Origin of the sequence: Nocardia anocheti, from assembly GCF_029675105.1 — a bacterium.
In the GTDB taxonomy this organism is placed as follows: Bacteria; Actinomycetota; Actinomycetes; order Mycobacteriales; family Mycobacteriaceae; genus Nocardia.
Genome location: NZ_JAQQFV010000011.1, coordinates 1 through 115,343 on the forward strand (window position 1 = coordinate 1; position 115,343 = coordinate 115,343).

Consider the following 115,343-nt stretch of genomic DNA (forward strand, 5'->3'; position numbering starts at 1 on the left):
GGCACGGAGGAAGAAGTAGGCGACGAGGTCGGCACTGCCTCGTTGGCCGGATGCCAGTACGTTCACGAACCAATCGCGGAGATTGGTTCCCATCGCACCGGTCAGCTTCTGGCCGCCGAGGAAGGGGGGATTGCCGATGACGGCATCGAACCCGCCTCGCCCCATCACGTCCGGTACCGCCAGAATCCAGTGCAGCGGAATCCATCGGTCGTAATCGGTTGTGACGGTCGGTGTGAGCCCCTGGTCGACGATCCGCACCAGCATGGCTGAATCGGCCGGTTCGCTGTTCGATGGGAAGGCCTGGCTGATCGCGATATCCAGGTTCTCGTACGCTGAGTTCAACAATTTGCCGGGTTTGCCGCCCTGTGAAAGGCCTGCTGCGACAACGCCGTCGGCGATCGTTCGAAGTTGTCGCGTGAGAGTCTGGAAGTCAGACCATTGCCGTCGCTTGGTCGTGGTCGCACGCTGAGGATCCCGATCGTCCACCGGAGATGCCAGCGCCTCACGCAGCTGTGCGGCTTTGGCGAGCGTGCTGTTCACATCGATGTCGAACAACGAATCCTGGGGTCGGCCCTCGGCTTTGTCGGCATAGATATGTCGTGTTCTCAGTTGCTGGGCGTCCGTCAATCCCAGCAGGGAGTTCCCATGGAAGACCTTGTCGTCCACAAAGGAGAACGGCAGCTTCGGATCCAGCGACACCAGCCACAAGGACAGCTTGCACATCTCTACCGCCATCGCGTTGATGTCCGCGCCGTATAGGCAGCAGGCCACCACCTTACGGATGGCGTGTAGCTGGACCTGGTGTGGTGCCCCAGCCGCGACCCTGTCTCGCTGCCATGCCTCGACAAGCCGGTCGGCCAGGAAGCGCGCCGCAGCCACGATGAAAGCGCCGGAACCGCAGGCGATGTCGGCGACCTTGAGGTTCAAGATCGCGTCGGAGGAGATCAGCTTCCACTCCGACCTGTTTGCGGTCTGGTGCGGCCCCGGCGAATAGACCAGGGGCTCTAGCGCGTGCTGCACGACCTCCTCCGCGAGGGACCGCGGGGTGTAGTGGGCACCGGCGGACGCCCTGGAGGCAGTCTCGATGACAACCACACCGGCGGGGAGCACAACATACGGTCGATTACGCAAGTCCCGGCGGATGATGCCGATGAACGGGCGCAGCCGGTCGCGCAACTCCTGATGGCGGGCTACCGACAGCAGCGCGTGCTCGGCGTCGGCGACCTCGGCTGACCCGCGAATTGCTTTGGTGAGCGCGGACTTCGATACCGACTTCGCGGCCGGTTGATCCGCTTTCGCCCAGGCGATGAGGGCGTCGGCCAGTTTGGCCGGGTCAGGGTGCTCGGCAGCCAGTTCTTCCAGCGTGGCCAGCGGAATCTCCGGCTCCGCGCCCTTGGCGCCGATCAAACCTACGGTGATCTCGTCGACGGTCTGGGTCGAGTAGCCGAGCAGACCCTCGTAGATGTAACCGATCTGCTCGACGTCGATGTCTCGGAAGGAGATTCGCCGCGCGTCCTGCCCTTTTGGTGTCGCCACCTGGACCGAACGCAGCACTTCGAGCATGACTCGATCGGAGATGCTGATGGACAACTCGCCGGCCGGGTTCAGTGCAGTGAGGAACGAGAACCGGTCCGGATCGAACAGTGAACCACCGTAGGACGGGATGCGGATGTCCTCGAACGAGGCTCCGCGGTACATGGCATTCGAGGTGGCGAGGAGCCGATGCCAGGTGTGGAAGGTTCCGTCGAGAGCCTCGTTGCCCTCCAACTCCTTCCGCCGGTCGAGCTCATCCAGCTGGTCGCTCAGCCCGTATCCGAGCGTGAACAGCTCGCCTTGCGGGAGCAGCCCGCGTTCCTCGGCGAACAGCAGGAACACGACCCGCATCATCACGGTCACTGCCGCCTCGTACACCTGCGACTTCTGTTTCGGCAGCGGGTCAGGCATGTCGTTGTGGAACATGTCGTGCAGTGCCGATTCGGACATGGCCTGCACGAGCAGCTCGACGGCCTGCCGTACCTGGACACCGAGTGCCTCGGTGATCTCTTCGGCAGCAGCGACCGATTCGCCGAACAGTTCGGCCAGCCGGTCCTCCGGCTTGCCACCGATCAGGCAGCGGCGCTGCAGGAGTTCGACGAACGCATTGCGCGTCTGCGGCTCTTCGATCCAGGTCTGGGCATTGACGATGCCGGAAGCGACCATGGTGTCGGGCCGGACGGACACGACGGCCCACCACCGCCCGTCGGTGACCACGCCGATGCGCGCGTCGGCGGCACGCAGCAGCTCCGCCATGCGGTCGATGGGGCTCGCTGCCCACCCGTCGTCCAGCGGATCCCGCAGCGACGCCACCGGGTCCGTCACCAGAACCAGGGCCCCGGTCAGGTCGCCTCGAACCAGCGCCCCGGTAGCGGTGACGGTGACCTGGTGGTTCGGCGACTTCACCGAGATGGCGCTTCCCGCGGTGTACAGCTGCGCCCACCCGAGGACCTCGCCCAGTACCGTCTCGACCCAGGTGTCCCGGGCTGCCCGGTACCGCTCGAGAACCGCTTCGTTGTCCCGATCGGAATCCCATTCCCGCCAGGACTTCTCGAAGGCGGGCTTGGCCTCGCGCAGAACGGCGAGCGCCTCGGTGTTCATCGCGGGCATGCCCGTTTCCCAGACCCGCTTCAGGGCGGGAATCGAGAGGAACGGGCCATCGGTGTCGACAAGCTCCAGCCACTCGCGGTGCAGTTCGGCCGCGGTGGAGGTGCCGCGGCGACGGGTTTTCTTCGGTGCGGTGGTCATCGCTGCAGTGCTCCGGGCTCGGCGTCGGCGGGAGTCAGGGCGAACACGACGGCCGCCACCGACACGTAGGGCTTGATATCGGCGTAACGCTCACCGACTGCGGTGATTTCGCGCTGTTCTTCCTCGTTGAGGTTGTCGCGGCGCTGCTGCATCACGTCGATGTCGCGGCGCAATTGCTTGCGCTGGTCGTCGGTGAAGAATTGCAGCTCCAGTTCGGCTTGCTGCTCGCGCAGCCGCCTCAACGAGTCGTCGAGGTTGTGCCGGAACGCGGCGTAGATCTCGCGGGTGCGGCTGGTGTCCGCGGTATGGCGTGCTTGCAGCGCCTTGGCCACCTCGTCCTGCTTGCTCTCCGCGCGACGGTTCATCGCATTGAGCAACCGGCTCTGCAGGCGCGAACCCTCGACGTTCCAGAGATTCGCCAGCGTCGAACGCACTTGCGGCGACGCGAGTTTCAAGTCCGTCGTGTCGAGGGTCGCCTCCAGCAGATCTTCGACCTTCTTCTCGGCCATGTCGTTACCGCGGATGCGAATACCGGTGAGGAACACCTCCTCGTGCAGACGCAGGCCGCCGCGACCGACCAGAACGAGCCGCGACACTACCGCCACACAGGACTGCGGCAGATCGTCGACCACGACCGCGGTGACCCGGTTCACGTCGGAACCAACGCCGAGCAGCTTGCTCCGCAGGATGCGCGCCGACCGCTGCACAAGACCGTGACCGAGGTGCACGTGGACGATGTCGTCGCGGTTCTTCGCAATGCGGTCGTCGAAGGTCACCGGGCGCCACACGCCCGGCTCGAGATGGGTGTCCAGCCCACGAAGCACCGATTGCCATGCTCCACTCAGACCGGGGAGGTCGAAGACCTGCCCGGCACCGGGCTCGTCCACCGGATTCAGCGAATCCGGTTCCTCGAGTTCGAAGACCTGTTCGATATCGGGGTCGACCGTCTCGATCAGAATCGGCTGAGCGGTCAGTCCCAGCGCGGTGTCCACCACGCGACGCAGGTTCGCGGGGGTGATGTGCATGCGTGCTTTGGTTTCGGTGTAGCTGTTCGCGAGCTCGGTCAGGCGCCGGTTGAGTTCCCGGCTTCCGGCCATCACAGTGGAAATGGCGGCGGTTCCGTCGTCGGGGGCTTCCTTCTTGCGCCCACCTCGCCGCTTGGCGACAGTGGGGCTGAAGTGCTGCTGCACCTCATCGTCGATCACCTGATTGACCGCCCCCAGGTCGCTGTGCACGGTGCCGACCTTCTCGGCGATGCGGCGCAGGAAGTCCTGGTCGGCGCCGAACGTGCTGGAGGTGCGGTCCGGAGCGAACTGGAAGATCAACGGGGTCTGCTGCTGGCCGTAGCGATCGATTCGGCCGATGCGCTGCTCGAGCCGGGAGGGATTGAACGGGATGTCGTAGTTCACCAGCCGGTGGCAGCGCGCCTGGAGATCGATTCCCTCGCCCGCGGAGTCGGTGGCCAGCAGCACCCGCACCGGTTCCTTGCTCGGATCGGCACTGAACCTGGCTCGGATCCTCTCGCGTTCTTCGGCGTCGGTGGAACCCTGGATCACCGCCAACCGGTCTTTGTAGCCGCGCTGCTCGAGCACCCCCTTGATCCACTCCAGGGTGGCTGCGTACTCGGTGAACACGACGACGCGCTCATTGGTCCAGCTCTTGCCGTCAGGCCGACAGACCGCGTCGAGGAAATCGACCAGTGCCTTCAGCTTCGAATCGGGACGATGTGCGAACCCATCGCCCCAGCTGACCAGCCGAGCGATCTCCTCCGGCGACGCGGCGCTCAGCGGGTCCGACCCCTTGCTGCGGCGCAACGTCGAGAACTCCGGCTGTTCGGTCTCACCCTCTTCCTCGTCGGACTGGCCGCTGCCGAGCACCTCCTGGTAGTACTCGTCGTCATCGTCGTCCATGGCCGGCAGGCGCCCCGATGATGCCGCCTCGTCGTAGCGCTGCAGGGTGAGCGCGAACGACCACGGGCTGGAGAGGAAACGCTTCTTCAACAGCATCGAGACGATGTCGCCGGAGCGACCACGACCGTTGCGGCGTGCACTCTCGGTGAGGATGCGGTCGAGCAGGCTGAACTTGTCCTGTTCCTCGTCGTCGGGGGTGAAGCCGATAGTCTTCAGCTGCCGGGTTTTGAAGTTCTTCTCCGGGATGTCGGTCTTCAGCCGGCGAACGGCGACATCCTTCAGCGCCGTCTCGTCCAGGATTCCGCTCCGGGTGAACCGGCGACCATCGATCATCTCCAGCAGCGCGGTGAACGACTCCGAGTATCCGTTGTGCGGTGTAGCCGACAGAAAGAGTCGGTGCTCACAACGCTGGGCAAGATCCCGTGTGGCGATCGTGCGGTTGCTGTCGATGGCGTATCCGCGTCGACCGCCGACCGCGGTAGGGCCCGCCGGGGCGACATGGTGCGCCTCGTCGACCACCAGCACATCGAACGCGTAGCGGCGGGCGGTCGAGGCCTTGCCCGCCGAGGCATAGACCTCGCGTAGCATCTGCTGGGCGCGCAGCGACGGCAGCCACGCCATGCTGACGATGACCCGCGGGAACAGGCCGAACGGGTTGGCGTTGAGACCGTGACTGCGACGGACCCGGCGAATCAGATCACTGTTGACAATGGTGAAGTCCAAACCGAACTTCTCCCGCATTTCGTCCTGCCACTTCAACGCCAGGCTCGGCGGGCACACGACGATCACCGAGCGGGCCCGGTGCCGTAGCAGCAGTTCCTGCACGACCAGCCCGGCCTCGATCGTCTTGCCGAGGCCGACGTCGTCGGCGAGCAGCAGGTTCGTGCGGGCGGATTGCAGGGCACGGCGCAACGGTTCCAGCTGGTAGGCCTCCACATTGGCGCCACTGCGATAGGGCGACTGGAACGCGTCGGCATCGGCCGAGGTGACAGCTCCCCACCGGACCGCATCAACGAAGGCTGCCAGACGGTTCGGGTCGTCGAAGTTCTCCGGCGCGATCCGCTCGGGGAGGCCCTGGTCCGGGGCGACGGTCTGGCCGACCTCGAGCTCCCACACGACATCCAACTCGTCACCGAGGCGGTCCTCGGCCAGCGATTGCAGTCCCACGACATGGGTCAGCCGGGGGTCACCCTCGTCGGCGGGACTGCGCGGCAGGCCCTGTTGCCGGACATCGGTCACCGCCCAGGTCGAACCGCGGACCGTGACGATCTGGCCCGGTTCCGGCACTGGCGGCAACGCGCGCTGGTCGGCGGCGGCGTGCTGCGGGCTTGCGATCGTCATCCTCGGTCCAACCTTCCGTGCTATCCCTCGGTGCTGCGCGCCGGCGGTGGCGAGCCGGACTGCGACGGTGCAGGTCGCAGCGCCAGTCGGTCACGCCCTCACCATAGTGGTTCGTGTTTGCGATTATCGCAAGTCGACTGGGTTACCATCCTCGGTGTGTCGAGCATTCCAGATCGCGTCCGGGAGATGATCCAGGAGTCGGGTCTGAGTCAGCGGGAGTTCGGCCTGCGGATCGGGCTGGACGACTCCAAGCTGTCGAAATCCCTACGGGGGACCCGGCGGTTCTCCTCGGTGGACCTCGCCCGGATCGCCGAGCTGTGCGATGTCTCCGTCGACTGGCTGGTCACCGGCGAGGACACCCAGATCGCGGTGGCGGCCCGGACGACCGGCGGCGCCGCGGGCACCGCGCTGGAAATCGCCAAACGGTACGGCACCTTGCGCAGCGATATGGCGAGTCTCGGCTATACCCAACCGTGGAGCGGGTCGTCGAATCTGTCGGCGGCCGGGTCGTTCCAGGCACAGGGCAGGCGGTTGGCCGACGCGGCCGCCAAACGGCTGGCCGTGAAGGGGAGTTCCGTGCTCGAGCCCGACCTCGCGGCCGCGATCGAATCCGCCTTCGGGGTGGATGTCGCGGTGGTGGCGCTCGATCAGGATTTCGACGGGCTGGCGGTTTCCTACCCCGATGTCAAGCTGATCATTCTGGCCGCCAGCACGACCCCGGCGCGGCAACGATTCACCCTCGCGCACGAGCTGGGCCATCTGCTGGCGGGCGACGATCAAGGCGTGCACCTGGACGAGGATGTCTTTCAAGCCGCGCAGCGCCGCGACGGTAGCGAGATCCGCGCGAATTCCTTCGCGGCCGCCTTTCTCATGCCCGAAGACTTGGTGCGGGAACGAATGACGGCGGCGAAATTCAGCGAGGAAGCCTTCGCGGACCTGGCCTGCGATCTGATCGTCACCCCCTCGGCGCTGGCGTTTCGGCTACTCGACTTGCGCCTGATCGACGCCGGTCTGGGTGACCGGTTCAAGCGCCTCACCACGGCCAAGGCCGCGAATATCGCCGGGCGCGGCGTCGAGTTCGGCGAGCGGGTGGTCACGGCAAGCACCCCCAGAGCGCCGGGCCTGCTGGTCAGAGACACCTACGCGGCCTACGATTCCGGCGCGGCGACGCTGCGCCCCTACGCCGATCTGCTCGATGTCGACATCGAGCAGCTGAGAGCATCGCTGGAAGCTGACCGGGAGGCCCACGAATAGCCGTGCGTGAGCTCCTGTTTCTCGACAGCGCGGTCCTGGGCACTTTCGTGCGAATGGACCGTCTCGAGCTGTTGACCTCGATCCTCGGCACCCGCGGCGTATGGACCTGCGCGGTGGAGTACGAGTTTGCCCGCTCGCTGCCCGCTGACGCCAACGCGGCGCTGAGCCGCTGCCTGGGTGAGCCGATCGACATCGAGGATCCGGTTGAGATCCGCGTGGTCCAACGGCTGCGCCGGGTCGTGTTCGGCGGCGCGCACGAGCGGTCGCTGCACAACCTCGGCGAGGCCGAGACCTGCTTCCTGTTGACCGAACGCCGGGAGTTCGCTGAAGCCGGATGGATCACCGACAACCCGGAGGTATTGCGGTATGCCCAGGGCCGTGGCATCGCCGCCCGGAGCACCCGCGACCTGATGTCGGCGGCCGTGCTCGATGGGGTGCTCGGACCGGAACAGGCACGTGACACCTTGATCACGATGCGCGGCATGAGCTGAATCATCGATTGCCCGGCTTCGCGGCAGAGTCAGGATTCTGCGATGCTAGCCTTGGCCGGTTCGTTGGGCAGGCGCTCTAGCGTCGAGACTGTCAGATTTGCCGGAGGGGGCCAGGTGGCGAAACTGGTGATCGACAAGGACTTCCTGCTCGACCTCGGCGCGCTGGAAACGTCGGTGCAGCGCAATGTGCGCGATGTTTTCGCCAAGTTCGCCGCGAGCACCCACGCCGGACTGCACCTGGAGAAGCTGCACGTCGCCCGCAACGATCGGTATCGATCGATCCGGATCAACCAGTTCATGCGGGGCATCGTCTTGGCGCCGAGTTCAGGCGATACCTACATTCTGCTCAAGGTCCTTCCCCACGACGACGCGTATGCGTGGGCGGCCCGTCGTGATGTCTCGGTCAACCCCGCCTTCGGTGTCGTCGAGATCTGGGACGGTGACGGTGCCAGTGAAACACTCGCCGCCCTACCGGAGTCGACCAGGTCCGAACCGACGCCGTTGTTCGCGAGCTTCGGTGACGGCGTACTGCGCACATTGGGGATCGATGACCGTGTGCTGAAACTGAGCCGATCGCTCACTGACTCCGCGCAGTTGGAGGCGGTGAAAGAGTTCTTGCCCGGTACGCAGTGGCAGGTGCTGTCGGGACTCGCCGAGGGATTTACTCCAGACGAGGTCTGGGAACTGCTGGCCACCGAGCTGACCGCCGAGCCGATCGATCCCGATGACCTCGACTCGGCCATCGCGCGCAGCGGCCACCGCCTGGTCTCGGTCGACGGGCCGGAGGAACTGCTCGCGGTGCTGGAACGGCCGCTCGACTTCTGGCGGGTCTATCTGCACCCTACCCAGCGAGCTATCGCCGACGCTTCCTATCGCGGCCCGGCCCGCGTAACCGGTGGCCCGGGAACCGGGAAGACCGTGGTCGCCCTACACCGTGCCCACACCCTCGCCAAGCGCGGCGAGGGCACGGTGCTGTTGACCACGTTCACCTCGACGCTGGCCGACATCCTCCAAGCGGGGGTGAATCTGCTCATCGACGACGAACGCGTGCGGCGGCGGATCGAGGTCGTCAATGTCGATCGACTCGCGAACAAGATATTCCGATCCCACCGCAAGCCCGCGAACATCCTGTCGGCCACGCAAGAACGGCAGGTGTGGACAGCTGTCATCGGCGATCTGGAGCTCGCCCTCACTCCCGGATTCCTCGCTGAGGAGTGGCGCGAGGTAGTGCTGGCGCAGCGAATCCGGTCCGCGGACGAGTATCTCGCCGCGAAGCGTCGTGGCCGTGGCCGCGCCATGAACGCACAGGCGAAAGCGGGCGTCTGGATGGCGATCTCGGAGTTCGAGCGGCGACTCACCGACACCGGGCGATGGACCCACGAGACCGTCTGCCGCGAAGCGGTCCGCATTATGGAGACAGTCGAGGACCCGATGTACCGGCACATCCTCGTCGACGAAGCCCAGGACCTCAGCCCGGATCAGTGGCGGCTGCTGCGCGCCTGTGTACCCGGCGGCAGCGACGACATGTTCTTGGCAGGCGATACCCACCAGCGCATCTATCAGAACCGGGTGACGCTCAAGGAGGTAGGAATTCAGGTCGCCGGGCGATCGAACCGGTTGACCGTCAACTACCGCACCACTGCCGAGATTCTGCGCTGGAGCCTCGAGTTGCTGCGTGGCGAGCGCATCGATGATATGGACGAGGGGCTGGACACGATCGCCGGATGCCGTTCCGATCTCCGCGGAGAAGCTCCGATCGTGCGGGGATTCGACTCCGCCGACGACGAACTTTCCCATCTGGTCGAACTGGTCGGTCGCTGGATCGAGCGCGGCGCGGTGCCGGACGAGATCGGAATCGCCACTCGCGCCAACGATCTCGGTTCCCGGGCCAGGGCCGCTCTCGGCCGCGCCGGCATCGCGGCAGTCGACCTGGCGGCCACGACCGAGGGCGGTGTCGGCATCGGCACGATGCATCGGATGAAGGGTCTCGAGTATCGCTACTTGGCGGTCCTCGGGGTCAACGCCGGGCAGGTGCCGCCCCTGGCCGCGGTAACTGCGGCCGAGGACGACCCGCACGCGCATCAGCGCGACCTCCAGCGAGAGCGCTGCCTGTTGTTCGTCGCCTGTACCCGGGCGCGGGAAGAACTCGTCGTAACGTGGCATGGCGCCCCGAGCGACCTACTCCCAGAAGCCGCAGACGTCGAAAGGTTGCCGTGACTCGCCTGTCCACCCTCCTCGATCAGATCGATGCGGGCATCGTCTTGCTGCCGGAGTTCCAGCGCGGCTACGTGTGGAACCGGGACCAGGTCCGCGGGTTGCTGCGATCGCTGTATCTGGAGCACCCGGTGGGTGGACTGCTGTTCTGGGAGACCGACTCCGACGACATCGCCTACCGGGGCGATTCCCGGGCCGTCTCCGGACCTCGCCGGCTCCTGCTCGACGGCCAGCAACGGATGACCACCATCTACGGCGTCGTGCGGGGGACCCCGCCGCCGTTCTTCGAAGGCGACGACAATGCCTTCACCGGGCTGCACTTCGATGTCGAGAACGAAGTATTCGAGTTCTACTCGCCGGCGAAGATGAAGGGCAATCCGTTCTGGGTGGACGTCACCGAACTGTTCCAGCGCGGGCCGATGGGCTACTTGCGCAGGTTCGATCCCACGACCTACCCGCACGTCGACGACGCGCTGATCGACGTCTTCCTCGACCGGCTCAACCGCGTTCAGCAGATCACCAAGATGTCGTTCAACGAGGAGAAGATCACCGACTCGCATCGGACCGTGGACGATGTCGTCGAAATCTTCAACCGGGTCAATTCCGGCGGCACGAAACTGTCGAAAGGCGATCTGGCGCTGGCGAGCCTGTGTGCCCGGCGGTCCGAAGCGCGCCAGGAACTTCGTGGCAACCTCGACCGCTGGAACGAGATGGGCTACGCGCTGAGTCTGGATTGGCTGCTGCGTAATGTCACCGCGGTCGCCACCGGCCGCTCGGTATTCGACGCGCTCGGCAAGGTGACGCCGGCGGAGTTCGAGACAGCGCTGCGGTCAGCGGTCAGCCATATCGATACCTTCCTCGATGCGGTCTCGACGCGGCTCGGCCTCGACCACACTCAGGTCCTGATGGCTCCGGCCGCGATCCACGTCGCGTCACGTCTGCTGGAACTCAACGGAGGCCGCTTCGATGACGACGCCCATCGCGACCGGGTCCTGTACTGGTATGTCCACGCCGCACTGTGGGGCAGGTACACCGGTTCCGCGGAGACCGCACTCCAACAGGACTACGATGCCGCCGCGCGTGGGGGCATCGACGCGTTGATCAAGAATCTCGAACGAACGCGCGGTGGCACACTCGCCATACAGCCGGACGACTTCAACGGAGCCAACCGTGGTGCTAGGTTCTATCCGCTGCTCTATACCTTGAGTCGTGCTTGCGGCGCACGTGACATCGGCAGTGGCTTGGAACTGCGGGCCGAGCACCTGGGCCAGCAGGCCGCCCTGGACATTCACCGGGTGTTCCCGAACGAGTTGCTGAGCAAGGCGGGCTTCGAGCGGGGCCAGATCCAGAGCCTGGCGAACTTCTGCGTTCTCCCCGCCAGCACGGTCGATCTGCTGAAGAAGCGTTCGCCGGCCGAGTATCTCGGCGAGGTAGAACGGGATCAGCCCGGTGTGCTCGAATCCCAATGGATACCGACCAATCCCACGCTGTGGCAAGTGGAGAAGTACCCGGAGTTCCTGCAGGCTCGCCGCGAGCTCCTTACCGCGGCCGCGCAGCGGTTCCTGGAGAGCCTTCGAGCCGGTGAGGCCACGACAGCGAACCTGAGGCCGGTTCGGATCCGCGACGAGAACGCGAACCCGGCGCTGGCGCGGCTGCGTGCGGCCGTCGAGGAACTGGCCGAGCGCGGGTTCGCCCGGCCGCAGTTCGAGGTCGAGGTCGCCGATCCACGAACTCGGCGCGAACTCGCCGTCGCCGACGCGCTGTGGCCGGCGGGCCTGCAACCGGGTATCGGGGAGCCGGTGCTGTTGTTGCACGACCGCGACGATGTGGACCTGTCGCGGTTGACTGCGCTGGGATACCAGGTTTTTACCTCTCTGGACGAGCTACTTGCATACGCCAACCGCGGAACCGAGCCGGAGGCCGGCGGTGACGAGGCCGAATCTGCGACGCAGGAGCCGCTTTCATCGGAGATCGAGTCGGTCGATGCCGCTGTGGAGTTCGCGAGGGTCGTCAACGAATCGATCGCCCGAGCCGTCGGCGAGACCGGTTATCGGCCGGGGCAGTTCCGCCGGATGGTCGCAGAGCTCGGAGCAGTGGCGACTGCTAGGAAGTTGCTGGCTACCAAGCAACTGTCCGAAGGCTTCTCGACATTGTGGGAATTCGGACGTCTGGATCTGACGGTGGAAGCCGCAGTGGTCGATGCACGGTTCGCCGGACTGTTCACCGATCAGGAGCTGGAGACGGCACAGTTCCGGCTTCGACAATTCGGATTCTCCGGATAGGTCCTGGCCGGGATGGCACAAGCGCGCAGATGGATGGATGGAGCGGAGAACTGATGGAGGCGCATCCGCGCAGGCTGAAGACGGTGTTTCGCAGTGATGTGCGCCTTGTCGTGCCGTTGTTCCAGCGACCGTATGTGTGGGACGAGGACGAGCAGTGGGCTCCGCTGTGGGAGGACGTCACGGCCACGTTCGACCGGCGCGAAGACGAGGAGGTTCATCCGCACTTTCTCGGCGCTATCGTGCTCGAACAGAAGCGGGGTGCCATGGGCAGTCTCGAGGTGCGTGAAGTCATCGATGGTCAGCAGCGTCTGACGACATTACAGGTTCTCATCGCGGCGTTGCGCGACAGCTATGACGCCGCGGGCATTCGGACTTCGCGCCGGAGCAGGCTCAGCAAGTCCTTGGTGAACGACCCGGACTTCGTCGACGGCCCCGATGAGGAGTTCAAGCTCTGGCCGACCAACCGGGACCGTGGCAGCTATACCGCGGTGATGCGAGGCGAGTACGCCGACAGCACCCGCGATCCGGCCCTGCCGCGAATCGCGTCGGCGTATGTGTATTTTCGCGAGCAGATCGATGCGTTCGTTGCCGGATGCGATCAAGACGAGGTCGAAGCGGTTCTCGACGGTCTCGCCGAGGTGATGCTCGAACACCTGGAAATGGTGGTGATCGACCTCGGGCTCGATGACAACGGTCAAGTCATCTTCGAAACGCTGAACGCGCGGGGCACCGCGCTACGTGCGTCCGACCTGATCAAGAACGCACTGTTTCGCACCTTGCAGGACGGTGGCCGACCGGTCGACAGGCTGTACGAGGAGTCCTGGGAACCGCTCGAACTGCCGCAGTGGCAGAAGGATGTGCGCCAAGGCCGGCTGATTCGGCCGCGGTTGGATGTCTTCGTGGGCCACTTCCTCACGGTGGTGCTACACAAAGAGGTTCAGTCGCATCAACTGCTCGCAGTGTCGCGTGCTTATTTCGCCGGGGATGCCGATCGTGCGGAGAAGTTCCTCACCGAACTCGCCCGATATGCGCGAATCTACGATGAGCTCGACAATGCGACGATCGGAACCCCGGCCGAGCGCTACCTGCTGACCCGACTCGAAATCGTCGATACGCAGACGATCACCCCCGTCCTGCTGTGGTTGTTCGCCCATACCGACGGTGCCGACCGGCTGCGGGCGATCGCGTCCCTCGAGGCGTATGTGGTGCGTCGTGCGATCTGCCGTCTCACGTCGAAGAACTACAATAGACTGTTCCTCGAATTGTTGCGGCGGCTCGCCGTGGAGCAGCCTGCAGCGGATGTAGTCGAAAAGTTTCTGGTTCAACAAGATTCGGAATCCGGGCTGTGGCCAGGGGACGAGGATCTGGCCGAGTCACTGCGGCGGCTGCCGCTGTACCGGCTGTTCAAAAGGGATCGTCTACAGCGTCTGCTCCTGGCCTTCGAGAACCATCTGACGACCGGTCACACAGAGCCTGTGTCACCGAGCTCGAAACTGTCGATCGAACATCTGTTGCCCCAGAGCTGGCATGAGAATTGGCCATTGCCGAACGGCGCGGACGCCGATGAGGAGGAAGAGCGCAGAGACAGTCTGCTGCACACGATCGGAAACCTCACCCTCGTCACCGGAAAGCTCAATTCCAGCCTGTCCAATGGAGCGTGGAGCGCCAAACGTGCACATATTCTCCGGTATTCGGCACTGACGCTGAACCGGGTGCTTTCCGAGACGTGGACCGTCGACGAGATCGCCATCCGGTCGGCGACATTCGCCCGAGCCGCAGTGGAGATATGGCCGCGCCCCAGCGGCTCAGACGGAGCGCTCGTCGCGCGCGTCCCGGATGCCGATCGAGACCTGACGCCCGACCGGGACCATGCCGTGACGGCTCCTTCCGGGGGACGACGCACCGGGTATGCACTCGCCGCCCGCCGCGATATCGGGCAGCACATCGTCAATGCTTTCGCCGGCCTCGAAGAGGGCACTTTCTTGACTATCAACGAGATCCGCAAGGTTCCTTCCGCGCAGTATCCGGTCAACGATCTGCCATCGTCCGGGGCGATCTCCGCTCGGCTCTTCCCCGCCGGAGGGCGGCGGACAACAGTTCCGGGGGTCGTCGGTGCGATTGTCGGCGGTCGCCGTGGAGGCCGGGCTGTGTCCTAGGCGAAAGTTGCTGTGAGGAGGAGCGACGTGCCGACATCCAGCGTGGCGGACCTGTCCACCCAGTTGATGCCGCTGTGGCGTGCGCTGCACGAGCGGTTCTCGACGGGCCGACCGGTGGCCTCGATACGGATCGGTCCACTCAGCGACCTCGAACGCGAGGCGATCGCGGACCTGTTCGGGTCGCCGAGCCTGCCGCGCGAACACCACACCGTCAAGCTCGGCGAGCTCGACTCGGTGCTGGCGGGCACGGTGGGGGCCGGAGCTCGGGAGGTGGTCGAGCAACTGGTCGGGCCGATCGGAGACCGGCGGGCGGATCGGGCTGCCCGGGTTCGTGCTCGAGCGCAGCTCTGGGACTGGCTGCGTTCACATCCGGTGGTGCTGGCTCAGCCCGCACTGACCGAATGGGTGACCGGCGCGGAGCGGTCAGGACTGGTCGGGCAATCGGTGCCGCGGACTCGGGGACTGCTGGAGCAGGCGGTAGCCGTGCTGGCCGCGCTTCCTGCCGCGGGGGTGCCGGTGCCGGTCCTGGCCGAATCCACCGTCGGGGACACCCACGCACTCGACGAGGGGACCAGATTGCATTCGCTGGTGATGCGGGCGCTCGCCGAGATCCACCAGTGCCCGATGCCCTCGGACGCGGTCGGGGTACGACGACTATGGGAACTGGCGGGCGTTGCCGACGACGAGTTGTCGCCGACGGTGCTGGTGGCCGGGCTCGGTGGGGTGGGGGCGGGGACCGTACTCGGCGAGGTGTTGCGGGTGACGGCCGAGGCCGCGATGGCCGCTGCGGTGACGTTGCAACAGGTGCGGGCGGTGCGGGTGCTCGACGGTGTGCCGGAGATGGTCTATGTGGTGGAGAATCCGAGCGTGCTGGCGGTGGCGGTGCGCCGATTCGGGGTTCGCTGTCCACCGATGGTCTGCACGGCGGGATGGCCGAACAGCGCGGGGGTGGGATTGCTCGAGTTGCTCGGCGCGGGTGGCGCAGAACTGCGCTATCACGGCGATTTCGACGGTGAGGGGCTGCGGATCGCCGCGCATCTGATGGCGCGTGTGGCTGTGCGGCCATGGCGGATGAGCCGGGAGGACTACCTGTCGGTCGCGGGGTCAGGGCCTGCGGTGGGGCGGGTGACCGAGGCGCCGTGGGACCCTGGATTGGCCACTGAGCTGCGGCGGGTGGGGAAGGTTGTGTCGCAGGAGCGGGTCATCGAACAGTTGATGGCCGATCTGGCGTAGGTGTCGGTGGGTGGGGCTACCGTCGAGGCAACGACCGATCGAAGGGGGATGATGGATCCGATTCGCGTGCCGCCGGAGATGTTCCGTTTCACCAGCGGCGACCTCTCCGGGCTCTACACCGCGATCCTGCACGCCTTCGGGGAGGCGAACGAGCGGCTCGAGACAGCGCTCGGGCTCGATGACCTGCGAGCGCGATTGCCGGGGGCCGGCCTACCGGATCTTGTCGATACCGACGATCTGGCCGCGGCGTTGGACCAGCTGCGTCGCTGGGACCTGGTCGATGTGGTGCAGAACCATTCCGAGAACTACCGCACGGCGGTGGACTACGAACGTCGCAACCTGCTGTATTCGCTGACCAAGCAGGGCGAGGCGGCTTTCGCCGGTGTCGTCCACGCGATGACGGTCCTGGCGTCCTCCGGTGCACTGCAGACCGCGGTGCTGGACGCGATCGGAGATCGGCTCGCGGATCTGGTCCGTGAACTCGACGGCGGCACCGACCGGCGGGTATTCACCGTGCTCATGGAACTGGAAGCACACCTGGAAGCGCTGCGGGTCAACACCAAACAGTTCAACGGCGAGCTACAGCGATTGCTGCGGGCCGAGGGCGTCGACCTGGCGGTGTTCCACGAAGTGAAGGCGGCGACAGTCGCCTACCTGCAGGAATTCCTCGACAACCTCGACCGGCGAGGCCAGCTCATCGCGGGGCGGGTCCGGGTGATCGAGGAGTTCGGGGTTTCACGAATGTATCGGCGGGCATTGGCGGGGGCCGAGTTGCCCGCGTTGCCTGGGTCGGACCCGGCGCCCGGCTGGCTCGAGCAGCGGCACGCACGCTGGGCTGGGTTACAGGCGTGGTTCTCACCCGTAGACGGGTCTGCGCCACGCATCGATCAGCTTCGGCAGGTCGGGCGGCGCGCGATCGTCACCCTGCTGCAGGTGCTGGACCGGATCACCGAGTCACGCAGGCGATCCAGCAACGCGGTGACGGATTTCCGGGAGCTGGCCAGGTGGTTCAGTGTGCTGCCCGAGGAAGCCGACCTGCATCGGCTGTGGTCGACGGCGTTCGGCCTGGCGCCGGCTCGCCACGCGCATCTGGCCCATCCGGACCCGGAATTGATCAGTCACCACGCCACCTGGGCCGAATCACCACCGGTGGAGGTGTCGGCGTTGCTGCGCACCGCGGGCAAGAACGAACGGTTGGGCCGGACGGGCACGGTGCCGGACGTGTCCGCGCTACGCAAGGAACGTGCGGCACGGGCAGTGGCCGAACGGGTGGCGTTGCAGCAGGCCTGGGCCCGGCTCCATACGCACGGGGTGCGCAAGCTCTCGGAATTCGCTGAACTCGAGCCCGCCATGGCCGAGCGGCTGCTGGACCTGATCGGGCGGGCGCTGGGCAGCGCCCCTGACGCTGTCGGGATCCGGCGCTCCACTACGCCCGACGGCCGGATCGAGATCGCGCTCGGCCCGGCCGAACCCGGCGCGGTCGCCGAGGTGCACACGGTGCACGGCCTGCTGCGTGGTCCTGACTATGCGCTCGACGTCCGGCAGGCCGGACGGCGGGCCGGCCGATGAGCCAGCTCACCAATCAGTTGGCCATCGCCGAACGGGAGGAGGTCGGTCGGGCCATCCGGTATCTGCTCGCCGAGCCGTTGCTGACCGCGGCCGCCGCGCCGGATCGGTTCGATGTGGTGCGCAGACGACGGGAGCCGGTAGCACAGTGGTTCGACTATTTCTGCGGTTGGAGCCTGACTGTGGAACCGCGGGTCGGCTACGCGCGGTTGACCAAAGTCCGGGTCGCCACCGACGCGACGCGACCAGCGAAACGGCAACGGTCCCAGCGCGCCCCGTTCGACCGTCGCCGGTACGTGTTGCTGTGCGTGGTGCTGGCAGAACTGTGCGGGACTCAGGTCACCACCATCGGCACTCTGGCCGAACAGGTGCGCTCGGCGACCGCGCACGACGATCTGGTCCAGGGGTTCGACACGTCGAGCAGGGGCGAGCGGCGGGCGTTCGTCGACGTGCTGCACTGGCTGGAAGCCGCGGCGGTCCTGCACACTGTCGACGGTGCGGTCGACAGCTACATCGATTCGCAGCAGGCGAAGGTGCTCTATCGGGTCGACACCACGTTGCTGCTACGGATGCTCGCCACCGGTACCGGTCCGTCCCAGCTGGGGATACCGACCCAGGAAGTCTCGCTGCGGTTGCCGGAGGTACTCGCCGAACTCACCCGGGAGCACCGCTACGGCGCGGCCTCGGTCCCGGCCGGTCGGCATTCAGAGGTCACCGTCTCGGACAATCAGCGCAACCTGTGGTTGCGGCACAGCATCTTCCGGCGCCTGGCTGATGACCCGGTGGTGTATTTCGCCGACCTCGACGAGGCCGCTCGGGGCTACCTGGCCTCACCCACCGGTCGCAGACAGTTGCGCAACGCCGCCGAGACCGGTGGCTTCGTGCTCGAGGAACGCGGTGACGGGATCCTGTTCGTCGACCCTGACGCGCTGGCCACCGACTCGAAGTTTCCCGACGACAGTTCGACCGCCAAAGTGGCGGGGCTGCTGTTGCTAGAGCACCTCGACGGCCCGGCCACGATCGAGCAACTGTGCGCACGCACCACCGAACTGCTGCGACGTTTTCCGCAGTGGGCCCGGACCTATCAGGCGGAGGAAGGCCCCGGGCGGCTCGCCGACGACGCCGTCGCGGTGCTGGCCGCGTTCCAGCTGGTCCGGCGAACCACCGCCGGGTTGGTTATCCCTCTGCCCGCCGTGGCCCGCTACCGCGTCCGGCAGGTTCACCCCACGACCGAACCGGAGATCCGCCGATGACCGAGCTCGACGACACCCGGCTGCGCTGGGTGCCCACGCGCGCGGGCATTCTCAATGTCTGGCGCTATTACGACGAAGTGCTCGAGTTCCATGACGGCCGGCTGCTGCTGCGCGGTGCCAACGGCAGTGGCAAGTCCAAGGCCCTGGAACTGTTGCTGCCGTTCCTGTTCGACGCCAGTTTGCGGCCGAACCGGCTGTCGACCTTCGGCACCGGTGAGCGGACCATGCACTGGAACATGATGGGCGAGGGCGCCACCGGGGTCACGCGGGTCGGGTATGTCTGGCTGGAATTTCGCCGGGGCCCGGCGCAATGGTTCACCTGTGGGGCGCGGTTGCAGGCCACCACCCGCACCACCACGGTACGCCCGGACTTCTTCACGACCGAGTTGCGGGTGGGGCAGGCGGGCGAGGAGGACGTGCTGGTGCTCACCGAGTCCGGCCGCCCGGTCACCCGTGCCGAGTTGGTTACCCGGATCGGCGAGCGCGGCACAGTGCACGATGATGCGCCGATGTATCGGAACACAGTGCGCACCAAGTTGTTTCCAGGTCTGTCCGATCAGCGTTTCGACGCGCTGATCACCGCGCTACTGCAACTGCGGATGCCGAAGCTGTCCCAGCGCCTCGACCCGGGATTGCTGTCGAACCTGCTGTCCAAAGCGCTGCCCCCGCTGGGCGACAACGAGATCGCCGATCTGGCCGAAGGGTTCGAGCGGCTCGACGCGCAGCGGGAGCGACTCGAGCGCTTGCGTGGCGAGGCCCAAGCTGTCGCCAAACTCGCTGTGCGCCAGCGTACCTACGCGCAACGGGTGTTGCGGGCGCGGGCCGCCGCGCTGGTGTCGGCGACCACCGAGCTGGGCAAACGCTCCGACGATGCCAAACGATCGGCCGCGGAACTGGCCACTGCGCGGACGGACTTGAGCGCTGCCCAGGTGGAGACCGGCCGCCATCGCGCCGCCGTGGGCAAGCTGCGCAGTCGCCAGGAAGGTTTGCTCAAGAGCCCGGCCTACCAGCACGGTGCGCAACTCGATGATTTGCGCAGGGCCCGGCGAGGCGCCGAACGACGCGCCACACAGGCCGCCGAGCGCGAGGCGGAACGTGAACGTGCCGCGCTGACCGCGGCCGGCCTCGCCGAGACCACTGCCACGGAGATGCAGGATTGGGAACAGATCGTGGCCAGGAGCGTGGCCGAGTCCAGACAAGCGGGGCAGCGTTGCGCGATGACGGCGGTCACCGAGGAGATCGCCGCGGCCGAGCCGGCCAGGGCCCGCATCATGTTGCGCGCCACCGTGACCACCCGCGAGGAACAGATCGGCGTTGTGCGTGCCGCTCTCGATGAGCATGATCGCGTGATCTGGGAACGTGATGCCGCCGAGCTCACCGTCGACGCCGCGCGAACACGATTTGGTCACACCGAGGCCGCGATGCGCGCCGCCGGCGAGCATCGGGACGCGACCGTGGAAGAGTTGCGTTCGAAACTGCGAGATTGGGCCGATGGCTGCCGGATGCTGTCGCCGGACTGCGATCGGCTGGTTAGGGCCGCGGAGTCGGAGGCCGATTGCGGCGACATCATCACCGCCGCTGTGACCGCGGCGTCGGTCGCCACGCACAGCAAGGCGCGCGAGACCGAAGGGGCGCGTGACGAGGCGCGCGCCGAACGCGCCGAGTTGGTCGAGGAACGCGATCAGCTGCGCAACGAACGAGACATCCCACCACCAGTGCCGGTGTGGCGCACCGCCGATCGGACCGAGCGGCCGGGGGCGCCGCTGTGGCAGGTGGTCGATTTCGCCGATTCGGTGTCGATCGTCGTTGCGGGCGCCGTGGAGGCCGCGCTGGAATCAGCCGGCTTGCTCGATGCGTGGATCGGGCCCGACGGCAGTGTCGACGGCGCCGAAGTGTTCGCGGTACCCGAGGCGGTGGCGGCTGTGGGCGGTGTGTCGCTGACCACCGTCCTCGAACCAGCCGACAGTTCGGCCGTGCCTGCGGCGCTGGTCGAACGTTTGCTGGCCTCGATCGCCTTCGGGGAGTCGGCGCCGGATCAGGAGGTGGTCGCGATCGGCGCCGACGGATCGTGGCGGATGGCGAATCTGCGCGGCGGCCGGAATAAACCGAGCCCGGAATTCATCGGTGTGCAGGCCCGACGCCGTGCCCGTCAGCAGCGGATCTGTGAGATAGATCAGTCGGTGCTGCGACTCGATCACCGGCTCGACGAGTTCGCGCACACCCTGCGGGAACTCGAACAGCGGGTGCTGCTCATCGACGACGAGTATCGGCGCCGCCCCGGCCGCGCTGAACTCGCGGACGCCGATATCGCGTTCGCCCAGTCATCGGCGACCCACCATGCCGCCGACGGTGAATTGCGTACGGCCACCGACAAGCTGCGTGACACCGAGGCGTGGGTCAGTACCTCGATGCAGCAGCTCGCGGTGCTCGGTGCCACCCACCGACTACCCACCGACCGTCCCGCGCTCGTTGCCTTCGCGCAGGCCCTGCACAGGTTCTCGGATATCGCGGAAAGCTGGATCGATGCGCGGAGCGATCTCGGGCGTGCGCGCGACAACCACGATCGGGCCGTGGCGCAGGCGGCACTGGCACGAACAGATGCGGACTCGGCCGCCGCCGACGCAGTGGGGGCTGCCGCGGAACTGAGCAGCGCGACAACGGAATTGACGGCGATCGAGGAGACTGTCGGCCGCGACTATCAGGATGTCCTCGTCGAACTCGACACGGTGCGGACCGCATTGGCCACTGCCGAAGCGAGCGAACAGGATGGCTCGAGCCGGATCTCGCGGCTGACCGCCGCTGTCGGTGGCCTCGAGCGACAGACCGACACCGACGAGCAGGCCAGGATCGAGGCAGTCGCTGATCGAGACACCGCCGCCACGCGATTGCGGGAACTGGCCACCGGCACCTTGCCCGCCGACGCCGAGATTCCGGACTTGGCGCACTTCCACACCGTATTGGCCGAATCCGACGGCGTGCGCGCCACGCTCGACGCGGCCCGGCTGATCACCGCGGCCTGGGACAGCACACCGCACGCACCCACCAATGTCACCGAGGCTCTCGGTCGGCTGGGGACCTCGGTGCACGAATGCCGGGCCGAACTCGGCGGTCGCGCCGACCTCGACCTGGAAACCCGGGGTGAGGTCCAGATCTTCACCGCATCAATCGATGGGATACGGGTGGGAGCCGCGGAGCTGAAACGGATTCTGGAGCGCGAAGCCGAACACAGCCGCACCGAGATCACCGAGCACGAACGCACCCTGTTCGACCGCACCCTCACCGGCGATACCCGCCGTCATCTCACCTCCCGCATCCGGCAGGCCGACACCCTGGTCAAGGCGATGAACGAGCGACTCGGGCGGGTCCGCACCGCGTCGGATGTGGCGGTGCAGCTAGTATGGCAGGTCGGCAAGGACCTGCCCGCTGGGACGAAAGCAGCCCGCGACCTACTGCTCAAGGCTCCCGCCCAGCTCGGCGACGCCGACCGGGAATCTCTGCACCGCTTCCTGCGGGAACGTATCGACGAAGCCAAGGCCGACGCCACCGCGACCAGCTGGGGACAGCAACTGACGCAGGTTTTCGACTACACCCGCTGGCATCAGTTCGTCGTCCGCGTCGATCGTGGCAAGGGTGAGGGCTACCAGGAACTCACCAAGAAGTTGCACGGAGCGCTGTCTGGCGGTGAGAAGGCGATCGCGCTGCACCTGCCATTGTTCGCGGCTGTCGCCGCGCACTACGAGGCAACTCCCGAGGCTCCGCGGATGATCATGCTCGACGAGGTTTTCGTAGGAGTGGATACGGTCAACCGCGGACAGATCTTCGCGCTGCTCGGTGCGCTGGATCTGGACCTGCTGCTCACCTCCGACCACGAGTGGTGCATGTATCGGGAACTGAGCGGCATCGCGATCCATCAGCTGGTCCATGGAGACGGTAGCGATGCGGTGACATCGGCCCGGTTCACCTGGGATGGGCAGGAACTCATCGGGGCATGAGGCGATCGAGGTCGGTGCTGACATTGAACAAGCCACAGCTGGCGGCACCTCGTCGGCGATCATCTCGTGCCGACGGCTGCTGTGGATCGTCAATTCGGTGGTGACCCGGACAAACGCTCGGGGACGACTCGAGGATTTCCCGCAGACTACGGTGGGCGCCTGAAGCTGGGCTATGTCTGGGTGGATCAGTCGGTGAGGGTGCATACCCACAGATAGTCGCGGGCTCGGCTGGCGGCTACGAGGTGTTGGCGGGTGCGGAGGGCTTCGGCGTCGCGGGCGGAGCGGGTTGGGGGTGGGGTGGTGAGGAGGAGGAAGACGGCGGTGAAGTCCATGCCCTTGGCGCGGTGGACGGTGCCGACCTTGATGTCGGTGGGTTGGGTGCCGTCGTAGTGTTCCAGGGGCATGGCGCGTAGCCCGGCTCTGCGCAGGGCGGTGAGGTAGCGATCGATGTCGCTTCTGGTGGAGACGATGACGGCGATGTCGGCGTCGGGTGGCAGGTTCGCGTCGCGGATGGCTCGGGGGAGGGCGGTGAGTGATTCGCGTCGGGTGAGGCGGGCTTCGACGACGTTACCGTCGGGGAGGGTCGGGGTGCTGTCGCGGATGACGACGCCGGTGCCGCCGTCGAGGTCGTCGACGGAGCCGGGCGTTTCGATGCGCTGGACGTAGGACAGGACCGCGGCGCGGTTGCGATAGTTGGTGCGCAGGATGCGGCCGCGGCCGCCGGGTACCGGAATGCCCGCCTCGGCCAGAGTGCAGCCGCCGACGTAGACGCGCTGTTGGCTGTCGCCCACCAGGAGCAGCTGGGAATCCTCACGGGCGCCGGCGATTTCGTAAACGAGCTGGAGCTGCCGGAGTGTGAAGTCCTGGACTTCGTCGACCACTACCAGCCCGAAACCGTCTTTGCCGCTGAGGGGGCGGGTGCGCAGTTCCTCGACGGCGAGGGTGATCACGTCGTTGAAGTCGTGCGCGCCGCGAGCTGCGAGGCCCTGCTGGTAGGGCTGAAACCATTCGTCCCAGATGATGTTTCGGATATCGCCCCTGACACTGATGCGCTCGCGGCCGCTGCGCTGCACACTGCGGTATTCATCCTGGCTCGAGATTTCGCGGCCTTTGATGATGCGGTCGATTTCATCGTGCCAGTAGCCGAAATCGGTGCCGTCGACGGCGGTGAGGGTATCGCGGATTCGGCGCCACGCATCAGCGAGTGCGGCGTTGACGGCTGCCTCGTCGAGGTTGAACGGGACATCCCTGTCCTTGAGGAACCGGAGCGTCCAGGCGTGCAGTCCGGTGAAGACCGCGCGGTCGACAGCCCGAGGCGCCAGACGGGCGAAGCCGCGTTCGTGAAACGTGGGAAGTGTCTTGACGAAAGTGGTGAACATCAGGCGGCCGGGATTGCGTTTGGCCCAGTGTGCCATGCGGTGCAAGGCGACCACGGATTTGCCGGTGCCCGCCGGGCCGCTGATGCGGGCGGGACCGGTGAAGTTCGTCTGCACCAGGGCCAGCTGGGTTGGGTCGAGGAAGGTCATCCAGTCGCTGAACGGGCGGGCCAGCGCGGCGGCACGTTCGGACTCGTTGAGATCGGTCGCGGTGAAAAGTTCGGCAGCGGTGTCGGTTTCGACGGGGCGGTCGAGACGCAGGTGGGTATAGCGGTCGATGCCGGAGGCCGCGAGCTGGGCAGCACGGGCGGGCTTGTACTGCCGGTCGCCTCGGGTGAGGGTGTCGAGGAAGGCGGGTTCGTCGACGATGTGGACACGGCCATCGGATTCGGCGCGGAACCGGCCGGGTAGTACGACGACGATCTCGGCCATGTGGGGGACGAACCGGAAGTCGCCGACGGCGAGACGGGCGAGAGGTTCTTCGGCGTGCTTGCGCAGCTCGCCGAATTCGGAGGTGTCGGGCGCGGTGGCGGCGAACACGATCGCGAACACCCCTGTCGGGCCGATCGCGAAAGCGCTGGGTCTGCCCGGACGGAATGCGGTGGTGCGAACCAGCAGTTGCCAGCCTTCGCGGGCGAGAACTCCGGTGAGTACTCGGCGTTCCGGCGAGCTCAGGTGGGCCTGTTCGGCGAGCGTCTGCTCGGCTGTGCGCAGGCGTCGCTCACGTCGGATATCAGCCATGGTTTCCCCCTCGAACCTGGTCGCTGGTCGCCACCCGTAGCTTCCGGCAACGCGCTAATCCGTTGTTGGACAATATAGTTGAAGGTAGCGACAGGTTCGCGGTGTTCGGCCGATGTGGGTGCTGGCCTTCGATGTCAGGTGGGGTCTGCTTCCGGCTTGTTGATCGGTGTGTTGGTGCGCCGGGTCAGCCCGACCGCGCACCAGGCGCACAGTCCGGTAGCGATCAGGCCGGGCAGGATCATCTCCGGGCGGGTGAGCACGAGCTGTTGCGGCGGATCGGTGAGCATCAGTTCAGCCTGCCCGCGGGCTACGCCGGACCAGGGGATGTACTCGCTTTCCAGCCAGTCGGTGTGGCGTGGGATCGACGCGGGGTCGGTGGCGGCGGGGAGGGCTGTGGCGGCGAGTGTCGTTACGGTGGGTAGGACCGACCAGCCTGCCAGCAGCGCGGGTTCCATGGGGAGGCACGAGGTGCTGGCGGCTACCGCGAAGAGCAGCAGTGCGCCGGCTGTCAGCCGCACCCAATTCGTCTCGGAGATGAACGACAGGGTTGCGATCAGTCCGGCCCCCGCGCACAGTCCGACGGCGAGCGCCGGGCGATGGATCCGCACACCGCAGAGGGCGCCGCCGATCAATGCCGCGCCGCCGACGGCCAGGGTGAGGATCGAAGGGGTGCGGTCGAATCCGGGTAGCAGGATGAGGATGCCCGTCGCCGCCACTGCCGCGGCCAGCGAGTTGGCCCGGTCGGGAGGAAGAAATCGCCGGGCGGCGGCGAACGTGCCCAGGATCAGGCCGGTAACGGCCGCCGACAGCCATTCGGAGTCGGGCCAGAATCGCACGACGAGCCCTGCCGCGATTGCTAATGTGGCACCGAAAGCGACTGAGGTGCTGGGCAGTTCGTCGTTGATTCGGTCGGTGCGCGACGACCACATGGCAGCGAGCAGTGTGACGAGGGTCAGGCCGGCCACGATGAATTGCCACGGCTGTTGGGCAACGACGGTCGACGACGGGAAGTCGCCGTAGGGATATCGGCCCGCGTCGAAGCGGGTATCGAGCTGGAATCCGAGAACGCCGGCGGCGATCGCACCGCCGAAGAACCACCGCTGGGCGGCTGGGCAGATTACGGCGGGGACGATGAGCAGGCCGAGACCAATGCCCAGTGCGAGTGGTAGCTCATTCCATTCCTGGGGCGCCGGAAGTGCGTGGAGGGAGCCGACAACGACCAAGCCGGCGAGGCCGGTGCCGAAGGCGGCGACGCAGCCGAGCCGGCCCCAGGTCAGCAACCAGACCGCGACCATGCCGACAAGGGCGGCGATGACCGCCGTGGTGACTGCGGGTGTACCGAAGAGTTGTTCGCTCGCCGTGGTCGTCCATCCGGCTCCGACGGTGCGGTGGACGCTGTATCCCAGAATGGCGCCGCTCAGCAGGCTGGAGGCGGACACCGCGATCGGCCGGATGTTCACCTGCCGCACCTCGGCTCCATTTCATTGATTGCTGCGTCCGGACCGCTGGGCCGCTGGCGGCAACCCCCAATGCTGTCGCTTCCGGAAACTATTTCGTTACCCTCGCCTTCTCGTAAGCGGTGGCGGCACGGCATAGGCTCGTGGGCTTTCAGAGGGGGCTGCTATCAGACGAGGTCGGAGCTGTCGGTCGGCGCGCGTACGCTGCCCGGCATGGGATCACGGTGCGTGATTGTCGTCAAAGATGCTGGTGCGGAGGAAATCTACTATTCCCACTGGGGCGGGGACGCGTTGCACCTCGACCTCGTGGCGGGGCCCGATGCTGCCGTTCGTTTCGCGACAGCGCAGCGGCGGGAACAACGATGGGTGGCCGATCTGGTCGCGGCGGCGGTCATCGACGTGGGTCGAAGCGTGCTGCTGTGGTACTCGAGGTCTCTCGGTGAGACCGCGGCGCTGCATGCGGTGTTGGAAACCATGCGGGAGACCTGGACCGGCTGGACCGTGCACTGGGCTCGGGGCGCGGACGGCGAATTGATTCGCTACTGCGAGGGCCGTCGGCCGATGTGTTCGGTCTTCATCGTGGAGAACGATCGGCCGCGCGTCTACGCCTCGCCGTTGCCAGTCCGGGCCTTGATCGAAGCCGGGCCCGGCGTGGTCGAGCAGATCGCGGTCTGGGAATCCCCGGACAAGCCGGAGTCGATACCAGCGCACGGTCTGATCCTCGTCCCGGCCGACCGGGTCGGTGCGCACTGGGCATTCGATGGGAGCGCCGACGATATCGACGTGGCGCGGGCAGGGTGGGGCGAGTGGAACTGGGAGGACTGGCGGCCGCGGCTGGAGGCCGAAGCCGGAATCGAGCGGCTGACGTCGTCACGGATGGCGGGGGCTTTCACCGAACTGTCGGCGGCGTTCGACAAACATCAGGTTCTGGATTCCGGGACCGAACTCGCGGCGGTGCTGCTGAACGCGACCGGGTGGATCGAACAGGCCTTGCGGTCTGGCGGCGGGAACGCGGTGCGGGTGGAGGACAACTCGTTCACGCATCGGCCGGTGGAGCTGACCGAAGGCGAGGTGCTTCGCACCAGGGTGGCGATCCGATCCGCACGTTCGCGGTTCGAGGGATGAACGGGACGTGATCCGCGACACGTTCGGGTGCCCGATTCGGCTCTCGAGCGGCCCGGATGATCGCGGGCGCCGGTTCGATCGATTCGCGTCCCCGGGCGGGGGCTGTCAGGATCACCCTCGCAGTGTGGGCGAGGTGGCTGTGCGCCGAGTCGATCGGTGGCGCCCGCTCGAGTTCGGATGTGGTTGGAAAGGAACGCCGGGGTTGACGACGGACGCGCGGGCTGAGGTGGAGAAGTTCCTGCTCGGGGACCGGTTCGCCTGTCTGGCGGGGCGGTCGGCGTGGCGGCAGGGTGGGATCACGCATCGGCATTACGACGTGCTGGGTGGGGTGGAGTCGGCTCGGTTGATGGCGGGGGATCTGGCGGAGTTCGTGGGGGCCGCGGACTGGGGGTCGCGGAAGTTCACGAGTTTCGTGGCGACCTTCGAGCAGCCTCGGGGAGTGGATGAGCTGCGGTTCGAGGAGTTGTTGTGGGAGCATTTACAGTTTCTTCATGAGGCGGATGCGGAGCGGTTCGCGTGGGCGGCTGGGTGTTCTTCGGATCCGCAGTCGGGGGAGTTCCGGTACAGCGTGGCGGGGCATCCGTTCTTCGTGATCGGGTTGCACGAGACGCATCGGCGGTTCGGGCGGCGGCCACCGTTTCCGATGTTGGCGTTCAATTCGCACGAGCAGTTCGCGCGGATCAAGGCCGACGGGATGTGGGATCGGCTGGCGGACAAGATCCGGAAGCAGGACATCTCGTTGCAGGGGGATATCAATCCGAATCTGATGGAGTACGAGATGCTGTCGGAGGCGCGGCGGTATTCGGGGCGGCCCAAGCCTGCGGATTGGCAGTGTCCGTTCAGTGCGCGCGTCGCGGCGGAACGCGAGTTGACGGGTACGCCATCGGCGTGAGCTGGGGTTTCCGCTCGGGACAGTAGGATTCGGCGGTGACCGCGACGGTGTTGTTCTGCTCCGATCCCCTGAATCCTCGGCGGGTCGACGACCATTTCGGCGCGCAGGCCGATGCTGTGCGGACCGCGGGTGGGACCGTCGTGGTGTTGGACCACGAGGCGTTGACGGTGGGAGACCCGGTCGCGGCGGTTCGGCGGGTGCCACGCGGTGGTGGGCGGATGTGGTATCGCGGGTGGATGATTCCGGTGGATCGCTATCGCGATCTGGCACAGGCGCTTTCGTCGCGTGGGTGCGCGCTGGAGGTGTCGCCCGCATGCTATGCGAAGGCCCATGAACTGCCGGGATGGTATGAGTCGTTCGCCGGGTTGACGCCGCGGTCGCGGTGGTTGACCGGGAAACCGGGGGAGGTGCCCGGACAGTCGGTGCTGGCCGAGCTGGCCGGGTCGCTCGGTGCGGGTGCGGGGATAGTCAAGGATTATGTGAAGTCGCGCAAGCACGAATGGGACACCGCGTGTTACGTGCCGGATCTACGGGATATCCGCGCGCTGCACGGTGTGGTCGAGCGGTTTGTCGAGCTGCAAGGGGAGTACTTGGCCGGTGGGGTGGTGCTGCGCGAATTCGAGGACTTCACCGATGTGACGGGCGCTCGGGCGGCGGAGGCCAGGGTTTGGTGGCTCGACGGTGAACCTGTCGTGATCGGGCCACATCCCGATGATCCGGCGGTGTGTCCGGAACCCGACTTGTCCTGGGTGGCCGGGGCGGTGTCGGCGCTGGGCTGCCGGTTCGTGACCACCGATGTCGCGCGTCGGGCGGATGGTGACTGGCGGGTGGTCGAAGTCGGTGACGGGCAGGTCAGCGATTTGCCGTCGACAGTAGACGCGATGGCGCTGATCGGCCGGTTGATCGCGAGGTGACCGCGCGGGTGTCAGTAGGCGCCTGCGTAGCCGACTACTTCCACGGGTCAGCCGAGTAGGAACGCCACCGTGGGGAAGACGATGGTGGTGGCCGCGGCGAAGACGAGGGTACCGACGCGTCCGGAGCGATGCCTGGCGAACAGCGTTGCCGCCCAGCAATAGCTGCCGAACGAGATGAACAGGGATCCCCAGACGACGAGCGCCCGGCTCGACACCTCACCGAGTGGCTCGACGGTCCCCTTGTCGAACGCCAAGGCCAGGGTGATGATCGTGATTCCGGCCGCCGCGGCCGCGCCGAAGACGGCGGCACCTGCGGAACTGTTCATGGCGATCGGAGCGCGCGGTGTCGGTGCGATCGGCTGGGGATCGGTGTGGTGCGCGCCGGATTCGCGGCAGATCATGTCGAAGACCGTGGCGGGATTGACCCACTGGCGGACGCCGGAGTGCACCTCGGTCAGGGCTTCCACGGCCTGCGCGGTCGCGTAGGTGGTGATGACGCCTTCGCGGGAGGTGCGGAATCCGCCGTGGTCGCGATGGGTTCGCTCGGACTGCTGGAAGTCGAGCAGCTGGACGAGCGCGGTGCGGAAGGTCGGGTGGAAGATCAGGCGGTCGCCCGCGGTGGCGAGGGCGGCGACGGATTGCTGCAGCGTGGAGTGATACCAGGTCTGGGCGACCGCGCCGCGGTGGATCTGTTCCTCCTCGAGGGTGCCCGGGGCGGTGTCGAGGTGGGCGAGGATCCGGTCGACGGTGCGGGTGTGGGCGCGGGCGAGGCGGGGGCCGCCGAGGGCAGCGATCGCAGGGTTGCCGAGCAGGTGGGCGATGTGGGCGGCGGCGTGGTTCGACGCCGCGCGGGAATCGTCGTCGAGTACGGCGGTGACCAGGAACGAGACACCGCGGGCGGTGGCCTCGGCGGCCGCGTCGTCGGCGCCCGGGAATTCGAGGAGGGCGCGCACGGCGGCGGTGGTCGCGGTCACCGAGATCGGCGCGATGCCATCGGAAAGCGCCCACCCGCCGGTCTCGGGGTCCTGGGTGGTGAGCAGGGTGTGCCGGGAAGCGAGAACCTCGGTGGCGGTGAGGGGTTCGCCCAGGCGGCGCAGGGCGCGCAGCCGCCAGGCGGCATCGATCGGTGCCTGGAAGACCCATTCGCCTTGGGTGTGATGGGAAACCGAAGTGCGCCGCATCATGGCCAGCACCGCCGGGGCGTCGGGGACCGGGCGACGGGCCGCGGCGAGCGCGCAGACCACCTCCGCGGTGTCCTGCGGGTTGGGGGCGACATCGGCGGACCAGCCCCAGCCCGCGACCCCGTCGCCGGGACGGACGAGGGTGCGGCGCAGCCAATCGCATGCCCGGATGATGCGGTGCTCGAAATCCGACATGCTGCCCCGGAGCCAAAAACGTTGTGCCGCAACTATAGCTGGGCGCCCTGCTCGAGAACGATGGCAATGACGATGAAACCGCCCGCCGCCAGCAGCCAGATCGACATATTTGTGTGGTCCAGCACGGCGATCACGGTCCACGCGACGATGGCCTCGTTCAAGCCGACGACACCGGCCGTCGCGGCGTCCGTGTGGCGCATCGCGCGCCAATAGAGCGCGAAGCCCGGCCCGAGCAGCAGCGCGCCGAGGGCGAACTCGATCACCAGCTGGCCGGGGGCGGCGGTGTCGACGAGCAGGTAGGGCATCGTCAGCAGGCCCGCCACACCGAGCTGGAGTCCGGCGGACGCGGTGGGGTCGCCGCGGCGGGTGGACTCCCGCGCGACGAGGGTGATCAGCGCCGCGACGGCGAGTGCGCTGCCGACGGCGAGTGCGCAACCGACGATCGCCTGGGCGGTCGATACTGCGGTGCCGGGGCGCATCGAGACCAGGACGACCGCCGTGACCACGAGCGCGATCTCGGTGATCGCCCGGACGTCCAGCTCGCGTCGACGGGTCAGCAGGGCGCCGACGAGCAGGATGATCGGTGCGGTCAGGTGCAGGGCCACGACGACCGGGACGGGGCCGATGGCCAAGGCCGCGGCGTAGAGCGTGATGTTGACGGCTTCCAGAAAGCCCAGCACGAGAGAGGTTTTCGGGTGCGCGCGCAGGTCCCGCAGCGGGTTGCGGCCGCCCGCGACGGCGAGGAGCAGCAAGGGGGCCGCGGCGCCGATCGCGACGGTCGGGCCCACTCTGCTCGATCCGAACAGTGCCAGACCCGCCGAGAAGAACCCCCACAGTGTCGTCGCGGCGATCAGGGTCATGACCGAGGTCTGTCTGCGGTCCAGCTGCGTCATTCGTCGCCCCCCGACTGATCGTCTGCCGGGCTCAGACTAACCGCGGGCGCAGAGTGTTTCGGTCATTGCCCGAAGGAGCGCCGGAGTTTCGCGTTGATCACGGTGTTGAGGCGGTAACGGAGATGGCCGATCGCCGAATCGTCCAGGTTCGGTGTGTCGACATAGAGCGTCCAGCGCAGATCGGTGCCGCTTCCGCCGTCGGAGGGCAGGTCGAAGCGGATCCGCGCGGTGGGGTGTTTTGGCCACAGCGAGCTCCAGACGACCAGGTGGGGATTCGATCGTTCCAGGACAGTGGGGCGTTGCTCATCGGACAGCAGGATCAGCCACGGGCGGGTCGGGTCGCGATCCGGGTCGGTGAGGGCGGCGAAGACGGCGTGGGGCGGGGCGGGCTGGTTTCGCTTCCTGCTGCCGATGGCGTGCATGTGTCAAGGGTATTGGCCGTGGTGAGGTCGGTCAGTTGCGGTCGATGTCGGCGAGGATGGTTTCGGGTTTGAAGATCACCTTGTAGTGGTAGGGGCTGACGTTGGCGGCGTCGAGTTGTTCGACGAAGTAGCTGACGTTGTCGGACAGGCCGAGGAAGTGTTTCTTGTACTCGTCGTCGCCGGTCTTGCAGGTGACCTCGAGCTGGTTGTTCTCGTCCTTGATCGAGCACTTGCCCTCGATGGAGAGCAGGTATTTGTCGGTGATGCCGTTGAAGAAGACCACCCGGCGGTTGATCTTGAACTGATCCGATTCCTTGGAAAGGTTCTTCGACACCACGTCGGCGTCACTGGCGCATCCGGTCAGTGCGAGGGCACCGGCGAGGAGGGAGATGGTGGCGGTGACGAGCGTGTTCCTCATTCCCTAGTGTAGCCCGGTTGCCTTGGGCGGCAACGGTTGTTCGTCGGTGGACAGTGCCGTCGCGACCTCGTCCAGGCCGCAGGCGCGGGCGCGGGCGACCAGGAGTTTGCGGACGCGGTCGGGGAGTTCGGGGGTGAGGGTGACGAGGGTTTGCCAGGCGGGGTGGTCGGTGGTGTCGAGGAGGTCGACGAGGGTGTCGAGTTCGGGCATGCCCTCGAGCAGGGCCAGGACGCGGGTGCGGGGGGCGCCGTCGACGGACAGGGCCAGGGGGAGCATGGTGGGGGCTTCGGGGCTGGCCGCGACGATGAGTTCGCGCAGGGCGTCGTCGTCTTCGGCGAGGACGCGCTCGGCGATGTGGCGCTGCTGGGTCGGGTCGAGGTGGCGGACCAGGGGGAGCAGGTCGAGCCAGAGACCCTCGGCGAGGGAGATGTCGGAGACGCGGGTGAGGGTGGCGGGGTCGTGCATGACGGGGCGCTGGGCCAGGCGCCGCAGACCGGTGATGGCCATGCCCGCGGCGACGGGGAGCAGGGCGTCCCAGGCATCGAGTTCGGCGACGGCGGTGAGGAGTCCGTCGAGGACCTCGTCGTCCTGTTCGGCGACGATGTCGGCCATGCGGGCGCGTTCCTCGGGGCCGATGATGTCGAGCAGGGAGATCGCGTCGGCCCACTGCTGCTCGGCGTACATGGCGTCGACCATGCCGGGGACGCGGTCGGTGACCATGCTGAGCAGGCGTTCGGCCTGGGAGCTGTCCTCGAGGTGCAGGCCGACCTGGAGGATGTCGCGGTCGGCGGCCTCGGGCAGGGCGGCCCAGAGGACGGAGTCGGGCATGGCACCGGCCAGGCGGCCCATGGTGAGGTAGTCGCCGCGGTCGATGAGTTCCTTGGCGACCTCGGCGGCCATCGTGTCGGGGACGCGGGCGATGACCTCGGCGGCGCGTGTGGGGTCGAGCAGCACGGTGGCGTCGGCGAGGAACTTCGGCGACAGGGATTCGGCGATCGCGACCGCGCGGGCGGGTTCGACGGCACCGGCGACGGCGGCGGCCAGGGCCGGGCCCAGCGCCTTCTCGGCGACGAGTGCGGCGACCGGCTTGGGGACCAGTTTCACCGCGGCGGCGACGCGTTGCATGCGCAGCACGTCACGGCCCGACATCTCGTCGCTGACCTGGTCGCGGAAGGCCTTGATCGCCGAAGGTGGTTGCGCTGTCAGGAAATCCAGCTCGGCGGGGTCGACGCCGAGTACCCGGCCCAGCTTCGCGATCTCGGCCACGGTGTGCCGCGTGCCGCTCACAGGCCCAGGACCTTGCGCACGGCGGGGCGGGCCAGGCGCGGGATGAGGTGCATCCCGGCGCCGAGCGCGTCGTCCATGGCGGCCTTGCGGGCGGCCAGCGCGGTGCCGACGAAGCCGTCGAGACGGGCGAGCTCGTCGCGGTCGAGCGTCGCGAACTCCGCCGGTGGCGGGCCGCCGAGGGTGGCGGTCAGCTGGTCCAGACGATCCGGCACGTGCGGGCTCCTTCGAACATCTTGCGGCAGTGTCGATTACACGATAGCCGTGCTTCGGTGATGCCGACGTCCGAGAGGTGACGGGCGCTCAGCCTCCGGCGACCGCCGGGATGATCATGACTTCCGTGCTCGCGGTGAGTGGGGTGTCCGTGCCGTCGAGGGTGCGGCATTCGTCGCCGTCGATGTAGAAGTTGACGTAGCGGCGCAGGGTGCCGCGTTCGTCACGCAGGCGGCGTTCCAGTGCCGGGGAGCGGTCGCGGAGGGCGTCGAGGGCCCGGCCGAGTGTCGGGGCGTCGATGTCGAATTCGCGGGCGCCACCCGCGTAGGGGCGCAGCGCGGAGGGGAGCAGGACCCGGGCCATCGGTCAGCCGACGACGGCGGCGCGCACGCACAGGACGTCGGGCAGCCGGTCGGCGACGAGTTGCCAGTGGTCGCCTTCGTCGGGGCTGCAGTAGACCTCGCCGTTGCGGGTGCCGAAGTAGATGCCGGTGGGGTCGGCGTCGTCGGCGGTCATGGCGTCGCGCAGGACCGAGGCCCAGAAGGGGACCTCGGGTAGGCCGTCGGTGCTGGCCGACCAGGTGCGACCGGCGTCTTCGCTGCGGTATATCGCGCAGGTGGCGTTCGGGGGGAAGCGGAAACGGTCCATGTCGGCGTCGAGGGGGAAGGTGTAGACGACACCGGGGCGGCGCGGATGGGCGACGATGGGGAAGCCGAAGTTGTCGGGCGGGAGGTCGGCGTCGATGGACTGCCAGGTGGCGCCGTCGTCGGTACTGCGGAAGACACCGCCGTGGTTCTGCAGGTAGAGCGTGCCGGGGTCCTCGGCGTCGCGGGCGACCTTGTGCACGCACTGGCCCCAGTCCGGGAGCTCGCCGGGCAGGAAGGTGCCGATACCGAGCAGAACGGCCATCGCCGACCTCCGGGTCGTTTCACCGACGTGCGTGGTTTGGCAACGAGCGTACTCCCAGGCGGCGAAGGGGCAGCGTGATCGCCGTGCGTGGGGGATACTGGTCCGACGCGCGCGAGCCGTCGCGCGGGCGTGACATTGTCGCGACCATTTCGTAATCTAATAGTGACTTGTTCTCGACAGTAGCTGGTGATTGAAACGTGCCTGGTCAACATCGCACTCCCGCGCCCCCGTCCGGTCGCATGTCGCTCGCTGTGTGCAGCCTCGCGGCCACGGTTCCGGGAATGTTGTGGATGGCACTACGTCCGGGCGCGCCCGAGGTGCAACAAGTCGCGTCGGTGACGCCGCAGACACCCTCGGCGATCGAATTGGACCCGCTGCCCGCGCTCACCCACGACGCTCCGGCCGAACCGACCCTCGCGCCGGTCTCCGCCGACGACGAGACGGCGATGCTCTCGGCGGAGAAGCTGAAGCTGTCGTGCTCGACGGAGTGGAAGGGCACGCGTCCGCACGTCGCGCAGGTCTCGCATATGGTGCAGAAGATGTTCGGGCTGTCCGACATCGGCGGCGCGCACGGCCGCTACGACGGTGACCACGGCGCCGGACTCGCCCTCGACATCATGACCTCCAACCAGGGCCAGGGCGATGCGATCGCCGCGTTCGTGCTGGCCAACAAGGCGCGCTTCGGCGTGACGTATGTGATCTGGCAGCAGCGCTACAACGACGGCAGCGGCTGGTCGTTCATGGAGGACCGCGGCAGCACGACCGCCAATCACTACGACCACGTGCACGTCTCGTTCGCGGCCTCCGCGGCGACCGACCTACTCTGCTGAGATATTCCTTTCCGGCATATCGGCCCGGAGAACCGGACGCCCTCCTACGGTGAGGTGATCGGAGTCTCGCGAGGAGGTATGTGGACATGGCACGGTTGACCGGCAAGGTCGCGCTGATCAGTGGTGGTGCGCGCGGAATGGGCGCCGCGCACGCGCGCCGGTTCGTCGCCGAGGGTGCCTCGGTGGTGCTCGGTGACGTGCTCGACGACGACGGCGCCCTCGTCGCGAAGGAACTGGGCGAGTCGGCGATCTACCGGCATCTGGACGTGCGCGAACCCGAACAGTGGGACGCGGCCGTGGCGGCGGCGGTCGAGACGTTCGGTGGGCTGCACGTACTGGTGAACAACGCGGGGATCGTCAACGGGAACCGCCTGGTCGACTTCGCGCTCGACGAATGGCAGCGGATCCTCGACATCAACCTGACCGGCACGTTTCTCGGCATGCGGGCCGCGGTGCCCGCCATGACCGGCGGCGGGTCGATCGTCAACATCTCCTCGGTCGAGGGGATGCGCGGCAGCCCCGGACTGCACGGCTACACCGCCACGAAATTCGCGGTGCGCGGACTGACCAAATCGGCGGCGCTCGAACTCGCCGCGCAGGGTATCCGGGTGAACTCGGTGCACCCCGGACTGATCAGCACGCCGATGACCGAGGGGATTCCGGCCGACTTCCTGCAGATCCCGGTCCAGCGGGCCGCCGAGCCCGACGAGGTGTCGGCGCTGGTGGCGTACCTGGCCTCGGACGAGTCCTCGTATTCGACCGGGGCGGAGTTCGTGGTCGACGGCGGGCTCACGGTCGGGGTGCCGCACAAGAGTTTCTGACGGGTCAGCTCAGGCGGCGGATGTCGCCGCGGACCCGGTAGAAGCCGCCACGGGCGGACTCGGTGACGGCGTCGACGACGTAGCGGGTGCCGGGGCGGCGGATGTCGCGGGGGAACTGGACGTTCCAGTTCCGGTCGTAGCCGGGGGAGACGACGTGCACGCGCAGGGAGCCGCCGTGCTCGACGCATTCGACGACGATGCCGTTACCCGCGTCGGTGGTGACCTCGACGGTGTCGGAGACGGCGACGGCCGAGATCTCCGGTGCCTTGACCGAGATGGTGCTGGGCAGCACGCCCTGGTCGGCGTCGCGGATGGCGGATTCGCTCACGTCGAGGCAGGCCAGGGCACCGGAAGTCGTGACGAGGTAGAGCTTTTCGTCGTGGTACTGCATGGAGTAGGCCGAGCCGCAGCCGGTGGCCAGCTTCCACAGGCGGGCGCCGGTGGCGTCGAAGCAGTAGACCGAGGAGTGGGAGTCACCGGCGAAGACATAGCGACCGTCGGGGGAGGCGGCGCAGGAGAAGACGGCGGCGTCGCACTGGTAGGCGCGGGTGGTGGTGCCCTGCTTGGTGATCTCCTCGACGCGGTTGGCCGCGGTGCCCGCGTAGACGTCGGAGGTCTCCTGCCAGCCGAACAGGACCGAGCCCCGGGTCGGCGAATGCCACTGGGTGACACCGGTTTCCAGGGTGTATTTGGTGACGCCCGCGCTGTGTCCGTGGTAGACGCCGGTGGCGTCGAGGCGGACCATCCAGCCGGAGTTGCCGGTGCTGCGCGCCGACCACAGGGACTCCTCCTCGTGGTCGATGACGGTCAGGCCGCCCGCGGCGTCGGAGGCGGCGAGGATGCCGTCGTGGATGTCGAGCCAGTAGACATCGCTGGCCGAGACGTCGTAGGCGGCGCGCGGGACCTTGCCGGACAGGTCGTAGACGCGGCCGTCGTCACAGCCCGCGTAGATCCAGAAGTCGTCGGCCACCAGGCATTTCACGCCGTCGGGCAGCTGGTAGCGGTTGGTCACCTCACCGGTGGGCGTGAGGGTGAAGACCTCACCGCTCTCGTTGCCGACCCAGCAGCGCTGCTCGTCGACGAAGATGCCGAACGCGGCCGCGCCGGAATCGAAACGCCACAGCACCGGGGCGCTCTTTGCGGTGGAGCGCTGGCTGGTGATGACGCGGCGGGTCACCGAACGGCGCTGCCGCGCGCCCATCACCGCGGGCGCGTACCCCTTGCGGACCTTCTCCTCGATCTTCTTGCGCGCGGCCGCCTTCGCCTTGTCGGCGGTGGCGAACGCGCTCGCCTTGGACTGACCCTGCTCGCCGATCCGACCGTAGCGGATGCTCACCTGGGTGTCGGTGACGATCACCTCGTAGAACTTGTGAGAGGAACCGCTGTCGTCGGACAGTTCCAGGTAGGTGGTTTCGGCGGTCGTCATGGTCCCTCGCTGAGCTCGTTATTCTTCGAACGAGCGAAAACTAGCAAGGGCCACCGACATCCGCGCGCGATCACATGCCCGGGACGTCGAGGAGGGGTGGGGGATAGGTGGAGTGGGGGACTTCGGCGCGCCAGGGGCGGTGGATGGCGGGGCCTTCGAGGTGGGCGAGTTCGGGGAGCCAGTGGCGGGTGTAGGAGCCGTCGGGGTCGTAGCGGTCGGCTTGGCGTAGGGGGTTGAGGGTGCGGTTGGGGCGGGTGTCGGTGCCGGTGCCCGCGGCCCACTGCCAGTTGAGCTGGTTGTTGGCCAGGTCGGCGTCGACGAGCCAGTGCAGGAAGTGGGCGGCGCCGATCCGCCAGTCCAGGCGCAGGGATTTGGCGAAGAAGGAGGCGGAGATCAGGCGGGCGCGGCCGGGGAGCCACCCGTCGGTGACGAGTTGGCGTTGGGCGGCGTCGATGAGCGGGTAGCCGGTGCGGCCCTGCTTCCAGGCGGTCACCGCGTCGGGGTCGTCGCGGACGGCGAACGGGCCGGGGCGGTAGCTGGACCAGGCGGTGTCGGGGCGGGCGGCCAGGAGCTGGTGGTGGAAGTCGCGCCAGGCCAGCTGACGGGCGAAGGCGTGACCGCCGTCGGTGGACAGGTCGGTGCGGTGGACGATCTCGACGGGGGACAAACAGCCGAAATGCAGGTGGGGGGACAGGTGTGAGGTGGCGTCGGCGGTGAGGTCGTCGTTGCGTTCGGCGTAGTCCTCGATCGGTCCGGCGAGCCATGTGCGCAGGAGGGCGCGGGCGCTGATCTCACCGCCGGTCGGGCAGTTCGGGGACGGCTCGTCGGAGCACAGGTCGGCCGGGGCGGGGAGGGGGTCGCTGGCGATGTCGGGGACGTCGAGGGCGCGCGGTGCGCGGAAGGGGGTGCGCTGGTGGGCGTCGAGCCAGCGACGGAAGTAGGGGGTGAACACCGCGTAGTGGTCGCGGCCCGTCGCGGGGGTGAGCACGGCGGGGTCGGCGGCGGTGACGACCGCGCTGTGGGTGCGCACCGCGCAGTCGGTGTCGGCGAGACGGTCGCGCAGGGTATCGAGGCGGCGGGTGGCGTAGGCGCTGACGTCCTCGGCGAGATGGACTGCGCTGGCACCGGTTTCGGCGACCACGCGGGCGACCTCGTCGGCGGGGGTGCCGCGCCGCACGACCAGTCGGCCGCCGATGCCGCGCAGGCGCTCGTCCAGCTCGGCCAGCGCGCGGGACAGGAAGGCGGCGCGATTGGGCGGGCAGCGGTCGGGGACGAGGTGGTCGTCGATGACGAACAGCGCGACGACGGCGTCGCTGTCGCGGTGCGCGGCGGTGAGAACCGGGTTGTCGGCCAGGCGCAGATCGCGGGTGAACAGGGCGATCGCGACACTCATCGGGCGCACAGCGGGGCGATGTCGGTGCGGCCGCCGGTGGTGGGGGTGGTCAGGTACACGCAGGTGTTCTGGCCCGCCGCGGTGATGGCGGCGTCGATGTCGTCCCAGGTGGCGGCGTCGACGGCGGGCGTGCGGGACAGGACGAAGCCGGACAGGCGGCTCGGATCGGTGACGACGGCCCACGCGTAGTCCGGGCCCAGCGCGGTGACGATGTAGTTGGGCGCGCCGGTGCGCTGGTCCTGGCCGGGCACGCTCGGGAAGGACACGTGCAGTTGCGCGTTGGTGACGGGATCGGTGACCGTCGCGCTGCCGCGGATCTCGTCGACACCGCCGGTCCAGGTGCGGCAGCGGTTGTAGACGCCGACGTCCCCGGATTCCTCGAGGGTGTAGGTGGCGGTGGTGTCGCCCGCGCAGTTCAGGCTGAACGGGGCGGGGACGGCGGCGAGTTGGTGCCAGACGCCCAGGTACCGATCGAGTTCCAGCGACGGCACCGGAGCCGGAGGCGCGGCGTGGGCGGTCGCGGCGGCCACCACGGCGGCACCGACGGTGGCGCAGGCGGCCAGCGCCACGCGGAACGACGAAGCAGTGGAACGGGGGAAACGCACTGGTCCTCCTCGGTCGGTGATACTGACATATTAACAGTGAACGATGCATAATCGATGCAGCTGGCGAGAGGAGTTCCGTGAGGGCATGGCTATGACACGCGGGCGCGGCGCGATCGGTCAGAATGGAACGATGCTCGCCGGTGCCGCCCCTGCCTCCGATGCGGCCGGATACACGGTGCGCGCGGTGGCGGATCGTCTCGGCATCCCGACCGCCACCCTGCGCAGTTGGAATCGTCGCTACGCCATCGGTCCGACGCAGGCGCGCCCCGGCAAGCACCGCCTCTACACCGAGGCCGACATCGCCCTGCTGGAACGCATGCTCACATTGATCCGCGACGGCGCGAGTCCGGCGGGCGCCGCGGCGGCGGTGCGCGGGTCGGCCGTGCCCGCCGGTGACCGCGCGGCCCTGCTCGATGCCGCCTTCGCCCTGGACTCCTCGGCCACCGTCGAGCGGATCGAGGCGCATGTGCGCGCGTACGGCGTGGTCCGCACCTGGGAGGAGCTGTGCCGACCGGCCTTCGCCGACATCGTGGCGCGCCAGGGTGTGGGCGAGAACTGCATCGATGTCGAGCACCTGCTGTCGTGGTCGATCGCCGCGGTGATGCAGCGGGTGCGCACCGCGCCCTCGGGTGGCGGCCACACCATCGTCCTGGCCTGCACCGGGGGTGAAACCCACGCGCTCCCTTTGGAAGTGCTCCGCGCGGCGCTCGCCGAGCAGGGCACGGGCGCGCGGATGCTCGGTGCCGATGTGCCGACCGTGGCGCTGGCCGGTGCCATGGCGCGTGCGGCCGGGCCGGTCTCGCTGCTGCTGTGGTCGCAGCGCGAATCGAGCGCGTTGACCTCGGCGGTGCTGGCCGGAGTCGACGCGGGCGCACGGGTTTTCGTGGGCGGACCCGGCTGGGACTGGGTGAGCTTGCCCGCCGAGGTGACGCGGATCGGTTCGCTCGCCGACGCGGTCGACGCGTTGCGCTGAGATCGTCGACGGAACGGGCCGTCGTCGCCTCATCCCAGAGCGACGCAGCCTTGCAGCGTCTGGAAATCACCGGCCAGGGCGGGGCCTCCGGCGCAGGTCGGCGTGCTCACCCCGTCGATGGTGACGGTGGCGCCGGGTCCGGCGACACCGATGGACAGGCCGGGGCGCACACCGGTGGCGTCGACCACCGCGCCCGGGCCCAGCGCGAGCGCGGCCGGTCCCGACAGGCCCTGGGCCTGTGACGTGGCCGTTCCCCCGCCGACGGCGATCGCCAGCGCGAGAGCCTGCTGCCCGGCGGTGGAGGTGGCCGATCCCTCGATGCCGTACGCGGCGGCGGCGCTCCCGCCGACGCTCGTCGCGGAACACTGCGCGGTATCCGAGGAGTTCTCGGCCGCGGCGGCGCCCGGTGCGCGGCACTCCACCGGCGCCGCGGCGGCTGTCGGAGCGATCGCGATGACTCCCGCGATCGCGATGGCCGCGCCGAATCCGACACCGGCCGCTCGCCTGTAGTGACTGTTCATCATTCGCTCCTTCGTGCGGGTCGTCGTGTCGGTTCTGCCGGTCTCATCTCACGGTCGGCGGGATCGGGAAGTCGTGTTCGATTTTAGGAGGGTGGAACGATGGTGGCGAGAAACGATGCACAACTGATGCAGTGTCGCGGGACGTCGGCGTCATCCGGGCTCGCTGGCCGGGGCGAGCCTGTTCGCGTGACCGGCACGGCGGGCCCACCACGCCCGCGCCAACGCCGAACCGGCGACGCGCGCGCGGCGGGCATTGCCCACGGTGGCGCGGGTCTCGAACACCGCGAACTCGCTGTCCTCGATGCGGTCGAGAATCTCGGCGTAGAGCACGGCGGCCGTGGCGACGCACGGTCGCGACACCGGATCGAGCAGCGCGATCCCGGTGTCGGCGAAGCGATACCAGTCGCGGGCGACGGCGTGCTGCGCCGCCAGGGCCGCGCGGACCTCGGAATCGACACACCGACGCTCGCGGCACCACCGCAGCCGGTCTCGGTCCACGCCGAAGGCGGCGAGTTCGTCGGCGGGCAGATACACCCGGCCGCGGTCGAGGTCTTCGGCGATGTCGCGCAGGAAGTTGGTGAGCTGGAACGCCTTTCCCAGGGCCGCGGCGTAGGGGGCGGCCTCGGCGCGGGGGACGACCGTGCCGAGGACGGGCAGCACCTGCAGACCGATGACCGCCGCCGATCCGTGCACGTAGCGATCCAGCGCGGCGCGGTCGGGGTAGTCGGTCACCGTCAGGTCCATGCGCATCGAGTCGAGGAAGTCGTCGAACAGGACGGTGTCGATGCGGTATCGGGTGACGGTGTCGGCCAGCGCGGCCAGGATCGGGTCGGTTCCCGGCGGGTCGGACAGGCTGGCGCGCAGGTCGCGGGCCACCGCCGCCAGACGTGTCGCGGGGGCGTCGACGACCCCGGCGGCCGGGGGTTCGTCGACGATGTCGTCGGCCCAGCGCGCGAAGCCGTAGAGGGCGTGGATCGCCGGTCGCTGGGCGGGGGCGAGCAGGCGCGTGGCGAGGAAGAACGTGCGTCCGTGTCGCGCGTTGAGATCGCGGCAGCGCTGATACGCCGCCCGCAACCGCTCGTCGTGGATACCGGCGGCGTCGAGTTCTCCGCGGATCATCGCCGCACCTCCTCGGCCACGATCGACCGTCGTGCTCCGGCCGGGACGCCGGTGATGCGGTCGGCGGCGAGGCGACCCGAGAGCAGTGCCGTCGGCACACCGACCCCGGGGACGGTGCCGCAACCGGCCAGCACCGCGTTGGTCGTGCCGCGGGGCAGGTTCGACGGCCGGAAGGGGCCGGTCTGGGCGAAGGTGTGCGCCAGCGAGAACGGGGTTCCGGCGAGCAGGCCCTGGCGTGCCCAGTCGGCGGGGGTGTCCAGGTGCACGATGTGCGCGTCGGTGACGAAGTTCGGCACCAGGCGGTCCTCGACGGTCGCGGTGAGTTCGGCGCCGTAGGCGGCGGCGTGACGGTCCCAGTCCGGGTCGTCGCGGTGCAGGTTGGGAACGGGCGCGAGCACGGTGAACAGGTCGTGACCGGGTGGCGCCAGCGCGGGGTCGGTGGCGGTCGGGCGGGTGACCAACAGCGACGGGTCCGACATCCGCTGTCCCGTCCGGATCAGTTCGTCGAAGGTCTGTTCCCACGCGGCGCCGAAGACCAGATTGTGGTGTGCGGTCGGCACGGTGGTGGGCAGGCCGACATGCATGACGACGGCCGACGGCGCGGGACGCCATGTCGTCGGGCGGCGCGGAACGCGATCGAGCAAGGCGTAGGCGGTCGGCAGTTCGGTCGCCAGGACGACCGCGTCGCAGGGGATGCGCTGTCCGGTCTCGGTGCGCACCGCGGTGATCGTGGCGCCGCGTCGTTCCAGCGCGTCGACCGTCTCGCCGTAGCGGAAGCGCACTCCGGCATCCGCGGCCGCGGCGGCCAGCGCGTCGGGGAGCGCGCGCACGCCGCCGCGCGGGAAGTAGACCCCGCCCACGGTGTCCATGTAGGAGATCACCGCGTAGAGCGCGAGCGCGCGCTGCGGCGCCACTCCCGCGTAGAGGGATTGGAAGGTGAACACCCGGCGCAGGCGTTCGTCGCTCAGGAACGACGCGACCGCGCGGTCCAGGCGTCGGAATCCGCCCAGCGCGACCAGGCGGGCCAGCGCCGGGGTCAGCAGCGAGAGCGGGGAATCGAAGTTGGCGGCGACGAATCGGTCGAATTCGACGCGGTAGAGCTCGCTCAGCCACGCGCGCAGGCGCCGATACCCCTCGACCTGCCCGGGACCGGCGAAGGCCGCGATCGATTCCTCCATCGCCGCCGCGTCGCTGTGGATGTCCAATCCGCTGCCGTCGGCGAAGTGCGCCCGATAGGCGGGGACGACGGGCAGCAGTTCCAGTCGTGCCTCGAGGCTGTCGCCGACCGCGTCGAGGGCATCGGCGACGATGTCGGGCATGGTCAGGACGGAGGGTCCGGTGTCGAGCCGGTAGCCCGCGACATCGCGTCGACCGGCGCGGCCACCGGGGACGGTCTCGCGTTCGACGACCGTGACCGTGCGCCCGCGTCCGGCCAGGTGCAGCGCGGCCGCCAGACCGGCCAGGCCCGCTCCGACCACCACCACGTCATCGGTCTTTCCCGCTATCGCTCGCATCTGTTCCTCACGCTCGGATCGTCGGATGGGGACGGCGGATCAGTGCCGTCGGTGGGTGCACAACTCGGCCATCCGGAGCAGCGCGTCGGCGACCGACGGCTCGAGCTCGGCACTGTCGAGCAATCGATGCGCGTGGTCGAGGCGGGCCTGGATCATCCGCTCGGCGCCCTGCCGCGCGCCGCTGTCGGTGATGACCGTCTGTGCCAGCGCGACGCCCCGCTCGTCGATGGACTCGGCGGTCCACAGCGCGCGCAGGCGGGCACGATCCGACGGCTCGGCGAGCTGATCGGCCAGCGCGATCACGGTGGTGGCCTTGCGTTCTCGGATGTCGTCGCCGCGGGGTTTGCCGGTGGTCGCCGGGTCGCCGAAGACGCCGAGCAGGTCGTCACGCAGCTGGAACGCTTCGCCGATCGCCGTGCCGTAGGCGCCGAGCACCGTCAGCACGGTGTCGTCGCAGCCCGCCAGAGCGGCACCCAGTTCGAGCGGGCGTCGCACCGTGTAGTTGCCCGATTTGCGGCGCGCGATGTCCATCACCGTGTCCACGGCGGGGACGAGGGTCGCGTCGTTGGTCAGATCCGCGAGCTGACCGACCGCCAGTTCGCCGCGCATCGCGTCGTAGCGGGGCCACGCCCGTTCCAGCGCCGCCGCGCCGACACCGCTCTCGCGCAGCATGCGCTCGGCCCACACCAGATACAGGTCGGCGAGCAGGATCGCCGCGGACTCGCCGAAGCGCTCCGCCGATCCCGACAGGCCCCGGTCCCGGTGCCAGGCGGCGAGCCGTCGGTGCGTCGACGGCCGTCCCCGCCGCAGCGGCGACTCGTCCATCACGTCGTCCTGCACCAGGGCGAAGGCGTGCAGGAGTTCGGTACTGGCCGCCGCGCGCAGGGCGGCGTCGGATTCGCCGCTGCCCCCGCACAACCAGCCGAGGTAGACGAACACCGACCGCACGCCCTTGCCGCCGGTCGCGAAGTCGAGCATCAGTTGCCCCGGGAGGGAGAAACCCCGGGGATCGAGTTCCGCCCGGCAGCGGTCGCGGACGAACTCGCCGACATGATCACGCACCGCGAGCTGCGTGCGCGCGAGCCATCGGGGGAATCCGGCGGACCGCTCGTCACCCAGGAGGGAGGTGGCGGGCTGCCGCGCTGTCGCGTGCTCTGCGTTCACGTATCGATTGTGACAGCTTTCGCCGCGATTTGCATCGTTTATGAATCGTTTGCTGTCAGCGGCCCAGGAGGTGGCGCAGGGTCTGTTCGAGGTGCGGGGTCCGGAAGACGTGATCGACCGTGGACAGCCGGTGCGGGGACACCCGCTGACTCGCCTCGGCCAGCTCGCGCGCCCCCTGACGTCCCAGCAGCAGGGCGGGGCCGAAGGTGGGGACCGGCAGGAGTGCGGGCCGGTGCAGTACGTGGGCGAGTGTCGCGGTGTACTCGGTGTTGCGCACCGGATTCGGCGCGACCGCGTTGACCGGGCCGGTGAGCGAATCGTCCCAGAGCGCACGGTGATACACGTCGACGAGGTCGTCGAGGCCGATCCAGGACTGCCATTGGGCGCCGTCGCCGATCCGGCCGCCGAGACCGGCCGCGAACAGGGGACGCAGCAATCGCAGGGTGCCGCCCGCCGGGGATTGGACGATGCCGGTGCGTACCTGCACGACCCGGGTGTCGGCGGCCTCAGCGGCCGCTTCCCACCCGGTGACCACCTCGGCCAGGAAACCGTCACCGGGGTCGGCGGTTTCGGGGAGGATCTCGTCGCCGCGGTCGTAGCCGTAGTAGCCGATGGCCGAGGCGCAGACGAACGCGCCGACCCCGCAGCGACCCGCGATCTCGGCCAGGGCGCGGGTGGGGCCGATCCGACTGTCGGCGATGGCGCGACGGTGGTCCTCGGTGAACCGGCCCGCGATCGACGCACCCGCCAGATGGACGACCGCGTCGATGCCGTTCAGCAGGTCGGGGGCGGGATTCTCGGTGTCCCACCGGCGTTCGTCCGGGCTGGTCGGCGCGTGGCGGACGAGGCGGACGACGCGATGGCCGCCGGTGGACAGGAACGCGCACAGGGCCGTGCCCACCATCCCGGACGCGCCGCTCACCGCGATGGTGCGCGCGGTGAACCCGTGCTCGGCGGCCCGTCGGTGCGCGGCCAGGTCGTCGGTGAGCTGGCGGTGGCGATAGTCGAACATCGGGCGCAGCACGCGGACGGGCAGCGGGGTGTCGACGCGGTCGATGACGCGGGTGTGCTCGTCGTCGACGGCGGTGAACTCGTGGGTGTGGCGCCAGGGCAGCAGTCGACCGACCGGTATCGAGGCGAGCCCATCGATGGCGATGGCGTCGGCGAATCGGTGCGGCGGGTCATAGGCGCCCGGGTCGTGCCGTGCAACCCAGCGCAGCCCACCCGGCAGCCCGAGCACGGCGCTGCCCCGGGCCAGGTCGTCGGACTCGCTCAGCAGCCGGACCGGCTGCCACGGTGGCGCGAGCCGGGTGAAGGCCCCAGGACGCGCGAACCAGGCGAACACCTCGTCGCGGGGTGCGGAGACAACGATCGAACAGTCGATGCCCATTTCTCGACTGTAGCTCGCATTGCCCGAGCATGAAACGTTTGCGCATCGTTTTGCGCGCCAGTCCGGCAGAACGAGGCACGCGGAGCGCGAAACATCCCACCATAGGGGACATTTCGTCGATCGGCCCAGGTCGCGGGCCCGCACCGGTGATCCGGGTGGCAGTAGGCGCTGTGGCTGGGTAGACCGACTTCGGTATCGCCCGGGTCGTCGATTCCTCGCGGCTCACTCCGGCGGGCACGGTGTCGGCGACGCTCCCTCGCCTGCACCCTGTACTCGCTGCTGGCCGGGTCCCCGCCCTAAGGTGCCACGCATCCTGGGCCTTGATCGGCGCGTACCCGTCGGCTTTCCTCTAGATCATCGCCGGTCAGCTGTCGGTGACGTAGGCGAGCCAGGCGTAGTCGCGGGCGCGGGTCACCGCGACCAGCTTCTGCCGTGCCGCGAGTTCCCGCCGATCGCGGGTCGCGCCGCGCACGGTGGCGGGCGTCGCGGGTTCGGTGGTGATGTGGAAGACGGCGGCGAAGTCCATGCCCTTCGCCCGGTGCACGGTCCCGACTTTGACGGCGTCGAGTTCGGCGCGGGTCAGGTGCAGTTCCACGGCCTGGCCGTCGGGCAGCGTGCCGGTGCTGTCGCGCAGGACGAAGCCGCGGCCGCCGTCGAGGTCGTCGACGGTGTTGCCCGCCTCGAGGTTCTTGGCGAGTTCCAGGACGGCGGCGCGGTTGCGGTAGTTCGTGCGCAGGACACGACCACGGCCACCCGGCAGCGGAATTCCGGCGTCGGACAGGCGCCAGCCGCCGGTGTACACCTGCTGCTGGCCGTCGCCGACGAGGAGCAGCTGCCGTTGAGCTGCAGGCCGTTGCGTCCGGATCGCACGATGGCTCTGTACTCGTCCAGGGTGCCCAGGCCGCGGCCTTTGATCACCCGCCGGATCTCGTCTTCCCAGTACTGGTAGTCGGTGCCCTCGTAACCGTCGAGCCGATCGCGCACCCCCATCCACGTGCGCGCCATCGCGTCGTCGCTGCCGTCCACGTCGAGATCGAAGGTGACACGGCGGCGTTCGAGGAACCGGGTCGTCCACGCGTGCAGGCCGACGAACTCGGCGCGATCGGCCGCCGCCGGAGCGATACGCGCGAAGCCGGAGCGGTGATAGGTGGGCAGGGTGCGGACGAAGCTGGTGAACAGCAGACGGCCGGGATTGCGCTTGGCGAAATGTGCCATGCGGTGCAGCGCGACCACGGATTTCCCGGTTCCCGCCGGGCCGCTGAACCGGGCCGGACCGGTGAAGTTGGTGTGCACGAGGGCGAGCTGTTCGGGATCGAGGAAGGTGGTCCAGTCGCGGAACGGGCGTGCCAGGAAGCTCGCCCTGGTCTCCTCGTCGAGGTCGGTGCGGTCGAACAGGCTGTCGGTGGGGGTGGTGTCCGGGGCGGCGCCGCGTCGGTGAACACGAGGGCGAACACGCTGTGCGGCGGTGAGGTGCGGGTGTGCGGCGAGGTGCTTCTCGGCCCAGTGGGTACGGCGCTGCCCGGTGATGTCGGACATGGTTCCCCCCGGTCGGACTCGCGTCCGTTATGAATTGCCTGACAAGACAATTCATAGCATGCGAACGGTCCTTCGCGGGGCGAACGAGTGACATCGGACCGGGGCGGGATGGGCCCCGGTCCGCGACGATCAGCCGTAGTGGCAGATGTAGTGCATGGTGTCGACGACCTCGATGTCGAACGAGCTGTCACCGGGGATCGAGAACGACTCGCCCGCGCGGTAGGTGACGGTGTCGGTGGATCCGGCCAGCGTCACCTTGGCCTCGCCCGCGACCAGTTCCATGACCTCGGGGGCGGCGGTGCCGAAGGTCAGGCTCGACGGCTGGATGACGCCGACCGACTTCTTGGTCCCGTCGGCCAGCTCCAGGCTGTAACTGACGCACTTCCCGTCGAAGTAGACATTGGCCTGCTTGGTGACGGAGACATTCTCGAACTTCGACATGGGTCCTTCCGGGGGGATGAGGGGACCCTGAGTCTACGGGCGAGCCAGAGCTCACCGAGCCCTGGCCCGACGCTGTCAGCCGCCGAAGCGGGCCAGCACGGAGCTGGCTTCCTGGGAGGCGGTGCCTTCCTGGGCCAGGTGGGTCATGGCCTCGGGGATTTCGCGGCCGTGGTGGGCCATGGCCTGGGCGTAGAGGCGGCCCGCGCGGTAGGAGGAGCGGACCAGCGGGCCCGCCATGACGCCCGCGAAGCCGAGGGTTTCGGCGAACTTGGAGTGTTCGACGAATTCCTCCGGCTTGACCCAGCGGTCGACGGGGTGGTGGCGAGGGCTCGGGCGCAGGTACTGGGTGATGGTGAGGATGTCGCAGCCCGCTTCGTGCAGGTCGCGCATGGCCTCGGTGACTTCCTCGGGGGTCTCGCCCATACCGAGGATGAGGTTGGACTTGGTGACCAGACCGGCCTCGCGGGCGGCGGTGATGACGGCCAGGGAGCGCTCGTAGCGGAAGGCCGGGCGGATGCGCTTGAAGATGCGCGGCACCGTCTCCAGGTTGTGGGCCAGGACCTCGGGACGCGAGGCGAAGACCTCGGCGAGCTGGTCGGGGTCGGCGTTGAAGTCGGGGATGAGCAGTTCGACGCCGGTGTTGGGGTTGAGCCGCTTGATGGCGTTGACGGTCTCGGCGTAGAGCCAGGCGCCGCCGTCGTCGAGGTCGTCGCGGGCCACGCCGGTGATGGTGGAGTAGCGCAGGCCCATGGCCTGGACGCTCTCGGCGACGCGGCGGGGCTCGTCGCGGTCGAGGGCGGCGGGCTTGCCGGTGTCGATCTGGCAGAAGTCGCAGCGGCGGGTGCACTGTTCACCGCCGATGAGGAAGGTGGCCTCGCGGTCCTCCCAGCATTCGAAGATGTTGGGGCAGCCCGCTTCCTCGCAGACCGTGTGCAGGCCTTCGCGTTTCACCAGGCCCTTGAGCTCGGTGTATTCCGGGCCCATGGTGGCGCGGGTGCGAATCCACTTGGGTTTGCGCTCGATCGGGGTCTCCGCGTTGCGCGCCTCGATGCGCAGCAGCTTGCGTCCGGCGGGGGCAGAGGCGTCTACGGGGCTCACTGGACCGACTCTACGCTCGGGGCCTGCGCGTTCGCCGGGCCGGTGGTGCGATCAATGTCATGTGCCGCGACGGGAATTTCCCCGTCCAGGGCGGCGATGATGGCGGCCGCGACGAGCGGTTCCACCTCGGCGACGGTGACCTCGCGGCCGAGTTCGCGGGTCAGCGTGGTGACACCGGCGTCGCGGATGCCGCAGGGCACGATCGCGTCGAAGCCGTCGAGGGCGGAATTGCAGTTCAGTGAGATGCCGTGCAGGGCCACCCCGCGCTGGACGCGCACCCCGACCGCGGCGACCTTGCGTTCGGGGAGGAACCCGGTGGCGGGCAGCCACACACCGGAGCGGCCGTCGACCCGACCGCAGGAGACACCGAGGCCGGTGATCACCTGGATCAGCGCCTCTTCCAGCCTGCGTACGTACTGCACCACGTCGACGGGCTCGGCCAACCGGATGATCGGATAGCCCACCAGCTGCCCCGGCCCGTGCCAGGTGATCTTGCCGCCCCGGTCGACCTGCACCACCGGCGTGCCGTCGATCGGCAGGTCCGCCTCCTCGGTGCGGCGGCCCGCGGTGTAGACCGAGGGATGCTCGAGCAGCAGCAGACGATCGCTGCCGGTGCCTTCGGCCCGCTCGTCGGCGATCTGCCGTTGCAGCTCCCAGGCGGCGTGATAATCGATGAGTCCGAGGTTCTCGACCACGATCGGGGTCGAATCGAACCGTGCGGACGCGGTGCGGCGCGTGGTGTTCACGGTGCTGACGTTACGCCCCGGACGGCGGCGTCAGTGCGGACGGTCGGCGCGAACGTGTCGGTGGGGACAGCGCGCGGTCAGGGTTCGAGGGGGAAGGCGCGCTGCATGAGGGTGAGGTCCATCCAGCGGCCGAACTTGTGGCCCACTTCGGGGAGTTCGCCGACGGTGTGGAAGCCGAAGCGTTCGTGCAGCGTGATCGAGCCGGTGTTGCCGGATTCGATGGCCGCGACCATGACGTGGACGCGGCCGGAGTCCGTGGCGCGGTCGATCAGGGCCGTGAGCAGGGCGGTGGCGATGCCGCGGCGCTGGAAGCGGCTGTCGACGTAGACGGAGTTCTCGACGGTGAAGCGGTAGCCGGACTTGGGACGCCACTGACCGTAGGAGGCGTAACCGGCGACCTCGCCGTCGATCTCGGCGATCAGGATCGGCATGCGCGCGGCAGTGCGGTCGGCGAACCAGGTGAGGCGGTCGTCGAGGTCGACCTCATCGGTGTCCCAGATGGCGGTCGACTCGGCGATATTGGTGTTGTGGATGACCAGCACGGCGGGCAGGTCGTCCTTGTCGGCGTCGCGGATCAGCATCTCGGACCTCACGATCGGCCGACGGCGGCGGCCAACGCGGCACCGATGGTCGGGTGCTGGAAGGTGTAGCCCGCCTGTTCGAGGACGCCGGGAATCGCGCGCGGACCGCGCAACAGCGCCTCGTCGGCGAGCTCGCCCACCAGCGCGCGCAGCGCGAAACCGGGGACCACGATCGGGGTCGGCCGGTGCAGGGCGCGGCCCAGGGCACGGTTGAACTCGGCGTTGGTGACGGGCGCGGGGCCGACGGCGTTGACCGGGCCGGAGACCTCCGGATCGGTCAACGCGAAGACGATCGCGCCGATCTCGTCGTCGAGAGAGATCCAAGGGGTGTACTGGCGGCCGCTGCCCAGGCGTCCGCCCAGGCCCAGCCAGTACAGCGGATGCAGCATGCTCAGCATGCCGCCGTTGCGGGCCAGCACCACGGCGCTGCGGATGAGCACGGTGCGGGTACCCGCGGCGGTGGCCGGTGCGGTAGCGGCTTCCCAGTCCCGGCACAGCGTGGCCAGGAAACCCGTTCCGGCGGGGGCGGTCTCGTCGACGATCGCGTCGCCGGTGCCGCCGCCGTAGTAGTGCGAGCCGCTGGCGTTGACCAGCGTCGGCACCCCGGCGGCGGCCACGGCGACCGCGAGGACATCGGTGGGGGTGATCCGGCTGTCGCGCAGCAACTGCTTGTAGCCGCCGTTCCAGCGGCGCGCGCCCAGGCTCGCGCCGCACAGGTTCACCACGGCGTCGGCCCCGCGCAACGCCCGCTCGTCGAGCTGGGCGCGCGCGGGATCCCAGGTGAATTCGTCCGGTGCCGCGGCCGCGCGGCGCACCAGCCGGGAGACCTGGTGCCCGTCGCGGCGCAGAGCCGCGACGAGCGCCGTCCCGATCAGTCCGGACGAACCGGCGATCACCACCTTCATCGAATCGGATTCCCCGACTACAGGCCGAGATCGGCCTCGAACGCCGAGTCTTCGAGCCGGTTCTTGATGGTGGTGAGGAAACGACCCGCGTCGGCACCGTCGATGAGGCGGTGATCGTAGGTCAGCGGCAGGTACACCATCGAGCGGACACCGATGGACTCGCTGCCGTTCTCGTCGGTCACCACCACCGGGCGCTTGACGATCGCGCCCGTGCCGAGCATGGCCGCCTGCGGCGGAACCAGGATCGGAGTGTCGAACAGCGCGCCCTCGGAGCCGATGTTGGTGATGGTGAAGGTGCCGCCGGACAGCTCGTCCGGCTTCAGACCACCGGTGCGGGCGCGGTGGGCGATGTCGGCGATCGCGCGGGCCAGCCCGGCCAGCGACAGGTCGCTGGCGTTGTGGATGACCGGCGAGAGCAGACCCTGCTCGGTGTCGACCGCGATACCCAGGTGCACCGACGCGTGGTAGGTGATCTCCTTGGTGTCCTCGTTGTAGGAGGCGTTCACGTTCGGGTGCACCCCGAGGGCCTCGACCACGGCCTTGGCGAAGAACGGCAGGTACGTCAGGTTGACGCCCTCGCGCGACTTGAACGAGGCCTTGGCCAGCTGGCGCAGATGCGCGATCTTGGTGACGTCGGCCTCGTGGACCTGGGTCAGCTGCGCGGTGCTCTGCAGCGATTCGCGCGTCTTGGTCGCGGTGATCTGCCGGATGCGGCTGGCCTTCTGCGTGGTGCCGACCAGACCGGCCAGCTTCGGCGCGGCCGATTCCTTGGCCGCGGGCGCGGCCGGTGCGGCGGCCGGAGCGGCCGAGGGCGCGGGCGCCTTGGCGGCCTCGGCGGCGGCGAGCACGTCCTGCTTGCGGATGCGGCCGCCGACGCCGGAACCCTTGATGCTCGACAGATCGACGTTGTTCTCGTCGGCCAGCTTGCGCACCAGCGGGGTGACGTACGGGGTGCTGCCGTTGGCCGAGGCCGACGGGGCCGCGGCGGGCTTCGCGGCCGGAGCCGGAGCGGGCTTCGGGGCGGGCTCGGGCTCGGGCTTCGGGGCGGGCGCCGCGGCGGCGGGCTCGGGCTTCGGCGCCGGAGCGGGCTCGGGCTTCGGGGCGGGTTGCGGCTCGGGCTCGGGGGCCGGGGCGGGTGCGGCGGCGGGCGAACCGCTGCCGATCACGCCCAGCTGGCCACCGACGGCGACGATGTCGTCCTCCTGCGCCGAGATCTCGAGCAGCGTGCCCGCGACGGGCGAGGGGATCTCGGTGTCGACCTTGTCGGTGGACACCTCGAGCAGCGGCTCGTCGACGGCGACGTCGTCACCGACGGCCTTGAGCCACCGGGTCACGGTGCCCTCGGTGACCGACTCGCCCAGTTCGGGCATCTTCACCGGGGTGCCGGAGGCGGCGGCGGGCGCGGCGGCCGGGGCCTGCTCGGCCGCGGGGGCCTGCTCGGCCTGGGGGGCCGGGGTGGGCTCGGGTTCGGGGGTGGGCTCGGGAGCCGCGGCGGGTTCGGCGGGGGCGGCGGGCGCGGCGGGCGCGGACGCGGCGGCTTCGCCGGGCTCGCTGATCACACCGAGCTCACCGCCGACCTCGACGATGTCGTCTTCCTGGGCCACGATCTTCGACAGCACACCGGCGGTCGGCGACGGGATCTCGGTATCGACTTTGTCGGTGGAGACTTCGAGCAGCGGTTCGTCGACTTCGACCGTGTCTCCTTCCTGCTTCAGCCACCTGGTCACCGTTCCCTCGGTGACGCTCTCACCAAGAGCTGGCATCTGGACGGAGAAGGCCATGTCCTCTGTCTCCTCTGACTGTTAGACGGGTAATACAACAGTGCTTCGACCCCGGCAGACACCCGTCGCGGGTCGCGGCGTTCGTCCACCCCGCCGTCACGGTGAGGCGTTCGGGAATCGTCGGTTTCTTGTTCCGGCAACCATCCTTGCACTCGCGCGCCGACGGCGGAGCGCTGGGCGGCGATACGGGCGGAGCTGGCACCATGGAATGTACGGCGGTGAGCAGAATTCCGCCGCGACGGCGGAGGTCGCTACCGATGGGTTTGCTGGATCGTTTCCGCGGCGGGCGCCGCACGAGCAGGAACGTCGCCCGTGGGTACGCCGCGGAACTCGACGCGCTCGCGGAGTGGGCGCGCGCCCGGCGCGGCGTGGAGGCGTTCGTCGAACCGAAAACGACTGTGACCGATGTCACAGCGGTGCTGGTGGCCGCGGATGGGGAATGGACCCGCCGCGTCGTCGGCGAGCGCGGGGCGCGACGGCTGGCCGGAGTACTGCGGATTCCGGTGTACGACGTGAACCGGACCGGGTACCCGCAGCGGATGCGCGACTACGACGCCCGCCGCCGCGTCGAGCGGCGGCGGGAACGCGAAGCACGCGACGAGTGACTACTCGGCGCCGATCTGCTCGATCACGGTGATGAGTGTGCGCACCGGCACCCCGGTGCCGCCCTTGCCGATGTAGCCGAACGGCCCGCCGGTGTTGTAGGCCGGACCGGCCACGTCCAGGTGCGCCCACTGCACGCCCTCGGGCACGAACTCCTTGAGGAACAGCGCCGCCGAGAGCATGCCGCCCCAGCGGTGCGGCGCGACATTGGCCAGGTCGGCGACCTTGGAATTGATGTCGGCGCGCAGTTCGGCGGGCATGGGCATGGCCCAGCCGTGCTCGCCGACCGCGCGCGAGGTGGCCGCGACGCGGTCGCGGAACTCCTCGGTGCCCAGCACGCCCGGGGTGCGGGTGCCCAGGGCGACCATCTGGGCGCCGGTGAGAGTGGCGACGTCGATCAGGTAGTCGGGCTCGTCCTCGGCGGCGCGCACGATCGCGTCGGCCAGGATGAGCCTGCCCTCGGCGTCGGTGTTGATGACCTCGACGGTGGTGCCGCCGTACTGGGTGAGCACGTCGCCGGGGCGCTGCGCGGTGGCCGAGGGCATGTTCTCGGCCATCGGCACCGTCGCGGTGACGGTGACCGGCAGCCCGAGCCGCGCGGCCAGCAGCACTGTCGCGATGACCGCCGCCGCCCCGGCCATGTCGGAGGTCATGTTCTCCATATTGGCGGCGGGCTTGATGGAGATGCCGCCGGTGTCGAAGGTGATGCCCTTGCCGACCAGCGCGATCTTCTTCGGGCCGCCCGCGTAGTGGATGCGCACCAGCCGCGGCGGGCGCGAGGAGCCCTGGCCGACGCCGATGATGCCGCCGTAACCGGCTGCGGCCAGCGCGTTCTCGTCGAGCACCTCGACCTCGAGCCCGGCGGCCTCGGCCAGCACGCGGGCGCGCTCGGCGAACTCGGCCGGGTACAGCGCGCTGGGCGGGGTGTTGACGAAATCGCGCGCGGTGGCGACGGCCTCGGCCACCAGCTGGGCGCGCAGCAGCTCCAGCACGCCGAATTCCGGTTCGGGCACCAGCAGTTCGACGCGCAGCACCGGCTGCTCGTCGGGCTTGGGTGCGCTCTTGGCCGACTTGAACGCGCTGAAGGTGTAGGCGCCCAGGTAGAAACCCTCGGCCGCGGCGCCCAGGTCGATCCCCGACAGGGTGCTGGCGACGAGTTCGGTCCCGGCGAGCGCTCGGCCCGCCACGCCCGCGCTGCGGCGGACCTGTTCGGCGTCGATCTTCTCGGCCGCGCCGAGCCCGACGGCGAGCACGCTGGTGACATCGGCCAGCAGCGCGGGCGCGGGCACCCGGGTGAGCTCTTCGGGCTTGCCCTTGGCGCCCACCGCGCCCAGCGCGTCGAGCAGTTCCGCGCGGACCTCGGGGGTGAGCACATCGCTGAACAGGTCGGCCGGAACGATGGCGGGCCCGTTCTCCGAGGAGGTCAATCCGATCACCAGCACATCGGTATCCGGAGAGAGGGTCTCGATGCGTGCCAGTTCCGGTCCGAGTGAACGATCTGCAGCTGCGGTCATCGCCCCAGGTTATTCGGTGACCCGACCCGGCCGCACACTTCGCCTCCGCGCGACGAAAAATACTGGCATTCACTGGACAATACTGGTAGCTGTGGATACGCTCCGACGCGTGACGGACTCGGCCGAGGAGCTGGAGGCGCGCATCAGCGGATTGCGGGCCGAGGTGCGCCGGGCCGCCGCGTCCGGCGACCGGGCCGCGGCCCGCCAGTTGCGGGCGCGCCTGCGACAGGCCGAAACCGACTGGGACACCGTGGTACTCGGGTCGATGCCGGAGGAACCCGAGCAGGTCGAGGCGCCCGGGGTGCCGGTGCGCGAGCATGTGCACCGCGCGCTGACGCTGCTGTCGGTGCCGTCCTCGCCGAAACTGGTGCTGGCCACCCACGACGCGTTCTTCTCCGGGGAGTTGCTGCCCGCGCGGCTCACCAGCCTGCGCCGCGACGAGGAACGTTCCTTCCGCTCGGCGCCCTATTCGCGGCCGTACTACCTGTGCGCCGCGCTCACCACCGATCTGCTGGCGCCCGCGCGCGGGCTGATGGCGGTGAGTTCCTGGCCGCTGGAACGGCGGATGGTCGGACCGCTCAGTCCCCGGGTGGACCTGCTGGTCTCGGCGATCCGGCTCGCCGAACACCTCGCGGCGCAGCCTGCCACGGAATCGGCGGGCAGGCGCGTACTGTGGCGGCTCGCCGTCTCGATCCCCGGCGTGCGCGGCGCGCCGGACGCGCTCGACCCGGCGACGGTGATCGACGCGGCGCGAAGGGAACTGGCGGTGCACGAGGACGAGGACGCGCGGCAGCGGCGCGACGCCGCGCACCGGGCGGCCGACCAGCTCGCGGAACCGGCCGCGCAACTATTCGGTGTCCGGCTCGGCGTGGCCGACCGGCGACGGATCGAGGTGAAATGAGCACTCTCGCGGCACAGTTGGATCAGTTGCGCGGCGCGGCGCCCGCGACCAGGCACAATGCCCGCACCATCGCCGCCTTGACGGCCAACCCGGGCTGCGCCCGCCGCGCCCTGCTCGACGCGGCCGCGGTGGACAAGACCGCCATCGCCCAGTCTCTGGGTTTCCCACCGCAATTCGGCCAGTCGCAGTTCGCCATCACCCGTGGCAATGCCTTCGAGTCGATGGTCAAGGCCAACGGCTGCGCCGAACTGCTGGCGCTGCTGCGTGACAAGCTCGGGCTCACCGTGCCCGAAGTCGCCTACCACGACCTGAACTCGGTCGCCGAGAACACCGGCAACGCGGTGCGCTACCAGCGCACCAAGCAGTTGCTGAAGAGCACCATCGAGGCCGGGGACGGCACCCTGTTCGATCACCCGATGCTGCGCCTGGACATCGCCGGAGCCACCGCGTATCTGGAACCCGATGTGGTGGCGGTGCAGCTCGACGGCAAGTTCCACGTCGTCGAGATCAAGGCGTTCCCGGTGATCGACGGGCAGGCCGATCCGGCGCAGGTCGCGGCGGCCGCGCGGCAGTCGGCGGTGTACGTCATCGCGTTGCGCGAATTGATGAGCGCGATCGGGCAGTCACCGGAGCTGGTGTCGCACCAGGTGATCCTGGTGTGCGCCAAGGACTTCAGCAACCGGCCGACGGCCGAACTGGTCGACCTGCGCAAGCAGCTGGCGGTGGTGGGCAGGCAGCTCACCCGGCTCACCGCCATTCCCGAACTGCTCGAGCTGTTGCCGCCGGAGGCCACCTTCGCGCCCGGTGAGGGCCTGGAGAAGACCGTCGCGGCCATCCCCGCGCGCTACGCGCCCGAGTGCATGTCGAGCTGCGAGTTGGCCTTCGCCTGCCGCGACGAGGCCCGCACCTGCGGTTCGCTGGACGCGCTGGGGCGCGGGGTGTGCGACGAGGTGGGCGGCATCGACAATCTGCACACCGTGCTCGGCCTGGCCGACGGCACCCTGGAGCCGGGGCCCGAGCACGCCGACATCACCGCCGTGCTGCGCACCGCGCACCGGTTGCGGCTGGAGATCGCGGGATGAGCGTGCTGTCGGCGCTGGCCAAGGCCGAGGCCGTGCGTTCGGGGCGGGCGCAGCCGACCGCCGCCGTGCGCCACGTCCACCTGGCCGAGCGGCCGCTGGTGGCGGTGCCGTTGCGGCTGGCGGGGGAGGCCGCCGCGCCGCTGGCGATCATGATCGGCACCGCGCCCGGCGACCAGAACGTGCTCACCGTGCCCCAGCCCCGCGACCGGGTGCTGCGCCTGCGCTTCATCGAACAGCTCGCCGACGTGGTCCTGCCGTACCTGGCCTCGTTCCTGACCGAGGTCGAGGAGCTGACCAGCAAGGCGGGCGAGACCTACACCCGCGCCCTGGACGCCCCACAACTGTGGACCCCCAACCCCGGCGGCCAGCACTTCCTCGCGCTGCTGGGCCGCTCGGTGCGCTTCCACCGCACCGACGGCGACAACCCGGTCCCGGCCGCCGTTCCGCTGCTGGGCCGCTGGCTCACCTGGTTCGGTGACCGCGCCGAACACCCCGGTTCGGCGGTGCTGCCCGCGCTGACCTCGGTGCTCGCCGCGCACTGGGCCTCGGGCCAATCCTCGCTCGAGGACGGCAATCTCGCCGCCCTGCTGGGCTGGATCGACCCGCCACGCGGACTCACCGGCGCCGAGGCCGCCGCCCTGGCCGAGGACCCGCTGCGCTCGCCGCCCGCCGGACCGGCCACCGACCCCGGCTTCGACAACGAGGAACTCGCCCCGCTGATCGCCGCCTACAACGCCGCCGCCGACGACACGGCCCGCTCGGTGGCGGCCGAACGGTTGGAACGCTCGCTGCGGGGTCAGCTCGAACCCACCTGGCGGCTCATGTGGCGCGGAATCGAGTTGCTGCGCGCGCTGCCCGAGGGTGCCAGCGTGGAGACCCGCTGGACCGACGATCGCGGCGCCTTCTCCTATTTCGCGACCGAACTGGCCGAGGGCACCCCGCAGTCGCGCCGCGACCCGGCCGTGCGCGCGGTGCGCAAACTGCTGCAACGCGAGCGCGCGCTCGAAGCGCTCCAGGCCCAGTGCGCCTTCGACGATCCGCTGCTCATGCTCGAACACCGCGTCTCCGGCGCGGCCTTCCGCGGCACCGTGGTGCACAGCGAACCCGAACGGCTCGACCGCTCCGGCGCCCGCCCGAAACTGCGCCCGCACATCCACCTCCGCACCTCCGACCCGTTCACCGCTGTCCTCGGTGAGGAACTGACCTGCGTGGAACGCCCCAAGCAGTCCGGGGTGGTGGTCGAGATCGACGGCGACACCCTGGTGCTCGAACTGTCCGGCGGGATGGGCCGCAAGCTCGTGCCCGAGCCGGGCAGCGTCCCCGCCACCGAGGACGAACTCGGCTTCGCGCGCTTCACCCCGTCGCCGTTCACCGGCCAGCTGAATCTGCCCGCCCGCGAGGACACCCCGTGGACCCACGGCGGCCCGCCGCCGGAATACGCGCACGACGCCACCGACGACGGAGAGGACCCACTGTGACCAGCCCGGATCAGGCCGTCGCCGACATCCTCACCGATCTGCGCGACGCGAGTCATCGCGCGCTGGTGGTCGACTCTCCGCCCGGCGCGGGCAAATCCACGCTGGTGGTGCGCGCGGCCCGGCAGCTCGCCGAGGACGACGAGCAGCGGATGATCGTGGCCCAGACCAACGAACAGGTCGACGACCTCATCGACCGGCTCGCCGGGGCCGACCCGGCCCTGCGCATCGGCCGGTTGTCCAGCGCGGCCTACGTGGTGAGCGACCGCGTCGAGCAGCACGGCAATGTCCGGGTGGCCACCAAGCCCGCCGATCTCGCCGACCGCGTCATCGTCATCGGCACGGCGGCCAAGTGGGCCACCGTCACCGAGGGCAGTTGGTCGCACGCCATCATCGACGAGGCGTACCAGATGCGCTCGGACATGTTGCTGCGCATCGCGAATCGCTTCGATCGCGGCCTGTTCGTGGGCGACCCCGGCCAGCTCGACCCGTTCGCCACCGTGGAGACCGCGCGCTGGGCGGGCCTGACCTGGGACCCGACCATGAGCGCGGTGAGCGTGATGCTGGCCAACAACGACAACATCCCCACCCATCGGCTGCCGGTGTCGTGGCGGCTGCCCGCCACCGCAGCACCGGTGGTGTCGACGGCGTTCTATCCGTTCACCCCCTTCCAGTCGGGGACCGGATTCGGTGATCGCCGCATGGAATTCGGTACGCGGGGCCTGGGCGGTCCGGTCGACGCGGTGCTCGAGGAGGCGGCCGCAACCGGCTGGGGCTGGTACGAACTCCCGGCCCGGCACACCCTGCGCACCGACCGGGAGGCGGTCAGCGCGCTCGCCGCCCTCGCCGCCCGGCTGATCGAGCGCGGCGCGACCGCGCATTCGGAGGCGGGCAGCAGGCCGGTGACCGTCGACCGGGTGGCCATCGGCACCGCGCATCGCGACCAGGCCGACGCGGTCCGCGTGGCACTGCGGGGCACAGCGGCCGAGCCGGTCACCGTCGACACCGCCAACCGCCTACAGGGCCGCGAATACGACGTCACCCTCGTGCTGCATCCGCTCTCCGGGCGGCGCGACGCGAGCGCCTTCCACCTGGAGGCGGGGCGGTTGTGCGTGCTCGCGTCCCGCCATCGGCACGCGTGCATCGTGGTGGGGCGCGCGGGGATTCCCGAATTGCTCGACGCGCACCCGTCGGCCGAACCGGTGCATCTCGGTGTGCCGGTGAAGTTCCCGGACGGGTGGGAGGCGAACCAGGCGGTGCTGAGTCATCTGGCCGAGCATCGGGTGCGCGCGGCGGCGCACTGAGCGAGGGTCAGTATCGCGGCTGGTCGAGCCAGCGTGCGGTGCCTTTGGAACGGGCCGCGAGGATGGTGAGGGCGGGCAGGATCGCGACGCAGAGTCCGGCGATGATCCAGCTGGAGTCACCGTCGGTGAGGCTCATGCCCGCCATGACGAAGGCGAACAGCAGCAACATGGTCGCGCCGAGCAGCGTGAAGATCCGGCCCGCCCGGCGGCGCAGGAACAGCGCGACCGCGCCGATGAGCGAGAGGACCGAAGGCGGTAGCAGCAGGCCGACCGCGCCCATGGTCATCCACAGATCCTGGGTGTAGGTCAGCGAACCGGTGCGGTAGCCGGTGTCGTCCGGGTGCATGGAGACCAGATGCCCCAGCATGGACAGCCCGATGAAACCGCTGCCCAGGCCGATCAGGACGGCGAGCACGGCGGCCGTCTTGGCGTCGCCACCGGGCACCTTCGGCGCGGGACCGTAGCCGGGCCCGGAGGGGTACCGGGGTGCGTACCCGGGTCGCAACCCAGGGCCACCGGCCGGAGTGTGCTGCGGAATCCCCGGTGTCAGCGGGTGTCCGGCAGAAGACGTGTGGCCGGGTTGCTGGGCGTATCCCTGCGGTAGTGCGTGGCCGTCGGCGGACAGGTGGCCGGGGCGCTGTGCGTATCCCGGCGACAGCGGATGTCCGCTGGAGGGGGTATGTGCGGCTGGTGTCGCATGGCCGCCCGCCGGGGTGTGGCTGTTGGGTGGCGTCGGAAAGGTGTTGTGCAGCAGTGCTTCCCGCGCGACGGTGACGAACTCGCGGCAGCTGGCGAAGCGGTCGTCGCGACGTTTGGCCATCGCCCGCGCCAGCACCGCGTCCAGTGCGGCGGGTAGTCCCGGCCGCACCCCGGTCAGCGGCGGGACCGGCTGGGAGAGGTGTCCGGCGATCACCTGCGCCGGATTGGTGGCCGGGAACGGTGGTTGCCCGGCCAGCAGCATGTACAGCGTGCACGCCAGCGAGTACTGGTCGCTACGCGCGTCGACCACCTCGCCGGAGAGCTGTTCGGGGGAGGCGTAGGCCAGGGTCGCGGTGAAGGTGCCGGTGGCGGTGAGTTTGGTATCGGCCTCGACCAAGCGGGCTATGCCGAAATCGGTGAGCAGGGCCCGGGATTCGGTCCCGTCGGGTGCCGAGACCAGGATGTTGGCGGGTTTCACGTCGCGGTGCAGTACGCCGTGGCGGTGCGCGTAGTCCAGGGCCTCGGCGGTCTCGGCCACGTAGCGCAGCAGCTGTTCGGGCGGGGTCCGTGGGTCGAGGCGGGTGGCGTCGGTGCCCTCGACGAAACGCATGGAGATCCACAGGTGTCCGTCGTGGGTGCCGCGGTCGTAGACGCCGACGATGCCGGGATGGTCCAGGCCAGCGACGATGTCGGCCTCCTGCTCGAAGCGGCGACGCAGTTCGGGATCGTCGGACACCGACCGGTTGAGCAGCTTGAGCGCGACCGTGCGCGGCAGGCGCGGATGCCGGGCCCGGTAGACCGTGCCCATCCCGCCCTGCCCGAGGGTGCCCTCGATGCGATAGCCCGCGAAGGTGTCCTCCACTGCGGTCACCGGGCTCCCCTCCCTGTTTCCGTACCGTGACTCCGGCAGCCTAGCCGGTCACGGGGTCAGGTCAGCCGGGCCGCCAGCCTGCGCGCGTTCATGTATCCGATCGCCTCGATGGTGACCATCGGGTTCACGCCCGGCGCGGTGGGGAAGCTGGAACCGTCGGCCACCACGATGTTGGGCACCTCCCAGGTCGCGCCGTCGGGGTCGGTGGCCGAGCGCGCGGCACTGCCGCCCATGCGCGCCGATCCCATGATGTGCAGGGCGCCCATCGCGCACCGGCCCGGCCCGTATCCGGCCTTCGCGCACGCGGTGTCGAACTCGGCGAGCGAACCGCGCACGCCGGGCTCGAAGGAGACACCCGCCTGATGACCGGAGTAGATCCGTTGCGCGCCCGCGGCTTCGAGGATCGAGGCAGCCCCGACGATCCCGGTGTGCAGATGGGCGGCGTCGTAGTCGGAGAGACGGTATTTCACCACCGGTTCGCCACCGCGATCGATGCCGACGCTGCCCGGATCGCGATCTCGGGTGATCACGCCGATGGAGTTCGTCCGCGCGAAGTCCCGCAGGTTCGCCCGATGCGCCTCGGCGCCACGCCAGTTCAGGAAACCGGTGGCCAGGCCGGGATGCACCGGCCCGGTCTCGTAGATGACGCCGTAACCGTGGCCGTCGAGATCGGCGTGCTGCCTGCTGATGCGCCCCTGCAACGCGCCTTCCCAGGGCCGGATCTCCTCCTCGAACACGCCGAAGACCGCCGCCGCCGGATGCAGCCGCAGGTGTCGCCCGATGTTCTCGTTGCGCAGTCCGGAGCGGCGCAGCAGCGCCGGGGTCTGGATCGCGCCCGCCGCCACGACCACCGCGCGGGCTCGCACCGTGATCTCCACGCCGTCGCCGGTGCGCGCGCTCACCGATTCGGCCCGCCCCGCGCTGACGGTGATCGCGCGGACCTCGGCGTCGACCACCAACCGGGCGCCGTGCGCCGCGGCGTCGGCCAGCCAGGTCTTGGTCGTCGACTGCTTGGCACCCACCCGGCAGCCGTAACCGCAGCGCCCGCACTCGATTCCGGCGTCGCACGCCTCGCTCACATTGCGCGGCAGCGTGCCGACCTCCCAGCCCAGCGCCCGCGCCCCGCGTTCGAGCACACCGTCGCGCGCCGACAGCGGTGACTTGCGCTCGGTCACCCCGAGCCGTCGCCGCACCGCCGCGAGCGCGTCCCCGAACTCGTCGGTGGCGAACTGCGGGACGCCGGTGTCGGCCCACTCGGCGCGCACACGGTCCGGGGTGGGCAGCGAGGTGGTCCAGTTGACGACGGTGCCCCCGCCCAGACAACTGCCCGCCACCAAGGTGAGCTGGCCCTCCGCCGTGGTCGGGGGACCGGGCGCGTAGAGACTGGTCAGGGCGGCCAGCTCGCCGTCGCCGAAGTCCCGGTCGTCGTAGTAGCCGCCGCGTTCGAGCACGACCACGTCCAGGCCCGCCTCGGCCAGCACCGCCGCGGCCGCACCCCCACCGGACCCGACGACCACGACATCGCAGTCCAGGGTGGTGGGCGTGGTGAAGCGCTGCGGGCTGAGCGCGGGCTCGGGGGCGTCCGCCCGTCTGCCCGGCGGCGGTGGATAGCCGATCTGCTTCCACAGTGGATTCTCGCCGGTCGGGCCCGGGGTGACGTTGTAGGCGAGCAATGCGGCCTGTTTGAGGGCTTGGAAGATCGCCCGTGCCGGGGCGAGGCGGGAATCGCCCAGGCGCAGCAGCGCGGCTTCGCGCCGCTGCTGCGACAGAGAGGAGAACCGACGCGGACCGTTGCCGGTGAGCAGGCCCAGCAGCGGGGAGTCCCACAGCCCCAGCAGTAGGGCGAGCTGTTCGCGATCGGCTTCGCGCGGGTTGCGCGCGAGGATTCCGAGGATGGTGTCGACCACGCCCAGCTCGGTCGCGGCGGGGAGCCCGAGGCCGTCACCGGGGAGGAACGTGTCGCAGATCGTGCCCAGCGCGGCGCGTTGTTCGGCTGTCGGCTCCATCCGGAAACCACCCTTCCACTTCTGGGTGATTTGTATCACGGTGGATCGGGTCGTGCTGGCTGTCAACGGGTTTCGGGGCCGGGTGCGTGCCCGGCCCCGAAACCGTGACGATCAGTCCGCGGTCGCCGGGATGAAGTCCTCGGTGCCCGCGGTGAACTGCAGGGTCTTGCGGGTCGACACGGTGAGATCGATATCGGCCGAGGAGATCGACCGGACCGCCGCGTCGCTGGCGTAGGCGGTGATCTGATACCGGCCGGGCTGCAGGGCCCGGAAACTGACCTGCCCGTCGGACCCGGTGGTCAACCGCCGGTGGACGGTGTCGCCGCAGGAGTCGAAGCCGGTGAGCACCACCTTGCCGCCGGGGATCGGACGACGGGAGTCCGAGGTGATCAGCACGGCGTCGATCTGGCCGATGGCCGTGGGGCTGGGTGCGCGTGCCTGGAGGTCGTCCTGGCGGGGCTGGCCGGGTAGCGCGCAGGTCGATTTCTGCGCGACCGAGTCGTCGCGACCGGGATGCGCGTGCGCACTCCCCGCCACGCTCCCGATCAGAACCGCCGCCAGTAGGCCGATCGCCGAACTCCGGGTAACGCCGAACCGTGGCATAGCGCCGTTTTCCTCCTTTTCCTCGGTGACACCGGGTACGCGTGGACACGCGCGAGGTAACGCTCGGGCGGCAACCTTACTGTCGGGAATTTTCGGGGGGTCATCCGGAGTTCTCCAGGAGACGGTTGTGGCCGAAGTCCGCCAACCGCGCCGCTCTCATCGAGGAGGAGACGTGACCGAAACCCGTATGGCGATTCTGGCCGGTGGTTGCTTCTGGGGAATGCAGGAGTTGATCCGCCGTCAACCGGGTGTGCTCACGACCCGGGTCGGCTATACCGGTGGACGCAATGATCACCCCACCTACCGCAATCATCCCGGACACGCGGAGGCCGTGGAGATCGTCTACGACCCCGCCGTGACCGATTACCGGGCGCTGCTCGAGTTCCTGTTCCAGATCCATGACCCCACCACCCGCGACCGGCAGGGCAACGACATCGGTTCGAGCTATCGATCGGCCATTTTCTATCTCGACGAGGACCAGCGCCGCATCGCCCTGGACACCATCGCCGATGTGGACGCCTCGGGTCTGTGGCCGGGCAAGGTCGTCACCGAGGTGACCCCGGCCAGCACCTTCTGGGACGCCGAGCCCGAACACCAGGACTACCTGCGGCGCTACCCCGACGGCTACACCTGCCACTTCCCGCGCCCGGGCTGGAAACTGCCCAAGCGGGAAAACGCCGGGAACTGACTCGCCGCGCCCACTCATATCCATATGCCATGATCGGCGGTGTCTGCTCATAAATAGGCGGCCGCGGCCGTCCAGTCGATGAGGGGTGCGATTCGAATGACGTATGGCCAGCAGCAACCCGGCTATCCACCGGCCGGGCCGAAACTCGGCGTCGGCGACGCGATCGGGTACGGGTGGAACAAATTCAAGGACAACGCGGTGGTGTGGGTGGCCATCGTGCTGGTCGCAGTCCTGATCCAGGTGGTCCTGAATTTCGTGTTCAACCTCGGCAACACCGATACCGACAGTGACGGCGCCGTCGTCATCGGATTCGGGATCTGGCAGCTGATCGGCACGGTCGTGACCACGATCGTGGGCTACCTGATCTCGGCGGCCCTGGTGCGCGGCGCGCTGCACGAAACCGACGGGCGCAAACCGACATTCGGTGATTTCTTCCAGTTCAGCAGAGTCGGCGTGATCATTCTGGCGGGCCTGCTGGTGGGTCTGGCGACCGGTATCGGCCTGCTGCTGTGCATTCTGCCGGGTATCGTCATCGCGTTCTTCACCTGGTGGACGATGCAATTCGTGATCGACCGGGATCAGGACGCGGTCACCGCGATCAAATCCAGTTTCTCGGCGATCTCGGGCAATGCGGGTCCGCTGCTGTTGCTGGCGCTGGCCTTGTTCGGCATCAATGTGCTTGGCGCGATTCCGTGCGGCCTCGGTCTGCTGGTGACGATTCCGCTCACGATCATCGCCTCGACCTACGCCTACCGCGTGGTCACCGGTGGTCCGGTGGCGGGTGCGGCGGCGACACCGGAGCCGGGCTACCCGCAGCAGTACGGCGGGCCCGAGGGTGGGTTCGGTGGTCAGCCGGGCTATGGCGGTCCGGCCGGTGGTCAGCCGGGGTACGGCGGCCCCGCGGGCGGTCAGCCCGGGTACGGCGGTCCGGCCGGTGGCCAGCCCGGGTACGGCGGCCCCGCGGGTGGTCAGCCGGGATACGGTGCGCCGGGGTACGGCGGTCCGGCCGAGGGCGGCCCGGGGTATGGCGGGCCGGGGTCCGGTCCGGATCTGGGCAAGCCGGGCGAGCCAGGCCTGGGCGGTCCCGAAAACCGCTGACGGACAATGGAGAAGGGGCGCGCGAGTCCTCGCGCGCCCCTTCTCCATGCTCTACTCGCAGCCGTACCCGTCGCCGTCGCGGTCCAGGCCGTACTCGTCGGGACCGATGACCCGGACCGGGCCGGTGTAGACGGGGCCGTTGCCGCTGCCGCCCTCGCAGTCGACATCGCTGACGATCGGCAGGCAGGGGGTGTACGAGCTGTGGCAGTTGGCGGGCTGCGCGGTGGCCACGGCCGGGGCCGCGATCGCGAAGGCGAAGGCCGCGACGGCGGCGGACGCGAGGGTGACAGCGAGTTTCATGGTGCTCCGTTCAGTTGTACAGCGGAGCAGAGTGTTTCACGCGTGGCCGATTTGCCGGAAATCTGCGGATCGGTACCTGCCGGTAAACTCGGCGGTTCGTTGTCACGGGGGAGGAATCGTGCGGGACAGATGGCGTCGGTGGTCGTGGCGCACGCGCGTCGCGGTCGTGCTCGGACTCGTGCTGGCCGTCGTGTTCGCGCCGGTCGTGGGCGTTTTATGTGCGCTACTGGCACACAATGTCGGCGAGCAGTCCGAGCAGGCGCGTACCCGGGGGCGCGACGCGGTCTGGCTCGGGCACGCGTGGGTGGACGGCCGCCGGACCGACGCCGATGTCGACGGACTGGCGAAGTTGCTGACGGGCACCGGCATCCGGGATCTCTACGTCCACACCGGTCCGCTGGAACACGACGGGAGCCTGCGAGACGACCTGGCGCCACGCGCGCGATGGTTCGTCGAGGCCGTGCACGCGAAGCTGCCCGGAATCCGGGTGCAGTCCTGGCTCGGCGACGTCGTGCGGCCCGAATTCGACGGGCTCGACGTGGAATCGGCCGCCTCCCGGGATCGGGTGGTCGCCTCGGCTCGGCGCGTGCTGGAGTACGGCTTCGACGGCGTGCACTACGACCTCGAACCGGTGCGCTCCGGCTCACCGGGCTTCCTCGCGCTGCTCGACGCGACCCGCGCGGTGACCGCGCGCGCCGGGGTGCCGCTGTCGGTCTCGGCGCCGGTGATCGACCCGCTGCCGGGTCTGCACTCGGTCGGCCTCGCGGTGGCCGACCACGGAAAATGGTGGAGCCAGGCGTATTTCGCCGAGGTGGCCCGGCGCGTGGACCAGGTGGCGGTCATGTCCTACGACACGGCCATGCCGACGAAGGCGCTCTACAGCGGGTACGTCGCCCAGCAGACCGCGCTGGCCGCCGAGGTGACGCCCACCGAGGTGGATCTGCTGATGGGCGCGCCCGCCTTCTGGGCCGACGATCCCGGTCATCACGGCGCGGCGGAGACGGTCGCGGCGGCGGTGCGCGGCATCCGATTGGGGTTGACCCGATCGGAGGTGGGGCGCGGGGCGTTCGGTGTCGCGCTGTACGTGGATTTCGCCGCTACGGAACAGGATTGGGCGGACTATCGGCAGGGCTGGTGCCGGTTGCCGAGCTGACGACCGCGCGCGGGGTTGGCGAGTGCTCGATGCGCGGTGTTCAGGCGGCGGTGCGGGTCAGCCAGGGATGGGCCGGGTGGACCGTGGTGAGCCAGGTGGTCAGGCGGGCGCGGTGCGCGTCGGGGAGCAGGGGCAGGACGCGGTCGAAATCCGCGTCGTCCTTGGGGCGGGCGGCCTTGGCCTTGAACAGCAGGACGGCTTCGGGGATCAGGTAGGGGATTCCGGCGGCGGTCGTGTGGATCAGGTCCGGGTAGGGGAGGGTGATGGCGGGGTGGCGACGGCAGATCCAGGTGCCGCCGTCGTGCGGTTCGCGGAAGACGTCGAGATGGTAGGTGCCGGTGTAGGGGTCGCGCAGCCAGGTCTGGTGCAGGTCGGGGTGGTCGGCGGCGCTGGCGTAGGGCCAGACGGTGCCGTCGCCGACGACATCCCACTCGTATTCGGGGAAGGCGGCGGCGATCTGCGGGAAATCGGCCCGGGGCACCGTGATCTCGATATCGGCGTGCGCGCGCGAGATCGATCCGGCGAACAGGTCCAGTGCCCATCCGCCCGCGACCGCCCACGGCGTCGTACACCCGCTCAGCCGGGCGGCCACCACGCTCGGTGTCCACGGATCCCAGCGCCGATCGGCCTCGGCCGCGCTGATCGAACGTCCACCGTCGGGAGCCCTCATGCCGTCCATCATGAGCGCGCACCCCGGGTGGGTCGTGGTGGTTGTGAACAATGGTGACGCAGGTGAGACGGGTTCGTGAGGTGCACCGGACCGTCGTGACACAACCGCGCCCGGTCGTCGGCCGTGCTCGCGGAGGTCAGGGGTTGGGTGCCGGGAGCGCGGCGTCGGTGGGCAGGCCCAGGGCGGTGGTGGTGTCGAGACCGTGCAGTTGGGCGGCGGTGAGATCGGTGCCGCTGAGGACGGTGCCCGTGAGGTCGGCGCCGGTGAGATCGGCGTCGGACAGTCGCGCGGTGTCCAGGCGGGTGCGGCGCAGGGTGGCTCCGCGCAGGTCCGCCCCGCGCAGGTCGGCGCCGGTGAGGGTGGCCTCGGACAGATCCGCCTCGCGCAGATCGGCGCCACGGAGATCGGCGGCCGCGAGATCCATCCGTGCCAGCCGGGCACCCGGCAGCCGGACCGCGCGCAGATCGGCCCCGGGCAACCGGGCACCGCTGAGATCGAGTCCGGTCACGGCGTGCTTGCGGGCCAGCCGGTCGCGCAGCACCGCCACCGCGTCGACGAGATCGCCCGGCGCGGTGGCGAATTCGCCCCCCGCGGTGCGGCGCTGGAGCAGGCGCGCCAGCAGGCGCAGGCCGCGTTCCCGCTCGCGCGGCGCGTCCTCCATGAGCCGTTGCAACGCGAAGACCCCACCGGAGCGGGTGACCGGGTCCTCGGCGGCGAGATGCCCCACCACCGCGCTGAACCGGTCGACATCCTGTTTGGCCCGGTCCAGCAGGAACTTGCGGACCGTGTAGAACAGACCGGCCAGGGCGATGAGAGTGCCGAGCAGCGCGGCGAACTGGCCGCGCTGGGCCACCGCCGCGTCGAGCCGTTCCTTGGGTGTGAGTTCGTGCAGGCCCTCCGGTGCGAGCATCAGCGGGAGCCGATAGATCGCCAGGATCAGCAGGATCACCGCCGCGGCGATGCCGAGGGCGGTGAGGGTCGGGCGTACTCTCATCGAACTGTCCAGACTCCTCGACGCGGTGCCGGGTCGTTGCCCGCACTGTACTATGCGGAGTCGTCGATGGGGGTTGGGTGATGCAATCGAATTCCGCGCTACCGGAACGTGTTCGGCCGTTCGTCAACCATGTCGCGCTGTTGGACGAGGTGACGAAGTACATCCTGACGAGCGCTCCGGGAAACCGTGTCATCGTCCTGACCGGGGAGCCCGGGATCGGGAAGACCTCGGTCGGTATCGAACTCGTCCACGAGCTGCGGGCCTATTACCCCGACGGTGTGCTGTTCCTCGAATTCGGCGGGGTCGATCAGGTCGATCATCCCGAGGACGTGCTCGGGCTGGCGCTGCGGAGATTGGGGCATCCGCTGGGCGACATTCCGGTCGGACGCGATCGGCGCGACCTGTATCGCACTCTCACCGAACGCGGTTCGCGGGTGATCTTCCTCGATGGTGTGGTGACGGAGGCGCAGGCCAGGGCCTTGATGCCCGCGAGTGGGTCGTCGTTGGTCATCGTCACCGAAGCCCGGCCCGCCACGCCGCTGGATGCGGTGGGAATGCGAGCGTTCGTGGTCGACGAGTTGGACGAGGTCGCGGCGCGGCATCTGCTCGAGGAATTGATCGGGATCGACACGTGCCAGGCGGAGCCGACCGAGTTCGATGAGCTCGTCGGTCACTGTGCGAATGTTCCGCACGCCCTGCGCATCGTGGCGACTATGGTGTGCCGGAGCGCGAATCGACGAGTCGCGCGTCCGGTGGCCGAGACCGTCGACCGTCTCCGTGACCCGCAGCGTCGGCGCACCGCGCTGCCGCTGGAACGCGTCTACGGCGCCGCGTACGGCTTGCTCTCCGTCCGGTCCCAGCAGTGCTATCGCGCCCTCGGACTCCGGGCCCATGGCGGCCGGGTCAGCGCGGAGGCCATGGCGGCGGTGCTCGGTGTCTCGGTGGGGGTGGCCGCCGAATCGCTGATCGATCTGGCCGACATGTGGCTGCTGTCGAGCGTCGAGGCGCCACGCTATCGCGTACGGGAACTGATTCGTCGACATGCGGAGGAGGTGGACGAGCGCACCATGGCCGAGCGTGATGCCGACGAATGGCGGCTTGTCGAATTCTACGATGCGCGCCTGGCCGCCGCCGACGCGCTGATCGCACCGGGACGTCCGTGGCGGCGGCTGCTGTTCGGTGACCTCACGCCCGACACCACGCTGTTCGACGGTGTCGAGCAGGCGCGGGCCTGGTTGTGGGAGGAACGCACTGCGCTGCTCGCCGCCGCGGAATTCCTCGACAGCGTCGGTGACGACCGCTACCCGCAGCGGTGGGCGGTGCTGCTGTGGGCCTTCCACGAACAGGAGAAGATTCTCGGCGACCTCGAGCTCCTGTCCGGGTGGGGCCTGGCGGCCGCCGGACGAGCCGGACAGCCCGACGTGACAGCGCTGCTGCATCTGCAGTACGGCTTCGGAAAGCTGTGGGCGGGCGACCTCGAAGCGGCAGCAACCGAATTCGAGGCCGCCAGCGCGGCGGCGATTCGGGCCGACGTCAAAGCCAGTGCGCTCGAGGGACTCGGGCTCGTGCGGCTCGATCAGGGCAGAACCTCTGAGGCGCTGGAACTCCTGCGGGAGAACGCGCGGCTCGCCCGCGAGATCGACGACCCGCGCCGGATCCTGATCGCCGACTTCCATCTCGCCAAGGTCGAGTCACCACAGACGGCGCTGGCGTTGCTCGACACCGTGGAGGCCGGGCTTCGCACGCTGGCCTCGGACGAGGCGGACAATCTCGCCAAGAGCATGTACTGGCGGGGTCGCAAGCTCGCGCTCCTCGGCGATCACCAGCGCGCCGCGATCGAACTCTCGCGGGCGTACACGGCCATGGAAGCGCGGCGTCGCTCGTTCGATCTCGGGAAGATCGCCGAGGCGTCGGGGGAAGTCGCCCACGCGCTCGGTGATCCGGCCGGTGCGCGCGACTTCCTGCTGCGCGCGGTCGGCCATTTCGAGCAGACCGGACTCACCGCCGACGCGGCGAACGCTCGGGCGAAGATCGAGCAGTGGGGTCTGTGATCACTTGCGGACCGACACGCGGTGGGTGAGTCCGCCGCAGTCGATCGTCCATTCGCCGACGAGGTCGGGCAGGGCGGCGCCACGCACCAGGTGGTGCTGAGCCACCGACGCGAACAAGCGGCACGCGTCCTGCGGTCCGAGCACCGACAGCACCGCTGAATCGGTGCCGAGCAGCCATTCGTCGGCGCGATGTGGGGCGGTGGCGATCCGGCAGCCGGGGAGCGCGCGCAGGGTGTCGGTGATCCAGGTCTGGGTGTCGGGGCCCGGCTGGCCGATCATGATGTCGGCCGATCGCAACCAGCGGTGCGGGGGTTCGCGGACGTCGACGGCGAGGTGCGCGCCGCGGGGGAGATCGCGACCGGAACGGAGCCGCTCGGCCGGATAGCGGGTCACCGTCGCGGTGCCGGGGCGCGGTGAGTTCACCAGGACCAGATGGGAATCGACGCCGGGGATCGGGGTGCGGGGCAGCGCGGCGGTGGGGATCTCCGGTGCGTGGGGCGGTTCGGTGAGGGCCATCGCCGCGTACATCGCGGTGCGCAGGATCGCCGCGCCCGCCATCGGATACGACGTGGTCAGGTCGGTGGCGGCGGTGTAGCGCGCGGCGTGGTGGTCGGTGATGGCGGCTCGGACCTGGGTCGCCAGATCGTCGTCCGGGTCCAGACGCGGTGCGGCGGTGAGGAATCCGCTGATCGGTGACGCCGGGTCCACCGTGTGCCCGGCCTCGACCGCCAGCAGTGGGGCGATGCCGAGAGCGGCGGCATAGAAGGCGACGGAACCGTGGTCGCCGACGACGAGATCGGCGGCGACGATCGCCGATTTCCATCCGTCGATATCGTCGATGACCTGTACACCCGCTCTGGTGGCGGCCGCGAGATATTCGCGGAATTGCCACCGGGAATGCTCGGCGACGATATTCGGATGGGGTGCGACGACAATGCTGAATTCGTCCGCGGGGAGTGCTTCCGCGAGGCGGAGCGGGAGATCGGGATGCTGCCCGAGGAGGCTGGGAATCGCCCATGTCGACGAGACCACGATCAGTTTTCGGGTGGCGGGGAGGCCGTAGGCTCGACGGTAGCTCGCGCGCAGGGGGAGGCTGGCGGAGAGTTGGTCGAAGCACAGGTCACCCGCGATGAGAACGCGGGAGAGAGCGGCGGGAACGGTGGCTGCCAGGCGGTCGCGCTGTTCGGTGTGGGACAGGACGATCGCGGTGGGGATCAGGATTCCGTCATGCGTCAGCCACTCGGCCGACAAACCGAACACCGCACTGTTTGTTTGTTTGTTTGTTTGTTTGTTTGTTTGTTTGTTTGTTTGTTCAAAAACTTATTGTATCCCATTCCGTGAGGTATCACGAAAAGGGGAGCTTCCAATTCTTGGAGATCGCCGCCATAACTCGCGGACAAAGCGAGATCGAAGGAAAAGCGGGTGGCCTCGTCCCAGCTGATTTCGGTGACGCCGCGCTCGGCCAGGAATTCGGACGTACCCCGATCGAAGGCCGACGACCCGGTGCGGGTGAAGACGATGCGGATGCGCGGGTCGGCGGCGAGGATCGGGAGTGTGTCGAACAGGCGGGTCGACGCGGTCGCGTTGTGCACCACCGCGAGGACCGCCCGTTCGTGTGGGAACGTCGCCCATCGGTCATTGCGCTCGGCGGCGAATCCGGGTCTGGCGGGGGATGACACGCCCGGTGATGCTACTGCCCGGCCGGGCGGCGACGGCGGGTGGTGAGCCAGGCCAGGGGGCGGCGGTGGTGGGGGCGGGCGCGGTTCTCCCAGCGGGGGTTGTCCTCGTTGCGGCGGTAGACGGGGATGCGGCCCGCGATGGTGAAGCGCAGGGTGGTGGAGGTACCGACGACTTCGCCGTCGGCGGCCACGGCCTGCGGGCTGTGCGTGGCCACGGTGAGCTCGTGCATCTGACGTTCGCCGTAGACGCGGCTGTGGCCGATGGCGGCCAGCATCAGCGCGATGACCGCGCGGGTGCGCGAGAAGCGCACGTCGGCGCGCAGCCAGCGCACATCGAGCAGACCCTCGTCCAGGCGGGAGCGGAAGGCGGGGACGGCGCCGTGCGGGTGGTAGGGGCCGTTGCCGACGAACAGGAACCACAGGTCGTGCCAGCGGTCGTCGATCCGGATGCGGATCGGCTGGGAGCGGTGCAGGGTGACGATCAGGGCCGCGGCGAAGGCGGGCCACTTGCCCCAGCGGTCCTCCCACTTCTCGCGCAGGCGTACGAGTTCGGGGTAGGCGCCGATGCTGGCGGTGTTGATCAGGTGGTGGGTGCGGGTGCCCTCGGGGGTCTCGAATTCGACGGCGGCGATGTCGACTTCGACCGCCTCGCCGGTGCCGGTGGCGTCGACCACCTCGCGCAGGTCGTAGACGCCCAGGTCGCGGGCGAAGTGGTTGAGGGTGCCCGCGGGGACCACCACCAGCGGCAGTTTGTTGCGTACCGCGACGGCCGCCGCGGCGGCGATGGTGCCGTCGCCACCGGCCGCGCCGACGGCCACGGCCGACGGGTCGAGGGCCTCCTGGAGCAGCTCGGCGGCGTCGCGGCCCGGCTCGGTGTGCACGAGGGTGGCGCGGGGCAGGGCGGCGGCGATGTCGGCGGTGGGGTCGTAGGCGGAGTCGCCGGAGCGGGGGTTGATCAGCAGGAGCAGTCCGGCGCCGTCGGCCAGGACCGGCGCGTCGTGGACCACGTGCGCGTCGGCCTCGTCGGATTCGCGGATCGGCCACCAGCGGCGGGTGGTGAGCGCGACACCGGTGCCGACCGCGGCGCCCACCAGCACGTCGGAGGGCCAGTGCGCGCCGGTGTGGATGCGGGAGTAGGCCACGGCCGCGGCCACCGGCGCCACGGCCAGGGCGGCGCGCGGGCTCTCCAGTGCGACGGCCGTGGCGAAGGCGGCGGCATTGGCGCTGTGGCCGGACGGGAACGATGACGACGCGGGCGCCTCGATCAGCCTGCGGCCCAGCGGCATCAGTTCGGCGGGCGGTCGCCGACGCGGGATCAGCGTCTTGAGGACGAGGTTCACCAGGAAACTCGACCCGGTGAGCGCGATCACCCCGCGCAGCGCGGCCCGGCGCGGCGGACCCGGTTCCAGCGCGAGCACCGCGGCCGTGGCCAGCCACAGCCCGCCGGTATTGGCCGACCTGGTCAGGCGCAGCATCCCGGTGTCGACCCGCGACAAGGGAATCCGCGACACCACCTGGCTGGTCGCGGCGTCCATCCGGGCGACGTTCTGGAACCTGCGGCCGCGCAACTCACTCACGACGTCGACCCTACCGCCTCACCCGCCGCGGGTACCGCGCTCGGCGATCCCGGGACGCGCGCCGAATCGCACTGGGACAGCCGGGATCTGCGGGAATCGTCGCGGGCGTTCCCGACCGCCGCCCGGTCGGCGATAAGCTCGGGCGATGACCGACTCCCACCTGTTGCAGGGCCCGATCCACGATGTCCACGTCGAACTGGGCGCCACCTTCGCGCCGTTCGGGGGGTGGGCGATGCCGGTCTCCTACGCGGGGACCGTGGGCGAGCACACCGCCACCAGGACCACCGTCGGGCTGTTCGACGTGAGCCACCTGGGCAAGGCGACCGTGCGTGGGGCGGGCGCGGCGGAGTTCGTGAACGCGGCGCTCACCAACGACCTGGGGCGCATCCGGCCGGGCAAGGCCCAGTACACCCTGTGCTGCACGCCCGAGGGCGGCGTCATCGACGACCTGATCGCCTACTACGTCGCCGACGACGAGATCTTCCTCGTGCCGAACGCGGCCAACACCGCCGCCGTCGTCGCGGAACTGGCGAAGGTGGCGCCCGAGGGGATCACCGTCACCGACGAGCACCGTGACTACGCGGTCTTCGCGGTGCAGGGACCGAAGTCGACCGAGGTGCTCACCGCCCTCGGCCTGCCGACCGACATGGAGTACATGGCCTACGCCGACGCCGAGTGGGAAGGCCGCCCGGTGCGGGTGTGCCGCACCGGCTACACCGGCGAGCACGGCTACGAGCTGCTGCCGAGGTGGGACGACGCCGCGGCGGTGTTCCGCGCGCTGGTCACCCAGGTCGAGGCGGCCGGTGGCCAGCCCGCCGGACTGGGCGCGCGCGACACCCTGCGCACCGAGATGGGCTACCCGCTGCACGGCCACGAGCTCTCGCTCGACATCACGCCCAACCAGGCCCGCACCGGTTGGGCGGTCGGCTGGAAGAAGCCGCGGTTCTGGGGCAAGGACGCCCTCGAGCGGGAGAAGGCCGACGGACCGCGCCGCCTGCTGATGGGCCTCGAGGCGATCGACCGCGGCGTGCTGCGGCAGGGCCAGACCGTGCTGCGCGACGGCGCGCCGGTCGGCGAGACCACCTCGGGCACCTTCTCGCCCACCCGCAAGATCGGCATCGCGCTCGCCCTGCTCGACACCGAGGCGGAGCTGGCACCGGGCGACGAGGTGGAGGTCGACGTGCGCGGACGCAAGCTGCGCGCGAAGGTGGTCAAGCCGCCGTTCGTCGACACCAACACCAAGTGACCGCACCCGCCGGATATAGGATCGCATCATGACAGTCGCTGCACAGTTCACTCGTATTCCGCACCCCGCGCCCCTGGCGGCGCAGCAGCGGGAAGAGGTACTGGCGGCCCCCGGATTCGGGCGCTTCTTCACCGACCACATGGTGTCCATCGACTACGCGGACGGCGTGTGGGGCAACGCCCGCGTCGAACCGTACGGCCCGCTGTCGATGGACCCGGCCACCATGGTCTTCCACTACGGTCAGGCCATCTTCGAGGGCCTCAAGGCCTACCGGCAGGCCGATGGCAGCATCGCCACCTTCCGCATCGACGCCAACGCGGCGCGCTTCCGTCGCTCGGCGGCGCGCATGGCGATGGCCGAGCTGCCCGAGGAACTGTTCATCGAATCGGTGCGTCAGCTGCTCGACGTGGACGCCGACTGGGTGCCCGCGGCCGGGGGCGAGGAATCGCTGTACCTGCGTCCGTTCATGTTCTCGACCGAGGCGGGCCTGGGTGTGAAGCCCGCCTCCGCCTACAAGTACCTGCTGCTGGCCTCGCCCGCGGGCGCGTACTTCCCGCGTGGCGTGAAGCCGGTGCGGGTGTGGCTGTCCACCGAATACGTGCGCGCGGCACCCGGCGGCACCGGCGAGGCGAAGGTGGCGGGCAACTACGCGGCCTCGCTGCTCGCCCAGGCCCAGGCCACCGAGAAGGGCTGTGACCAGGTGGTCTGGCTCGACGCGTGTGAGCGCAACTACGTCGAGGAGATGGGCACCAACAACCTGTTCTTCGTCTATGGCACCGGCTCCGAGGCCCGCCTGGTGACCCCGGAACTGTCCGGCTCGCTGCTGCCCGGCATCACCCGCGACTCGCTGCTCACCCTGGCCGCCGACTCCGGCTACCCGGTCGAGGAGCGCAAGGTCTCGGTGGAGGAATGGCGCAAGGGCGCGGAATCGGGCGAGATCAGTGAGGTCTTCGCGTGCGGGACCGCTGCGGTGATCACGCCGGTCGGCTGGGTGCGCTCGCACGAGGGGGAGTTCAGCATCGGCGGTGGTGAGCCGGGCGAGGTGACGATGGCCCTGCGCGACACCCTCACCGGTATCCAGCGCGGCACCTTCGCCGACAACCACGGCTGGATGCGCACGGTGTAAGAACACCCTGTGAGCGGGTTCCCCATCCCGGGGAGCCCGCTCGCGGCGTATCAGCCGGGCATCAACGCCTGCCATTGTTGGAGGGTTTGGGGGCGCAGGACGTAGTTGGTGTCCTTGATGGAACCCAGTGCGGCGCTGGGGGCTTCGGAGTACCAGTGGCCGGGGTAGACCGTGGGGTTGCCGTCGAGGGCGGCCAGGCGGCGCAGGCTGCGGAACATCTCGTCGGAGTCGCCGCCGGGGAAATCGGTGCGGCCGCAGCCGTCGACGAACAGGGTGTCGCCGGAGATCAGGCGGTTGTCGAACAGGAAGCACTGGCTGCCGGGGGTGTGGCCGGGGGTGTGCAGTAACTCGATCTCGAAGGCGCCGACGGCGACCTTGTCCCCGTTGTCGTGGCCGGTCAGCTCGCTGGGGGCGATGCCGGTGGTCTGGGCGACCCAGTCCAGTTCCTGCTTGTTGACGTGCACGGGGACGCTGGTCTTCTCGAGCAGTTCGGCCACACCGCCGAGGGTGAAACCGAGCATGGTGCCGCCGACGTGGTCGGGGTGGTGGTGGGTGGCGAGGACGCCGCTGACCCGCATGCCGTCGGCCTCGGCGGCCTCGACCAGGTCCGAGGCCCGGTAGGCCGGATCGACCAGTAGGGTCTCCCCGGTCTCCCGATCGCCGATCAGATACGCGAAATTGCGCATCTGAGTGGCGATCGGATCGCCGACGGCGTAATCCCGGCCGGACAACAGCTGGCGGAAGTAGAGACGCTCGGAAGACATGGCGTCCACTGTATTGCCACCGGTGTGCTGGGGAGGCAACCGAGTACCGATGAGCGGACGGTCTGTGCGACGGCACAAGCGCCCGATTCCGGACTTGTGACCACTCGGAGTTTGCCGAGACGCGGTGACCCGGCTACACCATCAGCGAAAACCCCACGGCGGCAAGCGAAACCGTGATTTCCACGACCGCGCCGAGAATGTCGCCGGACAGGCCGTCGAAGCGTCGCACGCAGTGCCGCACGATGAACATCGTCGCCGCGAGGGCGATCGCGACGACCAGCGGGCCGAGCCAGAGAGTCGCCGGGACCGCGAAGCAGGCCCCCGCCAGCGCGACGACGGCCCAGCCCGCCACCACGACGGGCCGCTGGGTCCCCGCCACCAGCGCCCCGAAACCAGCCTCCGGGGCGGCGGGGACACCGGTGTGACAGGCCGCGACGACGGCCACCCGGCCCACCGCGACGGCGAGCGCGATCGCCCACCAGCGCCCGTGCCCGGCCAGCGCCGCGAAGGCCGCCGCCTGGATGCCGATCGCGAAGATCAACGCCGCCACCCCGAACGGCCCGGCGCCCCCGGACTTCATGATCTGCCTGGCCCGCTCCGGCGGACCGTAACTGCCGAGCCCGTCGACGGTGTCGGCCAGGCCGTCCAGGTGCATCCCCCGGGTGAGCAGGGCCAGCAGGCCGACGGTGAGCAGACCGGCCAGGAGGATGTCGAGCCCGCCACGGCCCAACCCCCACATCGCGGCGGCCGCGATCACCCCGAGTACCAGCCCGACCAGCGGGGCCACGGCGATCGCCCGGCCCGCGCCGCGGCGATCCACGGTGGACGGTCCGGCGATCGGCGCGACGGTGAGCCAGGAGACGGCCAGCCGCACGGCGTTCACCTCGCCCCCGGGAACCGCTCGTCGGCGGCGCCGCCGCGCGAGACCGACAGCGAGGTGCGGGGTGTGATCACTTGGACAGGTCGAGGGCGGCGGGCTCGTCGTCGGCGGCGGTGCTCACGCCCGCGTCGGCGAAGGTCGACATCTCCGCGAGGGCGGCGACCGCGGCGCGCACGATCGGCAGGGCGGTGAGGGCGCCGGAGCCCTCGCCCAGGCGCATCGAGAGGTCGATGAGGGGGTCCAGGCGCAGGTGCTTCAGGGCCAGGTCGTGCGACGGTTCGGTGGAGCGGTGCGAGGCCAGCCACCAGTCCTTGGCGCCCGCGGCGAGGTCCTCGGCGACCAGGGCGGCAGCGGTCACCACCACGCCGTCGAGCAGCACGGGGGTGCGGCGCAGCGCGGCCTGGGCCAGGAATCCGGCCATGGCGGCGAAATCGGCGCCCGCGGCGACGCGCAGCAGGTCGACCGGGTCCTTGGCGATCGGGCGGGCCCGGCGCATGCCGTCGCGGATGGCGGCGACCTTGCGGATCCAGCCCGCGTCGTCGACGCCGGTGCCCCGGCCCACGGCGACGACCGGCTCGGTGCCGGTGAGAAGGGCGACGAGCACGGTGGCGGGGGTGGTGTTGCCGATGCCCATGTCCCCGGCGACGAGCAGATCCGCGCCCGCGTCGATCTCCTCGTCGGCGATGGCGCGACCGGCGGCCAGCGCGGCGGCGACCTCGTCCTCGGTCAGCGCGTCCTCGCGGTCGATGGCGCCACTGCCGCGGCGGACCTTGTGCGCGGACACGGTGGGATCGGTGTCGCCGTCCACGGCGATGTCGACCACCCGCACGGTGGCGCCCGCGACCGCGGCCAGCGCGTTCACCGCCGCGCCGCCCGCGAGGAAGTTGGCCACCATCTGCGCGGTGACCTCGCTCGGATAGGCCGACACACCGTGCTTCGCGACGCCGTGGTCACCGGCGAAGACCACCACGCGGGCCCGCTCGAACTGCCGCGGCGGGCACACGCCCTGGCAGGCGGCGACCCAGTTGCCGATCTCCTCGAGCCGTCCCAGCGATCCGGCCGGTTTGGTGAGCTGCGTCTGACGCTGCTCGGCCGCCGCGCGCACCCGCGCGTCCGGGGCCGCGACCGGGTCGAATCCGTGAGTCACTAGCAAGCCTTTCGACAGTGGAGCCGGGTGTCGGACTCATCTTGCCCCGATCGCGGCGTGCCGCGCCGACCGACCCGGCTCATTTCAGCCGCACGGGCAGCCCGGCGACGAGCAGGAACGCCTCGTCGCACACCGCCGCGAGCCGTTGGTTCAGCGTGCCGATCTCGTCGCGGAACAGCCGCCCCGAGCGCGTCGCCGGGATGACGCCCATTCCCACCTCGGGCGAGACGATCACCAGCCGCTCCCGGTAGTCCGCCACCGCCGCGACCAGGGCATCGCAGTCCGGGCCGACGGTGCCGCGCGGCGCCTCCCAGGCCGCCCGCGCGTCGAGGCGGGCGGTGAGCCAGGTGCCGATGTCGTCGAGCAGGGTCGCCGGGGACGGTGTGGCGAGAACCGTTGCGGGCTCGATGTTCTCGATGGTCGACCAGTGCGCCGGACGCCGTTCGCGATGACCGGCGACGCGGTGGCCGAAGTCGTGATCGGCCGGATCGAGCACGGCCGTCGCGAGATACCGGACCTCGGGTCGCTCGGTCAGCAGATTCTCCGCGAAAGCCGACTTCCCGGACCGGGCGCCGCCGAGGACGAGCGTGCGGAGCGGCGTGCTGGCAGACATTCGAGCACCGTAGCAATCACCCGACGTGGCGAGCACACGCGCCGGACGTCAGGAGACCTTCCGTACCGGCGGGGGAGTCCAGGCGCCGTTGAGCACCTCGGGGTGGGGTGCGTAGAGACGCATGGTGATTCCCAGTGGCCCGGTGGCGGGGGCGGGCAGCCAGTTGGCTCGGCGGTCGGGGCCGGGATCGGTGTGCGAGATGTGGATGTCGAGGGAACCGTCGGCGTCGGTGACGAGCAGCGGGTAGACGGCGTCCTCCGGCGGGTTGGCGCCCAGCCCCGCCAGGGTGATCGTCGCTCGCGTGAAGTAGTCGTTGCCGTAGACGCCGATCGAGCCGAGCACGCTGATCCAGCCGTCGACCGGTCGGGCGAAGAACTCCTCCGCCGCCATGGTGTTGACCTGGCGCAGCGGTTCCTCCGCCGTGGCCTGGTCGGGGCCGACGATGACGAAGCTCTGATCGCCGCTGTCGGGGAAGGCTCATCACGCCTCCGAATCGACTCGACTCACCCTCGGTGGACAGCTCCTCAGAACGTAGCAGTGCGTTTGGCGAGGTGTCGATCGTAGTAGCGGGCGACGCGGACCCGATTTCCGCAGCGCTGTGGCGAGCACCAGCGACGACGCGGATGGGCGGGCAGGAACAGCAGCACGCAGTCCTCGGCTTCGCACTGCTTCAGGCGCGCGATGGCCGGATCGGAGAGCAGTTCGACCGCGGATTCGGCCAGGGCGGCCGCCAGTCGCGCGTGAGCCGGACCGGTACGGCGCACGGTGGCGGTGAGCGCGGCGCCGTCCCAGTCGAGATGCCGGATCGCGGGCGCGGCGGCTTGCGCGGCCGCCAGCGCCCGCAGATCCGCCTCCGGCGGACGTCGGCCGGACAACAGCGCGTCGAGCACCGCCGCGACGTGCTCGCGTATCCCACGGACGGCTTCCAGGTCCTCGACACCCGGTCGCGCGGGTGGGGGTTCGGGCAACCGATCGGCCTGCGCGCGCAGCCACTCGCCCAATCGTTCGGTGGTACTCAGCAGATCGGTGTCGGCCGGGTGGGTGTTGACCAGGTCCAGGGCCAGCGGCTCACCGAGCGGGAAGACCGTCTCACTCATGCGGCTAATGCTATCGCATGGCCTTGACACATTAGTCTCGGCGCGATTACACCTAATGCATCATTGTCGACAGAAAGCATGTGGATGCGATGAGTCTTCCGCTGATCCGGTACCGCTCCCTCGAGGTCGAGGGCGTCGAGGTCTTCTCTCGGGAATCGGTGCCCACCCGCGCCGACGCTCCGACACTGTTGCTGCTGCACGGTTTTCCCACTGCCAGCCATCAGTTCCGGCGGCTCATCGACGTGCTCGGTGACCGCTACCGCCTGATCGCGCCGGACTATCCGGGCTTCGGCAACACCACCGCGCCAGCGGATTTCGAGTACACCTTCGATCGTCTGGCCGATGTCGTCGAAGGTTTCGTGCGGCAGCTCGGCCTGACCCGATTCGCGCTGTACGTCTTCGACTTCGGTGCGCCGGTCGGGTTCCGGCTGGCCGAGCGGCACCCGGAGTGGATCGCCGGACTGATCGTGCAGAACGGAAACGCCTACGAGGACGGGCTTTCCGAGGGCGCGCGGGAGTTCACCGCCTTGCGCCCGGACCAGGACGGCGCCGAGGAGACGATCCGGGGGCTGCTGACCCTCGACGCCACCCGCGGCCAGTACGAGAGCGGCGTCGCCGATCCCACCGTGCTGTCCCCGGAATCCTGGCTGCTGGACCAGTACTTCCTGGACCTACCCGGCCGCGAGCGGGCCCAGGTCGCTCTGGCTTTCGACTACAAGTCCAATATCGCCCGCTACCCCGACTGGCAGGCCTGGCTGCGCACCTACGCGCCGCCGACCCTGATCACCTGGGGCGCCCACGATCCCTTCTTCCCCGCACCCGGCGCGCACGCCTACCTCGCCGATCTTCCCGATGCCGAACTGCACCTGTTCGACACCGGTCATTTCGCCCTCGAAACCCACCTGGCCGACATCGCCGCGCTCATCGCCGAATTCCTGGACCGGCTCCCCGGCCGGTGAGAGGGGGTCACGCGCCGGACAGGGCGTCCAGGATCATCGGGCGGGCGGTGGTGAGGGCCTGCTGCCAGTACGGCCAGGTGTGGGTGCCGTTGAGGATGTCGACGCGCGCCGAGATGCCCAATTCGGTGACGCGGTCGCGGAAGATGCCCGCGGCGACCGCCGCCATGGCCTCGAGGCCCATCGCGTTGACCGTGTTGCCGAAGCCGTTGGCCAGGTCCGGGGAGCCGGGCATGCCGTTGCCGGTGGTGACGTACATCGGCAGGCCGCGCAGCAGTTCGGCCTGCACGGTGGCGTCGTTGCGGGCCCACGCGGGATCGCCGGGCGGGCCCCACATGTCGTCGACATCGAAATTGCCCTCGTCGATCATGGCCGCGCGCATCGCCTGATTCCACATCGGATAAGTCGGATTGACGAATCCGGAGAACGAACCGGCGAAACGGAACTGGTCGCGGTGATGGGCCGCCAGTACCAGCGCCGCGTTGCCGCCCATCGAGGCGCCGACGATCGCGTTGTCGGTGCGGGAAACGCCGTATCCGGCGAGGAAATCGGGGAGTTCGCGGGTGAGGAACGTTTCCCATTTGTAGGTGGTGCTCTGGTGATTGGTGCCGCTCGGGCGATACCAATCGGTGTAGAAACTGGAATGGCCGCCGACGGGGAACACCAATGTCACGTCGTCACCGGCGAATTGGCGCAGCGCGTCGGTATCGGTGGTCCACTGGTTGTGGTCGGCGGGCGCGCGCAGGCCGTCGAGCAGGTACAGCGCCGAACTGCCGCCCCTGGCCGCCCACCGCACCTGGACCTTGATCGGGCCCATCGACGACGGAACGGTGAGCTCTTCCACACCCCCTGCGGGCGTGCGTGTTACCGGCGCGGCCACCGCGACGGCGACGCCGAGCACCGAGGTGACGATCGCGGCCGCGGCCACACTCAGGACTTTGATCGACCAACGAGAATTACCCGGACCCGCGCAGAACACCTGATCAGCTGATCAGCGTTCACCGATCCCGTCAAGCGAACGCGATCGTGATACAACCGTGATAGGCGCCCGATTGTGTTGACTCACAGGGGTTTCGCGGGACTGTGACGATCTCGTGACGCTCAGCGGCGCGCGCCGAACCGCCGCCGGTATTCGGTGGGGGCGATGCCGACCTGTCGCTGGAAATGGTGACGCAGCAGCGCGCCGGAACCGAAGCCGCAGCGCTCGGCCACCCGATCCAGCGGCAGATCGGTGGCCTCGAGCAGGCCCTTGGCGAGCAGCACACGCTGGGTGGTGAGCCATTTGACCGGGGTGGTGCCGGTCTCGGCGGCGAAGCGGCGGGCGAAGGTGCGCGTCGACATGCCCGCGCGGGCGGCCAGATCGTCGACGGTGTGCTGTTGGGCCAGGTTCTCGGTGAGCCAGCTCAGCGTGCCCGCCAGACCCGCGGTGGTGCAGGTGGGCACCGGTTGCTCGATGAACTGGCGCTGGCCACCGTCACGCTGGGGCGGGACCACCATGCGGCGCGCGATGCCGTTGGCGGCGGCGGAACCGATCTCGCGGCGCACCAGATGCAGGCAGGCGTCGATGCCCGCCGCGGTGCCCGCGCTGGTGATGAGGTTGCCCTCGTCGACGAACAGCACGTCGGGGTCCACCGTCGCGTCCGGGAACTGGGCCGCCAGGCGGTCGACGTAGCGCCAGTGGGTGGTGCACTTGCGGCCGTCGAGCAGGCCCGCCGCACCGGCCAGGAAGGCTCCCGAACAGACGGTGAGCACGGTGGCGCCCGCCGCGGAGGCGCCGCGGACGGCCTCGATCACGCGCGGGTCGTAGGCGTGCTCCACGTGGATCGGGAAGGCGGGAATCGCGACGAGATCGGCGTGCGCGAGTTGGTCCAGACCGTGGTCGGGAGTCACCGTGACGCCGGGCGTGGTGGAGCGCAGCGCCTTGCCCGGTTCGATGCCGCACACCCGGAAATCGAAGCCCGGTAGGCCGTCGGCGGTGCGGTCGAGCCCGAAAACCTCACAGACCACACCGAATTCGAACATGGCGAGCCGCTCGTTGAGCACCACGGCGACCTTCGACAGCATGTACCCATGCTATCTGGCCGGATCTTTGCGCACAATGACGGAACAGCCACTTTCGGCGGAAAACCGACGAGCGCAAACTTTCTGCCATGGTTACTTTTCTGATCGTCCTCGCCGTCATCATCGGACTCGCCGTACTGATCGGGCGCGGCACCGCCGGGTCCACCGGAATCGTCGACCGCGACGCCCAGCGGGTCACCGCCGAACTCGCCGCCATCGCCGGATACGCGAGCAACATTCCGCGCGGACACAGCTAGAAACGGCGAATGCCGCCCCACCGGCTCGGTGGAACGGCATTCGCGCGGGTCGCGTGGGGTCAGACGGCGTCGCCGGGGCCCACCTGCGGCTTGGGGGCGCGCATCTTGCGGATCTGCGAGGCGCGCACGAAGGCGTACCAGCCCAGCTTGAAACCGGTGTCGGTGGTGTCGGGGAACCGCTCGATCACCCGGTTGTTCACGATCTTGCCGAGCACGAAGCCCTCGATGATCATGAACACCATCATCACCAGCATCGCCAGCGTGACGATGGTCTGCAGACCGGGCGCGATGAACATCGACATGATCAGCACCAGCGCCATCGGCATGAACAGACCGACCAGATTGCGCCGGGCGTCGACGATATTGCGCACGTAGGCGCGCACCGGGCCCTGATCGCGCGGCAGCAGGTACTTGTCCTCACCGGCCAGCATGCGGGCGCGGCGCTCCTGCACGGCGGCGCGACGATCCGCGGCGGCGGCCTTGCGGTCTTCCTTGTTGCCCTTGACGGCCTTGCGGCGGGCGCGCGCTTCCTTGGCGGTCATCGGGGCGGGCGCCACCGGGCCACGCCTTTTACCCTCCGCGTCACGCCGTTTCGGCGTCGGACGACCCTTACCGGGAGTGGTCGACGAGGAGGCGGCGGCGGGCTGATCTGCGTCCGGCACCGAGGGGTCGACGGACTCGTCGATGGTGCTGGACTCGTCACGACGGAACAATTTCACGTTCACCAGGCTATTCGATCGGGTCCGCGCGGGGGTAATGCGGTCCGGCGCGCGGTGCGCCCGGTCTCATCGGACCGGCTGCGTGACCCGGATCACCCGGTGGGCAGGCGTAGTGTGGGGCGAAGCACCCAGGGCGTGTCCACCGATCGACGTGCGGGTGGCAAAATAGGAATAACAGCGAGCGCTGCGACGTTGATGCGTGTCGTGCGCTGTGCACCTGAGGTCCGTTGACGGGCTGAGTCCAACTAGGAGTGTCCATGACTGTGCAGAACGAGACCGCCACCGAGACCCACGGTGCGACGCTGACCGATGCTGCCGCCGCCAAGGCGAAGGCGCTGCTCGACCAGGAAGGTCGCGACGACCTCGCCCTGCGCATCGCCGTCCAGCCGGGTGGCTGTGCCGGTCTGCGCTACCAGCTCTTCTTCGACGACCGCGTCCTCGACGGGGACATCGTCGTCGAGTTCTCCGGTGTGAAGCTCGCGGTCGACCGCATGAGCGCCCCCTACATCCAGGGCGCCTCGATCGACTTCGTCGACACCATCGAGAAGCAGGGCTTCACCATCGACAACCCCAACGCCACGGGTTCCTGCGCCTGCGGCGATAGCTTCAACTGACGATCGGTGCTGGCACGTAACCCCGTATTCGAAACGTGCGGGGTTACGTCGAGGTGAACCCTCGGGGTTGTGGCGCTTGCTACCGTTGAAGTCCGGGATCGGGTGATCCCGGGCTTTTTCTGTTTCCCCGCCTAGCGTCGAAGGGGCCCTGCCTCGTGTCTGTTGCTGTGTCCGCGTCCATCGCCACCGACCACCTCATGCGATTCCCCGGCAAGTTCGCCGATGTGCTGCTTGCCGATCAGCTCGATCATGTGTCCCTGAGCTTCCTCGTCGACGATCTGCAGATCCGTCGTGGCGGGGTGGCGGGCAATATCGCCTACGCGATGGGCCTGTTGGGGCAGCGGCCGCTGCTCGTCGGCGCGGTGGGTGCCGACTTCGCCGAATACCGGAAGTGGTTGGAGGACAACGGCGTCGACTGCTCGGCGGTGCATGTCTCCGAGACCGCGCACACGGCGCGCTTCGTCTGCACCACCGACGAGGCGATGGCGCAGATCGCGTCGTTCTACCCCGGCGCGATGAGTGAGGCGCGCGATATCGACGTCGCCGCGATCGCGGCCGCGCACGCGGTCGATCTGGTGCTCGTCGGCGCCAACGATCCCGACGCGATGGTGGCCCACACCCGCCAGGCCAAGGCGCAGGGCATCGCCTACGCGGCCGACCCCTCCCAGCAGCTGGCTCGCCTCGACGGCGAGCAGGCCGCCGAGCTGGTCGACGGCGCCGCCTACCTGTTCACCAACAAGTACGAGTGGGGCCTGCTGCTGCAGAAGACCGGCCTGAGCGAGGCCGAGATCGCCGCCAAGGTCGGCATCCGGGTCACCACCCTGGGCGCCGAGGGTGTGCTGGTGGTCGACGCCGACGGCACCGAGGTGCGGGTGGGCGTGGTGCCCGAGGTGGCCAAGGTCGACCCGACCGGCGTCGGCGACGGCTTCCGCGCCGGTTTCCTCACCGCCCACCGCGCGGGCCTGAGCCTGGAACGCGCCGCCCAGCTCGGCTCCCTGATCGCCGTGCTGGTCCTGGAGACCACCGGCACCCAGGAGTGGACCCTCAACAAGGACGAGGCCGTCGAACGCCTCACCAAGGCATACGGCGCCGACGCCGCCGACGAACTCTCCGCCCTGCTGTAGCGGTCGGAAAGCGAACGCCCCCTGGATCTTTCGATCCAGGGGGCGTTCGTCGTGCGGGGCCCTACAGGGAGACCGGGTAGGTGGGTTCCTGGATCTCGGGCTTGATGCGGTTCTCGACGAAGATGCCGTGCCAGATCATGAAGACCAGCAGGGTCCAGAGGCGGCGGCTGTGGTCGGACAGGCCCGCCTTGTGGTCGCGCAGCATCTGGGCCACGACGGCCTTGTCGATGAGGTGGTCGGTCTGGGAGTCGGCGATCTGGGCCTGCGCCCAGTCGTAGAGTTCGGTGCCGCGCAGCCAGTGGCGCAGGGGGACCGGGAAGCCGAGCTTGGCGCGGTGGAGGACGTGGTCGGGCACGATGCCGTCCAGCGCCTGGCGCAGCGCGTACTTGGAGGTCTCCTTGGTGATCTTCTGGTCGTAGGGCAGGCCCTGGGCCACCCGCATGACCTCGTTGTCCAGGAACGGCACGCGCAGTTCCAGGGAGTTGGCCATGGTCATCTTGTCGGCCTTGACCAGGATGTCGCCGCGCAGCCAGGTGAACAGGTCCAGGTGCTGCATGCGCGCGACCGGGTCCCAGCCCGCGGACTGGGCGTAGAGGGGGGCGGTGACGTCCTGGTGGGTCCACTCGGGGCGGAACTCGCGCAGCACCGCGCGCAGCTGGGCGTCGTTGAAGCTGCGGGCGTTGCCGTAGTAGCGGTCCTCGAGGGTGAGCGAGCCGCGCTGGAGCAGAGACTTGCCGCGCTTGCCGTCGGGGATCTTGTCGCCGAGCTTGCCGACGAGCTTGCGCAGTCCGGCGGGCAGGTACTCGAAGGGCTTGAGCGACAACGGTTCCCGGTAGATGGTGTAGCCACCGAACAGCTCGTCGGCACCTTCGCCGGAGAGCACCACCTTGACGTGCTCGCGGGCCTGTTTGGCCACGAAGTACAGCGGAACCAGCGCCGGGTCGGCGACCGGGTCGTCGAGGTACCAGACGATCTCGGGGATGGCGGCGGCGAACTCGGCGGGGGAGACCACCTTGACGATGTGGCGGGCGCCGATGAGTTCGGCGGACTCGGCGGCCACGTCGACCTCGGAGTAGCCCTCGCGCTCGAAACCGGTGGTGAAGGTGATGAGCTTCGGGTTGTGCCGCATGGCCAGCGCCGCGATGGCGGTGGAGTCGATACCGCCGGACAGGAACGAGCCGACGGTGACATCGGCGCGCATGTGCTTGGCGACGGAGTCCTCGAGCGCGGCCGCGATCTCGGCGTAGCGGGCCTGGGCGGCACCCTCGGCGAACGGGCGGACCCGGAAGTCCGGGCGGAAGTAGCGGGTTGCCCGCGGGGCCTCGCCCACCTTCACTGTGGCGTAGGTACCGGATTCGAGGCGGCGGATGTTGCGGTGCAGCGACTCCGGCTCGGGCACGTACTGCAGCACCGTGTAGTGCTCGAGGGCGCGCGGGTCGAGGTCGTCGGAGACGCCGAGCGGGCTCAGCAGTTCCAGCACGCTCTTCTTCTCGCTGGCGAAGGCGGTGCCGCCGGGGCCGGTGGCGTAGAACAGCGGCTTGATGCCGAACGGGTCGCGGGCCAGGAACAGTTCCCGCTTCTCGGTGTCCCAGATCGCGAAGGCGAACATGCCGCGCAGCTTGCGCACGGCCTCGGGGCCCCAGAAATGGAAGGCGGCCACGATGGACTCGCCGTCGCCGTCGGTGGCGAAGATCTTGCCCTCGGGGAACTCGGCGCCGTGCTCGGCGGCCAGCTGCTCGCGCAGTTCCAGGTAGTTGTAGATCTCGCCGTTGAAGGTCATGGCGTAGCGCTGCGGATTGTCCGCGGGGCCCCAGCGCAGCGGCTGGTGCGAGTGCTCGATATCGATGATCGACAGGCGGTTGAAGCCGAAGATCATGTGCTCGTCGTGCCAGGTGCCCTTCTCGTCGGGCCCACGGTGCCGCTGGCAGTGCAGGGCGTCGTACACCTGATCGACCACCTCGGTCGTCGCCGTCTCAGCTGTCAGGAATCCGAGCAGTCCGCACACGGTGTCGGCAAGCCTTTCTCTGGATGCGAGCGCAGCGGCGCCCGAACGTTCTGGCAGTGTCGGAGCCGGGACCGCCCGGCGCGTTGCATTGCGTGTACGCAATACCGTTGCGTCAACAGTACTGGCGGGTGCGGCTGAGGGCATCACTCGTCCACCGAAGATTACGACCGTCCGGGCGACGACGGCATTCGTAGGCGTGTAAGCGCAGGTCGGCACTCGCCGTTGGGTATCGACGGAGTGTCGAAAGCGACCCCGCGGCAAGACAGTGCCCGCTTTGGTCTACGCTGCGTAGTACTCAGGTCCTTCTCAGGTGTGCAGGCGTCACAGCGGCAATACTCGAGGGCGGCCTGAAACTGCTTTGAATACGCGTCGGCGCGGGCGAATCGCGGCCTGCGACGACGCGATGTGTCGGAATGTGTGGCGACCAGGAAGGCGTGAGCGTGGCGCACAAGGCGAGCGAAGAGATCGGGGCTCGACCCGTTCGGGGTCGGCAGGGCCGTCTCCTTCGACGGGCCGGGCTGGCGGTGTCCTTGGGGATCACTGCCGTCCTCGTCTCGGGCTGCTCGATCGACAATGTTTGGCTGCGGTTCGGCTGGCCCTCGGGCATCACGCCGCAGGCCACCCGGATGCGGGAGCTGTGGACCTGGTCGGTCCTGGCCGCGCTCGCCATGGGCGTGCTGGTCTGGGGTCTGACCTTCTGGACCATCATCATGCACCGCAAGCGCAGGGACTCCCCGGAGTTCCCGCGTCAGACGGGCTACAACGTGTCGCTGGAGCTGACCTACACCGCGATCCCGTTCGTGATCATCGCGGTGCTGTTCTACTTCACCGTCGTCGTGCAGAACTACGTGCACGAGAAGACGGACAACCCGGATGTCACCGTCGACGTCACCGCGTTCCAGTGGAACTGGAAGTTCGGCTACCGCAACGTGAACAACGTCGCCGGGATGACCTGGAACGGCATCGACACCGAGCGTGAACTCCTCAACTCCGAGCAGCTCGAGCAGTACAAGGAGCGCAAGAACGAAGAGGGTCACCCGCAGCCGGGCCCGGTGCACGGCAAGCCGGAGAACGACATCCTCTCGTACCTGCACTACGACAAGGTCGAGACCTACGGTTCCAGCACCGAGATCCCGGTCCTGGTGCTGCCCACCGGTAAGCGCATCGAGTTCCAGCTCGCCGCCGCCGACGTGATCCACGCCTTCTGGGTGCCGGAGTTCATGTTCAAGCGCGACGTGATGCCGAACCCGAAGGAGAACCACTCCGACAACGTCTTCCAGATCTCGGAGATCGAGAAGGAAGGTGCCTTCGTCGGCCGCTGCGCCGAGATGTGCGGTACCTACCACTCGATGATGAACTTCGAGGTCCGGGCGGTCTCGCCGGAGAAGTTCGCGCAGTACCTGAAGGCGCGCCAGGACGGCAAGACCAACGGTGAGGCGCTCGAGTCGATCGGCGAGTCGCCGGTGGCCACCTCCACGTACCCCTTCAACACCAAGCGCGATGTCAAGAGCGCTTCGGTGAACGAGAGCAAGTGAGGATTCTGATATGAGGATCGAAGCGCGGATCTTCGAACTGCTCACGGCGTTCTTCATCCTGGTGGGCATCGTCTACGGCTTCTTCACCGCGCAGTCGCGCACCGGCATCGAATGGGCCGGTACCACCGCGATCGTGCTGACCGCCGGTCTGTCGCTGATCATCGGCACCTACTTCCGGTTCGTCGCGCGCCGCATCGACCTGCGGCCCGAGGACTACGAGGAGGCCGAGATCGTCGACGGCGCCGGTGACCTGGGCTTCTTCTCGCCCGGTAGCTTCTGGCCCATCACCCTCGCGGCGGCCGGTTCGGTCACCGCGCTGGGCCTGGCGTTCTTCCAGTTCTGGCTGATCGGCCTCGGCGTGGTGCTCGTGCTCGCCGCCGCGGCTGGCCTGGTCTTCGAGTACTACCTCGGCGCCGAAAAGCACTGAGTTATTGGAGCGCTGGCGCGCTCGAGTCGCGAGACAACGCAGAAAGGCTCCACCGAAACCCGGTGGAGCCTTTCGCGTTCACTCCTGAACGAACCCCGTGGAAGCCGACCTCGAGGAGGCCTCGCGAGCGCAGCGAGCGTCGCGGCCGCCTCGCTCCCGAGGGGCGAGACGTAACGCCGAAGGCGAAGTATCGCCCCTCGGGAGCGAGGCCCAAGGGGCCGCGACTCGAGCGCGCCAGCGCTCCAACAACACAGCTACACGCTATAGCGCAGGGCCTGTTCGGAGCGGCAGATGTCGTCGATGCGGGCGACGATCTCGCGCAGCTGCTCCGAGGGCAGGGCCGAGGGGCGCAGGCGGCAGGTGAAGGTGATCAGGCCGTAGTCGGCGGGGGACAGGCCGCGGGCGGCGGCTTCGGCGCGCAGGTAGGCCGAGCGGACGCCGTAGGTCATCGCGGAGATGACGGTGAAGCAGCCGGTGCGCTCGCGGTGGCCCGCGAACAGGTCGTGCAGGCCGTAGAAGACCGAGCCGTAGTTGGCCAGGGGGGCGAACACGCCGACGCGGTAGGCGGGGCCGCGCTCGGAGGAGTTGATGACGGTGTCGGCGAGGTATTCGGCGTCGCGCATGGTGAGCACCTTCGGCGCGAACATCAGCGCGCCCGCCGCCGCGTTGCGCACCGGCATCCCGGCGCGGCCACCGGCGGCCGAGGCGATGGCGCCCAGCGACTTGCGGGTGCGGGTGCCGACCTCGCGCCGCGCCCGCAGGCCGCGGGTGGGGGCGGTGGGGTACAGGCTCGACCACTGGCCGAAGCGGACCGCGCCGAGGTTCACCTGGCCCGCGCCGACCGGCCGGGCCACCTTGATGGCCGCGGTGTCGACCCAGCGGCCCACCTGCAGGGCCGCGCTGCCGGGATTGGTGATCTCGGTGGTGGCGTGCTCGACGAAGGAATCGAAGTCCAGGAAGCGGTCGGCGTCGGTGGTCAGCCAGGTGTGGTCCTTGTCGACCTCGACCACGTCGAGGGTGAGCGCGGTGATGATGCCCGCGCGCCCGCCCGCGCCGAGGATGCGCTGGAAGCGCTCGGTGTGGTGGCCGCGCCCGCAGGTGCCGATGCGGCCGTCGGGGTCGACGTACTCGAGGTCGACGATCTGATCGATGAACATGCCGTAGCGGTGCGAGGCGGTACTGACACCGCCGACCGAGGCGAAACCGCCCGCGGTGATGTCGCGGTGATCGCCCACCACCGGCAGGCCGAGACCGTGCGCGCCGAGCCTGCGATCGATCTCGGAGAGCTTGGCGCCCGCCTGCACCCGCACGGTGCGTCGACCGAGGTTGATGTCGAGCACCGAGTTCATCTTGCGCAGCGACAGCACCCCGCGCTGATCGGCCAACCCGAAGGACTCTTCGGTCTGTTCGCCGCCACGCACCGTCAACCGTTCCGAACGATCACGCGAATCGCGTACAGTGCGAACGACATCCGCGGTGTCGGTGGGGAGATACTCTTCGGAGATGACGGTGTGCGGCGTGCCCATGACCGCATAGCTAACCACAGCTCGACGATTCTCGCCCGGGGTACTCCGCACCTATTTCGCCGCGGGCGTGAGCTGCTTGCTGAACAGCACTTTTCCGGTCGCGTCGCACAGATTCACCGTCAACGCCGAGGAGCGGCCGTCGATGCGGACCTCACCGAAATGCTGGTACTGCGCGTCGAACGGGGAGGCGTTGGGCGCGGGCGGCGCGTGCACGAACACGGCCTCGGGTCCGAAGGTGGGATCGAGTTCGTTGGGGCCGAAGGCGCCCGCGTTGAGCGGACCGGAGACGAACTCCCAGAACTCGTCGAAATCGGTGAAGTCGGCCCGTGCGGGGGAGTAGTGGTGCGCGGCGGTGTAGTGCACGTCGGCGGTGAGCCAGACGACATCGGTGACCTTGTTCGCCTTGATCGCCGAGAGCACCTGCGCCACTTCGGTTTCCCGGCCCGAGGGCGCGCCGGGGGCGGCATTGGCCGGACCCTCGAAGGCGGTCTCGCCGTCGGGGACGACCAGGCCCAGCGGCAGATCGGCGGCGACGATCTTCCAGGTGGCCTTCGAGTCGCGCAGTCCGTCGATGAGCCAGCGGGTCTGGGCGGGGCCGAAGACGCGGCCGCCGGGGGCGGTGTTGGGCCCGTTGAGGTCCTTGTAGGCGCGCATGTCCAGGACGAACACGTCCAGCAGCGGGCCGTAGGAGATCTTGCGGTAGAGGCGTCCGTCGACGGCCTCAGCGGGCTCGAGCGGCATCCACTCGTGGAACGCCTGCCAGGAGCGGGTGGCCAGGGTGTCCATGTTCCGCTCGGTGTAGTTCTTGCTCGCGGCGACGGTGCCGCCCGGTGACCAGTTGTTGGTGGTCTCGTGGTCGTCCCACTGCACCACCTGGGCGACGGCGGCGTTGAAGCGGCGGTAGTTGTCGTCGGTGAGGTTGTAGGCGTAGTTGCCGCGGAACTGGTCGAGGGTCTCGGCGGGGGCGTTCTTGGCCTCGGCGGTGATATTGCGCCAGATCCGGCCGTCGGGCAGCGTCACCGATTCGGTCAGGGCGTTGTCGGCGTAGATACAGTCGCCGGAGTGCAGGAACAGGTGCGGGTCGCGGTCGGCCATGGCGGAGAAGACCCGCATGCCACCGAGATCGGGATTGATGCCGAAGCCCTGGCCCGCGACGTCACCGGACCACAGCAGGGAGATGTCGGAGGCGGTGGTGGGCGCGGTGCGGAAGACGCCGGTGAGGGTCTCGGAGGCGGCGCCGTTCTCGCCGTCGAGGCGGACGCGGTAGTGCACCAGCTGACCCGAGGGCAGGCCGTCGATCCGGAATCGGCCGGTGCCGTCGGAACCGGGGGTGAGCAGCGGGCCGGTGAACCGGCGCGCGTTCGCGAAGGACTCGGTGGCCGAGGTCTCCACGATCATGGTGGCGGGGCGGTCGGATCGTGCCCAGATCAGGGCGCCGTCGCCGCGCGGGTCGCCGGTGGCGACGCCATGGGTGAGGGTGGGACGGTCGCGCACGAGGGCGGGACCGTCGCCGCGACCGCAGGCCGCGAGCGCGGGCGCGGTCACCAGACCGAGGGCGGCGGCGCGCAACAGGGTGCGCCGGGACACGGGGAAGGCCGAACCTGACATGCCTGTCACCGTGCAGCGTGGGAGACAACGCCGGGTCGTCGCCGTGGCAACACCGGGTGAACGGTGTGGGACAGCTCAGAGTCCCGCGGCGGCCGCCGTCTCGGGATACCAGCGGGTGCACTCGGCGCGCAGCGGCACCGCGGTCTGCAGCTGACACAGCACCGCGACACCGCCGAGGAACGAGCGCAGGATGGGCGTGTGATCCGGCGGCATGGTCAGCTGGCGCAGCACATTCGACAGGCGCAGGTCGGTGGCCAGGCGGACTTGTTTGCGCAGCCAGTCGGCCGAGAGCGGGTAGGTGGGGGCGAGCAGGGCCTCGCGCACCGGTTGCAGGCGGGCGGCGACGGTCTCGATGTCGAGTTCGCGGCCCGGCGCGACGAAACCGTGGCGGCGGATGGCGGCCTCGAGGTCGGCGGGGGAGTCGGCGATGACGGCGGCGCCCACGTCACCAGCGACGTCGAGGAAGGCGGCGGGCCACGGCATGCAGGCGCCGAAGTCGACCACGCCGAGCCTGCCGTCGGGCATCCGCAGGAAGTTGCCGGGGTGCGGGTCGCCGTAGACGTGGGCGGCGCGGGCGGGGGCGGAGAACAGGAAGCGCAGGATGAGCACGCCGAGGCGGTCGAGTTCGGCGGCCTCGCCGCGCAGGATCAGCCGCGACAGCGGCACACCGTCGAGCCATTCGGTGACCAGTACGTCACCGCGCTGGGCGATCACCCGGCTCAGCACCACGTCGGGGTCGTCGGCGAAGGCGGCGGCGAAGGCGCGCTGGTTGGCGGCCTCGCGGGCGTAGTCGAGTTCGGCGTGGATCTCCTCGCACAGTGCCTCGATCACCGGGCGGGTGTCGGCGCCGGGCAGCAGCGCGGTGAACAGCGGAGTGGCCCGGCGCAGGGCCTGCAGGTCGGCCAGGACCGCGCGTCGCGCACCGGGGTACATCACCTTCACCGCGACCGGGGTGCCGTCGTGCCAGCGCGCCCGGTGCACCTGGCCGACCGAGGCCGCCGCCGACGCGCGGTCCTCGAATTCCAGGAACAGCGAACGCCAGTCGGGACCGAGGTGGGTGGCCAGTTCGGTGTGCACGGCGCCGGGCAGCATGGCCGGGGCCGAATCGTGCAGGCGGGCCAGGGCTTGCCGATACGGTTCGGCCAGATCGGGGCCCAGACCCAGTTCCAGCAGACCGAGCAGCTGGCCGAGTTTGGCCACGCAGCCCTTGAGTTCGCCCAGGACCTGGAACAGATGTTCGGCGGTGCGGGCGCGGATGTCGCGGTCGACGTCGGCGGGCGGGCGGCCCGCCACCTTCTTGCCGAACCCGGCGATCCGGCGACCCGCGTAGGCGACCGGGACAGCGGCCAGCCGGGCACTGCGCGCGACCTGACCGGTGGGCGGATTGCCGGTGCGCCGCTGCGCCGCCGATCGCACGAACGGCATCACCCGGCCCTCGGGATCGCGACCGACCATGTCCACCTCACTGTCGTGCCGACGCCGGTCACCCGTGTGACCGCCCACCCGTCGGCGTCGTGCCGTGTGCAGGCTACCAATCGGGTGGGCGGCGTGTCGTGGGTCGGCGGCGCGAACTCAGCCCAGGGCGCCGATTCCCGCCAGGGTGCGGTGGATCTCACCGGTCCAGTCCTGCTGGCCCGCCCGCGCGTGCTCGACCAGGAACATGCCGATGCCGTCGCGGTCCTCGCGGAACCAGCCGCCCTCGATATCGGCCTCGAGCACCACGTGCACGCCGTGCTCGACGGCCACGAAGGTGACCTCGAGCTGGTTGACCCGGGGAAAGTGCGGCGAGCGACCGAACTCGATCTCCTGATAGAACGGCAGCCGCTGCGGCAGGCCACGGATACCGCCCGCCTCCACATCGGTGCGCAGCAGCGGAAAACCCATGCGCCGCACGGCATCCAGGACCACGTGCTGGGCGGGCAGCGCGCCGATCCCGATCGGGTCGGTGTCGCAGCTGTCCACGGCGCCGTGGATGTCGACGGCCGTGCGCACCGCCACCGCGGCGCCGGGCAGGTGCCTGCCGTCGAAGAAGGTGATCGGGGTTTCCAGCGGAACCGGTGCGGCGAAACGGAATTCGCTGACGTGCCCGGCCCGCAGGGTGAACGCGCCCGCGACGGGGGTGCGGCCGAAACCGTGGTCGACGACGTGTTCCTCCCCGTCGCCGTACTCGCGCTCGACCCTGGTGCTGAATTCGACCGACACCTGCTCGATCGACTGGTCGATCCGGCCGCCGCGCAACCGGATCACGCCCTCGATACGGCCACCGGGTTGCACACCGGGAGTAAACAATTCGGTGTCTACCTCGGCGCCGCCGACACCGGCCGCGGCCAGCAATTGCTTGAACATGCCGAGCAGTCTGGCCGATACCGCTTAAGGATCGCTTGTCAGCCCGCGGCGGTATCGGGGATGCGGGTGGCGTCGAGCTGGTGATCGGTGGGCTTGACGCCCTTCTTGAGGCTGTGCGCGTACACGTCGACGTATTCCTGGCCGGTCAGGCGCATCAGCTCGTACATCACCTCGTCGGTGACGGCGCGCTCGACGAAGCGGTTGCCGCTCATGCCCTCGTAGCGCGAGAAGTCCAGCGGCGCACCGAACTTGAGGGTGACGCGCTGACGGCGCCACTTGAACGGTCCGGGCGGGCTCACCTTGTCGGTGCCGATCACCGCCACCGGGATGACCGGGACGCCGGTCTCGAGCGCCAGGCGCGCCATGCCGGTCTTGCCCTTGTAGAGGCGACCGTCGGGGGAGCGGGTGCCCTCCGGGTACAGGCCGACCAGGCGGCCCTCGTCGAGCAGCTTGCGGGCCGCGTTGAGCGCGTCCTCGGCGGCCGAGGCGCCGCTGCGGTCGATCGGGAACTGGCCGGTGCCGCTGAAGAAGAACTTCTGCAGGCGACCCTTCACGCCGGGGGTGTTGAAGTACTCCGCCTTGGCGAGGTAGTTGATCCGGCGCGGGCTCAGCAGCGGCGCGAACAGCCAGTCGGCGAAGGACAGATGGTTACCCGCCATGATCGCCGGACCGTCGGTGGGGATGTGCTCGACGCCCTCCACCACGGGCCGGTTGTAGAGGTGCATGAACGGTCCCGGGAAGATGAATTTGAGCAGCCAGTAGAACATGGCGTCCTTTCCTCGGGGACCGGATATGGGTGTGCAGCCTCGTCGGGAATCGACTTTACCGCTGGTCGAAGGTCACAACCAACCCAGGACGGTAGCGGTCGGACATGGGTGTGACCCTTATCTCCCGCCGGTTCCGGCGACCGGCGCGCCGAGGGCGGCCCTGGCCAATTCGGCGGCGCCGATCATGCCCGCGGCCTCGCCGAGCTGGGTGGTGCGCAGCCGGGCCAGCGGCCGGTGCCCGGCGCCGGTGACCGCGCTGGCGTAGTGCTCGCGGGCCTCGTCGAGGAACAGCGGCGCCGAACTGCTCACCCCTCCGGCGATGACCACCAGGTCGGGGTCGAAGATGTCGCTGACGAAGGCCAGGCCGAGCCCGAGCCAGCGGGCGAAATCGGCCATCACCCGGGTGGCGAGGGGGTCGCCGTCCTGGGCGGCACCGGCCACCCGGCGGCCGGTGAGCGAGCCGGGGTCGCGCAGTACGTCCCGGGCCAGCACCGAGCGGACCGGGTCGGTGGCCAGCAGTTCGATGGCGGTGTCGGCCAGGGCGGTTCCGCTGCAGTAGCGCTCCCAGCAGCCGCGTTTGCCGCACGGACAGGCCCGGCCCGCCGGAACCACCTGGAGGTGGCCCAGTTCGGGGGCGATGCCGTGGCTGCCGCGATAGAGCTGTCCGTCGATGAGCAGGGCCGCGCCGATGCCGGTGCCGATCGCGACCAGCACCACCGTGTGCCCGCCCGCCGCGGCGCCGAAGCGGTACTCGGCCCAGCCCGCGGCGTTCGCGTCGTGCTCGAGCAGGACCGGCAGGCCGAGGCGGGCGGTGAGTCGCTGGGCCACCGGGGCGTCCTGCCAGGGCAGGTGTGGGGCGAAGCGGACCGTGGAGCGATCCTCGGAGATGAACCCGGCCACCGCCAGTCCCACCGCCGCGATGGGATGCCTGCGGCCCAGTTCGCGCACCGCGCGGTCGATGGCATCCTCGAGGGCGCGGGCGGCGTGCGGGGTGGGCGCCTGCACGGTGTCGAGCACCTCGCCCTCGGCGTCGACCACCGAGGCGCGGATATTGGTGCCGCCCACGTCGATCCCGACCGTGAGCAGGTGTTGGGGGTCGATCCGCCCGGTCATCCCCGGATCGTCACCGGGATGTCGACGTACTGGGCGCGGGCGTCGCGGGCGGGCTCGCGGCGCTCGCCGGTGCCGTGTTGGCTCCCGGCCTCGGCGGGACGGGCGGTCGGGATCGGGCCGGAGTCGGGGGAGATCGGCGGCGGGGTGCGGGTGGGCGCGCCTTGGCCGCGGGTGGCGGGGTACTCGTCGACACGGCGGGGGCGGGGGGTCTGGGATTCCTTGCGGGCGCTGCCCCAGCGTGCTCGCGACCGGGCGGTCGGTTCGGAGGATGCCGGGTCCGCGGGGTGGTGGCCGTTGTGCTCGGCGGACGCATCGGCGCGCGAGTCCGACTCGGGGCGCGGGCTCGACTCGGAGCGCTGGCTCGCGGCGGTGCGCTGGCTCGCGGCGGTGCGCGGGCCTGCGGCGGTGCGGGGGCCCGCGGTGGGTCGCTGGCCCGGTTCGGGGCGTGCGGTGGTGTGTGGGTTCGGTGGGGTGGAGTCGTGGCCGGGGGCAGCGGGGGACTCGGCCGAATGCGGGTGGCCCGCCGCGTGATCCATCCACTCCGGCGGCAGCAGGGGGTCGACCGGGACGCCAGCGAGGGCCTCGCGCAGGACGGTGACCATGGCGGTGCCGTGGTCGGCGAGGGCGGCGACGACATCGTGGTGGTCGCCGCGGACCAGGGCCGCGGCCGCGCAGACCGGGCACCAGGCGCAGCCGCCCAGATCGGCCTGGCCGTCGGCGGCGGTGCGGCGCAGCACGGGCTCGACCCGGGCCAGCAGTACCTCGGCGAGCAGCCGCAGCTCCTCGGTGAACTCCGCGAAACCGTCCTGGTGGTGGCCGCGGCGATCGGATTGCCTGTCACTGGTCATCTGCGGTCGCCTTCGTGTAGTTCGGATCGGCGGGCCACACCCGCGGATCGGGCCGGAAGCGGACCACCAGGTGACCGTCGTCGAGCTCGGCGCCCGCCACCGTGCAGCGGCGCAGCACCGGTGCCAGGCGTACCCGGGTGCGCACCCCGTCGGCTCCCACGATCAGATCGTCCTCCACTCGGCCCAGCCGCAAGGTGCCGGGATCGACCACCGGCAGCCGCATCCGCATCGCGTACACGGAGTCGACTCCGGAGCCCGACTCCCATCGAACCATCGGTTCGCCCGAATCCGCGCTTCGAGCGTGCGGGCCGGGCAGCGTGTCGACCTCGTAGGAGAACGCCGAGAGCGCGTGGGTGCCCACGGGTTCGGTGCCCGCGTGCGGGGCGATCAGGATCGGCACGTCGGTGAGCTGCTCGTGCAGCCGCGCCACCACCTCGAGCTGTTCGGCGCGACGATTGAGATACCAGTGCACGGCCGGATGGGCGTGTTCGCCCGGTGGCGGTACCGCGGGCAGCACCTTGTTGACCACCACCGCGTCCAACCGCAGGCCCAACAGCGCCGCGGCCGAGCGCACCCGCCGCGACTCGGCGACGGCCACCTGTTCGGGCCCGGTGACCAGCCGGGCGCTGGTGCGCGACCGGTCGGCGAGCAGGTCGCGGACCTGGGTGACCGCCTTGACGATCCGTTCCACGGTGGCCGCCAGCACCGCCTTGCGCAGGTCGGGGCCGATGGCGCTCATGGTGCGCGCGTGCTTGGGCCAGATCCGCTCCAGATAGTTGAGCAGGGTGTCGGGCGCGGTGACGATGCGCAGCATGTCGGCCGAGGGCGGGCAGTCCACCACGACGACGTCCCAGTCGTCCTCCTCGGTGAACTGGGCGATCTCGACGAGCATGAGCAGCTCCTGCACGCCCGGCAGACCGGTGAGTTCGGCGGGGTCCAGCGCGGCCAGGTCGACGCCGTGGTCGTGTCGACCGCCCTGCTCGAGCATCCGCACCACATCGCGGAAACGGTCCTCGAGCAGTGCGAGGGAGTCGATCTCGATGACCTCGAGTCCGGGCAGTACCCGGGTGACCCCCGCGACCGTGCCGGGATCGTGCGGGAAACGGAAGCCGAGCGCGTCACCGAGGGAATGGGCCTGGTCCAGCGAGGCGATCAGCACCCGCTGACCGGCCCGCGCGTAGCTCATCCCGCTCGCGCAGGCCAGGGTCGTCTTCCCGACGCCGCCCTTGCCGACGAACAACTCGACGCGGGTACCGCCCGGGGCGCTCAGCCCTCGACTCGCTTCTTCAGTTCCTTCAGGGCCGTGTCGGTGATGACCTTCTCGGCTTTGCGTTTGAACATGCCGATCATCGGGATGTTCAGGTCGACGGTGAGTTCGTAGACGACCTCGGTGCCGCCGTCGGGGAGTTCGCGCAGTTCGTAGCTGCCGTCCTGGGCCTTCTGCAGGTCGCCGTCGAGCAGCCGCCAGCTGACCGCGCGGCCGTCCGGGCGCCAGGTGTAGGTGAGCACGTAGGTGTCCTTGACGACGCCCGCGTCCAGGACGAACCGGGCGGTGGCCGCCCGGCCCTCGGCGTCACGGTCGAGCACCTCCACCGACTGCGCGGCGGCCACCCACTCCGGGTAGGACTCCAGATCGGCGATGACGTCCATCACCTGCTCCGGCGGCGCTTCGATGACGATCGATCGCTGGGTCCGGTCGGCCATGACAGAACACAGTTCCTTTCGTGCTGATCAGGACGCGGTCGCGTGCGCGGGCGCGACACCGGCGGGGCGACCGGCCTCGAGCCGGGCCTTCAGTTCGAACGACATGTCCTTGCCCGCGACGCGGCGGGCCCGGTTCGCGGCGGCCAGCGCCCGCGGGGCCAGCGACTCGGTGGGCTCGGCGTGCAGGAAGTAGTGCAGGATCGCGCCCTCGGGCACGGCTTCCAGCCACACCTCCATGGTGCCGGTCAGCGCGCCCGCCACGGTCCAGCGGATGCCCTTGTCGCCCCGGTCCTCGCGCACGTCGAGACGCAGGTCGGGCCACCAGCGACGCCAGTTGTTCGCGGCGGCGAGCACCTCGGCGATGTCGGCGGGCGGTGCGGCGAGGAAGGTCTGATCGGCGACCTGGATACTGCTCACCTCGCTGAGCGTAGTGGACGCCACACCGGTGCGGGCCGGGGTGTCACCGCAGCAGCTCCCGTAGACGGGCGCCCTGACGGTCCCAGTGCCAGTTCCGCTCCACCCACGCGCGACCCTCGGCGCCCATGGCGGCGGCCCGGTCGCGGTCGGTGAGCAGCTCGACCAGCGCCTCGGTGAGTCGCTGCACCGAGCGGCCGGGCACCACCATGCCGGTCTCGCCCTCGCGCACGGTCTCCGGGGCGCCCCCGGAATCGCCCGCCACCACCGGGACTCCGGTCGCGGAGGCCTCCAGGAAGACGATGCCCAGGCCCTCCACGTCCAGCCCGGCGCCGCGGGTGCGGCACGGCATGGCGAACACGTCGGCGAGGGTGTGGTGGGCGGCCAGCTCGCCCGAGGGCACCCGACCGGTGAACACGACGCTGTCGCTCACCCCGAGCGCCTCGGCCAGCCCGCGCAGCCGCGGCTCGTAGGGGCCGCCGCCCGCGATGACCAGCACCGCGCCGTCGACCCGCTGGCGGATCTCGGTCATGGCCACGATCAGCATGTCCTGGCCCTTGCGTGGCACCAGCCGCGACAGGCACAGCACGGTCGGGCGGTCACCGAGGCCGTAGCGGGCCCGCAGCTCGGCGCGCGCGGCCGGGTCGGGCCGGAACTCGGCCGGGTCGACGCCGGGCGGCAGGTACTCGAGCGCGGCGCGCGGGCCGAACGCCGAGGCGAAGCGGCCGCGGGTGTATTTGCTGACGTAGGTCACCACATCGGTGTGCTCGCCGATCGAGCGCAGCACCTGGCGCGCGCCCGGCAGCATCGACCAGCCCACCTCGTGGCCGTGGGTACTGGCCAGGATGCGGTCGGCGCCCGCGCGGCGCAGCATCGGTGACATCACCGCCAGCGGGGCCGCGGCGCCGAACCAGACGGTGTCGCACTCGTGCTCGCGCAGCAGCGCGCTCGCCCGCCGGATGACCGCCGGGGTGGGCAGCATGAGCGTCGTCGGGTGGCGGACCACCCGGAACTTCTGGGCGGCGTCGAACTTCTCGTGGCTGTCGCCGCGCCAGCGCGGGGCGTAGACCACCAGGTCCTCGGGGGGTAGCTGATTGGCCAGCGCCTGGAGATAGGACTGGATTCCACCCGGCCTAGGCGGGAAATCGTTGGTAACCAGCAGAGTTCGGGCCATAAGTGAACAACCTAGTCGGTGAGTGTCACGGTGTGACTCGCGCAGGGGTCAGACGGCACGGGCCCGCAGCCAGGCGCGCCAGCCGTCGAGCAGTTCCGAGCGGGAGACGCCGAGCACGGCGGTGAACGCGGCGTCCTGCGCCTGGGCGGACTGCGGACCGCCCGCGAGTCGTTGGTACAGGGTGGTGAGGCGGTCGGTGCCGAAGCGGTCGGCCAGGAACGCGCAGGTGCTCCAGGCGGCCTCGTAGGCGTAGGGCGCGTCGGTGCCGGTGAACGCGGCGTCGGCGAGCAGGTCGGTGGGCAGAGTGTTCGCGCGGAGTCGGGTGGTGAGGGTGGGCGCGATCTGGGAGAAGGTGTTGCCCTGGTCGCGCTGGGCGACGAATTCGGCGTAGCCCTCCAGCAGCCACTGCGGGGCGCCGTCGGCGGTGACGGCCCTGGTCGCGACATGGGTGAGCTCGTGGCGCAGCAGTGTGGCCAAGCCCTCGTCGCCGACGCGGCGGCGCGCGTCGGGGTTGAACACGATGCGCTGATCGGTGGGCCGGGTGCCCGGCGGATAGGAGCCGGTCAGCGAGACCGCGGCCACGTCGGCGGCGGCCGGGGCACCCGCCCTACGGGTGAGCGCGGTGAACTCGGCGGGCGAACCGGCGACCACGATCACCGGGGCCCGGTTCCAGTCGGTACCCCACACATCGCTCACGGCGTCGATCGCGGGCGCGAGGTCGCGTTCGAGGGCGGCGAGGTCGGCGCGGTGCCCGTCGTGGGCGACCAGCAGCGCGTCGGGGGAGCCCTCGACGGCGACGCGGCGCACCAGGATCGGGCCGAAGGGCTGGAGCTCCCGGCGGACCGGGGTCAGGCGTGGATCGTCGATGCCCTCGGTGGTGTCGAGCACCTCGGCCTCGTCGGTGGCCAGCTGGAGCGGACCCGCGTTACGCGGCACCAGCACCAGGGCGACGCAGGCGCCGGTCAACAGGGTGATCGAGGCCAGGGCCAGGCAGAATTCGAGGCGGCCGTTGGCCGAGAGCCAGGAGCGCAGGCCGGGGCGGCGGGACGGTTCGGTCACCGGCGGCTCAGTATCGCCGGGCCGAGTGGTACGGGGTGGTGTCGATCGGGGCCACGGCGACGGGCACACCGAAGGTGGAGGCGTGCACCATCATTCCGTTGCCCGCGTAGATCCCGACGTGGGAGATGTCGGGATAGAACAGCACCACGTCGCCGGGCTGCAGATCGTCGCGCGAGACCGGGGTGCCGAAGTTCGCCTGCTGGGAACTTGTGCGCGGCACATCCTTGCCGACCTGCTTGAACGCCCACTGCACGAGCCCGGAGCAGTCGAACTGGTCGGGGCCGGTGGCGCCCCAGACATAGGGATCGCCGATCCGGGTGAGCGCGGCGGCCAGCGCGCTGGTGCCGCTGCCCGGGACCAGACCCGCCAGCAGCGAGTCGCGGTCGAAACCGGGCGGGAACGGCGAACCGGCCAGGGTGGACTTGTCGTGGGCCGACAGCGCGCCCCAGGCCTGCACGACCTCGGTGGTGGCGGTGCTCAGCTCGCGGAGTTTGCGGTCGACATCGGCGCGCACGGCCTCGGCGGCCTGGGTGGCGGTGTGCGCGGCGTCGGCGGCGGTGCGGGCGACGGTCTCGGCGGCGGTCGCCGAATCGGCGGCCTTCTTGAATTCGCGGACCTGGTCGGCGGTCTGCTGGGCGATCACGTCCAGCGTCGACATCTTGTCCAGCAGCTGCTGGGGCGAATTGCTCGACAGCACCGCGAACATGCGGTCGGTGCGCGCGCCGGTGTAGGTGGCGATCGCGGTGCGATCGATCATCGGCTGGAACTTGCGCACTTCCGCGCGGGCCGCGTCGGCGACGGCGGTGGCGGCGCCCAGTTGGGCGTCGGCCCCCTGCTGGACCGCGAGCTTGGCGTCCAGATCGGTCTGGGCGTTGAGCGCGGCCTGATTGAGTTGCTCCGCCTGCCGCGACAGCTCGATCATCCGGGCGATCGCGTCGGTGGCGGTGGCGGGCATGGCCACCGGATCGGCGACCGAGGGGCCCGCGGTGTAGGCGGCGCACACCACGATCGCGCCGGACAGGACTGCGGCGAAACCACGCGCCAGGCGTGAATCGCGGTGGTGTGCCGTCACTGTGCCCCGTGCCCCGTTCTGTCGATATGTCTCGCTGCCGCGCTTTACCCGAGCTCGATCGCCGCGTCTGCCACGAAGGTCTCGATCAGGTTACGGAACGGCGTGTGCCCGTGTCCAGTAGGGCACGGAGGAGTCACGGTGCGCCCTTCCCCGCGAACAGCGCACCGTGTTCCACCGATCAGAAGCGGCGCGCGCCCGCGAACGGCATCGAGGAGATCGGCGCCAGCTGCACCGGGGTGCCCGAGGTGGAGGCGTGCACGACATTGCCGTCACCCGCGTACAGGCCCGAGTGGCCGCCGCCGTAGAACGACACCAGGTCGCCGGGCTGCAGGTCGTCGAAGGAGACCGGGATGCCCGCGCCGAGCTGGGCGTCGCTGGTGCGCGGCACGTCGACACCGGCCTGCGCGTAGGACCACTGGACCAGACCCGAGCAGTCGAAGGCGTTCGGGCCCGCGGCGCCGTAGACGTAGGGGGAGCCGATCTTGCTCATCGCCGCGTCGAGGGCGATGTCGGCGGCGGTGGCGCGCGGCGCGGTGAAGGTCTGCGGCGCGCCCGGGGTCTCGATGCCGGGGATACCCTGCGGCAGCGGGATCTCGTTGGGCACCTCGAAGGTGCCGATGCCGGGCACGGTGACGGGCGTCGCCGACGCGGGAGCGGCCGGCAGGAGGAACGCGCCGATGGTGGCAGCGCCGACGGCTCCGGCGGCAACGGCACGCTGCGCCTGACGCTTGACGGTGTTGGTCGCCATGATGCGGGTACTTCCAATCTGCCCCACGACGCCGGGTCCGTATGACTCGGCGGGCTTCATCGCGCTGCGGTCGTTTCCGATGCGGCGGACTCCGTGAGGTCTCGAAAAGGTTACGAAGACATCACGGTGGTTTGTAAAGTCGGACAACCGTCCGCATCGGGTTTCCGGCCGAATGGGCGCGGAATGCCTGCGAGCTGCGTCACACCGATCACGAAAAGATAACGCCGGGTCGTTTCGCGCGAGTTTCCCGACTGCTACCCGGCGCGTCGAAGCCCCTCGTTGGCGGCCGATCGAGGGCCCTCGGAGGCGGAAGTGCCAGGTCGCCGGTGATCGATGACGGACATGACACCTGATTGGCGGTGCGTCAACACCTCGGGCGTGCCGGGCCGGTCAGCGTGCCGGGAGTGGTAACCCCGCTTATCCGATTGTTCCGGCCTCGGTGATGTGATTATCGGCAAACTGTGAGCCCGGTCGCATTCGTCGATGTGCGCGGTCATTTTGTTCGCATCGGAACGAAACCCTCACCGCGAAATGCCGGATCGCGGTCCGCCGGTTCCGGCATCGTGCCTGGTCGCGCGAGATCGGGTGGACGCGTTCGCGCTGGCGGGAAAAACGTTGCGGCGGTTAGGGTACGACCGGAAGATCGCAGTTCGAAGGGGGAAACGGTGGCTGACGACCAGGTACTCACCGACATGCTCACCATGCTCGACCGCAGTCCGGGGGTGCTCGCGGTGCGCGTGTGCGTCATCGAGCTGCTCCTCGAGCGGGGACGCTACGCGGACGGCTTGGCGCACTGCGGTATCGCGCTGGCCGCCGAGCCGGGGAACGCGCAGGTCCTGGCCCTGATGACCCGCTGCACCACGGCGCTGTCGGGCACGCCGACCACACCGGTGGTCTCCGTGCCGTCGGCTCCGGCGACCGGTTTCGACTGGGCCGCCGCCGAGGATCAGGTCGGCGACATCATCGCCCCCGCCTTCGTCGACGACGCGCCCGCCGAGTTCGTCACCGACGAGGACGCCGCCACCGTCGAACGCCCCGCGCTACGCCTGGCCGACGTCGGCGGCATGACCGAGGTGAAGCGGCAACTCGACCTCACCCTGTTCGGCCCGCTGCGCAACCCGGAACTCGCCGCCGCCTTCGGCACCTCCGCGCGCGGCGGCCTGCTGCTCTACGGCCCGCCCGGCTGCGGCAAGACCTTCCTCGCCTCGGCGGTGGCCGGTGAACTCGGCGCCAACTTCTATCCGATCGAGATCACCGACATCCTCGACATCTACACCGGCGCCAGCGAGCGCAATGTGCACAGCATCTTCGAGATGGCCCGTCGCAACGCCCCGTGCGTGCTGTTCCTCGACGAGATCGACGCCCTGGGCCACAAGCGCAGCCAGATGCAGGCGTCCTCGACCATGCGCACCGTGGTCAACCAGCTGCTCACCGAACTGGATTCGGCCACCCGGGGCAACGAGGGCGTCTTCGTCCTCGGCGCCACCAACCACCCGTGGGACGTCGACGTCGCCCTGCGCAGGCCGGGCCGCTTCGACCGGATGATCTTCGTCGGCCTGCCCGACGCCGCCGCGCGCCAGGCGATCCTGCGCTACCACCTGCGCGAGCGCCCGGTGGCGGGCATCGACCTCGCGGCGCTGGCCGCGCGCACCGAGGGCCTGTCGGGCGCCGACCTCGCCCACGTGTGCACCGCGGCCACCCAGGCGGCCATGGCCGACTCGGTCCGCACCGGCCAGGTCCGCCCGATCGGCATGGCCGACCTCGACGCGACCCTGGCCCAGGTACGTCCCAGCACCGGCGCCTGGTTCGAATCCGCCCGCAATGTGGTGGAGTTCGCCAACGGCGACGGCAGCTATGACGACCTCGCCCGCTACCTGCAGAGCAGGAAGCGGCGCTGAGCCCCACGGAGGCGGCGGCCGGGCCGGACCGGATCGCCCGCGCCGAAGTCCTGATCCGACTCGGTCGCTACGAGGCCGCGCTGGCCGAACTCGCCGCGCGGTTGGGCGCCGAGCCGGACGACAGCACCGCCCACGCGTATGTGTCCTATGCCCTGCTGCGTGCGGACCGGGCCGACGAGGCGGGCGCGTCGGCGCGCACCGCCCTGCGTCTGCAGCCGGACAATCTGTTCGCCTGGAAGCTGATCGTGCTCTCCGAGCAGGCGCTGTGGCGCGCGTGCGATCCCGGTTTCGCCGACATCCGGCTCGAGCACCACGAGGCCGCGCTCGCTGCCGCCGACCGCTGCGTCGAGCTGGATCCCTGGTCGCCGGAGTGTCATCGGCTGCGCGCCCAGGCGCTGACGCACTACGACCGCGCCGCCGCGCTGGGCGCGATCGACACCGCCCTCGAACTCGATCCCACCGATCCGGATCTGCACGTGGTGCGGGGCCGGGCGCTGTGCGCGGACACCGACGCGCTCTCCCCGCGCGGCGACGCGGCCCGCGCGGCCTTCACCGAGGCCCTGCGGCTGGACCCGATGCACGCCGAGGCGCTGTACTACCTCGGCTGTCACGAGGCGGCGCGGGCACACTGGGAACCGGCGCGCGCACGGCTGCGCCGCTGCGCCGAACTCGAACCCGCCTTCGGCCCGGCGGTGCGCGAGATGCTGGCGCGGATCGCGTCCTCCTCCGACGCGGCGACCGCCGATCGGCCCGACTGGCGCGCGGAATATCTCGACCCGCCGCGGTCGCACCGGGGTGTCTGGGGCGTGGCCGCGTTCGTGGCGGTGCTGATCCTGATCGCGGCGGGCGCGCTGTCGAAGCCGCAGGCCACCGACGCGCCCTCGGACCGCCGCTACACGCGCACGTCGGACCACATCGACCTGCGCTACCCCGGTGTCCTGCCCACCTTCGCGCCACCGCTGACCTGGCACCGGGACAGGCCGCCGCCCGGATTGCCCAGCGGTTTCCCGACATTGCGGCGACCACCACCGACCGCGCGCTGAGCCGACCCGGGCCTCGGGCGGGCCGAAGTTGTCGGACCGTCGTCCTACGCTGCCGAGCGTGCCCGAGCCCGTACTTCCGGCTGCCACCCGTCAGCTGGCCTTCGACGAACTGGAGACCCCGCTCTACGACACGACTTTCGTCGTGGTCGACCTGGAGACCACCGGGACCAGCCCGGAGGGGGATTCGATCACCGAGATCGGGGCGGTGAAGGTGCACGGGGGAGAGGTGCTGGGGGAGTTCGCGACCCTGGTGAATCCGGGATTCGCGATTCCGCCCGCGATCGTGCAGATCACCGGGATCACCACGGCCATGGTGTACGAGGCGCCGCGGATCGAGGCGGTGCTGCCGGGATTTCTCGAATTCGCCGCGGGCGCGGTGCTGGTGGCCCACAACGCCCGCTTCGACACCGCCTTCCTGAAGGCCGCCGCGGCGCGCCAGGACATCGAGTGGCCGAACCCGCAGGTGCTGTGCACGGTGAAGCTGGCCCGCCGCGTGCTCACCAAGGACGAGGCGCCCTCGGCCCGGCTCGGTGTGCTGGCACAGGTGCTCGGTGCCGCGACCACGCCCACCCACCGCGCGCTCGACGACGCCCGCGCCACCGTCGACGTGCTGCACGCGCTCATCGCCCGCGTCGGCAACCAGGGCGTGCACAGCCTCACCGAACTGCTCGACTACCTGCCCGGCGTCACCGGCACCCAGCGCGCCAAGCGCACCTTCGCCGCCGACCTGCCCGCCGCCCCCGGGGTCTATCTGTTCCGTGGACCGTCCGACGAAGTCCTCTATATAGGGACGGCGGTGAATCTGCGCCGCCGCGTGCGCACCTACTTCACCGGTTCGGAGACGCGCGGCCGCATGAAAGAGATGGTGGCGCTGGCGAATCGGGTCGACCACGTGGTGTGCGCGCACGGCCTGGAGGCGGGCGTCCGCGAACTACGCCTGCTCGCCGCGCACGCCCCGCCCTACAATCGTCGCTCGAAGTTTCCGCGCCGAGGCTGGTGGCTCACCCTGACCGACGAACCGTTCCCGCGCTTCACCACCGTGCGCACACCGACCCGAACCGCCTTGGGCCCCTTCACCTCCCGCGCCGACGCGCTCGACGTGGGCGCCACCATCGCCGAGTTCGCCGGACTGCGCACCTGCCTCACCCGACTCGCTCGCGGCGCGCGCCACACCTGCCCTCCCGCCGCCGTGGGTGGCTGTCCGGCAGCGCGCGCCGACGGCGACCTGGACGCCCCCGGCTATCGCCCCGCCGTCGACTCGGTCCGCGACCTGTTCACCGGCCGCTCCGACGCGCTGCTGCGCGCCATGCTCGCCCGCATCGACACCTGTTCCACCGCAGAGCATTTCGAAGCCGCCGCCCGCCTGCGCGACCGCACCGCCCTCGTCGTCACCAAGCTGCACCGCACCCAACGCCTCGCGGCCCTGGCCCGCCTCGCCGAACTGATCGTCGCCCTCCCCGACGGCGCGGGCGGCTGGGAATTCTCCGTCATCCGCCACGGCCGCCTGGCCGCCGCGGGCACCGCACGCCGAGGCACCCCGCCGATGGCCGTTGTCGACCAGATCCTCGCCGCCGCCGAAACCGTCGTCCCCGATCTGGGTGACGCGGCACCCGACCACACCGCCGGTAGGCCCGACACACACCCTGTCGAGGACGACATGCCGCCGCTGCGGGGTGCCTCGCCCGAGGAAGTGGGCGTCATCGCGCGCACGCTCGCCACCCCCGGTGCCCGCATCGTGCGCGTCAGCGAGGGCTACCACGAACCCCTGCACGGTGCCGCGCGCTGGGCCGCCTGGGCGGCGCGGGCCAGAACGGCGGCCACCGCGCGTACCGAGGCCGAGGAGTATTTGGCGGAACGCTGAGCCTTCTCCAGTGCGCCCGGAGCCTGCCGGAGGCGTCCTGGCGCGAATCCGGGATCATGGACGAGACGCCGCGAGCCCGTGGCGCCACGGCGGAAGGATCGACGGCGGATGTTCGTGAAGGTGTGTGGGCTGACCACCGAGGAGCAGATCGACTGGGCCGTGGAGCTCGGGTACTCCGCGATCGGTGTCATGGTCACGACCAAGAGCAAGCGGTATCGCACGCCGGAGGAGGCCAGGGCGCTGGCCGGGTACGCGCGCGGGCGGATCACCACCTTCGCCGTCGCGCTCGAGCCCGAGGAGGTCACCGAGGTGGCCGACGCCTTCGACGTGGTGCAGCTGTACCGGTGGGCCGACCTGCCGAACCTGGCCTTCTGCTCGTCGACACCGCCGGAACCGGGTCAGACCAGCGAATACTTCTTCTACGACGCCAGCGCGGGCTCGGGCGTCTTCGAGGAATTCCCCGACTGGGTGCGCGCGCTGCCGGGCAAGGTCGTGCTGGCCGGAGGGCTCGACGCGGACAATGTCGCCGACACCATCGCCCGGCACCGGCCCTACGGCGTGGATGTGTCCAGCTCGGTGGAAACGGCGCCGGGCGTGAAGAGCTACGAGCTGATGCGCCGGTTCAAAGCGGCCACCGAGCGGCCCGAAGTTCTAGGCTGATCCCATGATTACCGCGATCGTGCTGATCCAGGCCGAGAACTCTCGCATCCCCGAAACCGCGCAGGCGCTCGCCGACACCGCCGGAGTCGCCGAGGTGTACTCCTGCGCGGGCGACGTCGACCTGATCGCGATCGTGCGGGTGCGCGACCACGAACGCATCGCCGAAGTGGTCACCGGCGGCATCGACAAGGTGCCCGGCGTGGTCCGCACCACCACCCACATCGCCTTCAAGTCCTACTCCAGCGCCGACGTGGAAGCCGGATTCTCGCTGGGGGAGTAGGGCTTTCGGGCGCTCAGGACTCGTCGAGGGACTGGGTCAGCTCGGCCCAGGTCTGCAGCAGCTTCGCCGCCGCGCCGCTGTCCACCGCGGCGGCGGCGCGCTCGATGCCCCCGGCCAGCGCGGCGTCCAGATCCGCGTCGACATCGCCCACTCCGCGCGAGAGGTCATAGGCCACGATCGCCGCGGCCGAGTTCAGCAGCACCGCGTCACGCACGGCACCGGGCGCCCCGGCGAACACCTCGCGCGCGATCTTCGCGTTGTCCTGGGCGTCGCCCCCGCGCAGCGCGTCCAGTTCCACGCGGGGGATACCCAGGGTGGTCGGGTCCAGCACGGTCTGGCGGATGCGTCCACCGCTGACGATCCACACATCGGTGCGGTCGGAGGTGGTGATCTCGTCGAGCCCGTCGCGCCCCCGCACCACCAGCGCGCTCGCGCCACGCTCGGCGAAGACGCCCGCGATGACCGGCGCCAGGTCGGCGAACGCGCAGCCGATCAGCCCCGCGCGCGGCTGGGCCGGGTTGGTGAGCGGGCCCAGCACGTTGAACACGGTCGGGATGCCGATCTCCTTGCGCGCCGGACCGGCGAACCGCAGCCCGGAGTGGAACAGCGGCGCGAAGCAGAAACCGATCCCGGCCTCACGCACCGAGCGCGCCACCGAGTCGGGACCCAGCGACAGCTTCACGCCCAGCGCCTCGAGCACATCGGCGCCACCCGCCTTGGACGAGGCCGCGCGGTTGCCGTGCTTGACCACCGGCACGCCACTGGCGGCCACCACCACCGAGGACATGGTGGAGATGTTGACCGACCCGGACCGATCGCCGCCGGTGCCGACGATGTCGACCGCGTCGCCGTCCACGGGCACCAGGCGCGCGTGCCCGAGCATGCCCGCCACCAGGCCGCCCAGTTCGGCGGGGGTGGGGCCCTTGATCTTCATGGCGACGCCGAAGGCCGCGATCTGGGCGGCGGTGGCGTTGTCGGTGAAGATCTCGTCGATCACCCAGGTGGTGTCGTCCGCGGCCAGGTCGCCGCCGTCGGCGAGGGTTCCGAGTACCTGGGGCCAGCTGCGCACGCTCATCAGCTCCGCATCTCCGTTCGACGACACAGCACGCAACTCTGATCGGGCGCACCGGGCTGGCGCAAGGGCATTTGCGCCGTGGGCGAGTTTACGGTGCGGGACGCGGTGGCTGCAGCGCGTCCCAGCCGTCGGCGACCCCGTCGTGACGCTGGGCCAGCCCCGCCATCCGCGAGCGTTCCTGCGAACAGCTCAGCGGATCGAGCAGCTGTACCCGCCGCAACACGACCGGGACGAGGTCGTCGGTGGCCGGGCGGTCGCTCTCGACCCGCTGGTAACCGTCGTATCCGGCGATCTCGGCGGCCGCCTCGACCTGTTCGGCGGGCAGGCGCAGGTGATGACGCAGCACCGCCTCGGCCTCCCGATCGAGGTCGGTGGCCCGGTCCAGGGCGCTGGAGGCCGACTCGGCGTCGTCGAAGCTCGACGCGACCACCACCAGATCGTCTCGCGCCGGGTCCAGCGACTCGGTCTGTCCACCGAACAATCGCCGCCACATCCGCACCACGACCATGCCGCCTCCTCGTCTCAGGTTATCCACATCCAACGCTGTCACAATGGGTCGTCACGTGGTAGCCGCCAACACGCCGACGGTGGTTCCGGACCCCCTCTGTACGTGGGTTTTCCGATTCCCGCGACAAACTTTCGTACCCGGGTACAGCTGTCGTACTACGAAGAGTCATACTTACCCCGTGACGACCGCAGTAGGCACCCCAGGATCGGCCATTACTCAGCGTGTGCATTCGCTGAACCGGCCCAACATGGTCAGCGTCGGAACCATCATCTGGCTGTCGAGCGAGCTGATGTTCTTCGCCGGCCTCTTCGCCATGTACTTCGTTGCGCGCGCGCAGGCGCACGGCAACTGGCCCCCGGAGCCGACCGAGCTGAACATGAAGCTCGCCGTCCCGGTGACGGCCGTGCTGGTCGCTTCGTCGTTCACGTGCCAGATGGGTGTGTTCGCCGCGGAGAAGGGCGACGTGTTCGGCCTGCGCCGCTGGTACGTGATCACTCTGCTGATGGGCGCGTTCTTCGTCTTCGGCCAGGGCTACGAGTACTACCACCTGGTGCACGAGGGAACCTCGATCGCCGGCAGCTCTTACGGCTCGGTTTTCTACATCACCACCGGCTTCCACGGTCTGCACGTGATCGGCGGTCTGATCGCGTTCGTGTTCCTGCTCATCCGCACCTCGCTGAGCAAGTTCACGCCCGCCCAGGCCACCGCCGCCATCGTGGTGTCCTACTACTGGCACTTCGTCGACATCGTGTGGATCGGGCTGTTCGCCACGATCTACTTCGTCCGCTAGCGCGCGGGCGCACAGCATTTGCACAAGTCGGTTCCGTCTACTCCAAAGGGACACAGATGAGTTCATCTCCCCCGTCGGCCCCAGAGCCCGCTGGCCCCGGCACCGGTCAGGCTGCCAAGACGCGTAAGCAGCGTCGCGCCCGCCGTCGTATCGCGGGTGCTCTCGCGCTGATGGTCGGCCTCGTCGGAGCCGGCTTCCTGGCCACCGCGCTCACCCCCGAGCCCCAGGTCGCCACCGCGCACGAGGACACCTCCGCGCTGATCCGCGAGGGCAAGCAGCTCTACGACACCTCCTGCATCACCTGCCACGGCGCGAACCTGCAGGGTGTCGCCGACCGTGGTCCCAGCCTGATCGGTGTCGGCGAGGCCGCGGTGTACTTCCAGGTCTCCACCGGCCGCATGCCGATGGCCGCCAACGGCGCCCAGGCCGTGCGCAAGCCGCCGAAGTTCGACGCGCATCAGACCGACGCGCTCGGCGCGTACGTCGCCGCCAACGGCGGTGGTCCCTCGGTGGTCCGCGACGCCAACGGCGAGATCGCCCAGGAGTCGCTGCGCGGCGCCGACATCGCCCGTGGTTCGGAGCTGTTCCGCATGAACTGCGCCTCCTGCCACAACTTCACCGCCCGTGGTGGCGCGCTCTCCAGCGGCAAGTTCGCCCCGCCGCTCGAGCCCGCCAACGAGGCGCAGCTCTACACCGCGATGCTCACCGGCCCGCAGAACATGCCGAAGTTCTCCGACCGTCAGCTGTCGTCGGAGGAGAAGCGCGACATCGTCGCCTACGTCAAGAACGCGGCCGAGGAGAAGTCCCCCGGCGGCTGGGACCTCGGCGGTTTCGGTCCGGCGACCGAGGGCCTCGCCATCTGGGTCATCGGCATCACCGCCGTGGTCGGCGCCGCGATGTGGATCGGATCCAGGTCATGACCCGTCAGCGCCCGGAGGCGGTAGCTCGCGTAACCACGCAGGGCGCCGGGGCATGGCCGATTGGATGCAGCTCATGAGTGGACAGGAGCACAACGACATGGGTCGGGAACCGACCGAGGACGAACTGGACGCGATGTCGCGTGACGAGCTCGTCGAGCTCGGTACCGGGCGTGACGACGTCGAGGTCGTGTACCGCAACGAGCGGTGGCCCGTGGCGGGCACCAGGGCCGAGAAGCGCGCCGAGCGCGCGGTCACGTTCTGGTTCGCCATCTCCGGCCTCGCCGCGGCCGCGCTGATCGGTGTCTTCCTGTTCTGGCCCTGGGAGTGGAAGGGCAACCGGCAGGACGGCCACCAGGCCTACGCGCTGTTCACCCCGCTGGTCGGTCTGACCTTCGGTATCTCGGTGCTGGTCATCGGTATCGCGGTGGTGCTGATCCGCAAGCGGTTCATCCCCGCCGAGATCTCCATCCAGCAGCGTCACGACGGCCCGTCCGACGAGGTCGAGCGCCGCACCCTGGCCGCCGAGCTGCAGGACGCGCTGGACTCCTCCACCCTGGGCCGCCGCAAGATGATGCTCGGTACCGCGGGCGCCGGTGTCGGCGTGCTCGGTATCGGCGCGCTGCTGGTGTTCGTCGGTGGCATGGTGAAGAACCCGTGGGCCAAGCGCGACAAGTCGCCGCTGTGGGTCTCGGGCTGGACCCCGGACTACCCGGGCGAGACCATCTACATCCGCCGCGACACCGGCCGTCCGCA

General features: G+C 69.5%; 105 protein-coding genes (1 of these 105 running past the window's edge). 40 read left to right on the forward strand and 65 right to left on the reverse strand.

The genetic code is table 11. The features are described 5' to 3' along the window. Together QC180_RS25870 and drmD are read right to left on the reverse strand one after the other, a co-directional pair. Positions 1-2,781 (reverse strand): Eco57I restriction-modification methylase domain-containing protein (locus QC180_RS25870; RefSeq protein WP_278265428.1); only part of this gene is annotated, 2,781 nt, incomplete at its 3' end. Then, the gene (drmD, locus tag QC180_RS25875; RefSeq protein WP_278265429.1) at positions 2,778-6,032 is read right to left on the reverse strand and encodes a DISARM system SNF2-like helicase DrmD; all 3,255 of its coding nucleotides are present in this window, start codon (positions 6,030-6,032) and stop codon (positions 2,778-2,780) included. The genes QC180_RS25870 and drmD, both read right to left, overlap by 4 nt. Before the next feature lie 30 nt (positions 6,033-6,062). Between drmD and QC180_RS25880 the strand changes: the two genes are divergently transcribed. Together QC180_RS25880 and QC180_RS25885 are read left to right on the forward strand one after the other, a co-directional pair. Beyond that, the gene (locus QC180_RS25880; RefSeq protein WP_278265430.1) at positions 6,063-7,286 is read left to right on the forward strand and encodes an XRE family transcriptional regulator; all 1,224 of its coding nucleotides are present in this window, start codon (positions 6,063-6,065) and stop codon (positions 7,284-7,286) included. A gap of 71 nt (positions 7,287-7,357) precedes the next feature. Next, the gene (locus tag QC180_RS25885; protein WP_278265431.1) at positions 7,358-7,777 is read left to right on the forward strand and encodes a hypothetical protein; all 420 of its coding nucleotides are present in this window, start codon (positions 7,358-7,360) and stop codon (positions 7,775-7,777) included. A 45-nt stretch (positions 7,778-7,822) separates the two neighbouring features. On the opposite strand, the gene QC180_RS25890 is transcribed toward QC180_RS25885, so the two are convergent. Beyond that, positions 7,823-8,029: a hypothetical protein gene (locus tag QC180_RS25890; RefSeq protein WP_278265432.1), complete on the reverse strand. Its 207-nt coding sequence runs from the start codon at positions 8,027-8,029 to the stop codon at positions 7,823-7,825. Between the two features lie 303 nt (positions 8,030-8,332). On the opposite strand from QC180_RS25890, the gene QC180_RS25895 reads away from it, so the two are divergent. From QC180_RS25895 to QC180_RS25925, 7 genes are read left to right on the forward strand one after another with little or no spacing between them, the layout of a single operon-like run. Then, positions 8,333-9,994 (forward strand): UvrD-helicase domain-containing protein, encoded by a 1,662-nt coding sequence (locus QC180_RS25895; RefSeq protein ID WP_278265433.1) that lies wholly within the window; start codon positions 8,333-8,335, stop codon positions 9,992-9,994. Then, positions 9,991-12,273 carry a GmrSD restriction endonuclease domain-containing protein gene (locus QC180_RS25900; protein ID WP_278265434.1) on the forward strand — a complete coding sequence of 761 codons (2,283 nt, stop codon included), beginning with the start codon at positions 9,991-9,993 and terminating at the stop codon, positions 12,271-12,273. The genes QC180_RS25895 and QC180_RS25900 overlap by 4 nt, the downstream gene beginning before the upstream one ends. 53 nt (positions 12,274-12,326) lie before the next feature. After that, entirely contained in the window at positions 12,327-14,429 is a 2,103-nt protein-coding gene (locus tag QC180_RS25905) for a DUF262 domain-containing protein (protein ID WP_278265435.1), read from the forward strand. Between the two features lie 27 nt (positions 14,430-14,456). Continuing rightward, positions 14,457-15,662 (forward strand): TIGR02679 family protein, encoded by a 1,206-nt coding sequence (locus tag QC180_RS25910; protein WP_278265436.1) that lies wholly within the window; start codon positions 14,457-14,459, stop codon positions 15,660-15,662. A gap of 48 nt (positions 15,663-15,710) precedes the next feature. Continuing rightward, positions 15,711-17,231, forward strand: coding sequence for a TIGR02677 family protein (locus tag QC180_RS25915; RefSeq protein ID WP_278265437.1), 1,521 nt, complete (start codon positions 15,711-15,713; stop codon positions 17,229-17,231). Next, complete coding sequence (locus QC180_RS25920; protein WP_278265438.1) at positions 17,228-18,481, forward strand: TIGR02678 family protein; 1,254 nt, start codon at positions 17,228-17,230, stop codon at positions 18,479-18,481. Before QC180_RS25915 ends, QC180_RS25920 begins: the two co-directional genes overlap by 4 nt. Further along, positions 18,478-22,473: a TIGR02680 family protein gene (locus QC180_RS25925; RefSeq protein ID WP_278265439.1), complete on the forward strand. Its 3,996-nt coding sequence runs from the start codon at positions 18,478-18,480 to the stop codon at positions 22,471-22,473. The genes QC180_RS25920 and QC180_RS25925 overlap by 4 nt, the downstream gene beginning before the upstream one ends. A gap of 185 nt (positions 22,474-22,658) precedes the next feature. Here QC180_RS25925 and QC180_RS25930 read toward each other — a convergent pair whose 3' ends face one another. Continuing rightward, positions 22,659-24,590 (reverse strand): UvrD-helicase domain-containing protein, encoded by a 1,932-nt coding sequence (locus QC180_RS25930; protein ID WP_278265440.1) that lies wholly within the window; start codon positions 24,588-24,590, stop codon positions 22,659-22,661. Positions 24,591-24,724: 134 nt separating this feature from the next. Then, positions 24,725-26,050 carry a hypothetical protein gene (locus QC180_RS25935; RefSeq protein WP_278265441.1) on the reverse strand — a complete coding sequence of 442 codons (1,326 nt, stop codon included), beginning with the start codon at positions 26,048-26,050 and terminating at the stop codon, positions 24,725-24,727. A 225-nt stretch (positions 26,051-26,275) separates the two neighbouring features. On the opposite strand from QC180_RS25935, the gene QC180_RS25940 reads away from it, so the two are divergent. The 3 genes from QC180_RS25940 (at position 26,276) to QC180_RS25950 (ending at position 28,978) form a co-directional block, all read left to right on the forward strand. Continuing rightward, positions 26,276-27,172, forward strand: a complete 897-nt coding sequence (locus tag QC180_RS25940) for a hypothetical protein (protein WP_278265442.1) — start codon at positions 26,276-26,278, stop codon at positions 27,170-27,172. 202 nt (positions 27,173-27,374) lie between these two features. Further along, positions 27,375-28,064, forward strand: coding sequence for a guanitoxin biosynthesis heme-dependent pre-guanitoxin N-hydroxylase GntA (gntA, locus tag QC180_RS25945; protein ID WP_278265443.1), 690 nt, complete (start codon positions 27,375-27,377; stop codon positions 28,062-28,064). 35 nt (positions 28,065-28,099) lie between these two features. Continuing rightward, positions 28,100-28,978: an ATP-grasp domain-containing protein gene (locus tag QC180_RS25950; protein ID WP_278265444.1), complete on the forward strand. Its 879-nt coding sequence runs from the start codon at positions 28,100-28,102 to the stop codon at positions 28,976-28,978. Between the two features lie 47 nt (positions 28,979-29,025). On the opposite strand, the gene QC180_RS25955 is transcribed toward QC180_RS25950, so the two are convergent. From QC180_RS25955 to QC180_RS25990, 8 genes are all read right to left on the reverse strand, one after another. Continuing rightward, positions 29,026-30,354, reverse strand: coding sequence for a prenyltransferase/squalene oxidase repeat-containing protein (locus tag QC180_RS25955; RefSeq protein ID WP_278265445.1), 1,329 nt, complete (start codon positions 30,352-30,354; stop codon positions 29,026-29,028). A 32-nt stretch (positions 30,355-30,386) separates the two neighbouring features. Then, positions 30,387-31,247: an EamA family transporter gene (locus QC180_RS25960; RefSeq protein WP_278265446.1), complete on the reverse strand. Its 861-nt coding sequence runs from the start codon at positions 31,245-31,247 to the stop codon at positions 30,387-30,389. A 62-nt stretch (positions 31,248-31,309) separates the two neighbouring features. After that, complete coding sequence (locus QC180_RS25965; protein WP_278265447.1) at positions 31,310-31,669, reverse strand: hypothetical protein; 360 nt, start codon at positions 31,667-31,669, stop codon at positions 31,310-31,312. A 31-nt stretch (positions 31,670-31,700) separates the two neighbouring features. After that, complete coding sequence (locus tag QC180_RS25970; RefSeq protein ID WP_278265448.1) at positions 31,701-32,087, reverse strand: beta-sandwich lipoprotein; 387 nt, start codon at positions 32,085-32,087, stop codon at positions 31,701-31,703. Between the two features lie 3 nt (positions 32,088-32,090). After that, complete coding sequence (locus tag QC180_RS25975) at positions 32,091-33,374, reverse strand: hypothetical protein (RefSeq protein WP_278265449.1); 1,284 nt, start codon at positions 33,372-33,374, stop codon at positions 32,091-32,093. Next, the gene (locus QC180_RS25980) at positions 33,371-33,586 is read right to left on the reverse strand and encodes a hypothetical protein (protein WP_278265450.1); all 216 of its coding nucleotides are present in this window, start codon (positions 33,584-33,586) and stop codon (positions 33,371-33,373) included. Before QC180_RS25980 ends, QC180_RS25975 begins: the two co-directional genes overlap by 4 nt. An 88-nt stretch (positions 33,587-33,674) precedes the next feature. Next, complete coding sequence (locus QC180_RS25985) at positions 33,675-33,947, reverse strand: MoaD/ThiS family protein (RefSeq protein ID WP_278265451.1); 273 nt, start codon at positions 33,945-33,947, stop codon at positions 33,675-33,677. 3 nt (positions 33,948-33,950) lie between these two features. Further along, the gene (locus tag QC180_RS25990; RefSeq protein ID WP_278265452.1) at positions 33,951-34,493 is read right to left on the reverse strand and encodes a WD40/YVTN/BNR-like repeat-containing protein; all 543 of its coding nucleotides are present in this window, start codon (positions 34,491-34,493) and stop codon (positions 33,951-33,953) included. A gap of 281 nt (positions 34,494-34,774) precedes the next feature. Here QC180_RS25990 and QC180_RS25995 point away from each other — a divergent pair, with 281 nt between their 5' ends. Next, positions 34,775-35,323 (forward strand): VldE C-terminal domain-containing protein, encoded by a 549-nt coding sequence (locus QC180_RS25995; protein WP_278265453.1) that lies wholly within the window; start codon positions 34,775-34,777, stop codon positions 35,321-35,323. A gap of 86 nt (positions 35,324-35,409) precedes the next feature. Then, positions 35,410-36,144 carry a glucose 1-dehydrogenase gene (locus QC180_RS26000; protein WP_278265454.1) on the forward strand — a complete coding sequence of 245 codons (735 nt, stop codon included), beginning with the start codon at positions 35,410-35,412 and terminating at the stop codon, positions 36,142-36,144. Between the two features lie 4 nt (positions 36,145-36,148). Here QC180_RS26000 and QC180_RS26005 read toward each other — a convergent pair whose 3' ends face one another. The 3 genes from QC180_RS26005 to QC180_RS26015 form a co-directional block, all read right to left on the reverse strand. After that, positions 36,149-37,570 carry a WGR domain-containing protein gene (locus tag QC180_RS26005; RefSeq protein ID WP_278265455.1) on the reverse strand — a complete coding sequence of 474 codons (1,422 nt, stop codon included), beginning with the start codon at positions 37,568-37,570 and terminating at the stop codon, positions 36,149-36,151. 70 nt (positions 37,571-37,640) lie between these two features. Beyond that, positions 37,641-38,963 (reverse strand): cryptochrome/photolyase family protein, encoded by a 1,323-nt coding sequence (locus tag QC180_RS26010; protein WP_278265456.1) that lies wholly within the window; start codon positions 38,961-38,963, stop codon positions 37,641-37,643. Beyond that, positions 38,960-39,568, reverse strand: coding sequence for a lipocalin family protein (locus tag QC180_RS26015; protein ID WP_474646539.1), 609 nt, complete (start codon positions 39,566-39,568; stop codon positions 38,960-38,962). Before QC180_RS26015 ends, QC180_RS26010 begins: the two co-directional genes overlap by 4 nt. Positions 39,569-39,698: 130 nt before the next feature. On the opposite strand from QC180_RS26015, the gene QC180_RS26020 reads away from it, so the two are divergent. Continuing rightward, positions 39,699-40,541, forward strand: a complete 843-nt coding sequence (locus QC180_RS26020) for a MerR family transcriptional regulator (RefSeq protein ID WP_278265457.1) — start codon at positions 39,699-39,701, stop codon at positions 40,539-40,541. 29 nt (positions 40,542-40,570) lie between these two features. Here QC180_RS26020 and QC180_RS26025 read toward each other — a convergent pair whose 3' ends face one another. From QC180_RS26025 to sucB, 13 genes are all read right to left on the reverse strand, one after another. After that, complete coding sequence (locus QC180_RS26025) at positions 40,571-41,062, reverse strand: DUF6764 family protein (protein WP_278265458.1); 492 nt, start codon at positions 41,060-41,062, stop codon at positions 40,571-40,573. 150 nt (positions 41,063-41,212) lie between these two features. Further along, the gene (locus QC180_RS26030) at positions 41,213-42,181 is read right to left on the reverse strand and encodes a phytoene/squalene synthase family protein (protein ID WP_278265459.1); all 969 of its coding nucleotides are present in this window, start codon (positions 42,179-42,181) and stop codon (positions 41,213-41,215) included. Then, positions 42,178-43,695 carry a phytoene desaturase family protein gene (crtI, locus tag QC180_RS26035; RefSeq protein ID WP_278265460.1) on the reverse strand — a complete coding sequence of 506 codons (1,518 nt, stop codon included), beginning with the start codon at positions 43,693-43,695 and terminating at the stop codon, positions 42,178-42,180. The genes QC180_RS26030 and crtI overlap by 4 nt, the downstream gene beginning before the upstream one ends. Positions 43,696-43,734: 39 nt before the next feature. Continuing rightward, positions 43,735-44,859, reverse strand: coding sequence for a polyprenyl synthetase family protein (locus tag QC180_RS26040; RefSeq protein WP_278265461.1), 1,125 nt, complete (start codon positions 44,857-44,859; stop codon positions 43,735-43,737). Positions 44,860-44,914: 55 nt separating this feature from the next. Further along, positions 44,915-46,249: a TIGR01777 family oxidoreductase gene (locus QC180_RS26045; protein ID WP_278265462.1), complete on the reverse strand. Its 1,335-nt coding sequence runs from the start codon at positions 46,247-46,249 to the stop codon at positions 44,915-44,917. 364 nt (positions 46,250-46,613) lie between these two features. Then, positions 46,614-46,844 (reverse strand): 3'-5' exonuclease, encoded by a 231-nt coding sequence (locus QC180_RS26050; protein WP_278265463.1) that lies wholly within the window; start codon positions 46,842-46,844, stop codon positions 46,614-46,616. After that, a complete protein-coding gene (locus tag QC180_RS26055) occupies positions 46,829-47,785 on the reverse strand; it encodes a hypothetical protein (RefSeq protein ID WP_278265464.1) in 957 nt (318 codons plus the stop codon). The genes QC180_RS26050 and QC180_RS26055 overlap by 16 nt, the downstream gene beginning before the upstream one ends. A gap of 129 nt (positions 47,786-47,914) precedes the next feature. Next, positions 47,915-48,226 (reverse strand): pyrimidine/purine nucleoside phosphorylase, encoded by a 312-nt coding sequence (gene ppnP, locus QC180_RS26060; protein ID WP_278265465.1) that lies wholly within the window; start codon positions 48,224-48,226, stop codon positions 47,915-47,917. A gap of 75 nt (positions 48,227-48,301) precedes the next feature. Then, the gene (gene lipA, locus QC180_RS26065; protein WP_278265466.1) at positions 48,302-49,324 is read right to left on the reverse strand and encodes a lipoyl synthase; all 1,023 of its coding nucleotides are present in this window, start codon (positions 49,322-49,324) and stop codon (positions 48,302-48,304) included. Further along, on the reverse strand, positions 49,321-50,070 hold the full coding sequence (lipB, locus tag QC180_RS26070; protein WP_278265467.1) for a lipoyl(octanoyl) transferase LipB: 750 nt from the start codon (positions 50,068-50,070) through the stop codon (positions 49,321-49,323). Before lipB ends, lipA begins: the two co-directional genes overlap by 4 nt. A 77-nt stretch (positions 50,071-50,147) precedes the next feature. Further along, positions 50,148-50,651: a GNAT family N-acetyltransferase gene (locus tag QC180_RS26075; protein WP_278265468.1), complete on the reverse strand. Its 504-nt coding sequence runs from the start codon at positions 50,649-50,651 to the stop codon at positions 50,148-50,150. 8 nt (positions 50,652-50,659) lie between these two features. Then, positions 50,660-51,556: a TIGR01777 family oxidoreductase gene (locus QC180_RS26080; RefSeq protein ID WP_278265469.1), complete on the reverse strand. Its 897-nt coding sequence runs from the start codon at positions 51,554-51,556 to the stop codon at positions 50,660-50,662. A 17-nt stretch (positions 51,557-51,573) separates the two neighbouring features. Continuing rightward, entirely contained in the window at positions 51,574-53,337 is a 1,764-nt protein-coding gene (gene sucB, locus QC180_RS26085; protein ID WP_278265470.1) for a 2-oxoglutarate dehydrogenase, E2 component, dihydrolipoamide succinyltransferase, read from the reverse strand. A 257-nt stretch (positions 53,338-53,594) separates the two neighbouring features. Between sucB and QC180_RS26090 the strand changes: the two genes are divergently transcribed. Then, positions 53,595-53,942 (forward strand): oxidoreductase, encoded by a 348-nt coding sequence (locus tag QC180_RS26090; RefSeq protein ID WP_278265471.1) that lies wholly within the window; start codon positions 53,595-53,597, stop codon positions 53,940-53,942. Here QC180_RS26090 and QC180_RS26095 read toward each other — a convergent pair whose 3' ends face one another. Next, entirely contained in the window at positions 53,943-55,454 is a 1,512-nt protein-coding gene (locus tag QC180_RS26095; protein ID WP_278265472.1) for a leucyl aminopeptidase, read from the reverse strand. Positions 55,455-55,563: 109 nt separating this feature from the next. Here QC180_RS26095 and QC180_RS26100 point away from each other — a divergent pair, with 109 nt between their 5' ends. The 4 genes from QC180_RS26100 to QC180_RS26115 are packed head-to-tail and all read left to right on the forward strand — an operon-like array spanning position 55,564 to position 60,216. Next, entirely contained in the window at positions 55,564-56,355 is a 792-nt protein-coding gene (locus QC180_RS26100; RefSeq protein ID WP_278265473.1) for a hypothetical protein, read from the forward strand. Continuing rightward, a complete protein-coding gene (locus tag QC180_RS26105) occupies positions 56,352-57,437 on the forward strand; it encodes a hypothetical protein (protein WP_278265474.1) in 1,086 nt (361 codons plus the stop codon). The genes QC180_RS26100 and QC180_RS26105 overlap by 4 nt, the downstream gene beginning before the upstream one ends. After that, positions 57,434-58,915 (forward strand): hypothetical protein, encoded by a 1,482-nt coding sequence (locus QC180_RS26110; protein ID WP_278265475.1) that lies wholly within the window; start codon positions 57,434-57,436, stop codon positions 58,913-58,915. The genes QC180_RS26105 and QC180_RS26110 overlap by 4 nt, the downstream gene beginning before the upstream one ends. Further along, complete coding sequence (locus QC180_RS26115) at positions 58,912-60,216, forward strand: AAA domain-containing protein (protein WP_278265476.1); 1,305 nt, start codon at positions 58,912-58,914, stop codon at positions 60,214-60,216. The genes QC180_RS26110 and QC180_RS26115 overlap by 4 nt, the downstream gene beginning before the upstream one ends. A gap of 7 nt (positions 60,217-60,223) precedes the next feature. Here the strand turns inward: QC180_RS26115 and QC180_RS26120 are convergent, their stop codons facing one another. From QC180_RS26120 to QC180_RS26130, 3 genes are all read right to left on the reverse strand, one after another. Beyond that, positions 60,224-61,786 carry a serine/threonine-protein kinase gene (locus tag QC180_RS26120; RefSeq protein ID WP_278265477.1) on the reverse strand — a complete coding sequence of 521 codons (1,563 nt, stop codon included), beginning with the start codon at positions 61,784-61,786 and terminating at the stop codon, positions 60,224-60,226. A 56-nt stretch (positions 61,787-61,842) separates the two neighbouring features. After that, the gene (locus QC180_RS26125; protein WP_278265478.1) at positions 61,843-63,792 is read right to left on the reverse strand and encodes a GMC family oxidoreductase N-terminal domain-containing protein; all 1,950 of its coding nucleotides are present in this window, start codon (positions 63,790-63,792) and stop codon (positions 61,843-61,845) included. 111 nt (positions 63,793-63,903) lie between these two features. Then, a complete protein-coding gene (locus tag QC180_RS26130) occupies positions 63,904-64,329 on the reverse strand; it encodes a carboxypeptidase-like regulatory domain-containing protein (protein WP_278265479.1) in 426 nt (141 codons plus the stop codon). A 253-nt stretch (positions 64,330-64,582) separates the two neighbouring features. On the opposite strand from QC180_RS26130, the gene msrA reads away from it, so the two are divergent. After that, positions 64,583-65,083 (forward strand): peptide-methionine (S)-S-oxide reductase MsrA, encoded by a 501-nt coding sequence (gene msrA, locus QC180_RS26135; RefSeq protein WP_375937930.1) that lies wholly within the window; start codon positions 64,583-64,585, stop codon positions 65,081-65,083. 96 nt (positions 65,084-65,179) lie between these two features. Next, positions 65,180-66,181: a DUF2189 domain-containing protein gene (locus QC180_RS30275; protein ID WP_347567356.1), complete on the forward strand. Its 1,002-nt coding sequence runs from the start codon at positions 65,180-65,182 to the stop codon at positions 66,179-66,181. 51 nt (positions 66,182-66,232) lie between these two features. Here QC180_RS30275 and QC180_RS26145 read toward each other — a convergent pair whose 3' ends face one another. Continuing rightward, the gene (locus QC180_RS26145) at positions 66,233-66,481 is read right to left on the reverse strand and encodes a hypothetical protein (RefSeq protein ID WP_278265481.1); all 249 of its coding nucleotides are present in this window, start codon (positions 66,479-66,481) and stop codon (positions 66,233-66,235) included. 118 nt (positions 66,482-66,599) lie between these two features. On the opposite strand from QC180_RS26145, the gene QC180_RS26150 reads away from it, so the two are divergent. Beyond that, positions 66,600-67,634: a glycoside hydrolase family 18 protein gene (locus QC180_RS26150; protein WP_278265482.1), complete on the forward strand. Its 1,035-nt coding sequence runs from the start codon at positions 66,600-66,602 to the stop codon at positions 67,632-67,634. 40 nt (positions 67,635-67,674) lie between these two features. Here QC180_RS26150 and QC180_RS26155 read toward each other — a convergent pair whose 3' ends face one another. Both QC180_RS26155 and QC180_RS26160 read right to left on the reverse strand, forming a co-directional pair. Beyond that, positions 67,675-68,304 carry a nucleotidyltransferase domain-containing protein gene (locus QC180_RS26155; RefSeq protein WP_278265483.1) on the reverse strand — a complete coding sequence of 210 codons (630 nt, stop codon included), beginning with the start codon at positions 68,302-68,304 and terminating at the stop codon, positions 67,675-67,677. A gap of 136 nt (positions 68,305-68,440) precedes the next feature. Beyond that, positions 68,441-69,298: a pentapeptide repeat-containing protein gene (locus QC180_RS26160; protein ID WP_278265484.1), complete on the reverse strand. Its 858-nt coding sequence runs from the start codon at positions 69,296-69,298 to the stop codon at positions 68,441-68,443. 80 nt (positions 69,299-69,378) lie between these two features. Between QC180_RS26160 and QC180_RS26165 the strand changes: the two genes are divergently transcribed. Continuing rightward, entirely contained in the window at positions 69,379-71,349 is a 1,971-nt protein-coding gene (locus QC180_RS26165) for a hypothetical protein (RefSeq protein ID WP_278265485.1), read from the forward strand. Here QC180_RS26165 and QC180_RS26170 read toward each other — a convergent pair whose 3' ends face one another. From QC180_RS26170 to QC180_RS26180, 3 genes are read right to left on the reverse strand one after another with little or no spacing between them, the layout of a single operon-like run. Further along, the gene (locus QC180_RS26170) at positions 71,350-72,609 is read right to left on the reverse strand and encodes a hypothetical protein (protein WP_278265486.1); all 1,260 of its coding nucleotides are present in this window, start codon (positions 72,607-72,609) and stop codon (positions 71,350-71,352) included. Beyond that, complete coding sequence (locus tag QC180_RS26175; protein ID WP_278265487.1) at positions 72,582-73,028, reverse strand: hypothetical protein; 447 nt, start codon at positions 73,026-73,028, stop codon at positions 72,582-72,584. Before QC180_RS26175 ends, QC180_RS26170 begins: the two co-directional genes overlap by 28 nt. An 11-nt stretch (positions 73,029-73,039) precedes the next feature. Then, positions 73,040-74,605 (reverse strand): bifunctional phosphatase PAP2/diacylglycerol kinase family protein, encoded by a 1,566-nt coding sequence (locus QC180_RS26180; RefSeq protein WP_278265488.1) that lies wholly within the window; start codon positions 74,603-74,605, stop codon positions 73,040-73,042. Positions 74,606-74,750: 145 nt separating this feature from the next. Here QC180_RS26180 and gcvT point away from each other — a divergent pair, with 145 nt between their 5' ends. Both gcvT and QC180_RS26190 read left to right on the forward strand, forming a co-directional pair. After that, positions 74,751-75,851 carry a glycine cleavage system aminomethyltransferase GcvT gene (gene gcvT / locus QC180_RS26185; protein WP_278265489.1) on the forward strand — a complete coding sequence of 367 codons (1,101 nt, stop codon included), beginning with the start codon at positions 74,751-74,753 and terminating at the stop codon, positions 75,849-75,851. Positions 75,852-75,879: 28 nt separating this feature from the next. Next, entirely contained in the window at positions 75,880-76,977 is a 1,098-nt protein-coding gene (locus QC180_RS26190) for a branched-chain amino acid aminotransferase (RefSeq protein ID WP_278265490.1), read from the forward strand. 50 nt (positions 76,978-77,027) lie between these two features. Here the strand turns inward: QC180_RS26190 and QC180_RS26195 are convergent, their stop codons facing one another. From QC180_RS26195 to QC180_RS26220, 6 genes are all read right to left on the reverse strand, one after another. Next, the gene (locus QC180_RS26195) at positions 77,028-77,741 is read right to left on the reverse strand and encodes an MBL fold metallo-hydrolase (protein ID WP_278265491.1); all 714 of its coding nucleotides are present in this window, start codon (positions 77,739-77,741) and stop codon (positions 77,028-77,030) included. Between the two features lie 133 nt (positions 77,742-77,874). Then, positions 77,875-78,624, reverse strand: coding sequence for an adenosylcobinamide-GDP ribazoletransferase (locus QC180_RS26200; RefSeq protein WP_278265492.1), 750 nt, complete (start codon positions 78,622-78,624; stop codon positions 77,875-77,877). A gap of 67 nt (positions 78,625-78,691) precedes the next feature. Further along, positions 78,692-79,768, reverse strand: a complete 1,077-nt coding sequence (gene cobT / locus QC180_RS26205) for a nicotinate-nucleotide--dimethylbenzimidazole phosphoribosyltransferase (protein WP_278265493.1) — start codon at positions 79,766-79,768, stop codon at positions 78,692-78,694. Positions 79,769-79,847: 79 nt separating this feature from the next. Further along, positions 79,848-80,381 carry a bifunctional adenosylcobinamide kinase/adenosylcobinamide-phosphate guanylyltransferase gene (locus QC180_RS26210; RefSeq protein WP_278265494.1) on the reverse strand — a complete coding sequence of 178 codons (534 nt, stop codon included), beginning with the start codon at positions 80,379-80,381 and terminating at the stop codon, positions 79,848-79,850. A 48-nt stretch (positions 80,382-80,429) separates the two neighbouring features. Beyond that, a complete protein-coding gene (locus QC180_RS26215) occupies positions 80,430-80,771 on the reverse strand; it encodes a DUF1214 domain-containing protein (protein ID WP_278265495.1) in 342 nt (113 codons plus the stop codon). Between the two features lie 134 nt (positions 80,772-80,905). Then, complete coding sequence (locus QC180_RS26220; protein WP_278265496.1) at positions 80,906-81,478, reverse strand: CGNR zinc finger domain-containing protein; 573 nt, start codon at positions 81,476-81,478, stop codon at positions 80,906-80,908. 89 nt (positions 81,479-81,567) lie between these two features. Between QC180_RS26220 and QC180_RS26225 the strand changes: the two genes are divergently transcribed. Next, a complete protein-coding gene (locus tag QC180_RS26225; protein ID WP_278265497.1) occupies positions 81,568-82,437 on the forward strand; it encodes an alpha/beta fold hydrolase in 870 nt (289 codons plus the stop codon). A gap of 7 nt (positions 82,438-82,444) precedes the next feature. Here the strand turns inward: QC180_RS26225 and QC180_RS26230 are convergent, their stop codons facing one another. Continuing rightward, positions 82,445-83,362 (reverse strand): alpha/beta hydrolase, encoded by a 918-nt coding sequence (locus QC180_RS26230; protein ID WP_474646540.1) that lies wholly within the window; start codon positions 83,360-83,362, stop codon positions 82,445-82,447. Between the two features lie 173 nt (positions 83,363-83,535). After that, positions 83,536-84,498: a helix-turn-helix domain-containing protein gene (locus QC180_RS26235; protein ID WP_278265498.1), complete on the reverse strand. Its 963-nt coding sequence runs from the start codon at positions 84,496-84,498 to the stop codon at positions 83,536-83,538. Positions 84,499-84,584: 86 nt separating this feature from the next. Between QC180_RS26235 and QC180_RS26240 the strand changes: the two genes are divergently transcribed. Further along, positions 84,585-84,752, forward strand: coding sequence for a hypothetical protein (locus QC180_RS26240; RefSeq protein WP_278265499.1), 168 nt, complete (start codon positions 84,585-84,587; stop codon positions 84,750-84,752). A 59-nt stretch (positions 84,753-84,811) separates the two neighbouring features. Here the strand turns inward: QC180_RS26240 and QC180_RS26245 are convergent, their stop codons facing one another. Beyond that, complete coding sequence (locus tag QC180_RS26245) at positions 84,812-85,414, reverse strand: DUF3043 domain-containing protein (RefSeq protein WP_278265610.1); 603 nt, start codon at positions 85,412-85,414, stop codon at positions 84,812-84,814. Between the two features lie 314 nt (positions 85,415-85,728). Between QC180_RS26245 and erpA the strand changes: the two genes are divergently transcribed. Beyond that, positions 85,729-86,085, forward strand: a complete 357-nt coding sequence (erpA, locus tag QC180_RS26250) for an iron-sulfur cluster insertion protein ErpA (protein ID WP_067496006.1) — start codon at positions 85,729-85,731, stop codon at positions 86,083-86,085. Positions 86,086-86,282: 197 nt separating this feature from the next. Beyond that, positions 86,283-87,209, forward strand: a complete 927-nt coding sequence (locus QC180_RS26255; RefSeq protein WP_474646546.1) for a carbohydrate kinase family protein — start codon at positions 86,283-86,285, stop codon at positions 87,207-87,209. Between the two features lie 61 nt (positions 87,210-87,270). On the opposite strand, the gene asnB is transcribed toward QC180_RS26255, so the two are convergent. Next, positions 87,271-89,214 (reverse strand): asparagine synthase (glutamine-hydrolyzing), encoded by a 1,944-nt coding sequence (gene asnB / locus QC180_RS26260; protein WP_278265501.1) that lies wholly within the window; start codon positions 89,212-89,214, stop codon positions 87,271-87,273. Positions 89,215-89,627: 413 nt separating this feature from the next. Between asnB and ctaC the strand changes: the two genes are divergently transcribed. Together ctaC and QC180_RS26270 are read left to right on the forward strand one after the other, a co-directional pair. Then, positions 89,628-90,749 carry an aa3-type cytochrome oxidase subunit II gene (gene ctaC, locus QC180_RS26265; RefSeq protein WP_474646541.1) on the forward strand — a complete coding sequence of 374 codons (1,122 nt, stop codon included), beginning with the start codon at positions 89,628-89,630 and terminating at the stop codon, positions 90,747-90,749. Between the two features lie 10 nt (positions 90,750-90,759). After that, on the forward strand, positions 90,760-91,176 hold the full coding sequence (locus tag QC180_RS26270; RefSeq protein ID WP_278265502.1) for a cytochrome c oxidase subunit 4: 417 nt from the start codon (positions 90,760-90,762) through the stop codon (positions 91,174-91,176). A gap of 254 nt (positions 91,177-91,430) precedes the next feature. Here QC180_RS26270 and QC180_RS26275 read toward each other — a convergent pair whose 3' ends face one another. From QC180_RS26275 to QC180_RS26340, 14 genes are all read right to left on the reverse strand, one after another. Further along, the gene (locus QC180_RS26275) at positions 91,431-92,702 is read right to left on the reverse strand and encodes an FAD-binding oxidoreductase (RefSeq protein WP_278265503.1); all 1,272 of its coding nucleotides are present in this window, start codon (positions 92,700-92,702) and stop codon (positions 91,431-91,433) included. Between the two features lie 51 nt (positions 92,703-92,753). Further along, the gene (locus QC180_RS26280) at positions 92,754-94,310 is read right to left on the reverse strand and encodes an alkaline phosphatase D family protein (RefSeq protein ID WP_278265504.1); all 1,557 of its coding nucleotides are present in this window, start codon (positions 94,308-94,310) and stop codon (positions 92,754-92,756) included. Between the two features lie 75 nt (positions 94,311-94,385). Then, complete coding sequence (locus QC180_RS26285) at positions 94,386-95,765, reverse strand: AarF/UbiB family protein (RefSeq protein ID WP_278265505.1); 1,380 nt, start codon at positions 95,763-95,765, stop codon at positions 94,386-94,388. 117 nt (positions 95,766-95,882) lie between these two features. Next, complete coding sequence (locus QC180_RS26290; RefSeq protein WP_278265506.1) at positions 95,883-96,656, reverse strand: sporulation protein; 774 nt, start codon at positions 96,654-96,656, stop codon at positions 95,883-95,885. 38 nt (positions 96,657-96,694) lie between these two features. Further along, a complete protein-coding gene (locus QC180_RS26295; RefSeq protein ID WP_278265507.1) occupies positions 96,695-97,423 on the reverse strand; it encodes a lysophospholipid acyltransferase family protein in 729 nt (242 codons plus the stop codon). A 117-nt stretch (positions 97,424-97,540) separates the two neighbouring features. Beyond that, on the reverse strand, positions 97,541-98,536 hold the full coding sequence (locus tag QC180_RS26300) for an ROK family protein (protein WP_278265508.1): 996 nt from the start codon (positions 98,534-98,536) through the stop codon (positions 97,541-97,543). Next, positions 98,533-99,384 (reverse strand): hypothetical protein, encoded by an 852-nt coding sequence (locus QC180_RS26305; protein ID WP_278265509.1) that lies wholly within the window; start codon positions 99,382-99,384, stop codon positions 98,533-98,535. The genes QC180_RS26300 and QC180_RS26305 overlap by 4 nt, the downstream gene beginning before the upstream one ends. Continuing rightward, complete coding sequence (locus QC180_RS26310; RefSeq protein WP_278265510.1) at positions 99,374-100,624, reverse strand: ArsA family ATPase; 1,251 nt, start codon at positions 100,622-100,624, stop codon at positions 99,374-99,376. The genes QC180_RS26305 and QC180_RS26310 overlap by 11 nt, the downstream gene beginning before the upstream one ends. A gap of 26 nt (positions 100,625-100,650) precedes the next feature. Further along, complete coding sequence (locus tag QC180_RS26315) at positions 100,651-101,088, reverse strand: SRPBCC family protein (RefSeq protein ID WP_278265511.1); 438 nt, start codon at positions 101,086-101,088, stop codon at positions 100,651-100,653. A 27-nt stretch (positions 101,089-101,115) separates the two neighbouring features. Continuing rightward, complete coding sequence (locus QC180_RS26320) at positions 101,116-101,505, reverse strand: polyketide cyclase / dehydrase and lipid transport (RefSeq protein WP_278265512.1); 390 nt, start codon at positions 101,503-101,505, stop codon at positions 101,116-101,118. Positions 101,506-101,548: 43 nt separating this feature from the next. Continuing rightward, entirely contained in the window at positions 101,549-102,676 is a 1,128-nt protein-coding gene (locus QC180_RS26325; protein ID WP_278265513.1) for a glycosyltransferase family 4 protein, read from the reverse strand. 48 nt (positions 102,677-102,724) lie between these two features. Beyond that, on the reverse strand, positions 102,725-103,735 hold the full coding sequence (locus QC180_RS26330; protein WP_278265514.1) for a gluzincin family metallopeptidase: 1,011 nt from the start codon (positions 103,733-103,735) through the stop codon (positions 102,725-102,727). Between the two features lie 7 nt (positions 103,736-103,742). Beyond that, positions 103,743-104,807 (reverse strand): NlpC/P60 family protein, encoded by a 1,065-nt coding sequence (locus QC180_RS26335; RefSeq protein WP_278265515.1) that lies wholly within the window; start codon positions 104,805-104,807, stop codon positions 103,743-103,745. A 178-nt stretch (positions 104,808-104,985) separates the two neighbouring features. Beyond that, positions 104,986-105,555, reverse strand: coding sequence for a C40 family peptidase (locus QC180_RS26340; protein WP_278265516.1), 570 nt, complete (start codon positions 105,553-105,555; stop codon positions 104,986-104,988). 665 nt (positions 105,556-106,220) lie between these two features. Between QC180_RS26340 and QC180_RS26345 the strand changes: the two genes are divergently transcribed. The 5 genes from QC180_RS26345 to QC180_RS26365 all read left to right on the forward strand — a co-directional run bounded on the left by QC180_RS26345 (position 106,221) and on the right by QC180_RS26365 (position 111,297). Continuing rightward, on the forward strand, positions 106,221-107,453 hold the full coding sequence (locus QC180_RS26345; RefSeq protein WP_278265517.1) for an ATP-binding protein: 1,233 nt from the start codon (positions 106,221-106,223) through the stop codon (positions 107,451-107,453). A gap of 32 nt (positions 107,454-107,485) precedes the next feature. After that, a complete protein-coding gene (locus QC180_RS26350; protein ID WP_278265612.1) occupies positions 107,486-108,496 on the forward strand; it encodes a tetratricopeptide repeat protein in 1,011 nt (336 codons plus the stop codon). Between the two features lie 58 nt (positions 108,497-108,554). Continuing rightward, positions 108,555-110,357 (forward strand): DEDD exonuclease domain-containing protein, encoded by a 1,803-nt coding sequence (locus QC180_RS26355; protein WP_278265518.1) that lies wholly within the window; start codon positions 108,555-108,557, stop codon positions 110,355-110,357. A gap of 108 nt (positions 110,358-110,465) precedes the next feature. Further along, a complete protein-coding gene (gene trpF / locus QC180_RS26360; protein ID WP_278265519.1) occupies positions 110,466-111,017 on the forward strand; it encodes a phosphoribosylanthranilate isomerase in 552 nt (183 codons plus the stop codon). A 4-nt stretch (positions 111,018-111,021) separates the two neighbouring features. Beyond that, positions 111,022-111,297 (forward strand): Lrp/AsnC family transcriptional regulator, encoded by a 276-nt coding sequence (locus tag QC180_RS26365; RefSeq protein WP_278265520.1) that lies wholly within the window; start codon positions 111,022-111,024, stop codon positions 111,295-111,297. 13 nt (positions 111,298-111,310) lie between these two features. Here QC180_RS26365 and trpD read toward each other — a convergent pair whose 3' ends face one another. Both trpD and QC180_RS26375 read right to left on the reverse strand, forming a co-directional pair. Continuing rightward, the gene (trpD, locus tag QC180_RS26370; protein WP_278265521.1) at positions 111,311-112,372 is read right to left on the reverse strand and encodes an anthranilate phosphoribosyltransferase; all 1,062 of its coding nucleotides are present in this window, start codon (positions 112,370-112,372) and stop codon (positions 111,311-111,313) included. A gap of 88 nt (positions 112,373-112,460) precedes the next feature. Continuing rightward, positions 112,461-112,880: a hypothetical protein gene (locus QC180_RS26375; protein WP_278265522.1), complete on the reverse strand. Its 420-nt coding sequence runs from the start codon at positions 112,878-112,880 to the stop codon at positions 112,461-112,463. A 178-nt stretch (positions 112,881-113,058) separates the two neighbouring features. On the opposite strand from QC180_RS26375, the gene ctaE reads away from it, so the two are divergent. From ctaE to qcrA, 3 genes are all read left to right on the forward strand, one after another. Continuing rightward, entirely contained in the window at positions 113,059-113,670 is a 612-nt protein-coding gene (ctaE, locus tag QC180_RS26380) for an aa3-type cytochrome oxidase subunit III (protein WP_278265523.1), read from the forward strand. A gap of 56 nt (positions 113,671-113,726) precedes the next feature. Next, the gene (qcrC, locus tag QC180_RS26385; protein WP_278265524.1) at positions 113,727-114,590 is read left to right on the forward strand and encodes a cytochrome bc1 complex diheme cytochrome c subunit; all 864 of its coding nucleotides are present in this window, start codon (positions 113,727-113,729) and stop codon (positions 114,588-114,590) included. Positions 114,591-114,663: 73 nt separating this feature from the next. Further along, positions 114,664-115,343, forward strand: partial view of a cytochrome bc1 complex Rieske iron-sulfur subunit gene (gene qcrA, locus QC180_RS26390; protein WP_278265525.1) — the 5' portion only. Its footprint extends 460 nt past the window's final position; 680 of the gene's 1,140 nt are visible here — the first part of the coding sequence; it begins with the start codon at positions 114,664-114,666; its stop codon lies beyond the right edge, outside the window.

Excerpts from the sequence above, each read along its gene's own strand:
- QC180_RS26275 (WP_278265503.1), bottom strand. The coding sequence starts at position 92,702 with ATGGGCACGCCGCACACCGTCATCTCCGAAGAGTATCTCCCCACCGAC.
- QC180_RS26270 (WP_278265502.1), top strand. The coding sequence starts at position 90,760 with ATGAGGATCGAAGCGCGGATCTTCGAACTGCTCACGGCGTTCTTCATC.
- msrA (WP_375937930.1), top strand. The coding sequence starts at position 64,583 with ATGGCGATTCTGGCCGGTGGTTGCTTCTGGGGAATGCAGGAGTTGATC.
- QC180_RS26165 (WP_278265485.1), top strand. The coding sequence starts at position 69,379 with ATGCAATCGAATTCCGCGCTACCGGAACGTGTTCGGCCGTTCGTCAAC.
- QC180_RS26210 (WP_278265494.1), bottom strand. The coding sequence starts at position 80,381 with ATGTCTGCCAGCACGCCGCTCCGCACGCTCGTCCTCGGCGGCGCCCGG.
- QC180_RS25925 (WP_278265439.1), top strand. The coding sequence starts at position 18,478 with ATGACCGAGCTCGACGACACCCGGCTGCGCTGGGTGCCCACGCGCGCG.
- qcrC (WP_278265524.1), top strand. The coding sequence starts at position 113,727 with ATGAGTTCATCTCCCCCGTCGGCCCCAGAGCCCGCTGGCCCCGGCACC.
- QC180_RS26095 (WP_278265472.1), bottom strand. The coding sequence starts at position 55,454 with ATGACCGCAGCTGCAGATCGTTCACTCGGACCGGAACTGGCACGCATC.
- QC180_RS26225 (WP_278265497.1), top strand. The coding sequence starts at position 81,568 with ATGAGTCTTCCGCTGATCCGGTACCGCTCCCTCGAGGTCGAGGGCGTC.
- QC180_RS26145 (WP_278265481.1), bottom strand. The coding sequence starts at position 66,481 with ATGAAACTCGCTGTCACCCTCGCGTCCGCCGCCGTCGCGGCCTTCGCC.
- QC180_RS26010 (WP_278265456.1), bottom strand. The coding sequence starts at position 38,963 with ATGAGTGTCGCGATCGCCCTGTTCACCCGCGATCTGCGCCTGGCCGAC.
- QC180_RS26005 (WP_278265455.1), bottom strand. The coding sequence starts at position 37,570 with ATGACGACCGCCGAAACCACCTACCTGGAACTGTCCGACGACAGCGGT.
- erpA (WP_067496006.1), top strand. The coding sequence starts at position 85,729 with ATGACTGTGCAGAACGAGACCGCCACCGAGACCCACGGTGCGACGCTG.
- QC180_RS25965 (WP_278265447.1), bottom strand. The coding sequence starts at position 31,669 with ATGCACGCCATCGGCAGCAGGAAGCGAAACCAGCCCGCCCCGCCCCAC.
- ppnP (WP_278265465.1), bottom strand. The coding sequence starts at position 48,226 with ATGTCGAAGTTCGAGAATGTCTCCGTCACCAAGCAGGCCAATGTCTAC.
- QC180_RS26110 (WP_278265475.1), top strand. The coding sequence starts at position 57,434 with ATGAGCGTGCTGTCGGCGCTGGCCAAGGCCGAGGCCGTGCGTTCGGGG.
- QC180_RS25955 (WP_278265445.1), bottom strand. The coding sequence starts at position 30,354 with ATGTCGGATTTCGAGCACCGCATCATCCGGGCATGCGATTGGCTGCGC.
- QC180_RS25960 (WP_278265446.1), bottom strand. The coding sequence starts at position 31,247 with ATGACGCAGCTGGACCGCAGACAGACCTCGGTCATGACCCTGATCGCC.
- gcvT (WP_278265489.1), top strand. The coding sequence starts at position 74,751 with ATGACCGACTCCCACCTGTTGCAGGGCCCGATCCACGATGTCCACGTC.
- QC180_RS25990 (WP_278265452.1), bottom strand. The coding sequence starts at position 34,493 with ATGGCCGTTCTGCTCGGTATCGGCACCTTCCTGCCCGGCGAGCTCCCG.
- QC180_RS26080 (WP_278265469.1), bottom strand. The coding sequence starts at position 51,556 with ATGAAGGTGGTGATCGCCGGTTCGTCCGGACTGATCGGGACGGCGCTC.
- QC180_RS26365 (WP_278265520.1), top strand. The coding sequence starts at position 111,022 with ATGATTACCGCGATCGTGCTGATCCAGGCCGAGAACTCTCGCATCCCC.
- QC180_RS25915 (WP_278265437.1), top strand. The coding sequence starts at position 15,711 with ATGATGGATCCGATTCGCGTGCCGCCGGAGATGTTCCGTTTCACCAGC.
- QC180_RS30275 (WP_347567356.1), top strand. The coding sequence starts at position 65,180 with ATGACGTATGGCCAGCAGCAACCCGGCTATCCACCGGCCGGGCCGAAA.
- QC180_RS26000 (WP_278265454.1), top strand. The coding sequence starts at position 35,410 with ATGGCACGGTTGACCGGCAAGGTCGCGCTGATCAGTGGTGGTGCGCGC.
- QC180_RS26020 (WP_278265457.1), top strand. The coding sequence starts at position 39,699 with ATGCTCGCCGGTGCCGCCCCTGCCTCCGATGCGGCCGGATACACGGTG.
- QC180_RS26025 (WP_278265458.1), bottom strand. The coding sequence starts at position 41,062 with ATGAACAGTCACTACAGGCGAGCGGCCGGTGTCGGATTCGGCGCGGCC.
- QC180_RS26280 (WP_278265504.1), bottom strand. The coding sequence starts at position 94,310 with ATGTCAGGTTCGGCCTTCCCCGTGTCCCGGCGCACCCTGTTGCGCGCC.
- QC180_RS25985 (WP_278265451.1), bottom strand. The coding sequence starts at position 33,947 with ATGGCCCGGGTCCTGCTCCCCTCCGCGCTGCGCCCCTACGCGGGTGGC.
- QC180_RS25920 (WP_278265438.1), top strand. The coding sequence starts at position 17,228 with ATGAGCCAGCTCACCAATCAGTTGGCCATCGCCGAACGGGAGGAGGTC.
- QC180_RS26290 (WP_278265506.1), bottom strand. The coding sequence starts at position 96,656 with ATGTTCAAGCAATTGCTGGCCGCGGCCGGTGTCGGCGGCGCCGAGGTA.
- QC180_RS26300 (WP_278265508.1), bottom strand. The coding sequence starts at position 98,536 with ATGACCGGGCGGATCGACCCCCAACACCTGCTCACGGTCGGGATCGAC.
- QC180_RS25930 (WP_278265440.1), bottom strand. The coding sequence starts at position 24,590 with ATGGCTGATATCCGACGTGAGCGACGCCTGCGCACAGCCGAGCAGACG.
- QC180_RS26160 (WP_278265484.1), bottom strand. The coding sequence starts at position 69,298 with ATGAGAGTACGCCCGACCCTCACCGCCCTCGGCATCGCCGCGGCGGTG.
- QC180_RS26105 (WP_278265474.1), top strand. The coding sequence starts at position 56,352 with ATGAGCACTCTCGCGGCACAGTTGGATCAGTTGCGCGGCGCGGCGCCC.
- trpF (WP_278265519.1), top strand. The coding sequence starts at position 110,466 with ATGTTCGTGAAGGTGTGTGGGCTGACCACCGAGGAGCAGATCGACTGG.
- QC180_RS26075 (WP_278265468.1), bottom strand. The coding sequence starts at position 50,651 with ATGCTGATCCGCGACGCCGACAAGGACGACCTGCCCGCCGTGCTGGTC.
- QC180_RS25995 (WP_278265453.1), top strand. The coding sequence starts at position 34,775 with ATGTTGTGGATGGCACTACGTCCGGGCGCGCCCGAGGTGCAACAAGTC.
- QC180_RS26030 (WP_278265459.1), bottom strand. The coding sequence starts at position 42,181 with ATGATCCGCGGAGAACTCGACGCCGCCGGTATCCACGACGAGCGGTTG.
- trpD (WP_278265521.1), bottom strand. The coding sequence starts at position 112,372 with ATGAGCGTGCGCAGCTGGCCCCAGGTACTCGGAACCCTCGCCGACGGC.
- QC180_RS26090 (WP_278265471.1), top strand. The coding sequence starts at position 53,595 with ATGGGTTTGCTGGATCGTTTCCGCGGCGGGCGCCGCACGAGCAGGAAC.
- QC180_RS26220 (WP_278265496.1), bottom strand. The coding sequence starts at position 81,478 with ATGAGTGAGACGGTCTTCCCGCTCGGTGAGCCGCTGGCCCTGGACCTG.
- QC180_RS26295 (WP_278265507.1), bottom strand. The coding sequence starts at position 97,423 with ATGTTCTACTGGCTGCTCAAATTCATCTTCCCGGGACCGTTCATGCAC.
- sucB (WP_278265470.1), bottom strand. The coding sequence starts at position 53,337 with ATGGCCTTCTCCGTCCAGATGCCAGCTCTTGGTGAGAGCGTCACCGAG.
- QC180_RS25905 (WP_278265435.1), top strand. The coding sequence starts at position 12,327 with ATGGAGGCGCATCCGCGCAGGCTGAAGACGGTGTTTCGCAGTGATGTG.
- QC180_RS26375 (WP_278265522.1), bottom strand. The coding sequence starts at position 112,880 with ATGGTCGTGGTGCGGATGTGGCGGCGATTGTTCGGTGGACAGACCGAG.
- QC180_RS26190 (WP_278265490.1), top strand. The coding sequence starts at position 75,880 with ATGACAGTCGCTGCACAGTTCACTCGTATTCCGCACCCCGCGCCCCTG.
- QC180_RS26255 (WP_474646546.1), top strand. The coding sequence starts at position 86,283 with ATGCGATTCCCCGGCAAGTTCGCCGATGTGCTGCTTGCCGATCAGCTC.
- QC180_RS25970 (WP_278265448.1), bottom strand. The coding sequence starts at position 32,087 with ATGAGGAACACGCTCGTCACCGCCACCATCTCCCTCCTCGCCGGTGCC.
- QC180_RS26240 (WP_278265499.1), top strand. The coding sequence starts at position 84,585 with ATGGTTACTTTTCTGATCGTCCTCGCCGTCATCATCGGACTCGCCGTA.
- QC180_RS26325 (WP_278265513.1), bottom strand. The coding sequence starts at position 102,676 with ATGGCCCGAACTCTGCTGGTTACCAACGATTTCCCGCCTAGGCCGGGT.
- QC180_RS26340 (WP_278265516.1), bottom strand. The coding sequence starts at position 105,555 with ATGGCGACCAACACCGTCAAGCGTCAGGCGCAGCGTGCCGTTGCCGCC.
- QC180_RS26315 (WP_278265511.1), bottom strand. The coding sequence starts at position 101,088 with ATGGCCGACCGGACCCAGCGATCGATCGTCATCGAAGCGCCGCCGGAG.
- QC180_RS26235 (WP_278265498.1), bottom strand. The coding sequence starts at position 84,498 with ATGCTGTCGAAGGTCGCCGTGGTGCTCAACGAGCGGCTCGCCATGTTC.
- crtI (WP_278265460.1), bottom strand. The coding sequence starts at position 43,695 with ATGCGAGCGATAGCGGGAAAGACCGATGACGTGGTGGTGGTCGGAGCG.
- QC180_RS26125 (WP_278265478.1), bottom strand. The coding sequence starts at position 63,792 with ATGGAGCCGACAGCCGAACAACGCGCCGCGCTGGGCACGATCTGCGAC.
- QC180_RS26055 (WP_278265464.1), bottom strand. The coding sequence starts at position 47,785 with ATGTCCGACATCACCGGGCAGCGCCGTACCCACTGGGCCGAGAAGCAC.
- QC180_RS26155 (WP_278265483.1), bottom strand. The coding sequence starts at position 68,304 with ATGAGGGCTCCCGACGGTGGACGTTCGATCAGCGCGGCCGAGGCCGAT.
- QC180_RS26215 (WP_278265495.1), bottom strand. The coding sequence starts at position 80,771 with ATGGCGGCGGAGGAGTTCTTCGCCCGACCGGTCGACGGCTGGATCAGC.
- ctaC (WP_474646541.1), top strand. The coding sequence starts at position 89,628 with ATGTGTGGCGACCAGGAAGGCGTGAGCGTGGCGCACAAGGCGAGCGAA.
- QC180_RS26305 (WP_278265509.1), bottom strand. The coding sequence starts at position 99,384 with ATGACCAGTGACAGGCAATCCGATCGCCGCGGCCACCACCAGGACGGT.
- QC180_RS26285 (WP_278265505.1), bottom strand. The coding sequence starts at position 95,765 with ATGGTCGGTCGCGATCCCGAGGGCCGGGTGATGCCGTTCGTGCGATCG.
- drmD (WP_278265429.1), bottom strand. The coding sequence starts at position 6,032 with ATGACGATCGCAAGCCCGCAGCACGCCGCCGCCGACCAGCGCGCGTTG.
- QC180_RS26045 (WP_278265462.1), bottom strand. The coding sequence starts at position 46,249 with ATGGGCATCGACTGTTCGATCGTTGTCTCCGCACCCCGCGACGAGGTG.
- QC180_RS26195 (WP_278265491.1), bottom strand. The coding sequence starts at position 77,741 with ATGTCTTCCGAGCGTCTCTACTTCCGCCAGCTGTTGTCCGGCCGGGAT.